Source organism: Stenotrophomonas maltophilia complex sp. Om-AH-Sm3 (assembly GCF_059337855.1).
Genome location: NZ_JBYBLQ010000001.1, coordinates 167674 through 282178 on the forward strand (window position 1 = coordinate 167674; position 114505 = coordinate 282178).

The 114505-nt window shown below is 67.3% G+C and carries 98 protein-coding genes, 3 tRNA genes and 1 pseudogene (2 of these 102 running past the window's edge); 66 read left to right on the forward strand and 36 right to left on the reverse strand.

Annotated features, from left to right (window positions below):
- Nucleotides 1-229: the final stretch of a bacteriohemerythrin gene (locus AC10QF_RS00855; protein ID WP_005415916.1), read on the forward strand. Its footprint begins 233 nt before the window's first position; only the last 229 of its 462 coding nucleotides appear in the window; the start codon falls outside the window, past its left edge; the stop codon is at nucleotides 227-229.
- On the opposite strand, the gene AC10QF_RS00860 is transcribed toward AC10QF_RS00855, so the two are convergent.
- Nucleotides 210-1511, reverse strand: a complete 1302-nt coding sequence (locus AC10QF_RS00860; protein ID WP_494541572.1) for an MFS transporter — start codon at nucleotides 1509-1511, stop codon at nucleotides 210-212. The genes AC10QF_RS00855 and AC10QF_RS00860 overlap by 20 nt on opposite strands.
- A gap of 200 nt (nucleotides 1512-1711) precedes the next feature.
- On the reverse strand, nucleotides 1712-3208 hold the full coding sequence (locus AC10QF_RS00865; RefSeq protein ID WP_494541573.1) for an aldehyde dehydrogenase: 1497 nt from the start codon (nucleotides 3206-3208) through the stop codon (nucleotides 1712-1714).
- A 104-nt stretch (nucleotides 3209-3312) separates the two neighbouring features.
- On the opposite strand from AC10QF_RS00865, the gene aptA reads away from it, so the two are divergent.
- From aptA to AC10QF_RS00895, 6 genes are all read left to right on the forward strand, one after another.
- Nucleotides 3313-4665 (forward strand): omega-aminotransferase AptA, encoded by a 1353-nt coding sequence (gene aptA, locus AC10QF_RS00870; RefSeq protein ID WP_494541574.1) that lies wholly within the window; start codon nucleotides 3313-3315, stop codon nucleotides 4663-4665.
- 63 nt (nucleotides 4666-4728) lie between these two features.
- Entirely contained in the window at nucleotides 4729-5637 is a 909-nt protein-coding gene (locus AC10QF_RS00875) for a ParB N-terminal domain-containing protein (protein WP_494541575.1), read from the forward strand.
- Between the two features lie 65 nt (nucleotides 5638-5702).
- Entirely contained in the window at nucleotides 5703-6989 is a 1287-nt protein-coding gene (locus AC10QF_RS00880) for a DUF445 domain-containing protein (RefSeq protein WP_069137962.1), read from the forward strand.
- Nucleotides 6990-7234: 245 nt separating this feature from the next.
- Nucleotides 7235-7549 (forward strand): DUF3649 domain-containing protein, encoded by a 315-nt coding sequence (locus AC10QF_RS00885; protein WP_069137963.1) that lies wholly within the window; start codon nucleotides 7235-7237, stop codon nucleotides 7547-7549.
- Nucleotides 7546-9183, forward strand: coding sequence for a PepSY-associated TM helix domain-containing protein (locus AC10QF_RS00890; protein WP_069137964.1), 1638 nt, complete (start codon nucleotides 7546-7548; stop codon nucleotides 9181-9183). Before AC10QF_RS00885 ends, AC10QF_RS00890 begins: the two co-directional genes overlap by 4 nt.
- Nucleotides 9180-9509 (forward strand): DUF3325 domain-containing protein, encoded by a 330-nt coding sequence (locus AC10QF_RS00895; protein ID WP_069137965.1) that lies wholly within the window; start codon nucleotides 9180-9182, stop codon nucleotides 9507-9509. Before AC10QF_RS00890 ends, AC10QF_RS00895 begins: the two co-directional genes overlap by 4 nt.
- A gap of 155 nt (nucleotides 9510-9664) precedes the next feature.
- Here the strand turns inward: AC10QF_RS00895 and rlmKL are convergent, their stop codons facing one another.
- Complete coding sequence (gene rlmKL / locus AC10QF_RS00900; RefSeq protein ID WP_494541576.1) at nucleotides 9665-11803, reverse strand: bifunctional 23S rRNA (guanine(2069)-N(7))-methyltransferase RlmK/23S rRNA (guanine(2445)-N(2))-methyltransferase RlmL; 2139 nt, start codon at nucleotides 11801-11803, stop codon at nucleotides 9665-9667.
- A gap of 145 nt (nucleotides 11804-11948) precedes the next feature.
- Nucleotides 11949-12476 carry an alpha/beta hydrolase gene (locus tag AC10QF_RS00905; RefSeq protein ID WP_005415905.1) on the reverse strand — a complete coding sequence of 176 codons (528 nt, stop codon included), beginning with the start codon at nucleotides 12474-12476 and terminating at the stop codon, nucleotides 11949-11951.
- A gap of 72 nt (nucleotides 12477-12548) precedes the next feature.
- Here AC10QF_RS00905 and AC10QF_RS00910 point away from each other — a divergent pair, with 72 nt between their 5' ends.
- Nucleotides 12549-13115, forward strand: coding sequence for an N-acetylmuramoyl-L-alanine amidase (locus AC10QF_RS00910; protein WP_053498686.1), 567 nt, complete (start codon nucleotides 12549-12551; stop codon nucleotides 13113-13115).
- A 377-nt stretch (nucleotides 13116-13492) separates the two neighbouring features.
- On the opposite strand, the gene AC10QF_RS00915 is transcribed toward AC10QF_RS00910, so the two are convergent.
- From AC10QF_RS00915 to AC10QF_RS00925, 3 genes are all read right to left on the reverse strand, one after another.
- Nucleotides 13493-14395 (reverse strand): sulfurtransferase, encoded by a 903-nt coding sequence (locus tag AC10QF_RS00915; protein ID WP_069137967.1) that lies wholly within the window; start codon nucleotides 14393-14395, stop codon nucleotides 13493-13495.
- Nucleotides 14392-15195: a CoA pyrophosphatase gene (locus AC10QF_RS00920; RefSeq protein WP_032954058.1), complete on the reverse strand. Its 804-nt coding sequence runs from the start codon at nucleotides 15193-15195 to the stop codon at nucleotides 14392-14394. The genes AC10QF_RS00915 and AC10QF_RS00920 overlap by 4 nt, the downstream gene beginning before the upstream one ends.
- 217 nt (nucleotides 15196-15412) lie before the next feature.
- A complete protein-coding gene (locus tag AC10QF_RS00925; RefSeq protein ID WP_005408797.1) occupies nucleotides 15413-16114 on the reverse strand; it encodes an FKBP-type peptidyl-prolyl cis-trans isomerase in 702 nt (233 codons plus the stop codon).
- Between the two features lie 167 nt (nucleotides 16115-16281).
- Between AC10QF_RS00925 and AC10QF_RS00930 the strand changes: the two genes are divergently transcribed.
- From AC10QF_RS00930 to rnt, 15 genes are all read left to right on the forward strand, one after another.
- Nucleotides 16282-17064 (forward strand): enoyl-CoA hydratase-related protein, encoded by a 783-nt coding sequence (locus AC10QF_RS00930; RefSeq protein WP_494541577.1) that lies wholly within the window; start codon nucleotides 16282-16284, stop codon nucleotides 17062-17064.
- 4 nt (nucleotides 17065-17068) lie between these two features.
- Complete coding sequence (locus AC10QF_RS00935; protein WP_005415900.1) at nucleotides 17069-17422, forward strand: hypothetical protein; 354 nt, start codon at nucleotides 17069-17071, stop codon at nucleotides 17420-17422.
- Complete coding sequence (gene nth / locus AC10QF_RS00940; protein ID WP_334271802.1) at nucleotides 17422-18111, forward strand: endonuclease III; 690 nt, start codon at nucleotides 17422-17424, stop codon at nucleotides 18109-18111. The genes AC10QF_RS00935 and nth overlap by 1 nt, the downstream gene beginning before the upstream one ends.
- 196 nt (nucleotides 18112-18307) lie before the next feature.
- On the forward strand, nucleotides 18308-19519 hold the full coding sequence (locus tag AC10QF_RS00945; protein WP_049411264.1) for an OprO/OprP family phosphate-selective porin: 1212 nt from the start codon (nucleotides 18308-18310) through the stop codon (nucleotides 19517-19519).
- A gap of 222 nt (nucleotides 19520-19741) precedes the next feature.
- Nucleotides 19742-20758 (forward strand): phosphate ABC transporter substrate-binding protein PstS, encoded by a 1017-nt coding sequence (gene pstS / locus AC10QF_RS00950; protein WP_005415897.1) that lies wholly within the window; start codon nucleotides 19742-19744, stop codon nucleotides 20756-20758.
- A gap of 408 nt (nucleotides 20759-21166) precedes the next feature.
- Nucleotides 21167-22255 carry a phosphate ABC transporter substrate-binding protein PstS gene (gene pstS / locus AC10QF_RS00955; RefSeq protein WP_494541578.1) on the forward strand — a complete coding sequence of 363 codons (1089 nt, stop codon included), beginning with the start codon at nucleotides 21167-21169 and terminating at the stop codon, nucleotides 22253-22255.
- A gap of 82 nt (nucleotides 22256-22337) precedes the next feature.
- A complete protein-coding gene (gene pstC, locus AC10QF_RS00960) occupies nucleotides 22338-23306 on the forward strand; it encodes a phosphate ABC transporter permease subunit PstC (protein WP_012479635.1) in 969 nt (322 codons plus the stop codon).
- Nucleotides 23306-24169, forward strand: coding sequence for a phosphate ABC transporter permease PstA (pstA, locus tag AC10QF_RS00965; RefSeq protein WP_069137969.1), 864 nt, complete (start codon nucleotides 23306-23308; stop codon nucleotides 24167-24169). Before pstC ends, pstA begins: the two co-directional genes overlap by 1 nt.
- A gap of 19 nt (nucleotides 24170-24188) precedes the next feature.
- On the forward strand, nucleotides 24189-25019 hold the full coding sequence (gene pstB / locus AC10QF_RS00970; RefSeq protein WP_005408788.1) for a phosphate ABC transporter ATP-binding protein PstB: 831 nt from the start codon (nucleotides 24189-24191) through the stop codon (nucleotides 25017-25019).
- 76 nt (nucleotides 25020-25095) lie between these two features.
- On the forward strand, nucleotides 25096-25803 hold the full coding sequence (phoU, locus tag AC10QF_RS00975; protein ID WP_005415893.1) for a phosphate signaling complex protein PhoU: 708 nt from the start codon (nucleotides 25096-25098) through the stop codon (nucleotides 25801-25803).
- A gap of 238 nt (nucleotides 25804-26041) precedes the next feature.
- Entirely contained in the window at nucleotides 26042-26395 is a 354-nt protein-coding gene (locus AC10QF_RS00980; protein ID WP_069137970.1) for a hypothetical protein, read from the forward strand.
- Entirely contained in the window at nucleotides 26382-27257 is an 876-nt protein-coding gene (locus AC10QF_RS00985; protein ID WP_069137971.1) for an HvfB family MNIO-type RiPP peptide maturase, read from the forward strand. The genes AC10QF_RS00980 and AC10QF_RS00985 overlap by 14 nt, the downstream gene beginning before the upstream one ends.
- Entirely contained in the window at nucleotides 27250-28005 is a 756-nt protein-coding gene (locus AC10QF_RS00990; protein WP_069137972.1) for an HvfC family RiPP maturation protein, read from the forward strand. Before AC10QF_RS00985 ends, AC10QF_RS00990 begins: the two co-directional genes overlap by 8 nt.
- 25 nt (nucleotides 28006-28030) lie before the next feature.
- Nucleotides 28031-28552: an HvfX family Cu-binding RiPP maturation protein gene (locus AC10QF_RS00995; protein ID WP_065177416.1), complete on the forward strand. Its 522-nt coding sequence runs from the start codon at nucleotides 28031-28033 to the stop codon at nucleotides 28550-28552.
- A gap of 234 nt (nucleotides 28553-28786) precedes the next feature.
- Complete coding sequence (rnt, locus tag AC10QF_RS01000) at nucleotides 28787-29371, forward strand: ribonuclease T (protein ID WP_005408782.1); 585 nt, start codon at nucleotides 28787-28789, stop codon at nucleotides 29369-29371.
- A gap of 333 nt (nucleotides 29372-29704) precedes the next feature.
- On the opposite strand, the gene AC10QF_RS01005 is transcribed toward rnt, so the two are convergent.
- The 3 genes from AC10QF_RS01005 to AC10QF_RS01015 form a co-directional block, all read right to left on the reverse strand.
- On the reverse strand, nucleotides 29705-32731 hold the full coding sequence (locus AC10QF_RS01005; RefSeq protein WP_069137973.1) for a ligand-binding sensor domain-containing diguanylate cyclase: 3027 nt from the start codon (nucleotides 32729-32731) through the stop codon (nucleotides 29705-29707).
- A gap of 176 nt (nucleotides 32732-32907) precedes the next feature.
- The gene (locus AC10QF_RS01010) at nucleotides 32908-34317 is read right to left on the reverse strand and encodes an ATP-binding protein (RefSeq protein ID WP_494541579.1); all 1410 of its coding nucleotides are present in this window, start codon (nucleotides 34315-34317) and stop codon (nucleotides 32908-32910) included.
- Between the two features lie 6 nt (nucleotides 34318-34323).
- A complete protein-coding gene (locus AC10QF_RS01015; protein ID WP_005415886.1) occupies nucleotides 34324-35052 on the reverse strand; it encodes a response regulator in 729 nt (242 codons plus the stop codon).
- Nucleotides 35053-35256: 204 nt separating this feature from the next.
- Between AC10QF_RS01015 and AC10QF_RS01020 the strand changes: the two genes are divergently transcribed.
- The 3 genes from AC10QF_RS01020 to AC10QF_RS01030 are packed head-to-tail and all read left to right on the forward strand — an operon-like array spanning nucleotide 35257 to nucleotide 39889.
- On the forward strand, nucleotides 35257-36498 hold the full coding sequence (locus tag AC10QF_RS01020; protein ID WP_032954055.1) for an efflux RND transporter periplasmic adaptor subunit: 1242 nt from the start codon (nucleotides 35257-35259) through the stop codon (nucleotides 36496-36498).
- Nucleotides 36495-38453, forward strand: coding sequence for a MacB family efflux pump subunit (locus AC10QF_RS01025; RefSeq protein WP_053499927.1), 1959 nt, complete (start codon nucleotides 36495-36497; stop codon nucleotides 38451-38453). The genes AC10QF_RS01020 and AC10QF_RS01025 overlap by 4 nt, the downstream gene beginning before the upstream one ends.
- Nucleotides 38450-39889 (forward strand): efflux transporter outer membrane subunit, encoded by a 1440-nt coding sequence (locus AC10QF_RS01030; protein WP_494541580.1) that lies wholly within the window; start codon nucleotides 38450-38452, stop codon nucleotides 39887-39889. The genes AC10QF_RS01025 and AC10QF_RS01030 overlap by 4 nt, the downstream gene beginning before the upstream one ends.
- Nucleotides 39890-40021: 132 nt before the next feature.
- On the opposite strand, the gene rlmB is transcribed toward AC10QF_RS01030, so the two are convergent.
- From rlmB to rnr, 3 genes are all read right to left on the reverse strand, one after another.
- Entirely contained in the window at nucleotides 40022-40765 is a 744-nt protein-coding gene (gene rlmB, locus AC10QF_RS01035; protein ID WP_005408775.1) for a 23S rRNA (guanosine(2251)-2'-O)-methyltransferase RlmB, read from the reverse strand.
- Nucleotides 40766-40913: 148 nt separating this feature from the next.
- Nucleotides 40914-41396 carry a GFA family protein gene (locus tag AC10QF_RS01040; RefSeq protein ID WP_494541581.1) on the reverse strand — a complete coding sequence of 161 codons (483 nt, stop codon included), beginning with the start codon at nucleotides 41394-41396 and terminating at the stop codon, nucleotides 40914-40916.
- Nucleotides 41397-41490: 94 nt separating this feature from the next.
- On the reverse strand, nucleotides 41491-43968 hold the full coding sequence (gene rnr / locus AC10QF_RS01045) for a ribonuclease R (protein WP_494541582.1): 2478 nt from the start codon (nucleotides 43966-43968) through the stop codon (nucleotides 41491-41493).
- Between the two features lie 128 nt (nucleotides 43969-44096).
- On the opposite strand from rnr, the gene AC10QF_RS01050 reads away from it, so the two are divergent.
- Together AC10QF_RS01050 and AC10QF_RS01055 are read left to right on the forward strand one after the other, a co-directional pair.
- Nucleotides 44097-44181, forward strand: a tRNA-Leu gene (locus AC10QF_RS01050).
- Nucleotides 44182-44343: 162 nt separating this feature from the next.
- Nucleotides 44344-44428: transfer RNA gene (locus tag AC10QF_RS01055), tRNA-Leu, on the forward strand.
- A gap of 56 nt (nucleotides 44429-44484) precedes the next feature.
- Here AC10QF_RS01055 and AC10QF_RS01060 read toward each other — a convergent pair.
- Nucleotides 44485-45231 (reverse strand): sulfite exporter TauE/SafE family protein, encoded by a 747-nt coding sequence (locus AC10QF_RS01060; protein ID WP_494541583.1) that lies wholly within the window; start codon nucleotides 45229-45231, stop codon nucleotides 44485-44487.
- Between the two features lie 100 nt (nucleotides 45232-45331).
- Here AC10QF_RS01060 and AC10QF_RS01065 point away from each other — a divergent pair, with 100 nt between their 5' ends.
- Nucleotides 45332-46231: a LysR family transcriptional regulator gene (locus tag AC10QF_RS01065; RefSeq protein ID WP_494541584.1), complete on the forward strand. Its 900-nt coding sequence runs from the start codon at nucleotides 45332-45334 to the stop codon at nucleotides 46229-46231.
- A gap of 50 nt (nucleotides 46232-46281) precedes the next feature.
- Nucleotides 46282-46366 (forward strand) — tRNA-Leu (locus AC10QF_RS01070).
- A 135-nt stretch (nucleotides 46367-46501) separates the two neighbouring features.
- On the opposite strand, the gene emrB is transcribed toward AC10QF_RS01070, so the two are convergent.
- The 4 genes from emrB to emrR are packed head-to-tail and all read right to left on the reverse strand — an operon-like array spanning nucleotide 46502 to nucleotide 51225.
- Nucleotides 46502-48091, reverse strand: coding sequence for a multidrug efflux MFS transporter permease subunit EmrB (gene emrB, locus AC10QF_RS01075; RefSeq protein WP_065186080.1), 1590 nt, complete (start codon nucleotides 48089-48091; stop codon nucleotides 46502-46504).
- 7 nt (nucleotides 48092-48098) lie between these two features.
- Complete coding sequence (emrA, locus tag AC10QF_RS01080) at nucleotides 48099-49280, reverse strand: multidrug efflux MFS transporter periplasmic adaptor subunit EmrA (protein WP_494541585.1); 1182 nt, start codon at nucleotides 49278-49280, stop codon at nucleotides 48099-48101.
- Between the two features lie 11 nt (nucleotides 49281-49291).
- A complete protein-coding gene (emrC, locus tag AC10QF_RS01085; protein WP_494541586.1) occupies nucleotides 49292-50785 on the reverse strand; it encodes a multidrug efflux transporter outer membrane subunit EmrC in 1494 nt (497 codons plus the stop codon).
- Nucleotides 50782-51225, reverse strand: a complete 444-nt coding sequence (gene emrR, locus AC10QF_RS01090) for a multidrug efflux system transcriptional regulator EmrR (RefSeq protein WP_005415875.1) — start codon at nucleotides 51223-51225, stop codon at nucleotides 50782-50784. Before emrR ends, emrC begins: the two co-directional genes overlap by 4 nt.
- A gap of 172 nt (nucleotides 51226-51397) precedes the next feature.
- Here emrR and AC10QF_RS01095 point away from each other — a divergent pair, with 172 nt between their 5' ends.
- From AC10QF_RS01095 to AC10QF_RS01105, 3 genes are all read left to right on the forward strand, one after another.
- A complete protein-coding gene (locus AC10QF_RS01095) occupies nucleotides 51398-52279 on the forward strand; it encodes a helix-turn-helix domain-containing protein (protein WP_181299207.1) in 882 nt (293 codons plus the stop codon).
- Nucleotides 52280-52338: 59 nt separating this feature from the next.
- Nucleotides 52339-54582, forward strand: coding sequence for a DNA topoisomerase IV subunit A (gene parC / locus AC10QF_RS01100; protein ID WP_069137979.1), 2244 nt, complete (start codon nucleotides 52339-52341; stop codon nucleotides 54580-54582).
- Nucleotides 54583-54783: 201 nt separating this feature from the next.
- A complete protein-coding gene (locus AC10QF_RS01105) occupies nucleotides 54784-55206 on the forward strand; it encodes a hypothetical protein (protein ID WP_494541587.1) in 423 nt (140 codons plus the stop codon).
- 400 nt (nucleotides 55207-55606) lie between these two features.
- Here the strand turns inward: AC10QF_RS01105 and bfr are convergent, their stop codons facing one another.
- Nucleotides 55607-56095: a bacterioferritin gene (gene bfr, locus AC10QF_RS01110; RefSeq protein ID WP_005408763.1), complete on the reverse strand. Its 489-nt coding sequence runs from the start codon at nucleotides 56093-56095 to the stop codon at nucleotides 55607-55609.
- A 124-nt stretch (nucleotides 56096-56219) separates the two neighbouring features.
- Between bfr and AC10QF_RS01115 the strand changes: the two are divergent.
- Nucleotides 56220-58541: pseudogene (locus tag AC10QF_RS01115) on the forward strand (penicillin acylase family protein); the annotation flags it as partial.
- Between the two features lie 14 nt (nucleotides 58542-58555).
- Here AC10QF_RS01115 and AC10QF_RS01120 read toward each other — a convergent pair.
- The 8 genes from AC10QF_RS01120 to map all read right to left on the reverse strand — a co-directional run bounded on the left by AC10QF_RS01120 (nucleotide 58556) and on the right by map (nucleotide 69016).
- Nucleotides 58556-59956, reverse strand: a complete 1401-nt coding sequence (locus AC10QF_RS01120; protein ID WP_494541588.1) for a cation:proton antiporter domain-containing protein — start codon at nucleotides 59954-59956, stop codon at nucleotides 58556-58558.
- A gap of 100 nt (nucleotides 59957-60056) precedes the next feature.
- Nucleotides 60057-61748 (reverse strand): asparagine synthase B, encoded by a 1692-nt coding sequence (gene asnB / locus AC10QF_RS01125; RefSeq protein WP_111096472.1) that lies wholly within the window; start codon nucleotides 61746-61748, stop codon nucleotides 60057-60059.
- A gap of 377 nt (nucleotides 61749-62125) precedes the next feature.
- The gene (dapE, locus tag AC10QF_RS01130) at nucleotides 62126-63253 is read right to left on the reverse strand and encodes a succinyl-diaminopimelate desuccinylase (RefSeq protein ID WP_005415868.1); all 1128 of its coding nucleotides are present in this window, start codon (nucleotides 63251-63253) and stop codon (nucleotides 62126-62128) included.
- Nucleotides 63250-63615 carry an arsenate reductase gene (locus tag AC10QF_RS01135; RefSeq protein ID WP_494541589.1) on the reverse strand — a complete coding sequence of 122 codons (366 nt, stop codon included), beginning with the start codon at nucleotides 63613-63615 and terminating at the stop codon, nucleotides 63250-63252. Before AC10QF_RS01135 ends, dapE begins: the two co-directional genes overlap by 4 nt.
- Nucleotides 63616-63652: 37 nt before the next feature.
- A complete protein-coding gene (locus AC10QF_RS01140) occupies nucleotides 63653-64519 on the reverse strand; it encodes a hypothetical protein (RefSeq protein ID WP_494541590.1) in 867 nt (288 codons plus the stop codon).
- Between the two features lie 2 nt (nucleotides 64520-64521).
- Nucleotides 64522-65463, reverse strand: a complete 942-nt coding sequence (gene dapD / locus AC10QF_RS01145) for a 2,3,4,5-tetrahydropyridine-2,6-dicarboxylate N-succinyltransferase (RefSeq protein ID WP_375366190.1) — start codon at nucleotides 65461-65463, stop codon at nucleotides 64522-64524.
- Between the two features lie 137 nt (nucleotides 65464-65600).
- On the reverse strand, nucleotides 65601-68210 hold the full coding sequence (locus AC10QF_RS01150; RefSeq protein WP_494541701.1) for a [protein-PII] uridylyltransferase: 2610 nt from the start codon (nucleotides 68208-68210) through the stop codon (nucleotides 65601-65603).
- A 20-nt stretch (nucleotides 68211-68230) separates the two neighbouring features.
- Nucleotides 68231-69016, reverse strand: a complete 786-nt coding sequence (gene map / locus AC10QF_RS01155) for a type I methionyl aminopeptidase (protein WP_494541702.1) — start codon at nucleotides 69014-69016, stop codon at nucleotides 68231-68233.
- Between the two features lie 230 nt (nucleotides 69017-69246).
- On the opposite strand from map, the gene AC10QF_RS01160 reads away from it, so the two are divergent.
- The 24 genes from AC10QF_RS01160 (at nucleotide 69247) to AC10QF_RS01275 (ending at nucleotide 97350) form a co-directional block, all read left to right on the forward strand.
- Entirely contained in the window at nucleotides 69247-69777 is a 531-nt protein-coding gene (locus AC10QF_RS01160) for a Csu type fimbrial protein (RefSeq protein ID WP_242890218.1), read from the forward strand.
- Nucleotides 69777-70526, forward strand: coding sequence for a fimbrial biogenesis chaperone (locus AC10QF_RS01165; RefSeq protein WP_053497108.1), 750 nt, complete (start codon nucleotides 69777-69779; stop codon nucleotides 70524-70526). The genes AC10QF_RS01160 and AC10QF_RS01165 overlap by 1 nt, the downstream gene beginning before the upstream one ends.
- A 7-nt stretch (nucleotides 70527-70533) precedes the next feature.
- Entirely contained in the window at nucleotides 70534-72879 is a 2346-nt protein-coding gene (locus AC10QF_RS01170; RefSeq protein WP_494541591.1) for a fimbria/pilus outer membrane usher protein, read from the forward strand.
- Nucleotides 72876-73913 (forward strand): Csu type fimbrial protein, encoded by a 1038-nt coding sequence (locus tag AC10QF_RS01175; RefSeq protein WP_069137990.1) that lies wholly within the window; start codon nucleotides 72876-72878, stop codon nucleotides 73911-73913. The genes AC10QF_RS01170 and AC10QF_RS01175 overlap by 4 nt, the downstream gene beginning before the upstream one ends.
- 152 nt (nucleotides 73914-74065) lie before the next feature.
- Complete coding sequence (locus tag AC10QF_RS01180) at nucleotides 74066-74284, forward strand: hypothetical protein (protein WP_061480195.1); 219 nt, start codon at nucleotides 74066-74068, stop codon at nucleotides 74282-74284.
- Nucleotides 74284-74982, forward strand: a complete 699-nt coding sequence (locus AC10QF_RS01185) for a fimbrial biogenesis chaperone (protein WP_154350458.1) — start codon at nucleotides 74284-74286, stop codon at nucleotides 74980-74982. Before AC10QF_RS01180 ends, AC10QF_RS01185 begins: the two co-directional genes overlap by 1 nt.
- A 219-nt stretch (nucleotides 74983-75201) precedes the next feature.
- Nucleotides 75202-76008, forward strand: a complete 807-nt coding sequence (rpsB, locus tag AC10QF_RS01190) for a 30S ribosomal protein S2 (RefSeq protein ID WP_494541592.1) — start codon at nucleotides 75202-75204, stop codon at nucleotides 76006-76008.
- Nucleotides 76009-76134: 126 nt separating this feature from the next.
- Entirely contained in the window at nucleotides 76135-77010 is an 876-nt protein-coding gene (gene tsf / locus AC10QF_RS01195) for a translation elongation factor Ts (protein WP_005415856.1), read from the forward strand.
- Nucleotides 77011-77269: 259 nt separating this feature from the next.
- Nucleotides 77270-78805, forward strand: coding sequence for a GGDEF domain-containing protein (locus tag AC10QF_RS01200; protein WP_065177433.1), 1536 nt, complete (start codon nucleotides 77270-77272; stop codon nucleotides 78803-78805).
- 120 nt (nucleotides 78806-78925) lie between these two features.
- Entirely contained in the window at nucleotides 78926-79654 is a 729-nt protein-coding gene (pyrH, locus tag AC10QF_RS01205) for a UMP kinase (RefSeq protein WP_005415854.1), read from the forward strand.
- A 96-nt stretch (nucleotides 79655-79750) separates the two neighbouring features.
- On the forward strand, nucleotides 79751-80305 hold the full coding sequence (gene frr, locus AC10QF_RS01210) for a ribosome recycling factor (protein WP_005415853.1): 555 nt from the start codon (nucleotides 79751-79753) through the stop codon (nucleotides 80303-80305).
- Nucleotides 80306-80310: 5 nt separating this feature from the next.
- Nucleotides 80311-81078 carry a polyprenyl diphosphate synthase gene (gene uppS, locus AC10QF_RS01215; protein ID WP_032954050.1) on the forward strand — a complete coding sequence of 256 codons (768 nt, stop codon included), beginning with the start codon at nucleotides 80311-80313 and terminating at the stop codon, nucleotides 81076-81078.
- Nucleotides 81075-81911 carry a phosphatidate cytidylyltransferase gene (locus AC10QF_RS01220; protein WP_061480179.1) on the forward strand — a complete coding sequence of 279 codons (837 nt, stop codon included), beginning with the start codon at nucleotides 81075-81077 and terminating at the stop codon, nucleotides 81909-81911. Before uppS ends, AC10QF_RS01220 begins: the two co-directional genes overlap by 4 nt.
- Before the next feature lie 2 nt (nucleotides 81912-81913).
- Nucleotides 81914-83104, forward strand: a complete 1191-nt coding sequence (locus tag AC10QF_RS01225) for a 1-deoxy-D-xylulose-5-phosphate reductoisomerase (protein WP_065177434.1) — start codon at nucleotides 81914-81916, stop codon at nucleotides 83102-83104.
- A gap of 55 nt (nucleotides 83105-83159) precedes the next feature.
- Nucleotides 83160-84518, forward strand: a complete 1359-nt coding sequence (rseP, locus tag AC10QF_RS01230) for an RIP metalloprotease RseP (protein ID WP_061480177.1) — start codon at nucleotides 83160-83162, stop codon at nucleotides 84516-84518.
- 74 nt (nucleotides 84519-84592) lie between these two features.
- On the forward strand, nucleotides 84593-86956 hold the full coding sequence (bamA, locus tag AC10QF_RS01235) for an outer membrane protein assembly factor BamA (RefSeq protein WP_005415847.1): 2364 nt from the start codon (nucleotides 84593-84595) through the stop codon (nucleotides 86954-86956).
- 421 nt (nucleotides 86957-87377) lie between these two features.
- Nucleotides 87378-88400 carry a UDP-3-O-(3-hydroxymyristoyl)glucosamine N-acyltransferase gene (gene lpxD, locus AC10QF_RS01240; RefSeq protein WP_111176255.1) on the forward strand — a complete coding sequence of 341 codons (1023 nt, stop codon included), beginning with the start codon at nucleotides 87378-87380 and terminating at the stop codon, nucleotides 88398-88400.
- On the forward strand, nucleotides 88397-88855 hold the full coding sequence (gene fabZ / locus AC10QF_RS01245) for a 3-hydroxyacyl-ACP dehydratase FabZ (RefSeq protein ID WP_494541593.1): 459 nt from the start codon (nucleotides 88397-88399) through the stop codon (nucleotides 88853-88855). The genes lpxD and fabZ overlap by 4 nt, the downstream gene beginning before the upstream one ends.
- A gap of 16 nt (nucleotides 88856-88871) precedes the next feature.
- Nucleotides 88872-89663, forward strand: a complete 792-nt coding sequence (lpxA, locus tag AC10QF_RS01250; protein ID WP_005415844.1) for an acyl-ACP--UDP-N-acetylglucosamine O-acyltransferase — start codon at nucleotides 88872-88874, stop codon at nucleotides 89661-89663.
- Nucleotides 89664-89716: 53 nt separating this feature from the next.
- Nucleotides 89717-90919 carry a lipid-A-disaccharide synthase gene (gene lpxB, locus AC10QF_RS01255; protein WP_258391606.1) on the forward strand — a complete coding sequence of 401 codons (1203 nt, stop codon included), beginning with the start codon at nucleotides 89717-89719 and terminating at the stop codon, nucleotides 90917-90919.
- Nucleotides 90916-91575, forward strand: coding sequence for a ribonuclease HII (rnhB, locus tag AC10QF_RS01260; protein ID WP_005415842.1), 660 nt, complete (start codon nucleotides 90916-90918; stop codon nucleotides 91573-91575). Before lpxB ends, rnhB begins: the two co-directional genes overlap by 4 nt.
- Nucleotides 91576-91758: 183 nt before the next feature.
- Complete coding sequence (dnaE, locus tag AC10QF_RS01265) at nucleotides 91759-95352, forward strand: DNA polymerase III subunit alpha (protein ID WP_065177437.1); 3594 nt, start codon at nucleotides 91759-91761, stop codon at nucleotides 95350-95352.
- A gap of 55 nt (nucleotides 95353-95407) precedes the next feature.
- On the forward strand, nucleotides 95408-96277 hold the full coding sequence (locus AC10QF_RS01270; RefSeq protein WP_069137997.1) for a YajG family lipoprotein: 870 nt from the start codon (nucleotides 95408-95410) through the stop codon (nucleotides 96275-96277).
- A gap of 113 nt (nucleotides 96278-96390) precedes the next feature.
- The gene (locus AC10QF_RS01275; RefSeq protein ID WP_019659134.1) at nucleotides 96391-97350 is read left to right on the forward strand and encodes an acetyl-CoA carboxylase carboxyltransferase subunit alpha; all 960 of its coding nucleotides are present in this window, start codon (nucleotides 96391-96393) and stop codon (nucleotides 97348-97350) included.
- Between the two features lie 275 nt (nucleotides 97351-97625).
- On the opposite strand, the gene AC10QF_RS01280 is transcribed toward AC10QF_RS01275, so the two are convergent.
- Nucleotides 97626-98081, reverse strand: a complete 456-nt coding sequence (locus tag AC10QF_RS01280) for a CopD family protein (RefSeq protein WP_053497082.1) — start codon at nucleotides 98079-98081, stop codon at nucleotides 97626-97628.
- 187 nt (nucleotides 98082-98268) lie between these two features.
- Between AC10QF_RS01280 and AC10QF_RS01285 the strand changes: the two genes are divergently transcribed.
- Both AC10QF_RS01285 and AC10QF_RS01290 read left to right on the forward strand, forming a co-directional pair.
- Nucleotides 98269-98859 carry a class I SAM-dependent DNA methyltransferase gene (locus tag AC10QF_RS01285; protein ID WP_005415837.1) on the forward strand — a complete coding sequence of 197 codons (591 nt, stop codon included), beginning with the start codon at nucleotides 98269-98271 and terminating at the stop codon, nucleotides 98857-98859.
- 93 nt (nucleotides 98860-98952) lie between these two features.
- A complete protein-coding gene (locus AC10QF_RS01290) occupies nucleotides 98953-100260 on the forward strand; it encodes a polyhydroxyalkanoate depolymerase (protein ID WP_053497077.1) in 1308 nt (435 codons plus the stop codon).
- Between the two features lie 109 nt (nucleotides 100261-100369).
- Here the strand turns inward: AC10QF_RS01290 and AC10QF_RS01295 are convergent, their stop codons facing one another.
- Nucleotides 100370-101359 carry a sensor domain-containing protein gene (locus AC10QF_RS01295; RefSeq protein ID WP_069137999.1) on the reverse strand — a complete coding sequence of 330 codons (990 nt, stop codon included), beginning with the start codon at nucleotides 101357-101359 and terminating at the stop codon, nucleotides 100370-100372.
- Nucleotides 101356-101721: a PadR family transcriptional regulator gene (locus AC10QF_RS01300; protein WP_004150914.1), complete on the reverse strand. Its 366-nt coding sequence runs from the start codon at nucleotides 101719-101721 to the stop codon at nucleotides 101356-101358. Before AC10QF_RS01300 ends, AC10QF_RS01295 begins: the two co-directional genes overlap by 4 nt.
- Before the next feature lie 136 nt (nucleotides 101722-101857).
- Here AC10QF_RS01300 and AC10QF_RS01305 point away from each other — a divergent pair, with 136 nt between their 5' ends.
- Nucleotides 101858-102760 carry a peptidylprolyl isomerase gene (locus tag AC10QF_RS01305; RefSeq protein ID WP_494541594.1) on the forward strand — a complete coding sequence of 301 codons (903 nt, stop codon included), beginning with the start codon at nucleotides 101858-101860 and terminating at the stop codon, nucleotides 102758-102760.
- 284 nt (nucleotides 102761-103044) lie between these two features.
- Complete coding sequence (locus AC10QF_RS01310; protein WP_329846435.1) at nucleotides 103045-103176, forward strand: hypothetical protein; 132 nt, start codon at nucleotides 103045-103047, stop codon at nucleotides 103174-103176.
- 152 nt (nucleotides 103177-103328) lie between these two features.
- Here AC10QF_RS01310 and AC10QF_RS01315 read toward each other — a convergent pair whose 3' ends face one another.
- Nucleotides 103329-104201: a DMT family transporter gene (locus AC10QF_RS01315; RefSeq protein ID WP_494541595.1), complete on the reverse strand. Its 873-nt coding sequence runs from the start codon at nucleotides 104199-104201 to the stop codon at nucleotides 103329-103331.
- 115 nt (nucleotides 104202-104316) lie between these two features.
- Here AC10QF_RS01315 and AC10QF_RS01320 point away from each other — a divergent pair, with 115 nt between their 5' ends.
- Nucleotides 104317-105261, forward strand: coding sequence for a LysR substrate-binding domain-containing protein (locus AC10QF_RS01320; protein ID WP_494541596.1), 945 nt, complete (start codon nucleotides 104317-104319; stop codon nucleotides 105259-105261).
- A 68-nt stretch (nucleotides 105262-105329) separates the two neighbouring features.
- Nucleotides 105330-105623, forward strand: coding sequence for a hypothetical protein (locus AC10QF_RS01325; protein WP_005415831.1), 294 nt, complete (start codon nucleotides 105330-105332; stop codon nucleotides 105621-105623).
- A gap of 31 nt (nucleotides 105624-105654) precedes the next feature.
- Here AC10QF_RS01325 and AC10QF_RS01330 read toward each other — a convergent pair whose 3' ends face one another.
- Both AC10QF_RS01330 and AC10QF_RS01335 read right to left on the reverse strand, forming a co-directional pair.
- Nucleotides 105655-106470, reverse strand: a complete 816-nt coding sequence (locus tag AC10QF_RS01330; RefSeq protein WP_005415830.1) for a DUF4349 domain-containing protein — start codon at nucleotides 106468-106470, stop codon at nucleotides 105655-105657.
- Nucleotides 106467-106823, reverse strand: coding sequence for a GFA family protein (locus tag AC10QF_RS01335; protein ID WP_072166825.1), 357 nt, complete (start codon nucleotides 106821-106823; stop codon nucleotides 106467-106469). The genes AC10QF_RS01330 and AC10QF_RS01335 overlap by 4 nt, the downstream gene beginning before the upstream one ends.
- Before the next feature lie 112 nt (nucleotides 106824-106935).
- Here AC10QF_RS01335 and AC10QF_RS01340 point away from each other — a divergent pair, with 112 nt between their 5' ends.
- Both AC10QF_RS01340 and AC10QF_RS01345 read left to right on the forward strand, forming a co-directional pair.
- Nucleotides 106936-108744 carry a DUF885 domain-containing protein gene (locus AC10QF_RS01340; RefSeq protein WP_053497065.1) on the forward strand — a complete coding sequence of 603 codons (1809 nt, stop codon included), beginning with the start codon at nucleotides 106936-106938 and terminating at the stop codon, nucleotides 108742-108744.
- A 144-nt stretch (nucleotides 108745-108888) separates the two neighbouring features.
- Nucleotides 108889-109890, forward strand: coding sequence for a polysaccharide lyase (locus AC10QF_RS01345; protein WP_494541597.1), 1002 nt, complete (start codon nucleotides 108889-108891; stop codon nucleotides 109888-109890).
- A gap of 6 nt (nucleotides 109891-109896) precedes the next feature.
- Here the strand turns inward: AC10QF_RS01345 and agp are convergent, their stop codons facing one another.
- The 3 genes from agp to AC10QF_RS01360 all read right to left on the reverse strand — a co-directional run.
- A complete protein-coding gene (gene agp / locus AC10QF_RS01350) occupies nucleotides 109897-111120 on the reverse strand; it encodes a bifunctional glucose-1-phosphatase/inositol phosphatase (RefSeq protein ID WP_494541598.1) in 1224 nt (407 codons plus the stop codon).
- 68 nt (nucleotides 111121-111188) lie between these two features.
- Nucleotides 111189-113021 (reverse strand): multidrug efflux ABC transporter SmrA, encoded by a 1833-nt coding sequence (gene smrA / locus AC10QF_RS01355; protein WP_494541599.1) that lies wholly within the window; start codon nucleotides 113019-113021, stop codon nucleotides 111189-111191.
- Nucleotides 113022-113127: 106 nt separating this feature from the next.
- A protein-coding gene (locus AC10QF_RS01360) for a serine hydrolase (RefSeq protein ID WP_329846422.1) crosses the window boundary here: on the reverse strand, nucleotides 113128-114505 show its 3' portion. 185 nt of this gene lie beyond the right edge of the window; 1378 of the gene's 1563 nt are visible here — the last part of the coding sequence; its start codon lies beyond the right edge, outside the window; the stop codon is at nucleotides 113128-113130.

The window sequence follows — 114505 nt, forward strand, 5'->3', positions numbered from 1 at the left end:
CGTGCATGAGATCTTCATCAAGCGTGTGGCCGAGTACCGGCTGCGCTTCCAGGCCGGCGAGGACATCAGCGATGAACTGCGCACGATGCTCTCGCGCTGGTTGTTCAACCACATCCGCGGCGATGATCAGGCCTATGCCGAACAGGTCAAGGCACACCTGAACCAGTTCACCCGCGAGCACCAGGGCGGTGGCTGGCTGGGACGCACGCTCAAGCGCTTCTTTGGCTGAACCGCAGCGCGCGCCGGTGCAGTGCCACCAGCGCGCACAGCGTCGCTGCCGCAGTCAGGCACAGGTAGTAGCCGACCGCGACCAGACCGAAGCGTTCGGCCAGCCAGGTGGCCAGGTACGGCGCCGGTGCCGCACCCAGAATGCCGGCCAGGTTGAATGACAGCGATGCGCCGGTGTAGCGCACCTCCACCGGGTAGATCTCGGCCAGGAAGGTACCGCAGGGACCATAGGTCAGGCCCATCAGGAACAGGCCCAGGCACAGGAAGGCGGTGACCATCCACGGGCTGTGCGGCTGGAACAGCGGCGCGAACAGAACGCCGAAACCGATGATCAGCACGCTGGCCACGATCATCGTGCGGCGCGTCCCCCAGCGGTCGCCATAGCGCGCCGACAGCGGGATGCCCAGCGCGAAGAACAGCATGCCGGCCATCTGCATCAGCAGGAACTGCTCGCGGCTGTAACCCAGCACCGCCGTGCCATGGCCGAGGCTGAACACGGTCATCAGGTAGAACAGCACGAAGGTGGCGAACGCGCCCAGGGTACCCAGCAGCATCGGCACCGGGTGGTCACGCAGCACCGTCCACATCGGCAGCCGCACCGGCGCCTTGCGCTCCAGCGCCTGCTTGAAGTCGGGGGTCTCGTGGATGTTCAGCCGCACCCACAGGCCGAGGCCGACCAGCAGCGCGCTGGCCACGAACGGAATGCGCCAGCCCCACTGCAGGAAGTCGGCCTGGCTCAGGCAGCGGCCCAGCACCAGGAAGGTACCGGCCGACAGCAGGAAGCCGAGCGGTGCACCCAGCTGCGGGAACATGCCGTACCAGGCACGCTTGCCCGGCGGTGCGTTCTCGGTGGCCAGCAGCACTGCCCCGCCCCACTCGCCGCCCAGACCCAGGCCTTGGCCGAAACGGCACAGCGCCAGAAGCGCCGGCGCCCACAGACCGATCTGTGCGTGCGTCGGCAGCAGGCCGATCAGCACCGTGGACAGCCCCATGGTCAGCAGCGCAGCCACCAGGGTGGCCTTGCGGCCGATGCGATCGCCGAAATGGCCGAACACTGCCGAGCCAACCGGGCGTGCGATGAAGGCCACCGCGAAGGTTGCCAGCGACTGCAGCAGGGCTGCCTGTTCGCTGCTGTCCGGGAAGAACAGGTGCGGGAACACCAGCACCGCGGCCGTGGCGTAGATGTAGAAGTCGAAGAACTCGATCGTGGTACCGATCAGGCTGGCCAGCAGAACACGACGGGGGGAATTCACGGGCGGCGCGGCAGCGGTGATCGAGGACATCGGCAACACGGGAAATGGCAGATCGACCGATTCTGCCACGGGCCGGTGGCCGCACGGGACGATGGTTTCAGCCGACACCGATGCCAACGAGGGGGGCAGGCGCCATTGTTCTGCAGGTTCTCGCCCCTGCTCGACCACATTCCACGAAATGCAGAAGAGCATCGGCTCGGCTCTACAGGTGGGCGCAAGGCCCGGCGCCGTTACAGCTGTATCCAGGTGGCCTTGATCTCGCTGTACTTGTCGAACGCATGCAGCGATTTGTCGCGCCCGTTGCCGGACTGCTTGTAGCCCCCGAACGGAGCGGTCATGTCGCCGCCATCCCAGCCGTTCACCCAGATGCTGCCGGCACGCAGCTGGCGCGCGACGCGGTGGGCTCGCCCCAGGTCCCGTGTCCACAGGCCCGCGGCCAGGCCGTAGCGGCTGTCATTGGCCACGCGCACCGCTTCGGCCTCGTCTTCGAAACCAAGCACAGCCAGCACCGGCCCGAACACTTCCTCGCGCGCCAGTGCCTGCTCCGGGCGCACCTGGTCGAACACGGTGGGCTGGACGTAGCTGCCGCCGGCTTCCACTTCGGCGCGCCGCCCACCCAGCAGCAACCGGGCACCCTCGCCTTCGGCGCGCGCGATATCGTCCATCACCTTGTCCAGGTGCGCGGCATCCACCAGCGCGCCCATCGGCGCATCGGGGTCCAATGGATGGCGGGGGTGCATGTGCTGGCCATAGGCAACCACCTGATGCACGAAATCCTCGCGGATCGAACGCTGTACCAGGAGCCGCGAACCTGCGGTACAGACCTCGCCCTGGTTGAAGAAGATACCCTGTGCCAGCGCCTTCGCGGCGGCGTCCAGATCAGGGGCGTCGGCGAACACCACATGCGGGCTCTTGCCGCCACACTCCAGCCAGACCCGCTTGAGGTTGGATCGCCCTGAACACTGCAGCAGCTTCGCGCCCGTGGCCGTGGAGCCAGTGAAGGCGAGCACGTCCACATCCATGTGCAGGGCCAACGGCTCACCGACGCGCGCACCGTGCCCCGGCAGCACGTTCAGCACGCCCTCTGGCAGGCCCGCTTCGGCGGCCAGCGCCGCCAGCCGCAACGCACTCAAGGGCGAGCGCTCGGACGGCTTGAGCACCACCGAGTTGCCCATGGCCAATGCAGGCGCGATCTTCCAGCAGGCCATCAGCAGCGGAAAGTTCCACGGAACGATCGCGGCCACGACCCCTGCGGCCTCGCGCGTGACCAGTCCCAGTTCGTGCGGGCCGGTCGGCGCGATCTCGCCGTACAGCTTGTCCACGGCCTCGGCGGTCCAGCTCAGGCAGCGCACCGCGCCTGGCAGGTCGATGCGGCGCGCATCACGCACCGGCTTGCCCATGTCCAGGGTTTCCAGCAGGGCCAGCTCGTCGGCATGCGTTTCGACCAATGCCGCCAGCGCCAACAGCACGCGCTTTCGCTGGGCCGGGCTGGCCTGCGACCAGTGGCCGGCCTCGAAGCTGCGCCGCGCGGCCAGTACCGCGCGCTCCACGTCCTGTGCGTCGCAGTCGGCGACCGCCCCCAGTACGCGACCGTCGATCGGGCTGACGCAGTCGAAACGGGCGCCGCTGGCTGCATCGACATAGCGGCCATCGATGAAGGCCTGGCCTGGCATCGACAGCTGGAGGGCCAGTGCCTGCCAATGGCTGCGGTCGGGAAAATCGGCCATGGGAAGCTCCAGCATTCTACGAGCCTTGGTTATACCTGGGTCACCGCGACTCCGCCGTGACGTGGCTGCGCTACATTCGTCGCATCGGACCCGACGGAGCTGGCATGAAGCGTCCCGGAAGCGACCTGCACGACCTGACCACACAGCGCCCCGAGTCACTGGACGCTTACTGGATGCCATTCACCGCCAACCGCCAGTACAAGGCGGCACCACGCATGCTGGTCCGCGCCGAAGGCATGCACTACGAAGACATCGATGGCCGACAGATCCTTGACGGCACCGCCGGCCTGTGGTGCTGCAACGCCGGCCACGCGCGACCGCGCATCGTCGAGGCCATCGCCGGGCAGGCACGCACGCTCGACTACTCGCCCGCTTTCCAGATGGGCTCGCCGCCGGCCTTCGCGCTGGCACAGCGGCTGGCCGCACTGGCTCCGGCCCCGCTCAACCATGTGTTCTTCACCAGCTCCGGCTCGGAGGCGGTGGATACCGCGATGAAGATCGTGCTGGCTTACCACCGCCAGCGAGGCGAGGGCCAGCGCACGCGCTTCATCAGCCGCGAGAAGGCCTATCACGGCGTCGGTTTCGGTGGCATGGCGCTGGGCGGTCTGCCCAACAACCGCAGGGCGTTCGGCCTGCAACTGGGGGGCGTGGACTATCTGCGCCACACCCTGGACCTGCAGCGCAACGCGTTCAGCAGGGGCCTGCCGCGCCAGGGCGCGGAGCTGGCCGACGACCTGGAACGGCTGATCGCGCTGCATGACGCCTCGACGATTGCCGCCGTCTTCGTCGAGCCCATCGCCGGCTCCGCCGGGGTGATCCTGCCCGCGCCCGGATACCTGCAGCGCCTGCGCGAATTGTGCGACCACCACGGCATCCTGCTGGTGTTCGATGAGGTCATCACCGGTTTCGGCCGGGTCGGCATGCCCTTCGCCGCGCAGCGCTTCGGGGTCACACCGGACCTGCTGACCTTCGCCAAGGCGGTCAGCAACGGCGCGGTGCCGCTGGGCGGCGTGCTGGCCAGCGACGCCGTGCATGCCACGCTGATGCAGGCCCCGCCGCAGGCCATCGAGCTATTCCACGGCTATACCTACTCGGGTCACCCGCTGGCCTGCGCCGCAGCGCTGGCAACACTGGACGTCTACGCCGAGGAGCGCCTGTTCGAGCGCGCCATCGAACTGGGCGAGTACTGGCAGGAACGGCTGCACGCGCTGCAGGGCCTGCCCAACGTGATCGACATCCGCAACTTCGGGCTGGTCGGCGCGGTCGAGCTGGCACCGCGCCGCGATGCCCCTGGCAGCCGCGGCTACGAGGTGTTCCGGCGCTGCTTCCACGATGGCCGGCTGCTGGTGCGCTGCACCGGTGACATCATCGCGCTGTCGCCGCCGCTGATCGTGGACAAGGCGCAGATCGACCAGATCACCGGCACCCTGGGCGAGATGATCCGGGTCACCGCCTGAGCCCGGGCCGGCGGTGGCGAGCGGGTACAATGGGCGGTTCCGCTCCTGCTCGTTGCCGTGCCCATGGATATCGTCGTCAAAGAAGAACTCAAGGCCTACATCGACCCGCTGACCGCGGACGAACATGACGCGCTGGAGCGCAGCATCCTGGCCGAAGGCTGCCGCGATGCGCTGGTGCTGTGGGGTAATGTGCTGGTCGATGGTCACAACCGTTTCGGCATCTGCCAGAAGCATGGCCTGCCCTTCAACACCGTGCAGAACACGCGCTTCCAGAGCATGGAAGACGTTCACCTGTGGATGATCGAGCAGCATCTGGGCCGTCGCAGCGTGTCCGATTTCCAGCGCGGCGTGCTGGCGCTGCGCAAGCGCGACATCCTGGCCGCCCGCAAGCAGGTCGAGCAGGCGCAGCTGCAGCGCGAGAGCGACGGTACCGCCGAGATTGCCGATGAGGCGGGCGAGGACAGCCCGCCGTGGGAGCCGGCACCGAAGCTCAGCCGCGCCGAACTGGCCCGCGAAGCCAAGCTGAGTACCAGCCAGGTCGGCATGATCGAGCGCATCCATGCCCAGGCTGCACCCGAAGTGGTGGAGGCAGTGAAGGCCGGCGTGATCTCGATCAGCGCCGCCGCAGCCGTGGCCGATCTGCCCGAAGAGGAGCAACGCGCCGCCGCCGCCGGCGGCAAGGATGAGCTGAAGCAGGCGGCCAAGCGCGTGCGCGAATCCAAGCGCAGGCCGCGCGCGCCGAAGCCGGACGCGGCCGAGATGGACTTCGAGGAGCCCAGCGAGGACGAGATCGCCAGCCGCGACGCCGAGGTACTGTTGGCACTGGAACAGCTGGGCGAGGATGCCCCGGCCCTGCGCCGCCGCGTGGTCGCGTTGACCCGCGAGAACGACACCCTGCGCGCGCAGCTGGCCGCGCTGCGCAAGCAGGTAGTGCCGGCCGCTGGCCGGCAACCCCATGAAGGTATCGGGTGAACTGAAGATGCCGGCCAGCGGCCGGCACTACCAGATGCTCATGCCGTGCCGGTTAGACTTCCGGCATGACGCCTGCCCACGATCCGCGCCGCGCCCAGCTGCGGCGCCTGAAAGCCCTCGCACTGGGCCTGCTGCTGTTGATGCTGGCCGGATTCGCGGTCAGCCATTGGCACGGCGAACGCGGCATCTGGGCCTGGGTTTCGGCCTTCTGCGAGGCTGCTGCGGTCGGCGCGCTGGCCGACTGGTTCGCAGTCGTTGCGCTGTTCCGGCGGCCAATGGGCCTGCCGATTCCGCACACCGCGATCATCCCGCGCAGCAAGCAACGCATCGGCGACAGCCTGGCGCTGTTCGTGCGCGACCAGTTCCTGGAACCGGGTGTGCTGCTGGCCAAGCTGCAGGTGTTCGATCCGGCCAGTCGTCTCGGTAGCTGGCTGGCCGACCCGGCACGCTCGCGGATGCTGGCCGACATGGCCCGCGGCTGGGCGCTGCAGGCACTGGATTTCTTCGACGAAACCGCGGTGCGGCGGCAGCTGCATGCCTTCGTGGTGCAGCAGCTGCGGCAGTGGAACGCTGCTGCCACCGCCGGTGAACTGCTGGCCCTGCTGACCGCCGATGGCCGCCACCAGCGCGTGCTGGACGAGGGCCTGCAGCGCCTGGGACGCTGGCTGGAGCAGCCGGAGGTGAAGGAGCGCGCCTCGCAGCTGATCGTGCGCTACATCCAGCGCGAATGGCCGACGCTGTCGAGCACGGTGAACTGGGTCAAGCCAATCGACGAGATCGGCGACAGCCTGGCCGAACGCCTGGCGCGGGCGGTACTGGAAGAACTGCAACAGGTGCTGGCCGAGCCGCAGCATCCGCTGCGCCAGGACTACGAGACCTGGCTGCAGAACTACGTGCAGCGCCTGCGCGAAGACCCGGCGCTGGCTGAGCGCATCGAACAGCTCAAGCAGGACATGATCGACCACCCCGCCCTGCAGGACTACGTGCAGGGGCTGTGGGCGCGTATCCATGCCAGCCTGCGCGCCGACCTGCAACGCGAAGACTCTGCGCTGGTCGGACACCTGCGGCGCAGCCTGGCGTCGCTGGGCAGCAGCCTGCAGGCCGACCCGGCCCTGCGCGAGGCCCTCAACCAGCACCTGCTGGAAGGTGCGCAGCGCCTGACCGGCCGCCTGCGCGAGGGCGTGACCACGCATATCGCGCAGACCGTGAAGGGCTGGGACGAGCGGCACCTGGTCGAGCAACTGGAACTGAGCGTGGGTCGCGACCTGCAGTTCATCCGCTTCAACGGCACCCTGGTGGGCGGGTTGATCGGCCTGCTGCTGCATGCGGCAACCGTGGTGTTCAGGTTCTAGCCCCAGCCAACGCCCACGATCAGCGCGCTTGATTCATGAAATGCGAATACATATCATTTACTGATCGGTTGTACGCTTAGCCAAACGGGCACTAAAAACGTGCCCATCGCCCGTGTACTGCCCCGACTTCTGGGCTGCCCGTCTGCGCGGGCAGTGCTTCGTCGATGGGACACGCTGGGCGACATGCGCAGGGCGCAAGGGGGCCGCGGACGCGTTCCATCCCTTCTCCTACCTTCAGGAACGCCGTGGACCGCTCGCCCACACCCGCCAGCCCCCGCACCTTGTTCTCCAACCCGCGCTGGGGCGTGCTGTCACGCGCTTTGGCCGCGATTTTCGGCGGCTATGCGCTGGCCTCGATGACCAGCGTGTTCTGCGCGGTGGCGTTGCCCGGCGCGCGCGGCCAGACCGTGCTGACCGGCATGCTGCTGGCCATTGTGGTGGCTGCCTGCGCGGCGCTGTGGGCCTTTGCCACCCGCAGCGCACTGCGGGCCTGGGTCGGCATCCTCGCCCCCGCCCTGCTGATGGCGGCGCTCGCACGCCTGTTGGGCGCCTGGGCATGAAGAACGGATTCCGCCAGTCGATGGCCTGGCTGCACACCTGGACGGGCCTGCTGGTCGGCTGGTTGCTGCTGCTGATCTTCATGGCCGGCACGGCCAGCTACTATCGCGAGGAAATCAGTCGCTGGATGCGCCCGGAGCTGCCGTCCAGCAACGTCAGCATCGACGTGGCCGCGCAGCGCGCGGTGGCCTACCTGCAGGCCAATGCGAGTCACGCCGAGAACTGGTTGGTCACCCTGCCGCAGCCGCGCAACCCGGCCATGCAGCTGTTCTGGCGGCTGCCACCGGAACTGGCCGACCCCAGTCGTGGCCGTCGTGGTGGCTTCGGCGACGCCACGCTCGACCCGAACACCGGCCAGGCACTGAAGGCGCGCGAGACCCGTGGCGGCGACTTCTTCTACCGCCTGCACTTCGACCTGCACTACATCCCGGTGTACTGGGCGCGCTACCTGGTCGGGTTCTGCGCGATGTTCATGCTGGTGGCGATCATCACCGGCGTCATCACCCACAAGAAAATCTTCAAGGACTTCTTCACCTTCCGCAAGGACAAGGGCCTGCGGTCCTGGCTGGATTTCCATAACGTCAGCGCGGTGATGGCCCTGCCGTACCACGCGATGATCACCTACACCGGCATCGTCACTCTGATGATCATGTACCTGCCGTGGGGGGTGAAAGTCGCCTACCCGCAGGACGAGGACACGTTCTTCAGCGAAGCCTTCGGCGGCATGCCAGAGGTGACCGCGCCGGCGCAGGGCCGCGCCACGCCGCTGCCGATCGCACAGTTGCTGGACAGCGCGCGTGCGCACTGGCGCGGCGTGGAAGTGGCCGGCTTCACCGTGTCCAACCCGGGCGCTGCCAATGCGGTGATCGACATCCGCCAACGTGACGGCAGGCGTTTGTCCACCGACACCCCGGCGCTGCGCTACGACATGGTCAGCGGTGCGCTGCTGGAAGAGACGCCACCGTCCGGCGGTGCCACCGCCACCCGTGGCGTGCTGTATGGCCTGCACCTGGCGCGCTTCGCCGACTGGGGCCTGCGCGCACTGTTCTTCCTGTCCGGCCTGGTCGGCTGCCTGATGGTCGCCAGCGGCGTGGTGCTGTGGGCGGTGAAGGAGCGTCCCAAGCATGCCAAGAACGGGCGTACCGGATTCGGCCTGCGCCTGGTCGATGCGCTGAACATCGGCACCGTGGCCGGCCTGCCGATCGCCTTCGCGGCGTACTTCTGGGGCAACCGCCTGCTGCCGCTGCAGATCGCCGAGCGCTCCAGTGCCGAGGCCAACGTGTTCTTCTGCGCCTGGGGCGCCGCGCTGCTGGCCGCCTTCATCTGGCCGAAGCGGATGATGTGGGCGTGGCAGCTGTACCTGGGTGCGGCCGCGTTCGCGCTGGTGCCGGTGGTCAATGCAGTGACCACCCATGCCCACCTCGGGGTCACACTGCGCAGCGGCGACTGGGTACTGGCCGGCGTCGATCTTTCGATGATCGCATTCGGCGCAATGCTGGCGCTGTGCGGCTGGCGCATGCAGCGCTGGACGCCACCGCTGAGTGCGGCCGAGAAGAAGAAGCGTGCGGCCGCTGCGGCTGCGCCGAAGGCATCGGTGAACACTGCAGAAGCGGCCGAAGCGGAGGCCAGCGCATGATGCTGCTGGCACTGGCGCTGTCGTTCTCTGCGTTCACCACGCTGTCGCTGTCGATGGAAAAGCACCAGCACGACCTGCATGGCAAGGCCGCGGCCGCACCCGCACGGCGGATGCAGTGGCGGGTGCTGGGCTGGGCGCTGCTGGCGGCGGCGTTCGCACTGTGCGTGGCCGACCAAGGCTGGGCGATGGGCCCGGTGCTGTGGCTGGGGGCAATGACCTTGGCCGGCGTGACGCTGTCGTTCGGGTTGTATCCGTATCGTCCAACATGGATTGCGCCGCTGGCGATCGCGCTGCCGGTGCTGGGGTTGGTGCTGGAATTGCTGTAGCCGCCATCCACGCATGGCGTGGATCTACTGAACAACCATCCAGGCGTGGCGTGGATCTACCGGCCAGATATGGGTAGTGCCGGCCGCTGGCCGGCATCCCATGAACCCTCTGCGGATCTGACACCGTTGCCGGCCAGCGGCCGGCACTACCGGGCTTACCCCAACCGCTTCAGTTCCCACGCGCGGTGGATGCGCGCGTTGCGCTCGAAATCCGGACCAATCGTGCGTGCGGTGATCTCGCGGCACTGGGCGAATTCGGCGATGGCGTTCTCTTCCAGCTTGAAGCGGCGGAAGTTGTTGGAGAAGTACAGCACGCCACCCGGTGCAAGCCGCGCCACCGCCGCACGCAGCAGCTTCAGTTGTTCGCGCTGCACGTCGAAGTCATCGGCGCGTGCGGAGTTGGAGAAAGTCGGTGGGTCACAGAAGATCACGTCGTACTGGCCACGGTCGCCTTCCAGCCAGGCCATTGCATCGGCCTGGACCAGCAGATGCTGGTTGCCCCCCTGCCCGTTCAGCGCCAGGTTGTCGTAGCACCACTGCAGATAGGTGGCCGACAGGTCGACGCTGGTGGTGCTGGCGGCACCGGCCACGGCGGCCTGCACGCTGGCCACGCCGGTGTAGCAGAACAGGTTGAGGAAACGCTTGCCACGCACCTGCTCGGCCATCATCCGGCGCAGCGGGCGATGGTCGAGGAACAGGCCGGTATCCAGGTAATCGAACAGGTTCACCTGCAGCAGCGCGTTGTTCTCTCGCACCACGATGAACTCGTCGCGCTGCTCGAAGCGGCCGTACTTGCTGCCGCCCTTGCCGCGCTCGCGCGATTTCATCGACACCTGTTCCGGTGGCACGCCGAACACTTCGCGCGCGGCGGCCAGCAGCTCATTGCGGCGGCGGCGCACGTCGTTCTCGGGAATCGCCGTCGGTGCCGCATATTCCTGCACATGCAGGAAGGTACGCCGCCTGCCCCCCTCTTCCTCGTAGACGTCGATGGCCGCCGCGTACTCCGGCAGGTCGGCGTCGTAGGCGCGGAAGCAGGTGATGTCCTCGCGGGCACGCCAGCTCTTGAACTTCTTCAGGTTCTTGCGCAGGCGGTTGGCCACCATCTGCGCGCCTTCGCTCAGCTCGCGGGGCTGTGCCGGATCACGGCCCGGCACAGCGATCGGATCGCAGACGATCAGCGCGCATTCCAGCGCACCGTTGAACATCTGGTACTTCTTGCTGGCACGCAGGCCGGTGGCAAAGGCCAGTTCGTCATTGCCACACAGCAGGCTGGCGCGCCACTGCGGCACCGCCTTCTGCAAGGCATTGCCCAGTGCACGGTACAACGCCGGATCGGCGGCCAGGCGCTCGTCGTACGGCGGGTTGCAGACCACCGCACCGATCTCCTGTTCCGGCGCGGCCAGGTCGGCGACATCGGCGCGGGTGAAACGGATCGCGTGGGCGACGCCGGCGACCTCGGCATTCTCGCGGGCCGCCTGGATCGCAGCCGGGTCGATGTCGCTGCCGTGGATGACCGGCTTCAGCGCGGCCAGACCGGCCGCTTCGCGCTCACGTGCTTCGCTCTGGATGGACTTCCAGGCCGCCTTGTCGAAGCCCAGCCAACGGCTCGGCGGCAGGCTGCCATGCCGCATCAGGCCTGGGGCAACGTCGGCGGCCATCAGCGCGCCTTCGATCAGCAGCGTGCCGCTGCCACACATCGGGTCCAGCAGGCCACCGCCGGCGGCATGCAGGCGCGGCCATTGCGCGCGCAACAGCAGCGCGGCGGCCAGGTTTTCCTTCAGCGGCGCCTCGTGGGCGGCACCGCGCCAGCCACGGCGATGCAGCGGGCCACCGCCGAGGTCGATCGACAGCGAGGCGCGGCCCTTGCGCAGCGAGAGGTTGACGCGCACGTCGGGCAGATCGGTATTGACCGAAGGCCGCTCCAGGCCTTCGTCGCGCATGCGGTCGACGATCGCATCCTTGATCCGCTGCGCGGCAAAGCGTGCATGGGTGATCTTGTCGCCGGACACGTGCGCATCCACCGCCAGGGTCATCTCCGGCGAGATGTGCTCGTGCCACGGCAGTGCACGCACGCCGTCATACAGGGCCTGCTCGTCCGGGCAGTCGAAGTCGTCGATCGGCCACAGCACCCGGCTGGCCAGGCGCGACCACATCACGATCCGCAGCGCCTGCGCTAGTTCGCCGTCGGCGTTGACGCCGGCAATGGTGGCGGTGGCCTTGCCAAGGCCCAGGGCCGACAGTTCATCGGCAAGCAGGTATTCCAGGCCCTTGGCGCAGGAGACGAAGAATTTCACGGGATCGGTTCGCAGGTGGTCGGGCGCGGCACAGGGGCCGGGCCGGTCGGAAAGGAGGGCCGTAGGCACGGCCGGCAGGCCCGCGCCGGGGGCGGCGGGGCTGCCATTGTAGTCAATGCGGGCGGGCGCGCCGTGCGCCCTGGCTTCACAGTTGCCGCAGCAGGCGCTCGAAGGCCTGCGCGGAGGCCTCCACGTGGCGCTCCAGGCGGTGGCCATCGTCAACCAGCAGCAACTGCGCCGAACGCGCCTGCGCCCAGGCAATCACGCCGGCAGCCGGTACCACATCGTCATGCCAGGCCTGCACCACCGTGGTCGGCACCGCAGCGGCGTCCAGCGCCGGCATCGGGCCCATGGCGGTCGGCGGCACCATCAGGAACAGGCCGGCTACCGGCACCTGCAGCGAGGCGATGGCGGAGATGTAGGCGCCCAGGCTGGAGCCGGCCAGCACCACCGGCCCCTGGCGGGCAGCGATGGCGGCGCGTTCAACCAGACGGCGCAGGCGGGTCGGCACGTCGCCCACCCGGCTGACCTCGCTCATCGCGTCCAGGTCGGTGTAGTCGGGGCGCTCGTGGGTCCAGCCCAGGCGTTGCGCCACCTCGGCCAGCGCGGTGACCTTGGTCGCCTCCGGGCCGCTCTCGAAGCCATGGGAGAGGATGCAGTGGCCGCGGCTCATGCGCGTGCTCCGTGGGCGCGGGCCGGCGAGGAAAGGGAAGGCAGGTTCATGCCGCAATGCTAGCATCGCCGGATGCCCAACCCGCTCCTGCCCGGCCTGCAGCTGCAGCCCCTGCCCTATCACGACCGATTGCCGCTGCGGGATCCCGCCTCGCTGGAAATGGTGGTGATCCACTGCACCGAGCTGCCCGATCTGGCGATGGCCCGCGAGTACGGCGAGCGCGTGCTGTACGACAGCGGCGCCGGCAACAGCGGGCACTTCTACATCGACCGCGATGGCAGCGTGGTGCAGTACGTGGCGCCGGAACGCGTGGCCCATCACGTGCGCGGCATGAACGCGCATACGCTGGGCATCGAGCTGGTCAACCGCGGGCGCTATCCGGACTGGTTCGACAGCCGCCATCAGGCGATGGACGAGCCCTACACCGAGGCACAGCTGCAGGCGCTGGAAGGCCTGCTGCAAGCGCTGGTGGCGCACTATCCGTCGCTGCGGCGGATTGCCGGGCATGACCAGCTGGACCTGGAGCAGGTGCCGGCCAGCGACGATGCGGCGCTGACGGTGGCGCGCAAGCGCGATCCGGGGCCGCTGTTCCCGTGGGCGCGGATCCTGGCCAAGGTGCCACTGCAGCCGGTTGGGTAAGCGGCAGGGCTGCGCCCTGCACCTGCAGAGGCAACGTCAACGTCAAGAGCTGGCATTCCGGGGGATGGCGGGGTGGATCCGATTGCGGGGGACGCCGTAAAGCCCCAGGCCGGCCCAGCCGCTGGCGGCTGTGCGTTCGGGCGCTTGCGAAGCAGTGCTTCGCAAGCAAAGCGCCCTCACCCATGGCGGCTTGGCCGCGGCATCCATGCCGCGGACACCCCCGCAACCGGACCCACCCCGCCTTCGACAGTTCTCCGCGATCCTTCGAATCGACACGGGGTCGGCTCCCGTTGCCACGCAACGGGCTCTGACCCCGATTTTCGGTTGATGGGGTCAGAGCCGTTCTCCGTTGGAAAACGGATCCGACCGCGCGCTTCTCAGGCGCCGGTCGCCACCGGGCGGCTGCTGTCGCTCACCCAACCACTCCAGGAATCGGCATAGATGCGTGCGCCGCTCAGGCCGGCCGTTTCCATCGCCAGCAGCAGGTGGCAGGCGGTCACGCCGGAACCGCACATCAGCACCACCTGCTGCGGATCGCGGTTGCCGATCACGCCCTGCAGTTCGGCGCGCAGCTCCTGTGCGTCGCGCAGGCGGCCGTCGAGTACGTTCAATGCGAACGGGCGGTTGACCGCGCCCGGCACATGCCCGGCCACCGGGTCCAGCGGCTCCACTTCACCACGGAAACGCTCACCCGCCCGCGCGTCGACCAGCCAGCCCGGCGCATGCTTCAGCCGCGCGGTGATTTCATCGGCGTTGGCGATCTGGGTGGTGTCGAAGCGGCCCGGGTAGGCAGGCAGCGCTGTCACTTCAGCCTGGCCGCTTTCCAACGTGTGACCGGCGGCCTGCCAGGCGGCGATGCCGCCGTCGAGTACGGCCACCCTGCTGTGACCGATCAGGCGCAGCAGCCACCACAGGCGCGAGGCGGCCATGCTGCCGTCGCTGCCATCGTAGACCACCACCTGGGTGTCGGGGCCGATGCCCCACTGCCCCAGCTTCGCAGCAAAGGCATCGCTGTCCGGCAGTGGATGGCGACCATGGCCGACGCGCGACAGATCAGACAGGTCACGATTCAGATCGGCATACACCGCACCCGGGATATGACCTGCCAGATACTGGCTGCTTCCCGCCTGCGGGTCGGCCAGCGAGGAGCGCGCATCGACCACCCGCACCGCAGTGCTGGCAGTGGCGCGTGCGTCGACCACGCGGATGCCTTCGCCCAACGCGGCAGCCAGGGTGGCGACATCGACCAGGGTGGTCCACGGCAGATCGATCAGCTTCATTGCACTTGCTCCAGGCGGCGACGCAGGTTGTAGAGAATGGCGGCGGTCGCCCCCCAGATGCGCTGGCCCGGCCAGCCATACTCAAGCACGTGGCGTACCCGGCCGCGATGGTTGATTTCGACCTGGCGCAGGCTGTCAGGCGCCATCAGGTAATCCAGTGGCACCTCGAATACCTCGGCCACTTCACTGGGCTGCGGCACAGGCACGAACTCCGGATCGACCACCGCCACCACCGGCGTGACGCGGTAGCCGGTGATGGTGACGAAGGGATCGAGATACCCCAGCGCCTGCACCTGGCCGGGCGCCAATGCGATTTCTTCCTGGCTCTCGCGCAGCGCGGCCGCCAGCGCGTCGCGGTCATCGGGTTCGGTGCGGCCACCGGGGAATCCGACCTGGCCACCATGGGTGCGCAGTGTTTCGGTGCGACGGGTGAGGATCACCTGTGCGCCGTTGGCGCGCGGCACGATGCCGGCCAGCACCGCAGCCTCCACTGGAGGCCCGGGCGGCAGCAGGTCGACCAGCTCACTGCGGTTCCAGCCGTCACCCGCAGGTGGTTGGGCCAAGGGGTGCAGCGCGCGCATCAGTCGTTCGTGGTCGGCCAGCGAACCGCGCAGGGACTGCTGCAGTTGTTGCCGCAGGGGCTGCACGCGATGCAGGATGCGGCTGCGTTCCTCGTTGCTCATCGACGACCACCGCGCGATCTCATCGATATGCCGCCCGCAGCCGGCGCATTGCCGGTGCGGATCCAGCGTGCACACTCCGATGCAGGGACTTGCGACAACACGCGCCGTTTCTTCCATTGTTTGCACCCGCCAACAGTAGCGCGATCGGGCTGAATTTGCGCGGGTGGCCCAGCCGGACGGTAGAGTCGACTGTCAGTCGACTCGCGCGCGCAGCGCGGGCGTTTCCCCGATGTGACCCAAAAACAGTCGACTGACAGTCGACTCTACCGTCAGGGACTGCGCAAACAAAAACGCGCCGGTGGAATCACCGGCGCGTTTCGTTTGCTGCTTCGATTTACTTGACGCTGACCAGCTTGATCTCGAACTGCACAGCCACGTTCGGCGGGAACGGGGTGCGCGGATCGGCACCGTAGGCCTGGTCCGGCGGCAGGGTGACTTCCCACTTCGAGCCTGCCGGCATCTGCAGCAGGGTCTCGCGCATGGCCTTCATTTCGACTTCGCTGACCTTGATCGACGGGATCTGCTGGGCCGGGCGGGCTTCGGTCGGGCGCTGACCGTACGGGAACGGACCGGCCACTTCCAGCTGCACAGTGCTGGCCTGGGTCGGCTTGGCACCCTTGCCGGCCTCGATCACGCGGTACTGGACGCCGCTCGGCAGGGACTGCACACCGGCCTTGGCCTTGTTCGCCGCGATGAACTGGTCGCTCTTGGTCTTGTTTTCGGCAGCCGCCTTTTCGTACTCGGCCTTGGCGGCCTGGGCACGGCCCTGCTCGCGCTTCTGGAACGCTTCAACGGCCGGCTTCAGCTGCTCGGCGGTGATCGCCGGCTGCTTCTTGGCGTAGGCATCCTGCAGGCCCTTCACCACCGAGTTGATGTCCAGCTGCTCACCACGACCGGTCAGCTCCGCCAGGTTGTTGCCGTAGTCGTAACCGAAGTAGTAGCTCAGCTTGCCCTTTTCGGACGAGACGTCCTGGGCGAAGGCATTGCCCGTCAGGGCCAGGGCCGCGACGGCGACCGCGATAGAACGCAACTTCATCAAACAGTTCTCCAGGGGTGGTAACTCAGGGACGTTCTGCGCCGCCCTGAGGCGACGGGTTAGGATAACGGGCGCAACGTGTAACCGCTACTCACGATGCAGGCTATGACCCGTCTGCGTTTCCAGAGTTCAATATCACTTTTTTTTAACGTTCCAGGAGTTTCCCCGTGGCCGATGCCCTGATCGCTGTCGCTGACGACGGCGCCATCCGCACCGTGACCGTCCAGCGCCCGGACAAGCTCAATGCCCTCAACGCCGCGACCCTGCAAGCCCTGGCCGATGCCTTCAGCGACGCCGCCGCCGATCCGGAGGTGCGCGTCGTGATATTGACCGGGGCGGGCCCCAAGGCGTTCGTGGCCGGTGCCGACATCGCGGAAATGAACACTCTCAGCGCCGTTCAGGGACGTGATTTCTCGCTGCTGGGCCAGGCGCTGATGCGCCAGATCGAACGCATGCCCAAACCGGTCATCGCACGCGTGAATGGTTTCGCACTGGGCGGTGGCCTGGAACTGGCGATGGCCTGCCACCTGCGCATCGCCGCAGATACCGCCAAGGTCGGCCAACCGGAAATCAACCTCGGCCTGATCCCCGGCTTCGGCGGCAGCCAGCGCCTGCTGCGCCTGTGCGGCCGCGCCGCCACCCTGGAGCTGTGCCTGCTGGGGGCGCCGATCAACGCCGCGCGTGCGCTGGAACTTGGCATCGTCAACGAAGTCGTGCCGGCCGACGCGCTGGACAACCGGGTGCAGGACGTCGCCCGCCAGCTGGCACGCTCGGCCCCGCTGGCCCTGCGTGGCCTGCTCGACGCGGTGCACGTGGGCGGCGAGTGCAGCCTGGAGGCCGGGCTGGAATACGAAAGTGCGCAGTTCGGCCTGTTGTTCGCCACCGAGGACATGCGCGAAGGCACCAGCGCCTTCCTGCAACGCCGCGCGCCGGCCTTCCATAACCGCTGACGCCATGGCATCCCGACCCAACCCCGCGCAGTTGTTCGCCCGGGTCCAGGCAGACGATCTCGATGGTGCCCTGCAGGCCGGGCTGATGGACTACATCGTCCGTGCCGGCGACGACCGGTTGCTGCCTGACCACCCCGACCTTCCGCAACGCCTGTGCCAGGCCCAGCAGCAACTGCGCGCGGCCTGGGCTGCACGCGAACGCTACCGTGCCCGTGCGGTGCGCCTGGCCCGCCGCGAGGCCGAGCGCGATGCACGTCGCACTCCGGCACCAGCCCCGGACGTGAAGCCCGCCCTGCCCGCTGCGGCAGCCGCGATTCTGGCCCGGGCCAAGGCCCGCGCCAGTGGCAAGGAACAGTAATGGCCACCACGAAAAAGACCGCACGCGCCCCGGCGCGGCGTGGCGGCACGATGCCACGCGCCGACGTGGTGGAGATGTTCACCCGCCTGCGCGAACTCAACCCGCACCCGAAGACCGAACTGGAGTACAGCTCGCCGTTCGAGCTGCTGGTAGCGGTGGCGTTGTCGGCGCAGGCCACCGACGTCGGCGTCAACAAGGCCACGCGTCGACTGTTCCCGGTCGCCAACACGCCGGCGAAGATCCTTGCGCTCGGCGAGGATGGCCTGAAGCCGTACATCGCCACCATCGGGCTGTTCAATGCCAAGGCAAAGAACGTGATCGCCACCTGCGCGATCCTGCTGGAGAAGCATGGCGGTGAAGTGCCGCGCGATCGCGAAGCGCTGGAAGCGCTGCCGGGTGTCGGGCGCAAGACCGCCAACGTGGTGCTCAACACCGCGTTCGGCGAACCGGTGATGGCGGTGGACACGCATATCTTCCGCGTCGCCAACCGCACAGGACTGGCGCCGGGCAGGAACGTGCGCGAAGTGGAAGACAAGCTGGTGAAGGTGATCCCGGCCGAGTTCCTGCTCGACGCGCATCACTGGCTGATCCTGCACGGACGTTATGTGTGCAAGGCGCGCAAGCCGGATTGCCCGGGCTGCGTGATCGCCGACCTGTGCCGGTTCAAGGAAAAGACCACGGCCGAGTGACGGCAGCATCCACGCAGGGCGTGGCTCTACTGCAACCGGGTCGCAATCCGGGCGTCATACGCAAGCGGTTTCAATGGCAGGCCCTGCCGTGACGGGGCCTGCGGCGGATGTCTGCCGCGCGTGAACTGTCACATTTACGCAATCTTTACCTTCTAGCCTGCGCGCATCTTCCCACCTGCCTGCAAGGCTCCTCTCCATGAAACTGCATCACCAACTCCTGACGGTGGCCGTGGCTGCTGCGCTGTATGTGCCGGCTGCACACGCCGAAGTCGCCATCGACGTGATCGGCGGTTCGGAAATCACCTTCGAAGGCCTGGTCCAGGCCGACGGCAACTGGTTCCACAACGATGTGGTCGACCTCAACGGTGGCGACGCCGGCAACGGCAAGAACAGCGAATTCGAACTGCGTCGCGCCGAGCTGGTGCTGAAGGGCAAGGGCCCGGGCAACGTGGAGTGGGTGGTCGGCTATGACGCCAAGGCCGACAAGTTCCTCGACACCAACGTGAAGTACAAGCTGCTGGGCAACGCCAACCACTTCCTGCAGCTGGGCCAGTTCAAGCAGCCCAACAGCCTGGAAGAGCTGTCCAGCACCAAGAACAACGATTTCATTTCCAAGGCAGCGGTCACCAATACCTATGCCATCGCCCGCCGCCTGGGCGGCGCGTACAGCTACGGCCAGGACAACTGGTCGGTGACCGCCAGCGCCTTCGGCCGCGAGCTGACCCGCAACCTGGCCCACGGCAGCGGCTACGGCGCGCGTGGCACCTGGGCCCCGATCAATGAAAAGGGCCAGGTCCTGCACTTCGGTCTGAGCTACGTCAACTACGACGCCGACGCCGACACCCTGCGCGTGCGTGCGCGTCCGAATGCCGACCTCGCCACTGCCCGCCTGGTTGACAGCGGCAACCTGACCGACACCGACCGCGTCAGCACCATCGGTGCCGAAGCGATGTACTTCCAGGGCCCGTTCAAGGCCCAGGCCGAGTACTACACCAGCAAGGCCAAGCGCTACGACCACGACAACTACACCAGCGACGGCTACTACATCAGCGGCGTGTGGAACGTCACCGGCGAGACCTGGAGCTACAAGGGCGGCACTCCGGGCACCGGCCTGCCGAACAACCCGGCCGGCGGCCAGTGGCAGCTGGGCGTGCGCTACGACCACATGGACCTCAATGACGGCAACCTCGCCGCCAATCCGGTCGCCGGTCGCCCGCCGATCGTCGATGGCGTGCTGGGCGGCAAGATGGACATCTGGACCGTGGGCGCCAACTGGTACCTGCGTTCCAACTTCAAGCTGATGCTCAACTACGTGATGGTCGACAGCAAGAAGTACAGCTCCACGGCGCGCGGTTTCGTCAACGACGATCCCAACATCCTGGAAGCCCGCGCGCAGTTCTTCTGGTAAGCCCAGCCACCTGCGTTGAACCGCGAAGGCACGGCTCCGGCCGTGCCTTCGTCGTTGCAGCGGTACCCGTGCCGCGCTGCCGGCACAGCGGACGCGACATCCCTCATGACGCGTGTCACGCCCGCGTCATATGACAGACGCGGACGTGTCACGCAACCGTTATGGAATGTGCACCGAAACGTCGGGCAACCGCCCTTCGACCACCACCCCAGGAGTCTCCCCGTGATCCACGCCTTCAAATCGCGCGCCGCTGTCGCCATCCTGGCTGCATCGTCCGTGTTCGCCGCCAACGCCGCCGACATCACCGGCGCGGGCGCATCGTTCATCTACCCGGTCATGTCCAAGTGGTCGGCCGACTACAGCGCCGCAACCGGCAACAAGGTCAACTACCAGTCCATCGGTTCCGGCGGCGGCATTGCCCAGATCAAGGCCAAGACCGTTGATTTCGGCTCTTCCGATGCGCCGCTGAAGCCGGAAGACCTGGCTGCTGCAGGCCTGGCGCAGTTCCCGTCGGTGATCGGTGGCGTGGTGCCGGTGGTCAACGTGGCCGGCATCGCCCCGGGCGCCCTGAAGCTGGACGGCGCCGTGCTGGCCAACATCTTCCTGGGCAAGATCAAGACCTGGAACGACCCGGCCATCGCCGCACTGAACCCGGGCGTGACCCTGCCGAACGCCAAGGTCACCGTCGTGCATCGTTCGGACGGCTCGGGTACCACCTTCAACTTCGTCAACTACCTGTCCAAGGTCAGCCCGGAGTGGAAGAGCTCGGTCGGTGAAGGCACCTCGGTGCAGTGGCCGGCCGGCATCGGCGGCAAGGGCAACGAAGGTGTTGCCGCCTACGTGAAGCAGATCAAGGGCGGCATCGGCTATGTCGAACTGTCCTACGCGCTGCAGAACAAGCTCTCCTACACCGCGATGAAGAATGCCGCCGGCAAGTTCGTGCAGCCGAGCGACACCTCGTTCGCTGCCGCCGCTGCCAGCGCCGACTGGGCCAACGCCCGCGACTTCTACCTGGTGATGACCAATGCGCCGGGCGCCGAGTCCTGGCCGATCACCGCTACCAACTTCATCCTGGTGCAGAAGACGCCGAAGAATGCTGCCAATGGCAAGGCGACCCAGGAGTTCTTCCGCTGGGTCTACAAGAACGGCGACGCCCAGGCCCGCCAGCTGGACTACGTGCCGCTGCCGGACAGCCTGGTCCGCCAGATCGAGACCTACTGGTCGCAGAACCTGAAGTAAGCGCGTTCCCCCGCAGGAACGGGAGCGGCGGGTCCTCTCTCCCCCGCCGCTCCCACCCGGGCGCGAGATCCTCGAGATCTCGCGCTCTTCTTGTTTTCGGGGATGCACCTGCCCCTGTAGAGCCGAGCCGACGCTCGGCTGCGCTCTGGAGCGTGCGGACCAACGGTCCGCACCTACCGTGGGCGAGGAGCTGTCGCGCATTGACGCTGCAAGGACCAAGCCGCCGTCATATCGGTGCGCAGATCCGGGGTTTCCGGGCCCCGGCCGGATCGGCGCCAGCCCTGTGAAAGCCTTGTCAGAACGTGATCCTCGACACCTCTGTCATGGTCGTAATACGGCTGTAACAAAAACATCATTTCATAGCCGCATCCGCCGACCACGTCGGCTCTTCCCCGCTATGGAGTGACCATGAAACTGCACTCGGCCGGCCTTGCCGCCCTTTCCCTGGCCATCGCCCTGGGCCTGTCGGCCTGCGGTGGCGACAAGCAGGCCGCGCAGCAGCCGGCTGCCGACGGTACCGCCGCTCCGGCCGCCGCCGGTGCCAAGGTGACCGCCGAAGTATCCGGCGCGGGCGCCTCCTTCATCTTCCCGCTGGTCTCCAAGTGGTCGGCTGACTACAACGCCAGCACCGGCGCCAAGATCAACTACCAGTCGATCGGTTCCGGCGGCGGCATCGCCCAGATCAAGGCCGGCACCGTCGACTTCGGTTCCTCCGACAAGCCGCTGAGCAGCGAAGAGCTGGCCCAGGCCGGCCTGGCGCAGTTCCCGTCCGCCATCGGCGGCGTGGTGCCGGTGGTCAACATCGAAGGCCTGGAAGCCGGCAAGCTCCGCCTGAGCGGCGCCCTGCTGGCCGATATCTTCCTGGGCAAGGTCAAGACCTGGAACGACCCGGCCATCGTCGCCGCCAACCCGGGCGTGAAGCTGCCGGACGGCAAGATCACCCTGGTCCACCGCTCGGACGGTTCGGGCACCACCTTCAACTTCTCCAACTACCTGTCCAGGGTCAGCCCGGAGTGGAAGAGCAAGGTCGGCGAAGGCACCTCGGTGCAGTGGCCGGACGGCGTCGGCGGCAAGGGCAATGAAGGCGTCGCGTCCTACGTGAAGCAGATCAAGGGCTCGATCGGCTACGTCGAACTCGCCTACGCGCTGCAGAACGGCATGCCGTACACCGCCATGCAGAACGCCGCCGGCAACTGGGTCGAGCCGAGCGCGGAGACCTTCGCCGCGGCGGCCGCCAGCGCCGACTGGGCCAGCGCCAAGGACTTCAACCTGGTCATCACCAACGCCCCGGGCGAGCAGGCGTGGCCGATCACCGCAACCAACTTCATGCTGATGCAGAAGCAGCCGAAGGACGCCAAGCGCAACCAGGACACCCTGGCCTTCTTCAAGTGGGCCTTCGAGAACGGCCAGGCCCAGGCCAACGAGCTGCACTACGTGCCGCTGCCGGCCGAGCTGGTCAAGCAGATCGAGGCCTACTGGGCGACCGACCTGAAGTGACGGACACGACGGTGCCCGCCCCGCGCGGGCACCGCCTCTTCCACGCCGTGCCGCCCCGCCCCTTCCTGGCCCAGCCGTCCCCATGAATGCCATCGCCCAGCCTGTAGCCGCCCCGTCCACGCGTGATGCGCGTGATGCCCGCAACGACAAACTGTTCCGATGGGTGCTGGTCGGCACCGTCATCTTCGTACTGATCGCCCTGGCCTGCGCCGCGCTGTCGATGCTGTGGGGCGGTCGCCATGCCCTGCAGATGCAGGGGCTGAGCTTCTTCTTCTCCGCCGACTGGAATCCGGTCGAAAACAAGTTCGGCGCCCTGGCTCCGATCTACGGCACCCTGGTCACCGCTGTCATCGCGATGGTCATCGCCGTGCCGGTCAGCTTCGGCATCGCCTTCTTCCTCACCGAGGTCGCGCCGCGCTGGCTGCGTGGCCCGGTCGGTACCGCCATCGAACTGCTGGCCGGCATTCCCTCGATCATCTACGGCATGTGGGGCCTGTTCGTGCTGGTGCCGGTGATGACCGAGTACGTGACCCCGTTCCTCAACGAGACCCTGGGCGAATGGCCGGTCATCGGCCCGATGTTCCAGGGCCCGCCGCTGGGCATCGGCATGCTCACCGCCGGTTTCGTGCTGGCCATCATGGTCATTCCGTTCATTTCCTCGGTGATGCGCGAGGTGTTCCTGACCGTGCCCACCCGCCTGAAGGAATCGGCCTACGCGTTGGGCTCCACCAAGTGGGAAGTGAGCTGGGACATCGTCCTGCCCTACACCCGTTCGGCGGTCATCGGCGGCATCTTCCTCGGCCTGGGCCGCGCGCTGGGCGAAACGATGGCGGTGGCCTTCGTGATCGGCAACAGCGTGCGCCTGTCGCCGTCGCTGCTGGAACCGGGCACCACCATCGCCGCGCTGATCGCCAATGATTTCGGCGAAGCCACTGAAACCTACCGTTCGGCCCTGCTGCTGCTCGGCTTCGTCCTCTTCATCGTCACCTTCGTGGTGCTGGCCATCGCCCGCCTGATGCTGATGCGCCTGTCCCGCAAGGAGGGCAACTGATGTCCACCACCGCTGATTCGCTGTACCTGCGCCGCCGCATCGGCAACGTCGTTGCGATCACTGCGTCCTGCGCCACCGCCCTGTTCGGCCTGTTCTTCCTGGGCTGGATCCTGTTCACCCTGGCTGCCAAGGGCCTGGCCGGCATCAACTGGGATCTGTTCACCAAGATGACCCCGCCGCCGATGCAGGACGGCGGCCTCGCCAACGCCTTCTTCGGCAGTGCCGTGATGTGTGCACTGGCCATCGGCATCGGCACCCCGCTGGGCGTGCTGGCCGGTACCTGGCTGGCCGAGTATGGCAACGCCCGCAAGGTCGGCACCGTGGTCCGCTTCGTCAACGACATCCTGCTGTCGGCGCCGTCCATCGTGCTGGGCCTGTTCGTGTACACGCTGTACGTGATGCAGACCGGCGGCAACTTCTCGGCGTTCGCCGGTGCGCTGTCGCTGGCCTTCATCGTGCTGCCGGTGGTGGTGCGCACCACCGACGAGATGCTGCGCCTGGTGCCCTCGCAGATGCGCGAAGCGGCCCTGTCGCTGGGCATCCCGCAGTGGAAGGTGATCGTGCAGGTGCTGTACCGCAGTGCGTCGGCCGGCATCATCACCGGCATCCTGCTGGCCCTGGCCCGCATCTCCGGCGAGACCGCACCGCTGCTGTTCACTGCCTTCGGCAACCAGTACTGGAACAACAACATCTTCCAGCCGATGGCTTCGGTGCCGGTGGTGATGAACCAGTTCGCCGGCAGCCCGTATGAATCCTGGCAGGTACTGGCCTGGGCCGGTGCCCTGGTGCTGACTGTCTTCGTGCTGCTGGTCAGCCTTGCCGCCCGCGGCATCCTGCTGCGCAACCGTATCTCCCATGACTGACCTTTCCGTGGATAACGCCATGAACGACCTTTCCAACGCCGTGCCGATGCAGCGCATCGCCGTGCCGTCCTCGCACGAGAGCCTGCACACGCCGTCGCCGGTGAAGCTGGCTGCGCGTGGACTGGACTTCTACTACGACAAGTTCCACGCCCTGAAGGGCATCAACCTGGAAATCCCGGAAAAGCGCGTGACCGCGTTGATCGGTCCTTCCGGTTGCGGCAAGTCCACGCTGCTGCGCATCTTCAACCGCATCTATGCGCTGTACCCGAAGCTGGAGGCGCGCGGTGAAGTGCTGCTGGACGGCGAGAACATCCTGTCGCCGAAGTACCCGATGAACCGCCTGCGCAGCAAGGTCGGCATGGTGTTCCAGAAGCCGGTGCCGTTCCCGATGACCATCTTCGAGAACGTGGCCTACGGCATCCGCCACCACGAGAAGCTGAGCAAGGCCGATATGGCCGACCGCGTCGAGCAGGCGCTGCGCCAGGGCGCGCTGTGGGACGAAGTGAAGGACAAGCTGGGGCAGAGCGCACTGGGTCTGTCCGGTGGCCAGCAGCAGCGCCTGTGCATCGCCCGTGCCGTCGCCCTGCGCCCGTCGGTGCTGCTGCTGGACGAGCCGACCTCGGCGCTGGACCCGATCTCGACCAGCCGCATCGAGCAGCTGGTGGAAGAACTCAAGCACGAGTACACGATCGTGATCGTCACCCACAACATGCAGCAGGCTGCGCGCGTGTCCGACTACACCGCCTTCATGTACCTGGGCGACCTGATCGAGCACGACCGCACCGAAGTGATCTTCTCGCAGCCGTCGCAGCGGCAGACCGAGGACTACATCACCGGTCGCTTCGGCTGAAACGTCAGTCGAGCGTGGCTCGACTCTCCAGACAACGTCAGTCGAGCATGGCTCGACTCAACAGAGCGGAACAACCATGAACCTTCCCAACGACCACATCGTCAAGAGCTACGACGAGGAGCAGCAGCGCCTGGTGGCCGAAATCGTGCGCATGGGCGAGATGGCCGTCGCCCAGCTCGAAGCGGCGATGGACGTGATCGAGAAGCGCGACGAGAACGCCGCCCATCGCATCATCGCCAACGACGAAGCGATCGACGCGCTTGAGCAGCAGATCAGCCACGACGTGATGCGCCTGGCGCTGCGTGGGCCGATGGCGCGCGACCTGCGCGAGATCCTGGCTGGCCTGCGCATCCCGGCCGACATCGAGCGCATCGGCGACTATGCAGCGAACGTGGCCAAGCGCTCGATCGCGCTGGGCAAGGTGCCGCCGCTGCCGCAGATCCAGGGCCTGCGCGCGCTGGGCCGCCTGGCCGCGCAGCAGGTGCGCCGTGCCATCGCCGCCTACCGCGACAACGATGCCGAGGCCGCGCTGGCACTGCGCGAGGACGACGCCCGCCTGGACGCCCAGTACACCGCGCTGTTCCGCGAGCTGCTCACCTACATGATGGAAGACCCGCGCAACATCACCCCGTGCACCCACCTGCTGTTCATGGCCAAGAACCTGGAGCGCGTGGGCGATCACGCCACCAACATCGCCGAGAACGTGTGGTTCCTGGTGCACGGCGAGCAGCCGCTGCCACCGCGTGAAAAGCGCGACGAGACCTCCAGCACCGGCCAGCCCTGACGCTGCACTGCAACACCGGAGTCGACTCCAAGGTGGCCGCTGTCCTGTGACAGCGGCCTTTCTTTTTTTGCGGTGTTCCACCCGCGTTGTGGGCGCCGTGCTTGCCCGGCGCAGACCTTCCGGATGCTTCTGTAACAAATCTCACGAAAATTTGAGTTCTTGGCGAGGATTCGTTGAGTAGGATCGCTGCACCATCGATTCACCCCGGGCACCTGCCCACCACCCAGGAGTAAGACCGATGAGCAGTTCCAACAAGACCCTGTCCCTGCTGACCGCTACCGCCCTGGCCGCCGGCCTGGGCATGACCGCCAGCGCCTCGGCCCTGAGCATGAGCGACCTCGCCCAGGGCTACCTTGTGGCCGGCCAGGCAGCCAAGGCCAGCACCGATGCCAAGGCCGCCGACACCAAGATGGCCGCTGACGCGACCAAGCACGCCGAAGGCAAGTGTGGTGCCGATGGCAAGAGCGGCGAAGGCAAGTGCGGTGCCGACAAGGGCAAGGCTGCCGGCGCAGCGGGCGCCAAGGCCAAGGCCGGCGACACGAAGTCGGCTGAAGGCAAGTGCGGCGAAGGCAAGTGCGGTGGCAAGCACTGACGCCCGCGCCAGCCTCGTCCACCCGCGGTCGCCGCTTCGTGCGGCGGCCGCCGGGTTGGGCCTGCGCCGGGCGCTGCTGCAGGACCTGCGTGACGCCCCGGAAGGCGACTTCGACTTCCTCGAATGCGCACCGGAGAACTGGATCCATGTCGGCGGCCCGGCCGGTGATGCCCTTGCCGAACTGGCGCAGCGCCATCCGCTGAGCTGCCACGGCCTGTCGCTGTCGCTGGGCGGCAGTGCACCGCTGGATACCCAGCTGCTGGAACAGGTCGGCCGGTTCCTCGAAAAGCACCGCGTGCCGCTGTACAGCGAGCACCTCAGCTACTGCAGCGACGACGGCCACCTGTACGACCTGCTGCCGATTCCCTTTACCGACGAAGCCGTGCGCCATACCGCGCAGCGCATCAGCCGCGTGCAGGACCTGCTGGGCCGTCGCATCGCAGTGGAGAACGTGTCCTACTACCTGGCACCCGCGCCGGCGATGGACGAACTGGCCTTCACCAATGCCGTGCTTGCCGAAGCCGACTGCGACCTGCTGCTGGACGTCAACAATGTCTACGTCAACGCCTGCAACCACGGCTACGATGCCGATGCCTTCATCGCCGGCCTGCCTGCACGGCGCATCGTCTGCCTGCATGTGGCCGGGCACCTGGACGAGGCACCCGACCTGAAGATCGATACCCACGGCAGCGCGGTGATCGATCCGGTCTGGGCGCTGCTGGCGCGTACCTATGCACGCATCGGCCCGCGTCCCACCCTGCTCGAACGCGATTTCAATTTCCCGCCGTATGCAGAACTGCAGGGCGAACTGCAGACCATCCGCCGCCTGCAGGCCACACATGCCAGGGCGGCACATGGCTGATTCCGCCGACACCCTGCGCGCGCAGCAGCACGCCTTCACCGCGCACCTGCGCAACCCGCAGGCGGTACCCGCACCGGCCGGACTGGAGCCACGCCGGGTCGCGGTATATCGGCACCTGCTGTTCAACAACCTGCTCGGCCTGTTGAGCAACGGTTTCCCGGTCTGCGTGCGCCTGCTTGGCGAACCGGCCTGGAGCGCCCTGGTGCGCCACTACTTCGCCACCCATCGCTGCCAGACACCGCTGTTCACCGAACTGGCCGCCGAGTTCGTGCAGTGGCTGCAGGCGCAGCCGCAGCTGCCGCACCCGGCGCTGGCCGAACTGGCCCACTACGAGTGGGTGGAAACCGCGCTGTACCAGCTGCAGGCCGAACCGCTCCCTGCGCCTGGCGATACTGATCCACTTCGGGTGCCGCTGCGGCGTTCGCCGCTGGCATGGCCGCTGCTGTACCAATGGCCGGTGCACCGTCTCGGTGCAGAGGATGCACCGACCCAGCCCCTTCCAGAACCCACCGGCCTGCTGGTCCGCCGCGAAGCCGACGGTGAAGTGCGATTCGCCGCGCTCAGCCCGCTGGCGGTACACCTGCTGGCCAGCATCGGCGAACGGCCCGGCCTGGAAGGACAGACGTACCTGCAGCAGCTGGCCACCTCGCACGGCCTGGCCGAAGACGCACTGGCCGAGCCCGGTGCTGCACTGCTGCTGCAGTTCCTGCAGGCCGGCGTGATCGGCCCGCTCGCACCCCCGCCCTGACGCCTTTTCCACTGGAGATCCAACGATGAACCTGCCGCTCCTGGCCGCCGCGCGCGGCCGGCTGGACCGTCTCGCCCCCTGGTTGGCGCCGCTGGGCCTGCGCGTGCTGCTGGCCTGGGAATACTTCGAATCCGGCCGTGAGAAGCTGCACGGCCAGAACTGGTTCGCCGACCTGCAGGGCGCCTTCCCGTTTCCGTTCAACCAACTGCCTGCTGCCCTGAACTGGCAGCTGGCCATCTGGTTCGAACTGGTCGGCGCGGCCTGCCTGCTGTTTGGTTTCGGCACCCGTTTCGCCGCCGCCAGCCTGCTGGTGCTGACCGTGGTGGCGACCTATGCGGTGCATTGGCCGATGCAATGGAATTCGCTGGGTGACCTCGCGATGGGGTATGCCATCAGCGACCAGGGCTACGGCAACTTCAAGCTGCCGGTGCTGTTCATGGCCATGCTGCTGCCGCTGATCTTCACTGGCGCCGGCAAGCTGAGCGTGGACGCCTGGTTGGCCCGGTGGCAGCCATCGGTCACGACGGCACGGCCTGCGGTGCGCTAGATGCCGACCGTGGTTGGCGCGCCGTGTGCCAACCAAGGTTGGCACCTACCGGAATCCAGAGCGTGCGGTGCCCGGCAGGTGTCGACCTTGGTCGACACACGCCCACGCAGGGAGCCCATGCACAGAAAGCTGGCCGGGCGCTCAGGGTCGCTCTGCTAGAATTCACGCATGACTGACTCCCCCTCCGCACCTGCCGCCGCTCCCGATTCCGCAGTACCCCAGGCGCAGCGCGCGATGTCACAACGCTTCCGCGGCTTCCTGCCGGTGGTGGTGGATGTGGAAACCGGCGGCTTCGACAGCCAGCGCAATGCGCTGCTGGAAATCGCTGCGGTGCCGATCGAGATGGACGAGAACGGCCTGCTCTACCCCGGCCAGACCGCCAGTGCCCACGTGGTCCCGGCCGAGGGCCTGGAGATCGACCCGAAGTCGCTGGAAGTGACCGGGATCATCCTCGACCACCCGTTCCGGCTGGCCAAGGAAGAAAAAGCGGCGTTGGACCACATCTTCACTCCGGTGCGTGCGGCGATGAAGAAGTACGGCTGCCAGCGCGCGATCCTGGTGGGCCACAACGCCCATTTCGACCTCGGCTTCGTCAACGCGGCCGTGGCCCGCACCGGCCACAAGCGCAACCCATTCCACCCGTTCAGCGTGTTCGACACGGTCACCCTGGCCGGTATCGCCTACGGTCAGACCGTGCTGGCGCGTGCGGCCACCGCCGCCGGGCTGGGTTGGGATGCCAACGAGGCACACAGCGCGGTGTATGACACCGAGCAGACCGCGCGGCTGTTCTGCACCATCGCCAACGCCTGGCCGCGCTAACGCAGCCAACGGCGGAGCCCCTCGTGGCGGGCTGACAGCGATTCCTGGTAGGGCCGGGCGGGTGGACTGCGCAGGGGACGCTGCAAGTACGTCCCTGTAAGCTCGGTCGCCGCATCCATGCGGCTCACGCCCCTGCGCAGCCCACCCGCCCGGCCACGGACAGTTTCCAGCGAGCGCCACGGAAAGATCAGAAAAAGCGGGAGCAACAGCGGGTCGCTGCGCTCGTTGGGGGCTGCCGCTCACTGGGTCACTTCTCTGGTGGGTGCCGACCGTTGGTCGGCACCCCCGGGTGGTACGACAACACCAGTAGATCCACGCCATGCGTGGATGCGATCAACCAATACTCGTGCGATCGCGGCCGTCGCTCTTGGCGCGGTACAGCGCGCGGTCGGCGCGCTGGTACAGCAGCGCCGGGGTGCGGTCGTCGGCATCCAGCTCTACCAGGCCCGCGCTGAAGGTGACACGCAGGCCCGCCACGCCGCCCCAATCGGGATGATCATGGAACAGGCCACGCAGGCGCGCGCACAGCTGTGCGGCTTCCTCCAGGCGGGTGTCGTTGAGCAGCAGCGCGAACTCTTCGCCGCCGGTGCGCGCCGGCAGGTCGGAGTCGCGGCAGGCCGCTGCGATCAATGACGCCACCTGCACCAGCACGGCATCGCCGATGCTGTGGCTGTGGCGGTCGTTGACCTCCTTGAAGTGATCGATGTCGAGCACCACCAGGCACAACGGATGACCACTGCGCTGTGACCGGGCGAAGTCACGCGCCAGCGTTTCGTCGAAGGCGCGGCGATTGGCCAGGCCGGTCAGGGCATCCTCGCGGGCCTGCCGCTCGAAGGCTTCGGCCTGGCGCGCCAGGCGCTCGGCCAGTTCGGTCTTTTCCTGGTTCAGCGCCTGCAGGTGCACCGTCTTGGCCTGCAGGTCGAAGGTCGCTTCGTCCACCCGCCGTGCCAGGCGCAGGTTGCTGGCCTTCAGCTGCTGCAGCAGCAGCCGGTACAGCGCCACCAGTCCAGCCAGCAGCAGCATTCCCGCCAGCACCTGCACGCTGCGGCGCTGCCACCAGAACGGTTCCACGGTGAAGCTCCACACCGCCTCCTGTTGGCCCCAGCTGCCGCCGGGATGGGCGGCCGCCACATGCAGGGTGTAGTCGCCCGGCGGCAGGCCGACGAACTCGACGCTGCGCTGCGGGCCGCGCTCGACCCAGCCGGCATCCAGCCCGTCCAGCCGCGTGCGGTAGCGGATCCGGTCGGACATCAGATAGCTCAGGCCGACATAGCTCACCGCCAACCGGCGCCCCCCGGGAATATGGTTGCGATCTCGCCCTTCCCAATGCACCGGCGCGCCATCCACCTGCACGCTCTCGATCGCGGCCGGCGGCGATGGCCGCTCGCGGAAACGCTGCAGGCGCTGCGGGTCGACCGTGCTCAGGCCGCCTGCGGTGACCACCCAGAACGTGCCGTCCTGGCGCAGGATCGCCGATGGGCTGGAGCTGCCGTTGGCCTGTGCATTGGCCATGCCGTCGATCTCGTTGTAACGCTCCACCCCCACCCGCGGCGTGCGGCCATCGGCCACGGCGTTGAGGGTGGCCATATCGGTGCGCAACACGCCGCGATTGCTGCTGATCCACACATTGCCAAGGCGATCCGGCACCAGCTGGAACACCGCATCCACCGGCATGCCCTGCTCCAGGCCGACCCGCGCCAGCGCACCGTTGCGCCAACGGTACAGGCCACGATCACTGCTGATCCACATCGCGTCGCCCAGCTGGTGGAAGCCGAACACGCTGCGGCCACCGCCCAGCGGCGCCAGGTCGATCGACTGCACGTGGTCGCCGCGCAGCACGCGGATGCCTTCGATGGTGCCGATCCACAGGTTGCCCTGATGGTCATGCTCAAGCGCGGTGATCAGACCGCCGGGCATGCCCGGCACGTTCGAGACCTGCACATGGTCGCCGTCGATGCGCACCACGCCCTTCTGCGTGCCGGCCCAGACCACGCCCTGGGAATCAACGCTGATCGCACGGATGTTGCCACCCGGCATGCCGTCGGCTGCCGCGTAGTTGTGGCGCAGGTGGCCGTCACGGCCGAGCCGGTAGACCCCATCGCCGAAGGTTCCGACCCACAGGTCACCGTCCGGCCCCTGTGCCAGGCTCAGCACCGAAGGTGCCTTGCCGCCGCGGTTGTGCAGCGGCATCGCCCGGAAACGGCCGTCCGCGGTCCGCATGTCAAGCCCGCTGGCGCTCCCGACCCACAGCTGGCGATCGCGATCCTCGAATACCGTGCGCACGTAATCGCCACTGAGCCCATCGCGCTCGGTGTAGCTGCTGAACAGTGTTTCGCGCAGGCGATAGAGCCCGCCGTTGGCGCCCACCCAGATGCTGCCTTCGGCATCCTCGCGCAGGCTGACCACGCGTCCGCCCGGCAGGTTCAGACCGGCCGGCAGTCGCTCCAGGCCATGTGCGGAGATGCGCAGCAGGCCCTGGTTCTCGGTGCCCAGCCACAGGTCACCGTGCCGGTCCTGCAGCATCGAGGTCATGTGCAGCTGGCCCGGCAGGCGGTGCACCAGCACCAGCTGGTCGTCCTCCACCCGGTACAGGCGCTCACCGGCGACGATCCACAACGCGCCATCCGGCGCACGGTAGGGCCACGACAGGCCACTGCCGGCACCCAGCCCCCATGCGGCGGGGGCGCGCTTGAGCACGCCATCGTTGTCGCGCAGCACCAGCCCGTCCAGCGTACCGACCCAGACCCGGTCCTGCGCATCGACCACCAGCCTGGTGAAGCTCATCGCCATCGGCAGGTCCGCCGCCGGCGCCTGGTAGACAATGCCGCTGTCCGGCGTCAGGTAGCCGATGCCCTTGCCTTCGTACAGCAGCCACAGCCGCCCCTGGCTGTCCATCTGCATGGACTGGATCAGCACCTGCGGCGTATCGGCCTGGTGCTCCCACACCCGCCATTGGCCATCACTGCCACGGTGGCTGACGTTGCCGCGCGAATCACTGATCCACAGTCCGCCCTGGCGGTCGACGAACAGGGCGCCGATGCCGTTGTCGCGCAGGCCCGGGCGCGTGCTGCGGTCGAACACGGTGAAATCCAGGCCGTTGTAGCGCACCAGCCCTTCCCAGGTGGCGAACCAGAGATGGCCTTCCGGCGTCTGCGCGATGTCGCGCAGCGAGTTGTGCGGCAGGCCGTTGCGCGAGGTCCATACATCGATGGCGTAGTCGCGCAGCGGGGGCGCGCCTTCCTGCGCAGCCAACGGCAGAGCAAGGGCCAGCAGCAGCCACAACAGGCCCTGCCGCAGTGCCCGCCTGAATCCTGATGCGCGGCGCTCCACCCAGCGCCTCTTGTCCCCCTGCCCGCCCATCACCGCAGCGGCGGCGGCCAGGTGCGGCTGCAGGACGCGGCAGCGTGCGGGAACAGCCGGGCAGCGTGCAATGGCATGCCGGCAGGAACGGGCTGGCTCATCGGGGGGAGACTGGGGAGATGCGCAGATGATAGGCCAAACCCCGGCCCCGGCGTCACCGTCCGCAGCGCGCCGACTCAGCCGGCGCGGCCGGGCGCCACCACCTGGGCACTGGCCGGCCACTGCACCACCGCCTCCAGGCCACCTTCGGCCCGGTTGCGCAGCCACAGCCGGGCACCGTCCTTCTCGGCCAGGGCGCGCGCGATGGTCAGGCCCAGGCCGGCCCCGCCGGTTTCGCGCGAACGCGAGGTCTCCACCCGCACGAACGGATCGAACACCGCCTCCAGCTGCTCTTCGGCCAGGCCCGGGCCGTCATCGGCCACCACCACGGTAATCGCACCGCCGCTGCGCTCAACCCGCACCCGTGCCCGCTGCGCGTACATCACCGCGTTGTCCACCAGGTTGGAGAACAGCCGGTGCATGGCTAACGGACGCAACATCAGCACCGAACCACTGCCCCCTTCGAAGACCACATCACCGCCGCCTTCGGCGGCGTCCTCGACAATGCTCTCCAGCAGCGAATCCAGGTCAAGTGCGGCGCGCTGCTCGGCACTCTCGGCGCTGCGCGCCAGTTCCAGGCCCTCGCGCACCAGCGCCTGCATCGCCGCCAGGTCGCCGATCAGGCGCTCACGCAGGGTCTCGTCGCTGACATTCTCCAGGCGCAGGCGCAGCCGTGTCAGCGGCGTCTGCAGGTCGTGGGTGATCGCCGCCAGCATCTGCGTGCGTTCGGCCAGGTGCCGCTGCAGGCGGTGCTGCATGGCGTTGAAGGCTTCGGCGGCACGCTGCACTTCGCGCGGCCCGCGCAGTGGCAACGGGTCGCGCTGCAGGTCATCGCCAAGGTCTTCTGCGGCTGCGGCCAGTTCCTGCAGCGGCGCGCTGGCCATGCGCGCGACGATATAGGCCAGCACGGCAATCGCCAGCACCAGCAGGGTCAGGAACCATGGGTCCACGGCGAGGATGCCGTTGTGCGCCACCGCCGGCGAGTCCAGCGCCAGCTTCAGCAGCGTGCCGTCGTTGAGGGTCACGTCCACCGCGCGGCATTTGGGCGGGATGAACGCGGGGTCGCGTTCGCGCGGCGGCCGCCGGTGGCCCGGCGGCGGCGGCGGCAGCAGCTCCTGCAGTTTGGGAATGCAGGAGCGGAACGAAGCGAAGTGCACGTGCGCGCGCGACACCGGCCCGGGGCGGTCTTCCAGCACTTCCATCAGCGCCGTGTCGGCACGCCCCAGGCGTGCGCCCGGCTGCAGCGCGCGCACGCTCGGCCCGCCGATCGCCAGCAGGCGCTCGCGCAGCTCCGGATTGCCGTCCAGCAGGTTGACGTAGCCCTGCAGGCGGTCGGCGATGCGGTTCAGGTTCTGCCGCTCGAACTCCTGCTGGCGCTTGGAGGTGGCCAGCATGGTCGCGCCGATCGCAGCCACCGCCATGCCCAGCAGCAGGATCACGAACAACCGCCCGACCATCGAGGACAGGAAATGGCGCAGGCGCGTCATCGCGGTTTATTCCAGGTTGACCGACGAGGCAAGCACGTAGCCTTCGTTGCGCACGGTCTTGATCAGTCCATCCGGGCCACCATCGTCGCCCAGCTTGTTGCGCAGGCGGCTGACCTGCAGGTCGATCGCGCGGTCCTGAGCCTCGTAGTTGCGGCCACTGCTGAGCGCGACCAGCTGCTCGCGCGACAGCACCTTGTTGGCGTGGGCGATGAACACCCGCAGCAGGCGGAACTCGGCGCCGGACAGCACCACCACGCGGCCATCCGGATCGACCAGGTGGCGATGCTCGAGGTCGAATACCCAGCGCGAGAAACGCGCGCGGCGTACCGCCAGTGGTTCCAGGTTGGCCGGCAGCGCCTCGGTCCGGCGCAGCACGTTGCGGATGCGCGCCAGCAGCTCGCGCGGCTCGAACGGCTTGGCCAGGTAGTCGTCGGCGCCCATTTCCAGGCCCAGCACGCGGTCGATCGGCTCGGCGCGCGCGGTCAGCATGATCACCGGCGTGTTCGAACGTGCACGCAGGTCACGGCACAGGGTCAGACCATCCTCGCGCGGCAGGTTGAGGTCCAGCACGATCAGGTCCACGTGCTCGCGGTCCAGCAGTTGGCGCATGGCGGTGCCATCGGCCGCAGTGCTCACCTGGTAGCCGGCGCGGCCGAGCTGCTCGGCCAGCAGCGTGCGGATGTCGTTGTCGTCGTCGACGATCAGCAGTCGATGCATCGGGTTTTCAGTCTCCATGTCGCGATCATCCCGTGTCGGCAGCTGAACCGCATCCGGGGCAATGCGTACCAGTGTATCCACCCGCGGGCGGGATACCTGTGGTTACGCCTGTTCACCGACAGTGTTACATACAGACATACCCCGAGGATTGAGCCGTCCATCGCCCGGTCTTCACAATGCCCACCAACGCCGCCCTCGCGGCCTCGAGAGTGAAGCCACGACGTGACGTTCCGCCTGCTGCCAGCGACCCGCCGGAGTCGCCTGATGCTGATCGCCCTGCTCGCCCTGATCGTCGCCGCGACCGCCTGGTGGCTGCTGCGCAAGCCCGCCGCCCCGGCGGTGGCAACGTCGCCGGTCAGCCGCGGTGACATCGAACAAACGGTGGATGCCACCGGCGTGATCGACGCCTACAAGCTGGTCAGCGTCGGTGCGCAGGCCTCGGGCCAGATCAAATCGCTGAAGGTACAGCTGGGCGACACCGTGAAGGAAGGCGACCTGATCGCCGAGATCGATGCCACCACCCAGCAGAACCAGGTGCTCAACGCGCAGGCCTCGCTGGACCAGGTCACCGCCCAGCGCGCGGTGCAGCAAGCCACCCTGCGCCAGGCCGAACTGGAGTTCGCGCGCCAGCAGCAGATGCTGGCCGCCGAAGCCACCTCGCGCCAGGAATACGATGCCGCAGAAGCACAGCTGAAGACCGCCCGCGCCCAGCTGCAGTCCTACGAGGCGCAGATCAAGGGCCGCGAAACCGAGCTGGGCACCGCCCGCGCCAACCTGGCCTACACCCGCATCACCGCGCCGATGGACGGCACCGTGGTCGCGGTGGTGGCCGAGGAAGGCCGTACCGTGAACGCCAACCAGACCGCACCGACCATCGTCATGCTGGCGCGGCTGGACGTGGTCACCGTCAATGCCGAGATCTCCGAGGCCGACGTGGTCAAGATCAAGCCCGGCATGCCGGTGTACTTCACCACCCTGGGCGACCCGGACCGCAAGTATCACGCCACGCTGCGCCAGATCAATCCGGCGCCGGCCTCGATCGCCAACGAGAATTCGTCCAGCTCCAGCAGCTCCTCCAGCTCCAGCTCCAGCAGCGCGGTCTACTACAACGCGCTGTTTGATGTGGAAAACCCGGACGGCACGCTGCGCATCGACATGACCGCGCAGGTCTCGGTACTGCTCAAGCAGGCCAAGGGCGTGCTGATGGTGCCGGCGGTGGCACTGGGACCGAAGCGCCGTGGCGATGAGCGGATGGTGCGGGTGCTGGACGAGAAGGGCCAGCCGCAGCCGCGCAAGGTCACCGTCGGCATCAACAACGGCGCCTCGGCCGAGATCCTGTCCGGCTTGAAGGAAGGCGAGCGCGTGGTGGTCGGCGAAGCCGGTGCGGCCGGTGCCAGCGCCGGCGGCGGCAACCGCGGCGGCATGCAGATGCGGGTCGGCGGCCCGGGCATGGGGCGCCGATGAGCACGACGGCGCCGCTGCTGCGGCTGCGCGACCTGCGACGTGAATTCCCGGCCGGCGACGATGTGATCGCCGTACTGCGCGACGTCCATCTCGACATCCACGCCGGCGAGATGGTCGCCATCGTCGGCCAGTCCGGCTCCGGCAAGTCGACGCTGATGAACATCCTCGGCTGCCTCGACCGTCCCACCCGCGGCAGCTACCAGGTGGCCGGCCGCGAAACCGGAAAGATGGAGCCGGACGAACTGGCCGAACTGCGCCGCGAGCATTTTGGTTTCATCTTCCAGCGCTACCACCTGCTCGGCGACCTCGACGCGCGCGGCAACGTGGAAGTGCCGGCGGTGTATGCCGGCAGTCCCGGCCCGGTGCGCAACGCGCGTGCCGAGCAACTGCTGCAGCGGCTGGGCCTGGGCGACCGCATGCATCACAAGCCAGGCCAGCTTTCCGGTGGCCAGCAGCAGCGCGTGTCGATCGCACGCGCCCTGATGAACGGCGGCGAGGTGATCCTGGCCGACGAACCCACCGGCGCGCTCGATACGAAATCCGGTGAGGAAGTGATGGCGATCCTCGGCGAACTGCATGCCGAAGGCCACACCATCATCATCGTCACCCACGACATGAGCGTGGCCCAGCACGCACAGCGCATCATCGAGATCCGCGATGGCGAGATCATTGCCGACCGCGCCAATCCGGATGCGCCGAGTTACCGCGCCCAGCGCGAAGCCAGTACCGGCGTCGCCCACGGCAACAGCTGGCGGGCGGCCCGCGACCGCTTCACCGAAGCGTTCCGCATGGCGCTGCTGGCGATGAACGCCCATCGCCTGCGCACCTTCCTGACCATGCTCGGCATCATCATCGGCATCGCCTCGGTGGTCTCGGTGGTGGCGCTGGGCAATGGCTCGCAGCAGCAGATCCTGCAGAACATCAGCGCGCTCGGCACCAACACCATCGACGTTTATCCCGGCCGTGGTTTCGGCGACATGCGCTCGGCCCGGGTGCAGACGCTCAAGGCCAGCGATGCCGATGCACTGGCAAAGCAGAGCTATGTGGACAGCGCCACCCCCAGCGTATCGACCTCGGTCACCGCGCGTTATCGCAACCAGTCGTCGACCGCCCAGGTCAGCGGCGTCGGCGAGCAGTTCTTCCGGGTCAAGGGGGTAACCCTGCTCAGCGGCAGCTTCTTTGATGCCGATGCCGTGAGGGGCCTCGGCCAGGTAGCGGTGATCGACGAAAACACCCAGACCCAGTTCTTCCCCGATGTCGACCCGGTCGGCCAGGTGATCCTGCTCGGCAACGTGCCGGCACGCGTGGTCGGCGTGGCCAAGCGCCAGAGTTTCGGTTTCGGTGGCAGCACCAGCCTCAGCGTCTGGGTGCCCTACACCACGGTGATGTCGCGCATGCTCGGCCAGAGCCATGTCTCCAGCATCACCGTGCGCGTGGACGACAACACACCGATGGATGCCGCTCAGGAAGCGATCACCCGCCTGCTGACGATGCGCCACGGCACCGAGGATTTCTTCCTCAGCAACAGCGCGGAGATCCGCGACACCATCGAGCAGACCACGCGCACGATGACCCTGCTGATCGGTGCCATCGCCGCCATCGCGCTGCTGGTCGGCGGCATCGGCGTGATGAACATCATGCTGGTGTCGGTGACCGAGCGCACCCGAGAGATCGGGGTGCGCATGGCCGTCGGTGCACGACAAAGTGATATCCGCCAGCAGTTCCTGATCGAAGCGGTGCTGGTTTGCCTGCTCGGTGGCGTGCTCGGCATCGGCCTGGCCCTGCTGCTGGGCTCGATGATCGGCCGCTTCGCCAGCGACTTCCAGGTGCTGTTCTCCACCGCCTCGATCATTGCCGCCTTCGCCTGCTCGACCCTGATCGGCGTGGCGTTCGGCTTCCTGCCCGCGCGCAATGCCGCGCAGCTTGACCCGGTGGAGGCCCTGGCACGCGAATGAAGATGATGACCCGACTGCCCTTCCCTGCCCCTTCGCGCCGGCTGCTGGCGGGTGCCGTTCTGCTCGCCCTGTCTGGCTGCGCCTCTGTCGGCCGCTATCCGGTGGCCGATCCCGATGTGGCGGCCCAGTATGGGCGTGGCGATGCCACCCTCAACGCACCGGCCGACGACCCGCGCAGCAGCCTGGACACACCGGGCCACGACATCCGCCAGGACACCTGGTGGACCGGCTTCGGCGATGACCGCCTGGACCGCCTGGTGGCGCAGGCGCTGGCCGCCAACAGCGACCTGGCCGCCGCCGGCCTGGCCGTGCAGCGTTCGCGCCTGCAGGCCGGCCTGGCCAGCAACGCGCTGTGGCCGCAGCCTTCGTCATCGGGCGTCAGCGGCAATGCCAGCCGCGCCACCGACCAGGCCGACGACTGGCGCCGCAGCTACTCCACCGGCGTTTCGCTGGGCTGGGAGGTCGATCTGTGGGGACGCCTGCGCACCCAGCGCGACATCGCCCGCTGGGAAGCCGAAGCCAGCGAGGAAGACCGGCAGAATACCGCCCTGCTGGTGATCAGCGACACCATCACCCAGTACTGGAACCTGGCCTACCTGAACCAGTCGCTCGCCACCGGCCAGGCCAACCTGGAGCGGCTGGAGCGCACCCGCGAACTGGTGCAGGCCCGCTTCGACGCCGGTGCGGTATCGCGTCTGGAAGTGCGCCAGGCGCTGCAGAACCTGCAATCGCAGCGCGCCTCGCAGAGCGCGCTGGAACAGCAGCGGGTGGAGGTGCGCAACGCACTGACCGTGCTGCTGGACGGCACGCCCTGGCCCCAGCAGGACGAACCGCAGGACCTGCTGGGCGCACGCAGCCCGCGCATTGTCGAGGGGCTGCCGGCCGACCTGCTCGGCCGCCGCCCCGACCTGCGCGCGGCAGAACTCCGCCTGCGCAACAGCCTGAAGACCATCAAGGTCACCGCCACCCAGTACTACCCGGCGCTGAGCCTGACCGGCAGCCTCGGTTCCAGTGCGACCTCGCTGGGCGATGTACTGCGCAATCCGGTGGCCACGCTGGGTGCCGGCCTTTCGCTGCCATTCCTCAACCTGCAGCGCGCGCAGCTGGATACCGATATCGCCGGCACCAGCTATCAGATCGCCGCGACCAATTTCCGCAAGACGCTGTACACCGCGCTCTCGGAAGTGGACAACGCACTGTCCGCGCGCGAGCAGCTGGCGCGCCAGGTCGCTGCCTCGCAGGCTTCGTACGAGGAAGCGGTGGAAGTGGAGCGCGCGCAGGAAGTGCGTTATCGCGTGGGTGCTACCGATCTGCGCACCTGGCTGGAAGCGCAGCAGACCCGGCGCGATGCAGAGTTGTCGCTGGCGCGCGTGCGCCAGGGCCAGCTGAACAACGACGTGACCCTGTTCAAGGCACTGGGTGGCAGCGCGGGCTGAGGCGGCAAGAGCGCCAACCAAGGTTGGCGACTACCGGTAGGTGTCGACCTTGGTCGACACGGCACATGGAAAAGGGGTCGGATCCCTCGCCTGCGAAGAGGGATCTGACCCCGATCACGTCGCGCCGGCGGATCAACCGCGCTGGCGCACGGCCTCGAACAGGCTGACGCCGGCGGCGACGGAGACATTCAGGCTCTCGATCTCGCCCGGCATCGGGATCTTGACCAGGCCATCGCAGTTCTCGCGGGTCAGGCGGCGCAGGCCGTCGGCTTCGCCGCCCAGCACCAGCGCGATGTTGCCCTTCAGGTCCAGCTGGTACAGCGACGCGGTGGCTTCGCCGGCCAGGCCGTAGATCCACACGCCCTGCTTCTGCAGGTCCTTCAGGCAGCGCGACAGGTTGGTTACCGCCACCACCGGGATGAGGTCGGCGGCGCCGGCCGAGGTCTTGCGCACGGTCGCGTTGACCGTGGCCGACTTGTCCTTGGGGATGATCACTGCAGTCGCACCGGCCGCAGCCGCCGAGCGCAGGCAGGCACCCAGGTTGTGCGGGTCCTGCACCTCATCCAGCACCAGCAGCAGCGCCTTGCCCTCGGCCGCAGTGACCAGGCCTTCCAGCTCGTTCTCGCTGTAGGTGCGGGCGGCGGCATAGCGCGCGGCCACGCCCTGGTGGCGCACCGAGCCCCCCACACCGTCCAGCGCCTGGCTGTTCACCTTGCGCACGTCGATGCCCTTGCGGCGGGCGTTTTCCTCGATCTCAGTCAGGCGCGGGTTCTTCGCACCGGCCTCGACCAGCACTTCGCGGACGTTCTCGGCGTCGTTCTCGATGGAGGAGGCGACGGCGTTGACGCCGACGATCCACTGGCTGTTCTTGCTCATGCGGGCGGGGACCGGAAAGGGGGTGGCTATGGTAGAGCATCGGCGGTCCGGGCGCTGCCGCGCCCCGCCTCCCTGTACAGCCGAGCCTGCGCTCGGCTGTCCTGGGTTCAGCCTGCGGCGACAGCGTGGAGACGGCGCTACAGGTGCGTCACCGGCTGCGCGGTGGCCAGTGCGGCGTGTCGTGGTCGGGGTGCTGGTGGGACACGATCGTGGCCAGGAAGTCCAGGGCCGCGATGTCCTCCTCGGTACGCCGTACGGGCAGGCTGGCCAGGCCGTCGACGAAGGGCAGCTTGCGCTCGACCCCGTACTGGATCGTCGGAGGCAGGCGTTCGGGTTCGTCGAACGCGCCGGCAGCCACCGCCACGCCATCGGGCGCTTCGTAGGTCAATGGCGTGCCGCAGTCGGCGCAGAAGCCACGCCGCACCACGTTGGACGACTGGAAATAGCGCGGCTGGCCGCGGGTCCAGCTGAACTGCACACCGCGTACCGACACCAGCGGCGCGTAGTAGGCGCCGAAGGCCTTCTGGCACATGCGGCAGTGGCAGATCGAGCTGTCGGTCAGCGCGCCACGCACGTGGAAGCGGATCGCGCCGCACTGGCAGCCGCCGCTGTATTCGGGTTGGCCTTGCATGCGATGTCTCCTGGTGGTGCCGGCCGCTGGCCGGCAACCCGTCGGTGCCGAGGGTGCCATGGATGCCGGCCAGCGGCCGGCACTACCACGGTCATCAATAGTTCTCTTTCTTCCGCTTGGCCGGCTTGCCCCGCTCAGGCAGCGGCGGCAGGCCATCGCCCTCGTCCTCACCCTTGTGTTCCACCAGGCGGAAGTCGATCTTGCGTTCTTCCATGCTGGCCTTCAGCACCAGGATGCGCACGCGGTCACCCAGCCGGTAGCTGCCGCCGCGGCGCTCGCCGGTCAACGTCTTGCGGGTCGCGTCGAACTTGTAATAGTCCTGCGGCAGCTGGGTCACGTGGACCAAGCCCTGCACCTTCGACTCGTCCAGTTCCACGAACAGGCCGAAGCTGGTCACGCCGCTGATCACGCCGTCGAACTGGCCGCCCACGTGCTTTTCCATCCACGCCGCGCGGTAACGCTCGTCGACCTCGCGCTCGGCCTCGTCGGCACGGCGCTCACGCTCGGAACACTGCAGCGCCAGCGCGGCCATCTCGCGGGCGTTGTAGGTGAACTTGTCCAGCGGCTTGCCGGACAGCGCATGCTTGATCGCGCGGTGCACCAGCAGGTCGGGATAGCGACGGATCGGCGAGGTGAAGTGCGCGTAGGCCTCCAGCGCCAGGCCGAAGTGGCCGTGGTTCTCCGGGCTGTAGATCGCCAGACTCTGGCTGCGCAGCAACACCGACTCCAGCAGCGTCGCATCGGGGCGGTCGCGGATCTTCTTCAGCAGCTTGGTGTAGTCACCCGGGCGCACCTTCGACCACGGTGGCAGGCTCAGCTTGAACTCCTTGAGGAATTCCAGCAGGTCGGCGTACTTGGTTTCCGGCGGCTTCTCGTGGATGCGGTACGGCGCCGGCACGTGGCGCGACAGCAGGTACTTCGCCGCCTCCACATTGGCCGCGATCATGCATTCCTCGATCAGCTTGTGCGCGTCGTTGCGCACCAGCATGCCGGCCTGGGTGACTTCACCACGGTTGTCCAGCACGAAGCGTACCTCGCTGCTTTCGAACTCGATGGCACCGCGCTTGGCACGTGCCTTGGACAGCACCTTGTACAGCTGGTGCAGGCGCTGCACCTGCGGCAACAGCTCACCCATCCACGCTTTGGTATCGGCATCATCCTCGCCCACCGCCTTCCACACCTGGGTGTAGGTCAGGCGCGCGTGCGAATTCATCACGGCCTCGTAGAAGCGCGAATGCGTGACCAGGCCGTCACGATCGATCTGCATGTCGCAGACGAAGCACATGCGGTCGACCTTGGGCATCAGTGAGCAGATGCCGTTGGACAGGGTCTCCGGCAGCATCGGCACCACGAAGCCGGGGAAGTAGACCGAAGTCGCACGCTTCTGCGCTTCCTCGTCCAGCGGCGTGCCGGGGCGCACGTAGTTCGAAACATCGGCAATGGCCACCACCAGGCGGAAGCCATCGGCATTCGGCTCGCAGTACACCGCGTCGTCGAAGTCCTTGGCATCCTCGCCGTCAATGGTAACCAGCGGCGTGCTGCGCAGGTCGACACGGTCGCCGATCATTGCCGGCTCGACCACCATCGGCACCGAGGCGGCTTCGTCCAGCACCTCCTGCGGGAACTCGAACGGCAGCTCGTGGCCGTGGATGGCGGTCTCCACCACCAGCGATGCGGTCAGCTTGTCGCCCAGCACGGCGATGATGCGGCCGATCGGCGGACGGCGGCTGTCCGGTGCCTGGGTCAGTTCGCAGACCACCAGCTGGCCATCACGCGCGCCCCCGGTCTGGTCCGGCGGCACCTGCACGTTGCGCTGCACGCGCTTGTCGTCAGGTACCACGTAATTGATCCCCATCTCGACGCTGAAGCGGCCGATCAGGCGGGTCATGCCGCGTTCGAGCACGCGCGCAATGCTGCCTTCGCGACGGCCACGGTGGTCGATGCCGGTCACGCGGGCCAGCACCTTGTCGCCGTGCATCACCTTGCGCATTTCATACGGCGGCAGGAACAGGTCGTCGCCACCCTCGACCGGACGCAGGAAACCGAACCCTTCCGGGTTGGCGATCACCACGCCGGTAACCAGGTTCAGGGTCTGGATCGGGGCGAAACCGCCGCGGCGGTTCTGCACCAGTTGGCCATCGCGGACCATGGCACCAAGCCGGCGCGACAGCGCCTCGGCCCGATCCGGTGCGGTCAGGCCCAGGCGTGCACCCAGTTCCTCGGCGGTCTGCGGCCCTTCGCAACGCTCCAGCAGGGCCAGGATGGCCTCGCGGCTGGCGATGGGCTGTTCGTATTTCTCGGCTTCGCGGGCGGCATAGGGATCGTCGATCACCTTGCCGGCCGGCGGCAGCTTGCGGCCCGGGGCCGGGCCGGGCGCTGCCGCATCAGCGGTGCGGACCTTGCGGCCGCGTGGCGGCGCACCGCCTTCATTCAATTCGGGGAACCAGCCCGGCAACGGCTTGCCCGGCTTGGTGGTGCGGGCTGCGCCCGCCTTCGGGCCCTTCTTCGGGCCTTGGCTGCGGGATTGGCTGCGGGACTTGCTCCCGCCCTTGCTTGGTTTTTTGGTAGTCATCGCCCTACATGGTAGCCGTTGACGGCGTGCAGAACGGGTCAGCGCCCGCCTTGGAGGCGTTGGATGAAATAATTTCAGGAAGTCGTTGACAGCTCCCGGATTCATCTTCACAATTGCGCCTCTGGAACGCCCAGGTGGCGGAATTGGTAGACGCACTAGTTTCAGGTACTAGCGGGTAAAACCGTGGAGGTTCGAGTCCTCTCCTGGGCACCAACGAAAAAACTCCTCGCTTCGGCGGGGATTTTTTTTGCCTGCGATCCGGCGCTCTGGCCATGGGGTCAGAGCCCCTTTCGCAAGCGAAACGGGATCCGACCCCGGCGCTGCAAAAGGTGTTGACACCCCCCATAACGACACCCCATAATCTCGCTCCTCGACGCCCAGGTGGCGGAATTGGTAGACGCACTAGTTTCAGGTACTAGCGGGTAAAACCGTGGAGGTTCGAGTCCTCTCCTGGGCACCACGTCGAGAATGAGAAAGACCCGCGAAAGCGGGTTTTTTCATGCCCGGGATTTGGCATCAGAACAATGGCCGCAGCACCAGCTCCAGGCCGAGCAGCAGCAGGAAGCCAAGGAAGCACGCCCGAAACACCCGTGCGCTGATGCGCTGCCGGATCGCCTGCCCCAGCCACATGCCCAGCAGTGCCGGCACCACCGCCAGTGCACTCAAGCCCAGCTGCTGGATGCCGAACGCACCGTGCAGCACCAGGCCCGTGGTCAGTGCAATCGTCGATACGGTGAACGCCAGCCCGAGCGCCTGCACCAGTTCTTCGCGCTGCAACCCCAGTGATTGCAGGTACGGCACCGCCGGCATCACGAACACGCCGGTGGCGCCGGTCACTACGCCGGACAGCGCGCCCACCAGCGGCCCCAGCCAGCGCTCGCGCCGCTGCGGCACGCGGAACACCGGCGCAAGCAACGCATAGGCGGCATAGACCATCAGGGCCACGCCCAGTGCAACGCGCGACCCGCTGCGATCGACCCGTACCAGCAGCGCTGCCGAACCCAGCGTCACCACCACCACGGCCAGCATCATCGGCCACAGGCGCCGCACGATGGGGCCCAGCGCTGGCCCGGACAGCAGCTGCCACGCATTGGTGACGAAGGTCGGGATGAACAGCATCGACGCCGCCGCCACCGGCGACAGCGCGCCACCGAGCAGGCCCATCGCCACCGTCGGCAGCCCCATGCCCGTCACGCCCTTGACCACGCCGGCCAGCACGAACACCACCACCAGCAACCCATAGAAGTACATCGATTCATTCATGCCTTCATTGGATCGGGCCGTCGCCCGGCGCACAATGCGGTCTTCCCGGCCCACCCTTCGGCTGATCCGAAGGCGGTGGCCCTGCGATGAGGGAACCCACATGCGGATGGACATCGCCGACCTGCGCCTGTTCCTGGCAATCGCCGAGGCCGGGAGCATCACGGCCGGCGCAACGCAGGCGAACCTGGCCCTGGGTTCGGCCAGCGAGCGCCTGCGCACGATCGAAGCCGATGCCGGCACCCTGCTGTTGAACCGGCATCCACGTGGCGTCAGCCTGACTGAAGCCGGCGCCGCCCTCGCCCACCATGCACGCCTGATCCTGCAACAGCAGGCGCAGCTGCGCGGCGAACTGCAGGCATTCGCGCAGGGGGCGCGCGGCACCCTGCATCTGTATGCCAACACCGCAGCACTGACCAACTACCTGCCCTCGCGGCTCGCACCGTGGTTGGCCGAACGACCCCGCCTGCACGTCGAACTGCTGGAACGCACCAGCCCCGAAGTCGTGCGTGCAATCAGCGCTGGCCAGGCCGAGGCCGGCATCATCAGTGATGCGGTCGACGCCACCGGCCTGCAGCAGCATGTGGTGGCCGAAGATCCGCTGGTGATGCTGCTGCCTGCCGATCACCGGTTTGCATCACTGCGCAGCGTGACCTTCGCCGATGCCGCCGGCGAGACCTTCGTTGCCCTCGCCGATGGCAATGCGCTTCAGATCTACATCGAAGACCAGGCCCGCGACATCGGGCGCCGCCTGGATGTGCGCATCCGCATGAAGACCTTCGAGGGTGTCTGCATCATGGTCGGCCACGGCATCGGTGTCGGCATCGTGCCGCGGAGCATCGCGCGCCAGCATCGACGCAGTACGCATACCGTTGCGGTGCCGCTTGCCGATGCGTGGGCACAACGCCGCCTGTGCGCCTGTTTCGCCGGGTGGGCGCAGCTGTCACCGGCGATGCGCAGCCTGCTGCACCACCTGGGCGTGCAACCGCAGAAAAAAGTGTGAAATGTTGTTGACACACTCTCTGCCGTGCCGCACAATTCCTCTCCTGAGTCGCCCAGGTGGCGGAATTGGTAGACGCACTAGTTTCAGGTACTAGCGGGTAAAACCGTGGAGGTTCGAGTCCTCTCCTGGGCACCACGACTCAAGATGATCAAACCCGCGAAAGCGGGTTTTTTCGTTTCCGGAGGCTGGGTGGCACGCGATGACGTGGATCCACCAGACAGAAACCCCGCCTTGCGGCGGGGTTTTGTGCGTTTCAACGCCAATGGTCGATCAATGCCCACCGCCCGCGGACGCCGCACCTGCGCCTGCGCCGAACGGCGGCTTGGCCAGCCACAGGAAGGTGATGATCGCCAGGAAGATCCAGCCCAGCAGGAAGAAGATGTCGTTGAAACCCATCTGCGATGCCTGGTGGTTGATCATGTTGTTCAGTACCGCCGCGCCATGTTGCAGGTCGCCCTGCCCCATTGCCGTGACCTGCTCCTGCATGCCCGGCTGATAGGCCGAGATGTGCTCGGTCAGATCGGCATGGTGCACCTGGGTACGCCGCGCCCACAGCCACGTCGTCAGCGAGGCCGCGAAGCTGCCGCCCAGCGTGCGCAGGAACGTCGCCAGGCCGGAGCCCGCCGCGATCTCGCGCCCATCCAGGTCCGACAGCAGGATCTGCAGCACCGGCATGAAGAACAGCGCCACGCCAATGCCCATGATCAGCTGCACGCCGGCCACGTGCATGTAGTCCACCTGCAGGTTGAAGTTCGAGCGCAGGAAGCTGGTCATCGACAGCACGATGAACGCCACGGTGGCCAGCATGCGCATATCGAAGCGCGACGCATACTTGCCCACGAACGGCGTCATGATCACCGGCAGGATGCCGATCGGTGCGGTCGCCAGGCCTGCCCAGATCGCGGTATAGCCCATGTCACGCTGCAGCCACTGCGGAATCAGCAACGCCACGCTGAAGAACGCCGCATAGGCCACCACCATCGCCAGCGTGCCGGCACGGAAGTTGCGGTGCCGGAACAGCTTCAGGTCGACGATCGGATCCTTGTCGGTCAGTTCCCAGATCAGGAACACCGTCAGCGTCACCACCGCCACGCAGGCCAGCACCACGATCTTCATCGACGAGAACCAGTCCTCGTCGTTGCCCAGATCGAGCACCAGCTGCAGCGCGCCGACACCGATCACCAGCGTGATCAGGCCGACGTAGTCCATCTTCGGCTTCTCGATCTGCTCCGGGCGTCCCTTCAGCTGGTTGCCCACCACCAGCGCGGCGAAGATGCCCAGTGGCACGTTGATCAGGAAGATCCATTCCCAGCTGTAGTTGTCGGTGATCCAGCCACCGAGGATCGGGCCGCAGATCGGCGCCACCACCGTGATCATCGCCAGCAGCGCCAATGCCTGTCCGCGTTTCTCGCGCGGGTAGATCGAGACCAGCAGCGACTGTGTGATCGGGTACATCGGACCGGCCACGAAACCCTGCAGCGCACGCGACACCACCAGCATGCCCATGCTCTGCGCAAGGCCGCACAACAGCGAGGTGATGACGAAGGCCAGCGTGGCCCAGACGAACAGTTTGCGTTCGCCGAAACGGCGGCTGAGCCAGCCGGTCAGCGGCAGCGCGATGGCCGTGCTGACCGCGAACGAGGTGATGACCCAGGTCGCCTGCTGCGAACTGGCACCGAGGTTGCCGGCGATGGTCGGCAGCGAGACGTTGGCGATGGTGGTGTCGAGCACCTGCATGAACGACGCCATCGCCAGGCCGACGGTGCACAGGGCGACGCTGGGCGGCAGGAACCCGGAGGCTGCAGCCGGCGCCGCCGGTGCGCCCGGAGCGCCGGGCGCGGCTGGAGCTTGTGCGGACATGGCGACCTCAGCCCACCTTCGCCTGCTGCTGCGGCAGGTTGCCCTGGATGATCGTGTGGATCACCTCGTCGGCATCATGCAGCTGCTTGGCATACACGTCGGTGTCGAACACCGTGCCCTTGGCCGGGATGCTCGGCAGCACTTCGCCCTTCTGGTCGCGCAGGCTCACTTCGGCCTTCATCGACAGGCCGATGCGCAGCGGGTGCTCGGCCAGCTGCTTGGCATCGATGGCGATGCGCACCGGTACGCGCTGCACGATCTTGATCCAGTTGCCGCTGGCGTTCTGCGCCGGCAGCAGCGAGAACGCCGAGCCGGTGCCCAGGCCCAGGCTCTGGATGCGCCCCTTGTACTTCACGTCGCCGGCGTACAGGTCCGACTTCAGCTCCACTTCCTGGCCCAGGCGCATGTGGCGCAGCTGGGTTTCCTTGAAGTTGGCCTCGACCCACATCTGCTCGGTCGGCACCACGGCCATCAGCGCATTGCCCGGCTGCACGCGCTGGCCGACCTGCACCGAACGACGGGCGACGTAGCCGGAGACCGGCGCAACGATGCCGGCGCGGGCATTGTTGAGGAAGGCCTGGCGCAGCTGCGCAGCGGCGGCCTGCACATCCGGCTGGGTGGCGATCACGGTGTCGTCGACCAGCGCGCGGTTGCGCTCGACGGTCTCGCGTGAACCGACCACGGCGGCTTCGGCCGCGGCCAGCTCGTCGCGGGCATGGGCCAGTTCTTCGTTGGAGATGGCGCCGGTGGCGGCCAGGTCCTTGCGGCGGGCGTAGTCTTCGCGCACGCGCTTCAGGGTCACCTGGCGGGCGTTCAGGTCCGCCTGCGCGCCTTCCACGCTGCGGTACAGGCCGCGGGTCTGGCGCACGGTCTTGGCCAGGTTGGCTTCGGCCTGCTGCAGCGCCACTGCGGTGTCGGACGGGTCCAGCTGCACCAGCAGCTGGCCGCGCTCCACGCGCATGCCGTCATCGGCATTGATGGCGACCACGGTGCCGGCCACCAGCGGGGTGATCTGCACCTGGTTGCCCTGCACGTAGGCATCGTCGGTCTCTTCGAACCAACGGCCGAACATGAAGTACCACAGCGCCAAAGCGGCAAGCAGCAGCACGACGATCACGAACAGGCCGCGCAGCAGGTTGCCGCGGCGGTTGGGGGCGGCCGGGGCCGCAGTGTCTTGGGTCTGGCTCATGTCGGAGATCTTCAGGAATGCGAGGAATCGGAATGGGAGGCGATCGATGCGCGGTCGGCGTCAGTGGGCTGGAAACCACCGCCCAGCGCCTTGCTCAGGCGCACCGAGGACTGCACCTGCTGCGACTGCAGGCCGGCCAGCTGCTGCTGCGACTGCAGCAGGGTGGACTGCGCGGTCAGCACGTCCAGGTAGCTGCCGATGCCGGCACGGTAGCGCTGCTGGGCCAGGTCGAAGGCAGCGCGTGCGGTGTCCACCGCCTGCTGCTGCGACTGCGCCTGCTGTGCCAGCGAGCGCACCGCGTTGACCTGGTCGGCCACATCACGCAGCGCATCGAGCACGGTCTGGTTGTAGTTGGCCACCGCCAGGTCGTACTGCGCATCGGTATTGGCCAGGTTGGCGCGCAGCTTGCCGCCCTCGAAGATCGGCAGGCTCAGCGCAGGGCCGATATAGGCGAAGGTGGAACTGCTCTTCAGCAGGTCGCCCACATTCGGGGCGACCACGCCGGCCAGCGCGGTCAGGTTGAAGCTCGGGTAGAACTTGGTCTTGGCAACCTTGATCTGCTTGTCGGCCGCTTCAACGCGCCAGCGTGCGGCGACGATGTCGGGGCGGCGGCCAAGCAGCTCGCTGGGCAGCACGCCCGGCAGCTGCAGTGCCACCGGATTCAGCGGCCGCGGGCGCTGGATCGACAGGCCACGGTCCGGGCCCTTGCCGACCAGCGCGGCCAGCGCGGTGCGGGCGGCGTCGATACGCTGCTGGGCCGCCTGCACCTGCTGCTGCGCGGCCGGCACACGGGCCTCGGCCTGGCGCACCTGCAGATCACTGTCGATGCCGGCGCTGCGGCGCTGGCGGGTCAGTTCAAGTGACTTCTGCGAACGGGTCAGCTCTTCCTCGGCCACGTCGTTGAGCTGCCACGCGTAGGCCAGGTCGGCATAGGCCTGGGTGATGCCAGTGGACAGGTTCAGGCGTGCAGCCTGCGCTTCAACGGTGGCGGCGTGCGCACCGTCCACGGCGGCTTCCCAGGCGGCGCGCTTGCCGCCCCACAGGTCCACGCCATAACTGAAGTCGAAGGCGACCTGGCTGCTGCCGCCGTAACGGCCACCCATCTCGCTGCCGACCATCGATTCGGGCAGGCGCAGGCCGGTGTAGCCACCGGACACCGACAGGCTCGGCAGTTCGTCGGCACGTGCGGTGCCGACCTGGGCCTGGGCCTGGCGCAGGCGGGCATCGGCGGCGTCAAGGCTCGGGTGGCCGGCCAGGCCCTCGGCGACCAGCGCGTCCAGCTGCGCATCACCCAGTGCCTTCCACCAGTCCTGCGCCGGGAAGCCGGTGGCGCTCAGGTCGGTGTCGGCCAAGGTGCGTTCGCTGTGCAGGCTGTCCACGTCAAGCACGTGGCCCTGCGGGTTGAGGCCACGACTGCTGGCGCAGGCGGCCAGGGCCAGGGCCAGCGCTGACACCAGCAGCGCGCGCCCGGACCGGCGGAGAGTGGAATGCGGGATCGGGTTCATGGGGTCGTCAGTGAATCGCGGATTCGGGTAAGGAGGGACAGCAGCAGCGTGCGCTCGTCGGCGGAAAGATCACGCAGGGCGTAATCCATCACCGCGTCGCCACGCAGCTTCAAGCGTGCCCACAGCGCGCGGCCTTCGTCGGTCAGCACGATCTGCAATGCCCGCCGGTCCTGCGCATGCGGTTCGCGGCGGACACAGCCCAGCGCTTCGAGCTTGTCCAGCAGCCGGGTCACCGCGCTGGGCACCTGATCGATGGCCTGGGCCAGTTCGTTGGCGGTGCACGGCGCCATGTTCGAAAGCACCTTCAACCCGATGTAGTGGGTGAAGCCGATGCCCAGATCTTCTTCAGCCATGGACGCGTCGAGTTGGCGGACCAGGCCGTCGCGCACCTGGCGCAGCAGCAGGCCGAAGCTGGGGGGAGTGGTTGCAGGACAGATCATGGGGGAGCATTCTCTTCCAAAAAAAATATTTCTCAATGGAAATATTCGATCTGGCATCGAATGCTGTGTTGCAGCAGTGGGCTGGATCAGTGAAGGCGCCTACCTTAATGACCTGGTCAGGTGGCCCGGTAGTACAATCCAGCCAATGGATGACACATTTCAGCCAGCAGACATGATGAACAAGGCAGAAATCCCTACTCCCAAACGCCTGCTCAGGGACGAAGCACTGGACTGGTTCGAGCGCAACGACGGTCCCCCGGTGGTTGGTTTCCGCTTCGACAGCCCGCAGGGGTTGGTCCGTGAAGTGGATTGGCATCATCACCAGCGCGCGCAGCTGATCTGCGTCGAGCGCGGCCTGCTGACCACCCGTACCTCGCACGGCACCTGGTCGCTGGCGCCGGGCTCGGCCGGCTGGATGCCACCGCTGGAGCCGCACACGGTCACCCTCGACGGACCCCTGCGTGGCTGGGGCATGGCGCTGGCGGCTCCGGTCTGTGCCACCCTGCCCTCCGATCCCTGCGTGCTGGGCCTGTCCAAGCTGGCGCAGGCGCTCGCCGAGCGCATCTGTGACTGGCTACCGGGCTACGACACCACCTCCGAACGCCAGCACATCATCGAGGTGCTGGTGGACGAGATCCGCACAGCGCCACGCCAGCGCATGCACTTGCCGATGCCGCATGACCGGCGCCTGCTGAAGATCGCCTCGCAGCTGCTGGCCGACCCGTCCGACGAACGCAGCCTGGCCGAATGGGCGCACTGGGCCGGCCTGTCACCGCGCAGCCTGACCCGCCACTTCCGCGACGAGACCACGCTCAGCTTCGCCCAGTGGCGGCAGCAGGCCCGGCTCTCCGAAGCCCTGCGCCAGTTGACCGATGGCCGCAGCGTCGCCGACATCGCCCACGCACTGGGCTTCAGCAGCGCCAGCGCCTTCGTCACCGTGTTCCGCCGCCACTTCGGGCTGCCACCGGGGCGCTACCTGGCGCGGGCCGGCCACGGCCTGGAAACCGGGCTGGACCCTGCGCGCGGCTTGGCATCCCCCGCCGCATCCGGATAATCACAGGATTGCGAGCGGCGACCGCCGTCGCCGCCTCCCGACATAGGTAACAACGCCGCATGACCGAACTTGCCCGCCCCGTGTTCCACGGATTCGAACAACTGCCGCTGCGCGAGTACGCCGAACGCGCCTACCTCGACTACTCGATGTACGTGGTCCTGGACCGTGCCCTGCCGTTCATCGGCGACGGCCTGAAGCCGGTGCAGCGCCGCATCATCTATTCGATGAGCGAGCTGGGCCTGAATGCCGCGTCCAAGCCGAAGAAGTCCGCACGCACCGTCGGTGACGTCATCGGTAAGTACCACCCGCACGGCGACAGCGCATGCTACGAAGCACTCGTGCTGATGGCGCAGCCGTTCTCGTACCGCTACCCGCTGATCGAGGGCCAGGGCAACTTCGGCTCCAGCGACGACCCGAAGTCGTTCGCGGCGATGCGTTACACCGAATCCAAGCTGACCCCGATCGCCGAAGTGCTGCTGGGCGAACTGGGCCAGGGCACCACCGACTGGGCACCGAACTTCGACGGCACCCTGCAGGAGCCGACCTGGATGCCGGCGCGGCTGCCGCACCTGCTGCTCAACGGCACCACCGGCATCGCCGTGGGCATGGCCACCGACGTGCCGCCGCACAATCTCAACGAGATCGTCAGCGCGCTGCTGCACCTGCTGGACAACCCCGACGCCAGCGTGCGCGATCTGTGCGAACACGTGCAGGGCCCGGACTATCCGTCCAGCGCGGAGATCATCACCGCGGCCAATGACCTGCGCAACATCTACGAGACCGGCAACGGCAGCGTGCGTGCACGCGCGACCTTCACCAAGGAAGCCAGCAACATCGTGATCACGGCGCTGCCGTTCCAGGTGTCGCCGTCGAAGGTGATCGAGCAGATCGCCGCACAGATGCGCGCCAAGAAGCTGCCGTGGCTGGAAGACATCCGCGATGAATCCGACCACGCCAACCCGGTGCGCGTGGTGCTGGTGCCGCGTTCGAACAGGGTCGACGCCGACCAGCTGATGGGCCACCTGTTCGCCACTACGGACCTGGAGCGCAGCTACCGCGTCAACCTCAACGTGATCGGGCTGGACGGCCGTCCGCAGGTGAAGAACCTGAAGACGCTGCTCAGCGAATGGCTGACCTTCCGCAGCAACACCGTCACCCGCCGCCTGCAGCACCGCCTGCAGAAGGTCGAGCGCCGCCTGCACCTGCTGGAAGGCCTGCTGGTCGCCTTCCTCAACCTGGACGAGGTGATCCACATCATCCGTACCGAGGACGAACCGAAGGCGGCGCTGATCGCGCGCTTCGGACTGTCCGAGGAACAGGCCGAGTACATCCTGGAAACCAAGCTGAAGCAGCTGGCCCGCCTGGAAGAGATGAAGATCCGCGGCGAGCAGGAAGAGCTGGCCAAGGAGCGCGAGAAGATCCTCGGCATCCTCGACAGCAAAGCCAAGCTGAAGAAGCTGATCCGCGATGAACTGACCGCCGACGCCAGGAAGTTCGGCGACGCACGCCGTTCGCCGCTGGTGCAGCGCCAGGCGGCGCAGGCCATCGACGAGACCGAGCTGGTGCCGAGCGAACCGATGACCGTGGTGCTGTCGGAGAAGGGCTGGATCCGTGCCGCCAAGGGCCACGACGTCGATGCATCTGCCCTGTCCTACCGTGAAGGCGACGGACTGCAGGGCGCGGTGCGCGCACGCAGCACCCAGCAGGTCGCGTTCCTCGACAGCGAGGGCCGCGCCTACTCGACGCCGGTGCACACCCTGCCCTCCGCGCGCGGCAATGGTGAACCGCTGACCGGCCGCTTCTCGCCGGCACCGGGCACCAGCTTCGTGACCCTGGCCAGCGCCGAGCCGGACACCCGCTTCGTGCTCGCCTCCAGCCACGGTTATGGCTTCGTCACCCGCTTCGAGAACCTGATCGGCCGCAACAAGGCCGGCAAGGCGATGCTGAACCTGTCTGCAGGTTCGTCGGTGCTGACCCCGTCGGCAGTGGCCAACGTCGCCACCGACCGCATCGTGGCAGTGACCAGCTCCGGCAACCTGCTGGCGATCGCCGCCAACGACCTGCCGGAACTGGACAAGGGCAAGGGCAACAAGATCATCGAGATCCCGAAGGCCAAGCTCGCCACCGAACGTGTGGTCGCCATCGTGGCGATCAGCCCGGGGCAGACCCTGCAGGTCCGCGCCGGCCAGCGCACGATGGGGCTGAAGTTCAACGAGCTCGACGCCTACCTCGGCGCCCGCGCCACACGCGGCCACCTGCTGCCGCGCGGCTGGCAGAAGGTGGAAGGGCTGTCGGTGGAATAAGGGCTTGGGCCCTGCCCCTGGCGGGTGTCAACCTTTGTTGACACGCCTTGCCCCGGTAGACGCCAACCTCGGTTGGCGCCGATCGACGAACAGGGCATAAGCGACAATTGTTGACCAGCTGAACGCAAATAGCCGGGGAAGTCCCGGCTATTTGCGTTTCTGCATCACAATCAAATAATTGACGCCACGACCAACTGCCGAATGATGCCTTCAACAATTCAGGTTCAAGACCTTGGCGAACTGCACATCGTTGGCGATCGCGATACAGGCTGGTTCGCCCAAGGACGCCTGCCTGCCGGGGACGGCACCTTCTTCTCGATCCAGATGTCGGAAGGTGGTCAGCTGATGGCTGGAGTCGGCTTCGTGATGGAACAGCTCTCGAGACTCCCAGTGCTGCAACAGTACGCATTGGATCATCTCGCCGCACACTTCCCAGTCGAAGCTTCGTCGGGGGAAGGCCCTCTCGCCTCTGAGCCAGAGATTACGTTCTGGGAGCTTGAAAGGTGGTCGATGCTCTTTGCAGAGGGACGACTACCCTTCTGCTACCCCTACGGAGTTCCGGTCGACTTCATTGGACTGACTCCCGTGGGATACCAAGATCTCTCCGATGCTGAGGAGATATGAAGCCCCGTCTCCGACTTGAATCTCCGTCGTCGTGCCATGCATTCCGAGCCTGGGATCTGAGCCGTTTTCGTCGAAAACGGATCTGACCCCGGACACGAAAAAGCCGGGGCAGTCCCCGGCTTTTTCGTTGTCGGCTGGCGGGCGGTGGAGCGGCTGGCGGGCGAAGGCTGGCTGGCGGTGCTCCGGTGCTGGCGGGCGACAGAACGCTGTGCTTCCGGTAGAGCCGACCGCGGGTCGGCTGCCTTTGGCTCCCGGTAGAGCCGACCGCTGGTCGGCTGCTTCCCGCTTCTGGTAGAGCCGACTGTTAGTCGGCTGCTCCAACGAAAACCAGCCGACCAGCGGTCGGCTCTACCGGAAGGCAGCCGAGCATTGGCTCGGCTCTACAAAAAGCGGTGTCGGCTCAGTGCGCCGGGGCGCCGTTGCCGTCGATCTTGCTCAGCTGGTACAGCTCCAGGCCGATGCGCTTGATCAGGCCCAGCTGCTGTTCCAGCCACCAGGCGTGGTCTTCCTCGGTGTCCTTCAGCTGGGCCAGCAGGATGTCGCGGCTCACGTAGTCACCCTTCTCCTCGCACAGCTTCATGCCGGCGGCGAGATTGTTCCGAACCGCGTATTCAGTGTCGAGATCCTTCTGCAGCATTTCTTCGACGGTTTTGCCCGGCTCGGTGGCATGCGGGCGCATGTCCGGGTCGCCGCCCAGGAACAGGATCCGGCGCAGCAGCGCATCGGCGTGCTGGGTTTCCTCTTCCATCTCGTGGTTCAGGCGTTCGTAAAGTGCGAACAGGCCCTGATCCTCGTAGCGGCGGGAATGGATGAAGTACTGGTCGCGGGCAGCGAGCTCGCCACGCAGCAGTTCCTTCAGGCAGGCGATGACGTCCGGGTTGCCTTTCATGGGGGGGCTCCTGTGAATCGATATGGCATAGGGTGCCGCATTTCAGAATACGGTGATCTAATCGGAATCAGTCGCAGTTGCGCCTGCGGCTACAATCGGCCCACGAGTTCGGAAAGGACGTGCGATGCGACGTACATGGCGTTGGGTGCTGGGCGTATTGATCGCCATCGTCCTGGTCACCGCCCTGGTGCTGTGGCTGCTGCTGCGCGGCAGCCTGGCCGATCTGGACGGCGAGCATGCGTTGCCGGGACTGGCGAAGCCGGTCACCCTCGAACGCGATGCGCTGGGCGTGGTCACCATCACGGCCGGCAGCCAGGCCGACGCGATGCGCGCACTCGGCCGCGTACACGCGCAGGAACGCTACTTCGAGATGGACCTGATGCGCCGCAGCGCCGCCGGCGAACTGTCCGCACTGTTCGGACCGAAGGCCATCGACGCCGACAAGCGCATGCGCGTGCACCGTTTGCGCGCACGCACCAAGGCACACATGGACGCTGCATTGGGCGACAACGGCGATGCCGTGCGCGCCTACGTGGACGGCGTCAACGAAGGCCTTGCCGACCTCTCCGTGCGGCCGTGGGCGTACCTGCTGCTGCGGCAGTCACCGCAGCCTTGGCAGGCCAGCGACAGCGTGCTGGCCGGGCTGGCCATGTACGCCGACCTGCAGGATCCCGGCAACCAGACCGAGCTTGCGCTCAGCCGCATCCGCGCGGTGGTGCCGTCGGCGCTGTACGCACTGATCGCCCACGACGGCACTGAATGGGATGCACCGCTGTTCGGCGAACCGACCGGCAACGCCACGCTGCCCGATGCCAGCCAGCTGGACCTGCGCACGCTGAAGGGAAAACCGGGCACCGGGCAGGAAGAAGCCGACGCCGTCGGCAGCAACAACTTCGCGGTGGCCGGTGCGCTCACCGCCGACGGCCGCGCCATTGTTGCCGACGACATGCACCTGGGCCTGCGCGCACCCGGCCTGTGGTTCCGCGTGCGCCTGCGCTACCCCGACCCGCAGGCCGCTGGCGGCCAGGTCGACGTCACCGGCTTCTCGCTGCCCGGCCTTCCGGCCGTGATCGTCGGCAGCAACGGGCACGTCGCCTGGGGTTTCACCAACAGCTACATCGACACCGCGGACTACCGCACCGAACCGGCCAATGCCGCAGTGACGGTGCATGAAGAACGGATTGCGGTGGCCGGCCGGGCGGATGTGCTGTTCCCGGTACGCGAAACCGCCTGGGGACCGATCCTGCACACGCATGCCGATGGCAGCGGCGACGCGCTGCGCTGGGTCGCCCAGCTGCCCGGTGCGGTGCGCCTGGACTTCGGTGACCTGGCCCGCGCCGGTGATCTGGACGCAGCCCTGCAGTTCGCCGACCACGCCGGCATTCCCGCACAGAACCTGGTGATCGGCGACCGCACCGGACGCATCGCCTGGCGCCTGATCGGCGCCCGCCCGGATCGCGGTCCGGGCTGCGCGCCGGCCGGCTTCAACGCCGCCCACAACCAGGACTGCGCCCCCTGGCCGATCCGCAGCGATGCCTCGCCGGCATTGATCGATCCACCCAACCATCGCCTGTGGACCGCCAACGGCCGCGTCCTCGACGGCGAGGCGCTGGCTACCGTCGGCAATGGCGGTTATGACCTGGGTGCCCGTGCGCGGCAGATCCGCGACCTGCTGGCGATCCAGGAGCGCTTCGATGAACACGACCTGCTGGCGATCCAGCTCGACGATCGCGCGGTGTTCCTGCAGCGCTGGTGGGCGCTGCTGCACGACGTCATCGAACGCAGTGACGACCCTGCACTGAAGCGCTTGAAGGAGGCCAGCCATCAATGGGGCGGCCGTGCCTCGGCCAGCTCAGTCAGCTTCCGGGTGGTGCGTGAGTTCCGTACGCAGGTGATGAAGACACTGTCCGATGCACTGCTGGCACCGGCCAATGCGCAGCTGGGCGATGACTATCTGGAGCCGCGCCTGGCGCAGCTGGAAGGCGTGGCCTGGCCGATGCTGCAGCAGCGGCCGGCCAATCTGCTGCCACCGGCCTTCGACAGCTGGGATGCACTGCTGATCGACGCCGCACGCCGTACCGAAAGTGAGCTGACCAGGCAGGGACCGCTGGCCATACGCAGCTGGGGCGAACGCAACACCGCGGCGATCTGCCATCCCATCGCACGGGCGCTGCCGGACATCGCCAAACGCTGGCTGTGCATGCCGGCCGACCGCCTGCCCGGCGACCGCGACATGCCGCGCGTGCAGACGCCGAACTTCGGCGCTTCCGAGCGCATGGTGGTTTCACCGGGCCACGAGGCCGACGGCATCGTGCACATGCCCGGCGGCCAGAGTGGGCATCCACTGTCGCCCTATTGGGGTGCCGGCCACGAAGACTGGGTGCATGGCCGGCCGACGCCGTTCCTGCCCGGCAAGGCGCAGCACACCATGACGCTGGTGCCGGCACTACCGTTCAACGCTCAGCCCCTGCGCCGCTCGATCAGGTTCAACAGTGGCCCGGTCATCGCCGTTGTCACCAGCGCCATGATCACCAGCACCGCGAACAGCCGGTCACCGAGCAGGCCAAGTTCGTAACCCAGGTTGAGCACGATCAGCTCCATCAGGCCACGGGTGTTCATCAGTGCACCCAGCCGCCACGCCTCACGGGCGGGCATGCCGGCACTGCGTGCGGCACTGAAGGTGCCCAGCAGCTTGCCCGTCGTGGCTACCGCGATCACCACCACGCACAACAGGCCATCGCTGGCCTGCAGTGTATCGGCGCGCATGCGCAGGCCGGTCATGGCGAAGAACAGCGGCAGCAGCAGCGTCACCGCGAACGGTTCGACGCGCGCCATCAGCAGCTCGCGCAACTGCACATTGGACGACACCGCCACGCCCGCTGCGAACGCACCGAACAGCGCATGGATGCCGAGCATCTCGGTGACCAGCGCACTGGCCAGCGACAGCAGCAGGATGCCCAACAGCCACCGCCCCTCACGGCCCGGCGCGATCTGCTGGCGGGCGAACCACGGCCTCACCAGCCCCAGCATCAGCGCCACGAACGCGACCACGCACAGCAGGTTGAGGCTGGCCGGCAGCCATCCGCTGGCCTGGGCGGCGGCCACGATCAGCGCCAGCAGGCACCACGCGGTGGCATCACCCAATGCAGCGCAGGCGATGGCGGTCTGACCCAGCGGGGTCTGCGTGATGCCGCGATCGGCAAGGATGCGCAGCAACACGGGGAAGGCGGTGATGCTCATCGAAATGCCGACGAACAGTGCGAATGCCGTGAAGCCCACCCCCTGTGGGCCGTGCTGCGGGTACAGCCAGATCGCCAGGGCGACGCCAAGCACGAACGGCACCGCGATGCCGGCATGGCTGACCGTAAAGGCAAAACGCCGGCGTCCACGCAGCGCCGCCAGGTCCAGCTCGGCACCGGCCACCAGCAGGAACATCAGCACGCCCAGCTGGCTGAGCATGCCAAGCGGCCCCAACGAGCTGGCCGGGAACAACGCACCGTGCAACTGCGGCAGCAAGCTGCCGAGCACCAGCGGGCCCATCATCAGGCCGGCCGCCATCTCGCCGATCACCGCCGGCTGGCCCAGCCGCTTCAGCAGCGCACCGGCGCCCTTGGCTACCAGTAACAGCACCAGCAGCTGCAACAGGAACAGGCCCAGCGGCGACGCCAGATGCTGCGCCCAGGTGGCTTCGGCCATGGTCGTGGCCGTGGCCGTGGCACGGGCACCAGCCTCGGGCGCCGCCGGACCGGCATAACGGGCCAGCAGCACGCCGGCCAGCAACGGCACCCCAGCCCAGGCCAGGTAGCGCCATCCCCACTTCGTCGGTGGCACCTGGCCCCCGCTGTGTACGTCCATGAACATTCCCCAATGTGCAGGGGGGCGATCATACAAAAAGGGGACGGAGGGGATTAAGTCGTTAGTGGCACAGGCGCCCCGCCCCCCCTCCGTCCCCTTTCGGCGCTTACGCCAGTGCCTGCTCGTGCACGCCAGCGACCGCGCGCCCCGACGGATCTGCAGCTGCGGCGAAGCTCGCATCCCACGCGATCGCCGCCGGCGACGAGCAGGCGATGGACTTGCCACCCGGCACGGTCTCGGCGGCCGCACGGCTCGGGAAGAACTGCTCGAACAGATGACGGTAGTAGTAGGCCTCCTTGGTCTGCGGCGGGTTGTGCGGGAAGCGCTTGTCGGCCGCTGCCAGCACACGGTCGCTCACCTGGGCTTCGGCATGCGCCTTCAGCCCGTCGATCCAGCCATAGCCAACGCCATCGCTGAACTGCTCCTTCTGCCGCCACAGGATGCTGTCCGGCAGGTAGCCTTCGAACGCCTCGCGCAGCACCGCCTTCTCGATGCGGCGGCCACCAACGCCCGCACCGACCATCTTGTGCGCGGCGTCGAAGCGCATCGCCACATCGAGGAATTCGCGATCCAGGAACGGCACCCGCGGCTCCACGCCCCAGGCCATCATCGACTTGTTGGCGCGCAGGCAGTCGTAGTTGTGCAGCGCGTCGAGCTTGCGTACCAGCTCGTCGTGGAATTCACGCGCATCCGGCGCCTTGTGGAAATACAGGTAGCCACCAAAGATCTCGTCGCTGCCCTCGCCGGAGAGCACCATTTTCACGCCCATCGCCTTGATCCGCCGCGCCAGCAGGAACATCGGCGTCGATGCGCGGATGGTGGTGACGTCGTAGGTCTCGATGTGGCGGATCACTTCCGGCAGCGCATCAAGGCCCTCCTCGAACGTGTACTCGAAGCCGTGATGCACGGTGCCCAGCGCTTCGGCGGCGATTGCAGCGGCGGCCAGATCGGGCGAGCCCTTCAAGCCGATCGCGAACGAGTGCAGGCGCGGCCACCAGGCTTCGGTCTGCCCCCCATCCTCGATGCGACGACGTGCATAGCGCGCGGCCACTGCCGCCACCAGCGACGAGTCCAGGCCACCGGACAGCAGCACGCCGTACGGCACATCGCTCATCAGCTGGCGTTCCACCGCGTGCTCGAATGCCTGGCGCAGCTCGGCCAGGTCGGCCTGGCGGCCGTGCACGTCAGCGTAGTCGCGCCACGGCTGCTGGTAGTAGCGCACCAGCTCACCACTGGCACTGTCGAAATAGTGGCCCGGCGGGAACTGCGCAACGTCGGCACAGGTATCGACCAGCGCCTTCATTTCCGAGGCCACTCGCAGGCGCCCCTGGGCATCGTGGCCCCAGTACAGCGGCACCACGCCCACCGGGTCGCGCGCCACCAAGACACGACCGGCACCACGGTCCCACAGCGCGAACGCGAAGATGCCATTGAGCTGCTCCAGCCACTGCGCCGGCGAAGCGCCCTGGCGGTACAGCGCGTTGATCACTTCACAGTCCGAACCGGTCTGGAAGTCATAGGCGGTGGTCAGTGCGGCCTTCAGTTGCTGGTGGTTGTAGATCTCGCCGTTGACCGCCAGCGCCAGCTGGCCGTCGGCCGACAGCAGCGGTTGCGAGCCGCCGGCCGGGTCGACGATGGCCAGCCGCTCGTGGACCAGCAGCGCACCTTCGTCAAGATACACGCCGCTCCAGTCCGGGCCGCGGTGGCGCTGGCGCTGCGACAGTTCCAGCGCATGGCGGCGCAGGGCCGGGAGATCGTCACCGGCCTGCAGGCCGAAGATTCCGAAGATCGAACACATGGGGGAGCTCCTGTTGGGGGAATTTCACGGGTGGGAGGGTGTTCGACCGGCCATCCAGGCCCGGGCAGGCTGCGCCCGGGCACAAAAAAACCCGCATCGACCGATGCGGGTTTTCTGGTGTCCGGGCGTGTGGTGCTGTCTATCTACCCAGGGCGCAGTCCCGCATCGGCCGCGCACGATTATTCGCGCGCAGATTATTGCGGTTGTTGTTATTGACGGCGGTGGCCAGGCGGATCGACATGGCATCGACCCTACCCCGGTTTCCGGCACGGCGCAACCGTTGCGTTGGCAACCAGGTGAAGGTGTGCCGACCAACGGTCTGCACCCAGCAGTCGGCACCCACAGGGGTAGCGCCGGGCCGTGCCCGGTGCCATGCCTCACACCAGCAGCCGCTCCACCAGCCGCTGGTACAGCCCGGGCAGTGCTTCCAGTTCGTCCACGCGCACGTTCTCGTCCACCTGGTGGATGCTGGCGTTGACCGGCCCCACTTCGATGCACTGCGCGCCCAATGGCGCGATGAAGCGGGCATCGGAGGTGCCGCCGCCAGTGCTTTCCTCCGGTGCACGGCCGATGTGCTCGGCCAGCACCGCACGCGCAGTGGCGCGCAGCGTGCCTTCCGGGGTGTAGAACGGTTCGCCGCTGCGATGCCACTTCAGCGTGTACTGCAGGGCATGCCGATCCAGCAGCGCGGTGATCTCCGCTTCCAGTTTCGGCGCATCCCAGTGCGGGTTGTAGCGGATGTTGAAATCCACCTCGAGCTCGCCGGGAATCACATTGTTGGCGCCCGTACCGGCATGGATGTTGGAGACCTGCAGGCTGGTCGGCGGGAAACTCTCGTAGCCGTCATCCCAGCGCCGTGCGCTCAGCTCGGCCAGGGCGGGCGCCGCCTGGTGGATCGGGTTGCGTGCCTTCTCCGGGTACGCCACATGGCCCTGTACGCCCTGCACCCGCAGCTTGGCCGACAGGCTGCCACGACGGCCCACGCGCAGCAGGTCACCGAGCGTCGCGGTCGACGACGGCTCGCCGGTGATGCACCAGTCGATGCGTTGGCCGCGCTCGGCGAACAGCCGTGCGACGTGGCGCACGCCATCGATGGCATCGCCCTCCTCGTCGCTGGTCAGCAGCACCGCCAGCGTGCCGGGATGATCGGGATGCGCGGCCACGAACTGCTCGGCCGCCACCACGAACGCCGCCACGCTGCCCTTCATGTCGGCGGTGCCACGGCCGTACAGCACGCCGTCACGGATCTGCGGCGTGAACGGGTCGCTGGCCCAGGCCTCGCGCGGGCCCGCCGGCACCACGTCGGTGTGGCCCAGCAGCACCAGCACCGGCGCGCCCTGGCCGTGGGTCGCCCACAGGTTGTCGACCTCGCCCAGCCGCAGGTGATCGCACTGGAACCCGGCCTGCTTCAAGCGTGCCGCCAGCAGTGCCTGGCAGCCGGCATCATCGGGCGTCACCGAGGGCCGTGCGATCAGCTCGCAGGTCAGGTCGAGGACCGCGCTCACGCGTCACCCACGCCGAAGCGGGCCTTGAAGCCATTGTCACTGAAACCCTGGCTGACCGTGCCGTCGGCGGTGACCACCAGCGGGCGCTTGATCAGCTGCGGGTACTCGCGCAGCAGCAGCTTCCATTCGGCCTCGGAATCGGCGGCCTTGCGGTTGTCCGGCAGCTGCCGCCAGGTGGTGGAGGACCTGTTGACCATCGCGGCCAGGCCACCCAGCTGCTCAGCCCACGCCAGCAGTGTTTCCGGGCTCGGCTTGTTGTCGCGGTAGTCGACGAAGGTGTACTGCACGCCGAAGCGGTCCAGCCACTTGGTCGCCTTCTTGCAGGTATCGCAGTTCTTCAAACCGTAGACAGTGGTGCTCATGGCTATCTGTGATGCTGGAAAACAGAGGCCCAGAATCTCACAACAGGCGCTCGGACACGACCCGGAACGGTACCCTTGGCAGCCGGAAGGCCAGCCCCTCGTGCAGCGCCACGTCCATCGCCTGCAGGCGCGGGCACTGCAGTTCGCCTTCCAGCTGCAGCGGCTGCAGGCTGTCGACATCCACCGGCAGCGCGATGCGGGTGCTGGCCCAGCGCCGGTCACAGGTGCGCGCAACGGCCTCATCCTGGCAGGTCAGGAAGCGCAGCAGGGCCTGATGGCCACCGAAGGCCCCCCGCCACGCCCCGTCCTCCCAGCCCGCAGCGGCCCGCCACTGGAGGTGCAGGGCAGGCGCACTGCCCTGCCCGCCTTCGATCAGGGTGTGCCCATCGCCATCGGCGCGCACCACATGCTCGAAGCGCGTGGACAGGTGGGGCTGCATGGCATCGCTGAAAGCGCGCGCGCCGGCGACGAAGGCCAGCTGGTCCATCACGTTGCGATCGAAAAGCACGACCGGGGTCCCGCCCGGATCATCGTCACGGCGCAGGTACCAGCGCCAGTTGCTCTGCCCTGGCGACGGCATCAGGCAGCGCAGCGGTCCCGCCAGCGCCGGCCCGAAGTGGCCATGGCGATAGCTGAGAACGGTATAAGGCGTGCGTCCTGCATGGACCATGTAGTGATGGCCAGGTGGCGCTGGCGGGGCATGGCGCACATCGACCCACCAGCTCGCGTAGACCACGTCGCGCACGTCGCTGACCAGCACCGGCATCGGCCAGCGCCTCGACAGTGCCCGGCGCAACCGGGTCCAGCGCGGAGCGTGCAGCAGGCGCGGCAGCATCCGTCCGAACGCGTTGTCGGACGGATGCCGGTAGATCGCGGACTGCGCCAGGTCCTCCGGCGCACTCACCTTCAGTCGGCCAGGCCGCGCAGCAGGTCGTTGACGCTGGTCTTGCTGCGGGTCTTGGCATCAACCTGCTTGACGATCACCGCGCAGTACAGCGAGTGGGTGCCGTCCTTGCTCGGCAGCGAGCCGGACACCACCACGCTGTACGGCGGGATGTAGCCGTAGCTGATCTCGCCGGTGGCGCGGTTGTAGATGCGGGTGCTCTGGCTGAGGAACACGCCCATGCCGATCACACTGTGGTGGCCCACCACCACGCCCTCCACCACTTCCGAACGCGCACCGATGAAGCAGTGGTCCTCGATGATGGTCGGGCTGGCCTGCAGCGGCTCCAGTACGCCGCCGATGCCGGCGCCGCCGGACAGGTGGCAGTGCTGGCCGATCTGCGCGCAGGAACCGACGGTGGCCCAGGTATCGACCATGGTGCCTTCGCCGACGTAGGCGCCGATGTTGGTGAAGCTCGGCATCAGCACTACGTCCTTGCCGAAGTACGTGCCGCGGCGGGCGATCGCACCGGGCACAACGCGCACGCCGCCACGGCGGAACTTCGCTTCGTCATAGCCGGCGAAGCGCGATTCGACCTTGTCCCAGAACGGTGCCGGTCGTGCATCGACCACCGCCATGTCGTTGACGCGGAAATACAGCAGCACGGCCTTCTTCAGCCACTCGTTGACCTTCCAGCCGCCCTGGCCGTCCGGCTCGGCGACGCGGAATTCACCGCTCTCGAGACCGTCGATCACGCGGTTGACCAGCGGCCTGGTCGAGCCTTCCAGCTCATGCAGGGTCAACGTGGCGCGGCGCTCGAAGGCGCTTTCGATGCCGAACTTGAGTTCTTCCACGCCGGGTGCCGACGGCTTGCGCAGCGACTTGCGGGCGATGGTTTCGGCGCGGACGGCTTCGGCGCTCTTGGCCGGGGCCGGCTTCTTCACAGCACGCTTGACCGCAGCCATTTTCTTCGCCGGGGCCTTCACCGCAGCGGCCTTCTTCGGCGCAGTGGCCTTCTTTGCGGCCGGTGCGGCTGCAGCAGGTTTCCGGGCCGCTGCGCTCTTGGGGGTCGCGGCGGTCTTCTTGGCGGGCTTGGTGGCCATCAGGCGGGGTCTCCGGCGTTTCGATCAGGGTCCAGGCAGGCCAGCATTGCGTCATGCAGCTGCTGCCGGGCAGGTTCAGTCAGGGGGAGGTCGTGTTCGTCACTGATCACGAAGGTGTCTTCGGCGCGCTCGCCGAACGTGGCAATGCGCGCATCATGCACGCGCAGGCCCTGGTTGCGCAGCACGAACGCCACATCGGCCAGCAGGCCGGGACGGTCGGGAGCGACCAGGGCAAAACGGGTTGCGCCCGGTTCATCGCGGAACTCGATGCGCGGGGCGAAGCGGAAGTGCCGCAGTTGCCGCGGTACCACACGGCGCGACGGCCGCAGGCGCGACAGGTCACCACTGAGTGCCTCGCGCAGCGCCGCCTCCAGGTTGGCACTGCTGCCATCGGCAAACGTGTCGGCCGGGTTCACTTCGAAGGTATCGAAGATGGTATCGGCCGGACCGTCCAGCACGCGTGCGCGGTGAATGCCATAGCCCTTGCGGTCCAGGGTCATCACGATCGCGGCGAACAGGCCGTCGCGGTCGGGCGAGTGCACGAACACTTCCAGCGCCGGGTCATCCACACTGATCCGGCGCACCTTCACCAGCGCCTGGCCCTGCTTCACCGGTACCAGCGCGGCTGCCTGCCAGGCCAGCTGCTCGGGGCGCAGACGAATGAAGCCCTCATCCGGCATCACCGCGAACTGGCGATCGATGGTGGCGTCGTCGTAACCCTGCTCGCGCACCAGTGCGCGCACGCTGTCACGTGCCTCGGCCACGCGTTCGGCGGCCGGTACCGGATGCTCCAGCCCCTCGCGCAGCGCGCGCCGGGTGGCGAAGTACAGGTCGGCCAGCAGGCGGTCCTTCCAGGCATTCCACAGCTTCGGGCTGGTGCCGGCGATGTCGGCACAGGTCAGCAGGTACAGGTAGTCCAGGCGGTCGCGGCTGCCGACCAGGGTGGCGAAGCGATGGATCACCACCGGATCGGCGATGTCCTGCTTCTGCGCGGTCACCGACATGCGCAGATGCTGTTCGACCAGCCATGCCACCAGCTCGGTATCAGTGCCACTGAGCGCATGCGCCTGGCAGAACGCACGCGCGTCCACCGCACCCAGCTCCGAGTGGTCGCCGCCGCGGCCCTTGGCGATGTCATGGAACAGGCCGGCCAGCAGCAGCAGTTCCGGCTTGCGCAGGCGGGGCCACACTTCGTGCGCGATCGAGAAGCGTTCGTCGGCACGGCTGCTGGCGAACTGGCCGATGTTGCGCAGGACCATCAGCGTGTGCTGGTCGACCGTATAGACATGGAACAGGTCGAACTGCATGCGCCCGCTGACCTGGGCAAACGCGGGGATCCACTGGCCAAGCACACCCAGCCGCGCCATGCGCGAAAGCGTATCGACCGGGCGCTGGCCACGCAGCAGGGACAGGAACTGCTCGCGTGCATCGGCATCGGCCTGGTCGTAGGCCGGCAACAACGGCAGCGCTTCGGCCAGCGCGCGCGCGGTCAGCGAATGCAGGCCTCGCACCTGTGGATTGTTGGCCCAGCTGGAAAACAGGGCGAACACCTGGCCGATGTCACCGCGCGGCCAGTCGGCCTCGTTGGCGGCCAGGTAGCCGCGGCGCAGGGAGAAGCCCACGGTCAGCGGTTCCGGCTGGGCCTCGCCATCGAACTGCTCCTCGAAGCGCTGCAGCAGGCGGTCGCTGATCCGGCGCACCACCAGCGCGGCGCGGTAGAAGCCCTGCATCATTTTCTCGACACCGAGATTCTCGGCATCGTCTTCGAAACCCAGGCGCGCGGCCAGGGTCTTCTGGTAATCGAAACGCAGGCGCTCTTCCGGGCGGCGCGCGACCAGGTGCAGGCCGAAGCGCAGCCGCGCCAGCACCGCACGCTCGCGCTTCAGCGCGGCCGCCTCGTCGGCACCCAGATGGCCCAGCCCGACCAGCGCCTCCAGATCGCGTACGCCGAACGCGCGCAGCGCCATCCAGCCCAGCGTGTTGAGGTCGCGCAGGCCACCCGGGCCATCCTTCAGGTCCGGCTCCAGGTTGTCGGCGGTATCACCGAAACGCTGGTGGCGGTTGCGCAGTTCTTCCAGCTTGGCCAGGAAGAAGGTCCGCGCCGGCCACAGCTCGCGGTCGTCGATGGCCTCGCGCAGCGCACGGCGCGCTGCATCATCAGCCAGGATCGGACGCGCCTCGATCAGCGCGGTCAGCACGGTCTGGTCAGCCGCCGCCTCGCGGCACTGCAATGCAGAACGCACCGCATGACTGACCGCCAATCCGCAGTCCCACAGCAGCGCGAACAGGCGTGCCAATGCCGCTTCATGCGCCAGTTGTGCGGGCGGGTCGCCGAACACCAGCAGGTCGATGTCCGAACGCGGAAACAGTTCACCCCGGCCATAGCCACCGACCGCGAACAGCGACAGGCCGCTGTCGGCCGGCAGGCAACGCTGCCAGGCCAGGCGGATCAGATGGTCGGCCGCGCGCGCCCGCAGCGCCAGCAGGCGCTCGATGTTGTCGCCCTGGTCGAAGCGGCGATACAGGCGCGCGTCGGCCTGCTGCAGCGCCTGGCGCGCGGCAGCAGCCCAGTCCGGGTCGTTGAGCGACGCGGCCGGCGTGTCCAGCAGCGAACTCGCCGGCAGCATCGTCAGGAGACCTGCGACTCGCCCGGCGACAGCGTCAGCACGTCGACGCCGGTCTCAGTGACCGCGACCATGTGCTCCCACTGCGCCGACAGCTTGCGGTCCTTGGTCACCACGGTCCAGCCATCCGGCAGCACCTTGTTGTAGCGGGTGCCCTCGTTGATCATCGGTTCGATGGTGAAGGTCATGCCCGGCTGCAGCACCAGGCCCTGGCCCGGGCGGCCGTAATGCACCACCTGCGGCTCGTCGTGGTAGATCTTGCCGATGCCGTGGCCGCAGTACTCGCGCACCACGCTGAAACGCTCGCCTTCGGCATAGCTCTGGATGGCATGGCCGATGTCGCCCAGGGTGGCGCCCGGGCGCACCGCGCGGATGCCGCGCCACATGGCTTCGTATGTGGTTTCCACCAGGCGGCGCGCCATCACCGACGGGGTGCCGACGAAGTACATGCGGCTGGTGTCGCCGTGCCAGCCGTCCTTGATGACGGTGACGTCGATATTGATGATGTCGCCATCCTTGAGCACCTTCCCTTCGCTGGGGATGCCGTGGCAGATGACATTGTTGACCGAGGTGCACACGGTCTTCGGGAAGCCGCGGTAGCCGACGTTGGCCGGAATCGCGCCCTGCACGTTCACGATGTGGTCGTGGCAGATGCGGTCCAGTTCCTCGGTGGTGACACCGGGCTTGACGTGGGGGGTGACGATGTCGAGCACTTCGCTGGCCAGGCGGCCGGCGATGCGCATCATCTCGATTTCCTGCGGGGTTTTCAGATTCACGCTCATGGCACCCATTATCGCCGATCCGGCCGCAATCTGAACGAACGCCACCCAACTGCCGATCCGGGTCATGCACGGTTCCGGCAAGGAAAGTGAAAGCGTGATGGCCTCCGCTCTTTCGTCTGCCTAATTATCACGGATTACAGACACTTACGCCTCCTAAGCTGGACCCACCGTCGTCAAAGCGGCACCGAACGTGCCGTCTTCGCCTTGTTCAACGGACCTTCGGGTCAGGGAGGTTGTTCATGCGATCCCCAGTTCGATCCCCGCTGGCATGGGCCGTGGCCGGATTCCTGCTGTCCAGCCCGGCACTGGCCGCCGATACCACCACCTTCAATGTCACCCTGGTGGTCACCAAGGCCTGCACCATCACGGCGGCGGCGGCCACCAATGTGGACTTCGGCACCGCGGCCTCGACCACCGCCACGCCCACCCTGGGCCAGGGCACGGTGACCGCCCAGTGCTCGGCACTGACCCCGTACACGATCTCGCTGAATGCGGGCGCCAATGCCAGCACCGCCAACGACGTCACCACCCGGCGGATGAAGAACACCAATGCGGCGGTGACCGCCAACAACTATGTCGGCTACCAGCTCTACCAGGATGCCGCACATACCCTGGTCTGGGGCGCCACAACCGGCACCAACACCCAGGCCGGCATCGGCACCGGCCTGGCCGTGCCCTACATCGTCTACGGCCAGATCCTGAACCTGAGCACCAACAACCCGGCCGCCGGTAGCTACCTGGATACGGTTACCGCCACGATCACCTATTGATGGAGCACGCCCGCATGGCCGGATCCCGCCCGTGGCGCGCCACCGGCGTGGCGCTGCTCGCCCTGTACCTGCTTGCCATCGCGGCCGCCGGCGCCACCAGCCTGCAGGTGGCCCCGACCAGCCTGCAGCTGGAAGCCCGCCAGCGTGCCGGCGAATTGTGGCTGACCAACAGCGGCACCTCGCCGGTGAAGCTGCAGGTACGCGTGTTCCGCTGGGTGCAGCAGGACGGCCAGGAACAGCTGCTGCCCACCGATGCGTTGATGGCCACTCCACCGATGCAGGAACTGGCCGCCGGACAGCAGCAGCTGGTGCGGGTCATGCGTGCGGACAAGGAACCGCCAGCGGCACAGCAACATTACCGCCTGATCGTTGACGAGGTGCCCGACCTGGCCACCCGCGCGGGTGGCATGCAGTTCGTCCTGCGCTATTCGATCCCGGTGTTCGTGCAGCCCTCGGCCGGCACGCTGGCGCCGCAGCTGCAGGCCCGGCTGGTAAAGCTGGCGGACGGCCGCAACGGCGTCGAAGTAGCCAATTCGGGCAACAGTTACGCTCAGATCGCCGATCTCGCGCTGGGCAGCGCCACGCGCCCGCGCATCGTCCATCCCGGGCTGCTGGGCTACGTACTGCCCGGCCAGGTGATGCGCTGGCCGATCGAACGCACGGCGATCGACCGCGACAACGACCAGATCACGGCCAAGCTCAATGGCGAGTCGGAACAGACGCCGCTGTCGCCCCCACCGGCTCGCTGAGGCGTTGATGGGCGCGCTGTTGGCTGCCCTGGCTCCCGCGGCGACCGAGGCCGCCGATGTGTCCGGCGTGTCGGCCGATGCGATCCTGCCCGCCCCCACCCCACTGACCGCCAGCCAGACGCTGTACCTGGATGTGTCGCTCAACAGCACGCCGCGCGGCCTGCTGCCGTTCACCGAGAACCGTGGCCGGCTGCAGGCCAGCCCCGAAGTGCTGCGCCAGCTCGGCTTCAACGCCAGCGGCGATGCACCGGTCTACCTGGACCAGATCAGCGGTGCGGTGGTGCGCTACGACGCCCACATGCAGACCCTGGCGCTGGACGTGCCGCTGGACCAGCTGACACTGCCCACCACCGTGCTCAGCCGCCCGCAGACGCGCGCCCCCACCGGCAGCGCCTCGCCCGGCGTGCTGCTCAACTACGACGTCTACGGCAGCCGGGTGGACACGCTCGGCACCCTCAGCCTGAGCTCGGAGCTGCGCGTGTTCGGTATCGGCAATGGCACTTTCGAGAACACCGCCATCAGCCGCCGCTACCAGCAACCCGGCGATCGCCATTGGCGCGGCTCCAGCGTGCGCCTGGACACACGCTGGAGCCTGGATTTCCCCGATAGCGCAACGACCCTGGAGGTCGGCGATTTCTACAGTGGGTTCGTCGACTGGACCCGCCCCGTGCGCCTGGGTGGCCTGCAGATCGGCCGCAACTATGGCCTGCAGCCCTACCGCGTGCTGACGCCCACGCCGAGCTTCCTCGGCCAGGCCGTGGTGCCCTCCACGGTCGAGCTGTATGTCGATGGCCTGCGCCAGTACAGCGGGCAGGTGCCGGTCGGTCCCTTCCAGCTCGCAGCACAGCCCGGCATCAGCGGCACCGGCAACGCGCAGGTGGTGGTGACCGACGCATTCGGACGCATGCAGACGCTGGACTTCAGCTTCTACGGTACCCAGCAGCTGCTGGCCAAGGGCCTGTCGGACTGGTCGGTCGGCGTCGGCCACCTGCGCCGGGATTTCGGCGAGCGCTCCTTCGCCTATGACGATCGCACGGTGGCCAGCGCCAGCTGGCGCGGCGGTGTCACCGACGCGTTCACCGGCGAGGCGCATGCCGAAGGCGGCGGCGGCCTGGCCCAGGGCGGCATTGGCGGCTGGTGGCTGCTCGGCGCCGCCGGCGTGTTCAATGCCGCCTATGCGCACAGTAACTACCACGGCCTGCAGGGTGGGCAATGGGCGCTGGGCTACAGCTGGAACAACCGTCGCTTCAACGTCAATCTGCGCAGCGTGCGCAGCCACGGCGACTACCGCGACCTGGGCGCGCTGCAGGGCAACCTGCCACCAAGCATCAGCGAGCAGGCCACGGTCGGCCTGGACCTGCTGCGGCTGGGCACGCTCAGCGCCAGCTATCTGCGCCTGCGCTACCCCGACGGCGACGACAACCGCTATGCCAGCCTGTTCTGGTCGCGCACCTGGAGCCAACGCTGGTCGGCCTACCTGTCGGTGAACCAGAACTTGGACCGCAGCGATGACCGCAGCATCTACCTGTCGATGACTGCCAGCCTGGGCAACAATCGCCAGGCCAGCCTCTCCAGCCAGCGCAACGGCGACAGCCAGAGCTGGGTGGCGGACGTGACCCAGCCGGTGCCCGGCGATGGCAGTGCCGGCGGCGTCGGCTGGCGCGCACAGCTGCGCCACGGCGAGGACGGTAACGGCGGCTTGGCCGAAGTTGGCATCCTCAACGATGTCGGCCGCTATTCATTCGGCGCCTCGCGCCAGGGCGGGCTCAACTATGCCTACGCCAGTGCCAGCGGCAGCCTGGTATGGATGGGCGGGCACGCCTTCGCCACGCGCGAGGTATCCGATGCGTTCGCGGTGATCAGCACCAATGGCATCGGCGGCGTCCCGGTGCGGCTGGAGAACCGCCTGATCGGTGTCACCGACGATCGCGGCCTGCTGCTGGTCAGTCCGTTGCTGTCCTGGCAGCGCAACCGGGTCTCGATCGACACGCTGGATCTGCCCGAAGACATGCGTGCCGACCGCATCGAGGACTGGGTCACGCCGCGCCAGCGCGCCGGCACCCGCGTGACCTTCCAGCTGCGTTCGCGGTCGTCACTGAGCCTGACCCTGCTGGCGATGGACGGGCAGCCATTGGAGGTGGGCAGCGAGGTACAGCTGCCAGATGGCCGCCAGGCTACGGTCGGCTACGACGGCCTGCTCTACCTGGAAGATGTCGCCGCCGGCAGCGTGCTGTACGTCACCACCAGCCATGGCCCGTGCCGGGTGAAGGTACCGGACCTGCCCAAGGTGGTGGCGTCCGGTGCCCGCCCGAAGCCGGCACCGCAGCAGTGCATTCCGGAGGTGGCGCCATGAGGGTGCTGCTGCTCTTCCTGCTGCTGTGGGCCGGCCTGCTGGCAGCGGCGCCGGCCGGCGCCACCGCGGTCTGCACGGCGGTCGCCGATCCGACCCTGCCCTTCGGCAACATCAACAGCAATGCACCCGGCCCGAGCACGGCCAACCTCAACATCACGGTGACCTGCACCACCGCCGCGCTGAGCCTGCTGGCCACCACCGGCGTGCGCGTCTGCGTGGGCATCGGCGCAGGCAGTGGCGGCGGCAGCAGTTCCACGTTCCGCACGATGGCCACCTCTACCAGCGACACGATGAATTTCCAGCTGTACAACAACGCCAGCTTCGGCCAGGTCACTGGCCTGGTCCCGCGCGGCACGCCGCCAGCGCAGGAGCTGACCATGAGCTACAACGTACCGCTGCTGACCGGCGGTAGCGGTGCGCAGACTGTGCAGCTGTTCGGTCAGATTCCGGCCAACCAGGTCCTGGCCTCCGGCGCGTACAGCAGCACTTTCAGCGGCGCCAGCGTGGTGCTGACCTGGGCCTGGAACGAAGTCCTGCTCGGCACCGCCACCGTTCCCGCCACCTGCAACGGCGGCGCCACCGGTACCAACAGCGCGAGCGCGGCCTTCAGTTTCACCGCCACCGCCAACGTGCTGCCGCAATGCGGCAGCTACGTCACCACCAACATGAATTTCGGCAACGTCACCGGCGGCATCCCGGCCAACATCGACCAGACCGCCACCCTCACCCTGACCTGCCTGAAGAACACCGCCTTCCAGGTCGGCCTGAACAACGGCCGGAACAATCCCGCCGCCACCACCACCCGGCGCATGGCCACCACCATCGGCAACAGCACCTACTACCTGCCCTACGAGCTGTACCGGGATCCGGCACGAAGCCAGCGCTGGGGCAACACCCTGACGGTCGACACGGCCAGCAGCACCGGCACCGGAAGCGCACAGCAGCTGACCATATACGGCCGGGTACCGCCGGTCACCGGCCAGCCCCCGGCCGGCACCTACAACGACCTGGTGACGGTGACGATCACCTACTGACCTGCGTGCCGACCAACGGTCGGCACCCACCGGACGAAGGCCGTGCCGAGCGCGGGCTCGGCGCTACAGTTGCGGCGCATCCGGCCGATACCGCGCAGCGAGTCTTTCAGCACGGTGGGTGGCAGGTGGTTCGCGCATTTCTGATCGGGGCGATGCTGGTCGCCAGCACGCCGGCCCGCGCCGAACCGCGCAGCAGCACGCTGCAGATCCGGCTGACCGTGGTCGAATCCTGCAGCGACGATGCCGGCGCTCCCCGTTGCGCGGCGCCACACCAGCGCAGTGACGCCCCCAAGGTGCCGCCCCAGGTCCGCGACCTCGCACCACCGGCGACAGACGACAGCGCAATGCCTTCCGTGACCCTCATCTACTGATGCGCGCGCTGCTGATCCTGCTTGGACTGCTGCTGGCGCAGCCCTCGGCGGCGCTGGAGCTGTTGCCGACCACCCTGCAGCTACCCGCCGAAGGCGGCCGCGCCGAACTGTGGCTGCGTAATCCGGGGCCCGGCCGCTGGCAGGGGCAGGTGCAGGTGCTGGCTTGGGAGCAGCAACTGGACGCCGAACGACTGCAGCCCAGCGACCGGATCCGGGTCAGCCCTGCGCGGCTGGACCTGGCCCCTGGCAGCACCCAGCGCGTCTGGCTGCTGCCAGGCGGTCCGCCAGCATCGGTGGGTGAACAGGCCTATCGGATCGTACTGGCGCCGGCCTTGCCGGGATTGCCCCGCTACTCGCTGCCGTTGTTCCGCGGCCCAGCGGCGCCAGCGCTGCATGCCCGGCTGCAGGCCCGCGTCGAGGCACATGGGCCTCAGGCCATGCTGCGACTCAGCAATTCCAGTACGCTGCATGGCCGCCTGCACGATCTGCGATTCACAGCGGCCGACGGCCAATCGTCGCTGCTGGTGGCCGGGCTGGCCGGCTATATCCTCGCAGGCCATGAACGCCGCTGGCCCCTGCCCGCCCGCCCCGATGGCTATGTGGGCGGCCACTTCCGGGCCCGCCTGCAGGACGGCCGCGAGGTCGATCTGGCCGCATCTGACCCTGCAATTGCAGCGGACGCCCCCAGCGGGCTATAATCGACCGGATTCCTGCCGCCTGCGTGCGCGGGAGCCCGTCCACACCGGACGTCACCGGTGAATCCACACCTGCTGCCCCCATCCGTGCCGGGGTGCTCCGCGAGGAGTTCGGCCACGGAAGCAGCAGGGAAGCCCAACCCCGGAACCGATCGCGCTTCCACGCGTCCCGCATACCTATCCCGCGGGCGGAATCGCTGGTTCCATATCAGGAGTATTGCAATGCCCCAGGTCACCATGCGTCAGATGCTGGAAGCCGGCGTCCACTTCGGCCACCAGACCCGCTACTGGAACCCGAAGATGGCTCCGTACATCTTCGGCGCCCGCGGCAAGATCCACATCATCAACCTGGAAAAGACCGTCCCGCTGTTCAACGATGCGATGAACTTCATCTCGTCGGTTGCCCAGAAGCGCGGCATCGTCCTGTTCCTGGGCACCAAGCGCAGCGCCCGCGAAACCATCAAGGAAGAAGCCGAGCGTTGCGGCATGCCGTTCATGAACCAGCGTTGGCTGGGCGGCACCCTGACCAACTTCCGTACCGTCAAGCAGTCGGTTGCCCGCCTGAAGGAACTGGAAGCCGGTGAAACCGACGGCACCTTCGAGAAGCTGGTCAAGCACGAAGTGCTGGGCCTGCGTCGCGAGCGCGACAAGCTGGAAGCCTCGCTGGGCGGCATCAAGGACATGAACCGTCTGCCGGACGCCATCTTCGTGATCGACATCGGCCACGAAGACATCGCGATCAAGGAAGCCAAGAAGCTGGGCATTCCGGTCATCGCCGTGGTCGACACCAACTACAACCCGGAACTGGTGGACTACGCCATCCCGGGCAACGACGACGCCATCCGCGCTGTGCAGCTGTACGCCCGCGCCGCTGCCGACGCCGTGCTGGAAGGCAAGGCCGCTGCCCCGCACGCCGCTTCGGTGCGCGAGGAAGAGTTCGCTGAAGCCGCTGCTGAAGGCGAAGAGAAGCCGGCCCGCCGCGCTCCGGCCAAGAAGGCTGCCAAGAAGGGCGACGACGCCCAGGCCTGATCCAGGCCCCGGGTGGACGCCCGGCGTCCACCCTCCCTGCACGCAGCCCCCCGGCGCGTGACAGGACCGTGTCACACGGGCCGGCCACCATGCCGGCCCAACCCCTTTCTTTCGTGAGGTAATCCCGTGGAAATCACTGCTTCCCTGGTCAAGGAACTGCGCGAGCGCACCGGCGCCGGCATGATGGAATGCAAGAAGGCGCTTACCGAAGCCAACGGCGACATCAACGCCGCTGCTGAAGCCATGCGCAAGTCCGGCGCTGCCAAGGCCGACAAGAAGGCTGACCGCGTGGCCGCCGAAGGCCGTCTGGGCCTGGCCCAGGACGGCGGCAAGGCCGTGCTGGTCGAAGTCAACTCGGAAACCGACTTCGTCGCCAACGATGACAACTTCAAGTCCTTCGTCAACGCCGTCGCTGCCGCTGCCCTGGCATCGGGCGCCACCGACGTCGAAGCCGTGAAGGCCGCCACGCTGGCCGACGGCCGCACCGTTGAAGAAGCCCGCGCCACCGCCGTGCAGACCCTGGGTGAGAACATCCAGATCCGCCGCATGGTCAAGGTCGACACCACCGGCAACATCGGTGCCTACGTCCACACCAACGGCAAGGTTGGCGTGCTGGTCGACCTGATCGGCGGCGACGTCGAGCTGGCCCGTGGCCTGGCGATGCACGTGGCCGCGCTGAAGCCGCCGCACAACAAGGCTGCGGACGTTCCGGCCGAGTTCGTCGAAAAGGAAAAGGAAATCGAGCTGGCCAAGATGACCGAGAAGGACAAGGCCAAGCCGGCCGACATCCTGGAAAAGATCATCAGCGGCAAGATCAACAAGATCGTCAGCGACGTGACCCTGTACGGCCAGACCTACGTGCTGGGCGACACCACCGTCGAGCAGGTGGTCAAGGCCGCTGGCGCGGACGTGGCAGGCTTCAAGCTGCTGATCGTCGGCGAAGGCATCGAAAAGGTGGTGGAAGACTACGCCGCCGAAGTTGCCAAGGCGATGCAGGTCTGATTCCAGCCCTTCGGCTGTGAAACGACCAGAAGGAGCCGCGGGAAACCGCGGCTCTTTTTTTATGCATGGGCCTAGGGATTAACCCATGGCCCATCGGTGGGTGCGCACCGTTGGTGCGCACAACCGGCACCTTTGCGTTGCACTCGAATCAAGCCGATACTCAGCCGCAGGGAATCCTCAGTCACTTAGCAGGAACGAAAATCGCGGACTGTGATGCATTCCTAGGTATTCTTGCCCCAATGGAATTGAACGACCCGACATGCCTCCCGAGCTGACAGCTGCCCTGGCGCTCTGCCGCAACCTGCCTTCGCCACCCGGTATTGCCCTGCGCATCATCGAACTGGCTCAGGACCCGGAAGCGGACATCGCCACCGCCGCCGACATCATCGCCATCGACATGGCGCTGAGCGCTCGCATGCTGCGCATCGCCAATTCGCCGCTGTATGCCAGCCGCCGCCGCATCGAGAACCTCGGCCAGGCGCTGACCATGCTGGGCCTGAACGCCACGATCAGCCTCGCCCTCGGCTTCACCGTCACCCAGGGCCTGACCGGCGGTGGCGCCGATCATGACCTGCGCCAGCGCGCGTGGAAGCGCAGCATCCTCAGTGCCCTGGCGGCCAGCCAGCTGGGCCAGGCGCGCGGCCTGCGCCGGCTGGAGGAGCTGATGCTGGCCGGACTGCTGCAGGACCTGGGCGTGCTGTGCCTGGCCCAGGCCGAGTCGGAGCGCTACCTGCCGCTGCTGCGCGAAGCACGCGACAACATCGACCTGGTTTCCCTCGAGCGCGAGGCGCTGGGCTGCAGCCACGCCGACGTCGGCGCCTGGGTGGCCGAGCAATGGGGCCTGCCCCGCTACCTGGTGGAGAGCATCAGCCACAGCGAGGACGAGGACGCCGCCGAATCGCCATTCCAGGCCTGCGTGCAACTGTCCGGCGCAGTGGCCGACATCTGGCTGGATAGCGACGCCGATGCCGCGCGCGAGCGCGCCCTGCAGCAGGTGCACGACCGCCTGGAGCTGGACAGCGCGCGCTTCGACCAGGTGCTGGCCCGCATCAGCGAGGCCCTGCCCGACATCGCCAGCCTGTTCGATGCCGGCCTCAATTCTCCGGCGCGGGTGCGCGAGCTGATCGATCATGCGCAGGAACTGGCCACGCTGCGCAACCTGCGCGAACTGCAGGATGCCGACCAGGCACGCCGCCGTGCCGACGAATTCGAGGCGCGCGCCAAGCGCCTGGCCGACCAGGCCCATCGTGATGCATTGACAGGCGTGCTCAACCGCCGCCAGCTGGAAGCGGTGCTGGAGCAGGAATTCCTGCGTGCCGGCCGCCAGGGCTGGCCACTGTCGGTGGCCTTCATCGACCTGGACGACTTCAAGAAGATCAACGACGCCCACGGCCACCTGACCGGCGACGAGGTGCTGCGCGCCTTCGCCGGCAAGCTGCAGGGCCAGTTGCGCAACAGCGACACCGTGGCCCGCTTCGGCGGCGAGGAGTTCGTCGCGCTGCTGCCCAACACCAGCGAAAGCGTGGCCCTGGACGTGATCCGCCGGGTGCTGGCCAACATCGTCGCCACGCCGATGGCCGAGCTGGAGGGCGGGCCGCTGTTCGTCACCTTCTCCGCCGGCGTGGCCACCCAGGGCGGCTACGAGCGCTTCGCCGACGTCCAGGACCTGCTGCGCGCGGCCGACGACGTGCTGTACCGCTCCAAGAACCTGGGCCGCAACCGGGTGATCGCCCGCTCGCCGGGGGCGCTGGGCCATGACGAGCTGTCGGCCACGGCCAGCGCCGAACTGGGCTGAACGGGACGCCCCGGCCGACCGGGCGAACCACCGGATTCTGCGCCGCAGTGCACAAAACACTTTGGCACAACGCCGCATGCGCGTAGAATCGCCCGCGATTTCCACGCACCCGAGGTCCCCATGTCCAAGCTCGCCTATCGCCGCATCCTTCTGAAACTGTCCGGGGAGGCGCTGATGGGAGACGAGGACTACGGCATCGACCCGAAGATCATCAATCGCCTCGCCCGTGAGGTCATCGAAGCCCAGCAGGCCGGTGCCGAGGTCGCGCTGGTGATCGGAGGTGGCAACATCTTCCGCGGCGCCGGTCTGGCCGCCGGCGGCATGGACCGCGTAACCGGCGACCAGATGGGCATGCTGGCCACCGTCATCAACGCCCTGGCCATGCAGGACGCCCTCGAGAAGCTGGGTGCCAAGGCCCGGGTGATGAGCGCGATCAAGATCAACGACGTGTGCGAGGACTACATCCGCCGCCGCGCCATCCGCCACCTGGAAAAGGGCCGCCTGGTGATCTTCGCTGCCGGCGTCGGCAGCCCGTTCTTCACCACCGACTCCGGCGCCGCACTGCGCGCGATCGAGATCGGCGCCGACCTGCTGCTGAAGGCCACCAAGGTCGATGGCGTGTACGACAAGGACCCGAACAAGCACAGCGATGCGGTCCGCTTCGACAGCCTGAGCTACGACGAAGTGATCCGCCGCGGCCTGGAAGTGATGGACACAGCGGCCTTCGCTCTGGCCCGCGACAGCGACCTGCCGATGCGCGTGTTCGACATGGGCCAGCCGGGCGAACTGCTGAAGATCCTCAACGGCGCGAACATCGGCACCCTGGTCCAGGGCCGCGACCCCGCCTGAGCCTGAGCGCAAAGCGACGACCGGGCCGATTCAGGCCCGGCAGCGTCCCGTATTCGCCTATAATCGCCCGATTCCAGATACATCCAGGACCGGGCGATGCTCAACGACATCAAGAACAACGCGCAGACGCGCATGGCCAAGAGCATTGACGCTCTGAAGCACACCCTCACCTCCATCCGGACCGGCCGTGCCACCCCGGCCCTGCTGGACCGCGTGACGGTCAGCGCCTATGGCAACGCCAGCACCCCGCTGAACCAGGTCGCGTCGATCTCCAACGCCGACGCCCACTCGCTGCTGGTCACCCCGTTCGACAAAGGCATGATCAAGGAGATCGAAAAGGGTCTCTACAACGCCGAGTTCACTCCGAACACGCTGGGCACCGCGATCCGCATCAACATGCCGCCGCCGACCGAAGAGCGCCGCAAGGAGCTGGTCAAGCAGGTGCAGAAGGAAGGGGAAGGCGCCAAGATCGCGATCCGCAACATCCGTCAGGACGCGAACAAGGAAATCGCCAAGCTGGTCAAGGACAAGGCGATCAGCGAAGACGAGAAGAAGCGCGGCGAAGACGACATCCAGAAGCTGACCGACGCCAACATCAAGGACGTCGACAAGGTCGTTGCCGACAAGGAAAAAGAACTGCTGTCGGTCTGAAGTCGATGCCTTCAGTCCCGCCTCCGTTGCCTGCCTCCCTGCCCCGCCACATTGCCATCATCATGGATGGCAACGGGCGTTGGGCACAGCAGCGCCGTCGCCCCCGCGTGATCGGCCACCGTGCCGGCGCGCGCGCGGTCAACCGCACCATCGAGCGCTGCCTTGAACTGGGCATTCCGGCGCTGACCCTGTTCGCCTTCTCCAGCGAGAACTGGGGCCGGCCGCAGGAGGAAGTAGACGCGCTGATGAAGCTGTTCCTCGGTGCACTCGACCGCGAAGTGGACGAGCTGCACCGGCGTGGCGTGCGCGTGCGCTTCATCGGCGAACGCGAGCGCTTCGGCGCCGGGCTGGTCAGCCGCATGCAGCTGGCCGAGCAGCGCACCGCCGACAACACCACCCTGACCCTGTCGATCGCTGCCAGCTACGGTGGCCGCCAGGACATCGCCCGCGCCGCGCGCGCCCTGGCCGTCGAAGTGGCGGCCGGTCGCCTGTTGCCCGAGCAGATCGACGAAGCGCTGCTGGGCAGCCAGGTGGCCCTGGCCGACCTGCCGCCGCCGGACCTGTTCATCCGCACCGGCGGCGACACCCGCATCAGCAACTTCCTGCTGTGGCAGCTCGCCTATACCGAACTGTGGTTCACCGAGGCCCTGTGGCCGGACTTCGACGCCGGGCAGCTGCAGCAGGCGCTCGACGCCTATGCCGGTCGCGAGCGTCGTTTCGGCCTGACCAGCGCCCAGATTGCCGCACTGGCCACCGAGACTTCCAGCCCATGACCAAGACCCGAGTCCTTGCCGCGCTGATCATGGCGCCGCTAGCCATTGCGGCGATCCTGCTGCTGCCCACGCAATGGCTGGCCGCCGCCGCCGCCGCCGTGCTGCTGATCGGCCTGTGGGAATGGCTGAAGCTGGCCGGTATCGAAGACACCCTGGCGCGCACCGTGCTGCTGGTGTTGAACCTGCTGCTGATGGTGCTGCTGGTCTGGGCCGATGGCAGCACCCTGGTCCTGTTCCAGATAACCACGCTGGCCGGCGTCGCCTGGTGGCTGGCCGCGCTGGTCTGGTTGCGCTTCTTCAACTTCGGTGCACAGCCGTCGGCACCCTCGCGGATCCTGAAGATGCTGGCCGGTACCCTGGCTATCGTCCCGGCCTGGGCCGCGCTGGTGCTGATCCATGCCGGCGGCGATCCGCCGGGCCAGCAGGGCCACCTGTGGCTGCTGGCTGCGCTGGCGCTGGTGTGGGCGGCCGACTCGGGCGCCTATTTCGCTGGCCGCCATTTCGGCAAGCACAAGCTGGCGCCGCGGATCAGCCCCAACAAGACCTGGGAAGGCCTGTTCGGCGGCCTGCTGGCCGGTGTCGCCGTGGCCCTCGGCCTGGGCTGGCTGGCTGGCATCGATGCCGCACACCTGCCCGGCCTGTTGATCACCGCAGTGGTGGCGGTGTTCGCCTCGGTCCTGGGCGACCTGTTCGAGAGCCTGATCAAGCGCCATGCCGGCGCCAAGGACTCGGGCCACCTGATCCCGGGCCACGGTGGCGTGCTCGACCGGGTCGACGGCGTCCTCGCCGCCGTGCCGGTGTTCGCGCTGGGCAAGGAAATCTTCGGGTTCTGACCATGAATGCTGCTGCAGACCTGCGCCGGGTCGCCGTGTTCGGCGCTACCGGCTCGATCGGCGCCTCCACGCTGGACGTGATCGCCCGCCACCCGCACCGCTACCAGGCCACGGTGCTCGCTGCCGGCCGCCAGGTGCAGGCGCTGCTGGCGCTGTGCCGCCAGCACAGACCCGCGCACGCGGTGATCGCCGATGCATCGCTGTTCGCCGAACTGCGTGACGGCCTGCGCGAGGCCGGCCTTGCCACCGAGGCCCATGCCGGCCAGGCCGCGCTGGACCAGCTGGCCGCCAGCGATGCCTGCGATACCGTGGTCGCGGCCATCGTCGGCGCGGCCGGCCTGTCCTCGACCCTGGCTGCCGCGGCCGCCGGCAAGCGCATCCTGCTGGCCAACAAGGAATCGCTGGTGCTGGCCGGCGAACTGCTGACCCGGACGGCCGAACGTGCCGGTGCCGAAATCATCCCGATCGACAGCGAGCACAGCGCGATCTTCCAGTGCCTGCGCTCGCGCGATGCCAGTGTCGACGGCGCCGGCGTGCGCCGGATCCTGCTGACCGCCTCCGGCGGCCCGTTCCGTGGCCGCAGCCGCGCCGAACTGGCCCAGGTCACCCCGGCCCAGGCCGTTGCCCACCCCAAGTGGTCGATGGGGCCGAAGATCTCGGTCGATTCGGCGACATTGATGAACAAGGGCCTGGAAGTCATCGAGGCCCACCACCTGTTCGGCGTGCCCGGCGAGCGCATCGAGGTGCTGGTGCACCCGCAGAGCCTGGTCCATTCGCTGGTCGAGTTCGTCGATGGCTCGACCCTGGCCCAGATGGGCCTGCCGGACATGCGCACCACTCTCGCCGTCGGCCTGGGCTGGCCGCAGCGCATCGAATCGGGCGTGGCCGGGCTGGACCTGCTGGCCCAGGGCCGCCTGGATTTCGAGGCCCCGGATACTGACGCCTTCCCCTGCCTGGCGCTGGCCTGGCAGGCGATGCAGGCCGGCGGCACCGCACCGGCGGTGCTGAACGCCGCCAATGAAGAGGCGGTTTCAGCGTTTCTTCAGGGCCGTATCGGTTTCCTGACGATCCCGGCGCTGGTTGCTAACGCTCTTTCAACACTGCCGACCCAGCCAGCCGATACACTGGAGATCCTGTTGTCCGCCGACCAGCGGGCACGCCAGCTCACCCTGAACGCCATCGACGCCGCCTGAACGACCGCCTCGCCCAGCATGACGCCGCCGCCCCTGCCCACCACTGTGAGCCTGCATGACTGACTTCATCGGATCGGTCTGGTGGATGATCGTCAGCCTCGGGCTGCTGGTCACCTTCCACGAGTTCGGGCATTACTGGGTCGGGCGCCTGTGCGGGGTCAAGATCCTGCGTTTCTCGGTCGGCTTCGGCCGGCCGCTGTGGTCGCGCCGCGACAGGCACGGCACCGAGTTCGCCATCGCCGCCATCCCGCTGGGCGGTTACGTGAAGTTCCTCGACGAACGCGAGGTCGAAGTCCACCCGCACGAGCGCGGCCAGGCCTTCAACCACAAGACCGTCTGGCAGCGCATCGCGATCGTTGCCGCCGGCCCGATCGCCAATCTGCTGCTGTGCATCCTGCTGCTGTGGGCGATGTTCGTGATTGGCAAGCAGGATTACTCGCCTACCATCGGCCGTGTCAGCGGCATCGCCGCCAGTGCCGGCCTGGCCAGCGGCGACCGCGTACTGCGCGTGGACGACCGCCAGGTGGTCACCCTCGGCGAGGCCAGCATGGCGCTGACCGCAGCCGCGATGGACCGCCGCGACGTGAAGCTGGAAGTGCTGGATACGGCCGACCAGGTACGCACGCGCACCCTGCCGCTGTCGCAGCTGCCGGCGGGTTTCGATGAGCGGCGGGTGCCGATCCTGGCTGGCCTGCACTGGCAGTCGTGGCTGCAGCCGGCCCAAGTGGAGTCGCTGACTGCGGACTCCGTGGTGGCAGGGCAACTGCAGCCAGGCGACCTGATCGTGGCCATCGATGGCCAGCGCATCGACAGCGTCGACCAGGTGATCGGCGAGATCCAGGCCCTGGGCCGTGCCGGCGGGCCGGGAATGATCGAGGTCCTGCGTGGCGGCGAGCGCCTGGCGCTGGAAGTCACCCCGCGCCAGGGCAAGGACGGCAAGGGCAATCCGGTCTGGCAGATCGGCGTCGGCTTCCCCACCAGCTACAGCCCCGCCTATGACACCCTGCTGCGCTATGGCCCGCTGGATGCGGTGACCGTGGCGGTGCGCGAGACCGGCCGCCTGGCCGCCGACTCGCTGGGCATGATGGGTCGCATCGTGACCGGCAAGGCCTCGCTGCAGAACGTTTCCGGGCCGGTCACGATCGCCCGCGTGGCCAATGTCTCGGCCAAGCGCGGCCTCGACTGGTTCCTGCAGTTCCTTGCCCTGCTGTCGCTCAGCCTGTGCATCATCAACCTGCTGCCGATCCCGATCTTGGACGGCGGCCACCTGCTGTATTACCTTATCGAGTTGGTCAAGGGCAGCCCGCTGAGCGAGCGTGCCATCGCCGCCGGCCAATACATCGGCCTGGCGTTGCTGGCCGGGCTGATGGGGTTGGCGTTCTACAACGACATCCTCGGCCTGGTCCCGCGATGAACTTTTCCACGTTGTTGCCGTCTACAGCGTCGGCATCCCGCACCAATGAAATCGACCTTCCTACCGGACGTGACATGACGCGACTCCCCAATCGCCGCCTGCTGGCCCTCGCCCTCGCCGCCGTCACCGGCGCTCCCGCCCTGGCCCAGGCAGCCGAGCCCTTCACTGTCAGCGACATCCGCGTCGATGGCCTGCAGCGCATCAGCTCGGGCACGGTGTTCACCTACCTGCCGGTGGAACGCGGCGAGACGATCACCGACAACAAGGTCGGCGAGACGATCCGCGCCCTGTACAAGACCGGCTTCTTCGAAGACGTGCAGCTGGACCGCCAGGGCACGATCCTGGTGGTGACCGTCAAGGAACGCCCGGCGATCAACAAGCTGACCGTGACCGGCAACAAGGACATCAAGTCCGACCAGCTGCTCAAGGGCCTGTCCGACATCGGCCTGACCGAGGGCGGCACCTTCGATCGCCTGAGCCTGGACCGCGTGACCCAGGAACTGCGCCGCCAGTACAACGACCGTGGCAAGTACAACGTCGACATCACCCCGACGGTGAGCCCGCTGGACCGCAACCGCGTGGACATCGCCATCGCCATCAAGGAAGGCAAGGCCGCCAAGATCCGCCACGTCAACCTGGTGGGCACCGAAAAGTTCGAGAGCAAGGACATCCTGGAGACCTGGGAGTCCAAGGAGCACAACTGGGCGTCGTGGTACCGCCGTGACGACCAGTACTCCAAGGAAAAGCTGTCCGGCGACCTGGAAAAGCTCAACTCCTGGTACCTGGATCGCGGCTACGTCGATTTCAGCATCGATTCCACCCAGGTCTCGATCAGCCCCGACAAGCGCGACATGTTCCTGACCGCGGGCGTGACCGAGGGCGCGCAGTACAAGATCTCCGAGATCAAGGTCAGCGGCGACACCATCCTCCCGCAGGAGGACGTCGAGCGCATGGTGATCCAGAAGTCCGGCGACACGTTCTCGCGTGCCCTGCTGGAGTTCAGCTCGGACACCATCACCAATTCGCTGTCCAACATCGGCTACGCGTTCGCCAAGGTGAACCCGATCCCGACCACCAACCGCGCCGAGCAGACCGTGGCCATCAACATGCAGGTCGTGCCCGGCCCGCGCGTGTCGGTGCGCCGCATCCTGTTCCGCGGCAACACCCGCACCTCCGATGAAGTGATGCGTCGCGAAATGCGCCAGTTCGAGAACAGCTGGTACTCGCAGGCCGCGATCGACCGCTCCAAGATCCGCCTGCAGCGCCTGGGCTACTTCGAATCGGTGGAAGTCGAGACCCCGGCCGTCAGCGGCAGCAACGACCAGGTCGACGTCGTCTACAACGTCAAGGAAACCACCTCGGGCAGCTTCGTGTTCGGCCTGGGCTACTCGCAGTCCTACGGCATGACCACCTCGGTGCAGCTGTCGCAGAACAACTTCCTCGGCGGCGGCAACCGCGTGTCGGTCGAAGCCTCGCGCAGCAGCTACCTGCAGCGCTACGGTTTCAGCTACACCAACCCGTACTTCACCGATGACGGCGTGTCGCTGGGCTACAACCTGTCCTGGCGCGAACTGGATTACTCCGACTTCAACACCGCGCAGTACAACAGCACCAACGGTGCCGCGCAGGTGGTGTTCGGCGTGCCACTGACCGAGACCGACACCGTCTCGCTGATGTTCGGCATTGACAGCAACCAGATCACCACCTACCAGGGCTCCACCCCGCAGTCGATCATCGACTACATCAACGCCGTCGGTAAGCGCACCTTCCATGCCTGGCGCACCGAGCTGGGCTGGGCGCGCGACTCGCGCAACGACTACTTCATGCCGACCCGCGGCACCTACCAGCGCGTGGGCCTGGAAACCACGCTGCCGGGTTCGACCATCGAGTACTACAAGCTGAACTACCAGATCAGCAAGTACTGGCCGATCATGCCATCGCTGGTGATCAACACCCGCGCCGAAATCGGCTACGGCGATGCCTACGGCAAGGACTACACCCGTACGCTGTCCAATCCGGATGGCACCACCCGCACCGTCACCGCAAGCGGCCTGCCGTTCTTCGAGAACTTCTACGCCGGTGGTACCAACTCGGTACGCGGCTTCGAGGACAACACCCTCGGCCCGCGCGAAGTCACGACTGGTTATCCGGAAGGCCAGCCGCTGGGTGGCTCGCTGAAGACCGTCGGCTCGGTGGAGGCCTACTTCCCGCGCCTGTTCGACAGCCCGTCGGCGCGCGTGTCAGCCTTCGTCGACTTCGGCAACGTGTATACCGGCGTGGACAACTTCAAGGCCAACGAGCTGCGCGTATCCACCGGTGTGGCCCTGCTGTGGCGCGCCCCGGTCGGCCCGATCTCGATCAGCTACGCCTTCCCGCTGAAGAAGGAAGACGATGACAAGATCGAACGCCTGCAATTCACGTTCGGTGGGCAGTTCTGACGAACCGCGAGGCGGTTCGCCAGAACTGCCCCCGCATTCCACCTATCCCCCGCGCCGCTGGCGCGCCCCCCTTAACAAAGGGGGGCTCTCCACCAGACGGGGTGCGAAGCGCCGGGCTCTGCCCGGCGTTTTCGTTTGGCCTAGATGCCGGAAGCGCCCGCTCTGCTTTTGATCTTTTCTGTTTTTCCGTGGCTGGCACTCGCGCCAGGCCGTCGGAGGTCGGACGGGGTGGGGCTGCGGGGGTGTGAGCCGCATGGATGCGGCGACCAAGGCTACATGGACGTACTTGCGCCGCCCCCCGCAGCCCCGCCCCGTCCGACCCAGCCCATGACACTGGCTCTGCCGGCCGTGAGGGGCCCTGCCGTTGGCTGCATATGCCCCACCGCATGACCGAAATGGCGCCACACGTTAAACTCCCGCCGTGAATACTCCCACCTACACCGCCCAGCAACTCGCCGAGCAGTTCGGCCTGCAGGTCCATGGCGATCCCGCTACCGCCATCCATGGCGTGGCCACCCTCGCCCATGCCGGTCCTGGCCAGCTGACCTTCCTTGCCAACCCCCGCTACCGCGCCCAGCTGGCCGACAGCCGGGCTTCGCTGGTGGTCCTGCGTGCCGACGACGCCGAGTCCGCTCCCGGCGCCGCGCTCGTCGCCAAGGACCCGTACACCACCTTCGCCAAGATCGCCGCGCTGTTCGACATCGCGCCGACCCGCCCGCCGGGCATTCACCCCAGCGCGGTGATCGACCCCAGCGCCAAGGTTGCGGCCAGCGCGCACATCGGTCCGTTCGTCTCTGTCGGTGCGCGCAGCGTCATCGGCGAGAACTGCATCATCGGCGCCGGCAGCGTGATCGGCGAGGACTGCAGCCTGGATACCGGCTGTGAACTGATCGCACGGGTCACCCTGGTCACCCGGGTCAGGCTGGGCAAGCGCGTGCGCGTGCATCCCGGTGCCGTACTCGGCGCCGATGGCTTCGGCCTGGCGATGGACGCCGGCAAGTGGATCAAGGTGCCGCAGCTCGGCGGCGTCCGCATCGGCGATGACTGCGAGATCGGCGCCAACACCTGCGTCGACCGTGGTGCGCTGGAAGACACCGTGCTGGACGAAGACGTGCGCCTGGACAACCTGGTGCAGATCGCGCACAACGTGCAGATCGGCGCGCACTCGGCCATTGCCGGCTGCACCGGCATCGCCGGCAGCGCCAAGATCGGCCGCTACTGCCTGCTCGGCGGCCACGTTGGCGTGGTAGGCCACCTCGAGATCTGCGACAAGGTCGTGATCACCGGCAAGTCGGTGGTCCGCAACTCCATCCATGAGCCGGGCGAGTACTCGTCCGGCACCCCATTGACCGACAACCGCACGTGGCGCAAGAACGCCGCGCGCTTCAAGCAGCTGGACGCATTGGCTCGCCGCGTTCTGGCTGCTGGCAAGGAGAAAGAATGAACGATTCGCTGCAGCTTCCGATCGACGTCTGCCAGATCCAGGAACTGCTTCCACATCGCTACCCGTTCCTGCTGGTGGACCGGGTGCTTGAACTCGACGTCGAGGACAAGCGGATCCTGGCGCAGAAGAACGTCAGCATCAACGAGCCGTTCTTCCAGGGCCACTTCCCGGGCCGCCCGATCATGCCCGGCGTGCTGATCATCGAAGCGCTGGCGCAGGCTGGCGGTGTCATGACCCAGCTCACGCTCGGCCGCGATGCGCAGTCCAAGCTGTTCTACATGGTCAAGGTGGAAAACGCCCGCTTCAACAAGCAGGTCGTGCCCGGTGACGTGCTGATGCTGGACGTGCAGATGAAGCGCCTGATCCGCAACATGGGCTGGTACTACGGCGAAGCCAAGGTCAACGGCGAAGTCGTCGCGTCGGCCGAGGTCATGTGTGCCGGCGCCAAGGGCTGATCCACTGGAGGCAGCAATGACTGACAACGCACCGCGGATCCACCCCACCGCCGTCATCGACCCGGCCGCACGCCTGGCTGACGATGTCCAGGTGGGCGCCTTCACCCTGATCGGCCCCGACGTTGAAATCGGTGCCGGCACGGTGGTGGGCCCCCATTGCAGCATCCACGGCCCGACCCGGATCGGCCGCGACAACCGCTTCGTCGGCCATGCCGCGATCGGTGGCGAGCCGCAGGACAAGAAGTTCGGCGGCGAGCGCACCGAACTGGTGATCGGCGATCGCAACGTGTTCCGCGAGTTCGTCACGCTCAACCGTGGCACCGGCGGCGGCGGCGGCATCACCACCATCGGCAACGACAACTGGATGCTGGCCTACACGCACGTGGCACACGACTGCCATGTCGGCAACTTCTGCGTGTTCTCCAACAACACCACTCTGGCTGGCCACGTGACCGTGGGCGACTACGTGATCATCAGCGGCTTCGCCGGTGCCCACCAGTTCTGCCGCATCGGCGCGCATGCCTTCCTCGGCATGGGCGCGCTGACCAATGGTGATGTACCGCCGTTCACCATGGTCGGTACCGATTCGCTGGGACGCCCGCGTGGCATCAACAGCGAAGGCCTGAAGCGGCGCGGCTTCGACGCTGACCGCATTTCGGCCATCAAGCGTGCGTACCGCACGCTGTACGTTGCGGGCCTGCCGCTGGCAGAGGCCAAGGTGCAGCTGACCGAACAGGCGCGTGACAGCGACGACGTGAAGGCGATGCTGGACTTCATCGAGCACGCCGAGAGGCCCCTGCTGCGATGAGCAGCTCGACCGGCCAGGCGCCGGCCGGCGCCGCGGTGATCCCGCTGGCCTCGATGGCCGGCAGCGTTCCCGCGCAGCGGGTGCTCAGCGAGCGCCCGTTGCGGATCGCGCTGGTTGCCGGCGAAGCCTCCGGCGACCTGCTCGGTGCGGGCCTTGTGCGTGAACTGAAGGCACGCTTCCCGAATGCCGAGTTCGCCGGTATCGGCGGCGATGTCATGCGCAGCGCCGGCTGCCAGACCTGGCACGATGCCAGCGAGCTGGCGGTGATGGGCCTGACCGAAGTGCTGCGCCACCTGCCGCGCCTGCTCAAGCTGCGCTCGGCGTTCCGCCAGCGTGCGCTGGACTGGCAGCCGGACGTGTTCATCGGCATCGACGCCCCCGACTTCAACCTGGGCATCGAGCGCTGGCTGAAGCAGCGTGGCGTGCGCACCGTGCATTACGTCAGCCCGTCGGTCTGGGCCTGGCGCGAAAAGCGCGCCGAGAAAATCGGCAGCAGCGCCGACCTGGTGCTGTGCCTGTTCCCGATGGAGCCGCCGATCTATGCCCGGCACGGCATCGACGCGCGCTTCGTCGGCCACCCGATGGCCGATGACATTCCGCTGCAAGGCAACCGCGAGGAAGCACGCGCCGCGCTCGGCCTGCCGGCCTCGGCCAAGGTGCTGGCGGTGTTGCCGGGCAGCCGCCTCGGCGAGATCTCGCGCCTGGGCGAACCGTTCTTCGAAGCCGCCTGGCAGGTCTCCGAACGCATTCCGGGCCTGCATGTGGTGGTGCCTGCCGCCAACCCGGCCTGCAGGCAGCTGATCGAAGAACAGCTGTCGCGCTCGGCGCTGCCGGTGGCCTACTCGCACGTGCTTGACGGCCAGGCGCGCAACGCGATGATCGCCGCCGACGTGGTGGTGCTGGCCTCCGGCACCGCGACCCTGGAAGCCATGCTGGTGAAGCGGCCGATGGTGGTCGGTTACCGCGTCAACGAACTGACCTATCGACTGGTCAAGGCGCTTGGCCTGATCAAGGTCGACCGCTTCGCCCTGCCCAACATCCTGGCCGGCCAGGACCTGGCACCGGAGCTGATGCAGCACGACTGCACGCCGGACAGGCTGGCCGCGGCCATCCAGCAGTGGTTCGACCACCCGCAGCGGGTGATCGACCTGCAGGACACTTATGTGCGCCTGCACGAGCGCCTGCGACGCAACGCCTCGGCGCGTGCCGCCGATGCCGTCGGCGAGCTGCTGATGCGCGACCAGGCGCAGGCATGAGCCGCCGCCACGCCGCAGCAGCAAGCCTGGCCCTGTTCGACGGTACGGCAGTGGTCGAGCCGGAGCGCCTGGTCGCCGGTGTCGACGAGGCCGGGCGTGGCCCGCTGGCCGGGCCGGTGGCGGTGGCGGCGGTGGTATTCGATCCGTCACGGCCACGGATCAACGGCCTGGATGATTCCAAGCAGTTGACCGCTGCCCGCCGCGAGCAGCTGCATGACCGCATCGTCGAGCGCGCCCTGGCCTGGCATGTGGTGCTGGTGGACGTGGACACCATCGACCGCCTGAACATCTACCAGGCTACCCTGCAGGGCATGCGTGACGTCGTTGCAGCGGTCGCCCACGTGGCCGGCTTCGCCCGCATCGACGGCAACGTGGTGCCCAAGGGCCTGGTACTGCCGGCGCAGGCGCTGGTCGGCGGCGATGGCATCGACCGCGCGATCATGGCCGCCTCGATCCTGGCCAAGGTCTCGCGCGATCGCTACATGCAGGACGTGCACGCCCGCCACCCCCAGTATGGGTTCGAGCAGCACAAGGGCTATGGCACTCCGGCCCACCTGGCCGCCCTGCGCGAGCACGGCCCCTGCGTGGAGCACCGGCGCAGCTTCGCCCCGGTGCGCGAGTGCCTGGAAGCGCCGGCTGTCGCGGCCATCGCCTGAGCCTGCTCGGCGCTACAGGAGGCGGCCTCCCGCACGCCTGAATCCGGCGCCACGCCGTGCCCCTGTCAAGCCTTGTGGCAACCCCCTGCCCTCGCTACCCTGACCGGGCATTCCAGCGCTTCCCGACCCCGGCGACGAACCTCCGTCAGCACCCGGGGCCCGCGCGCTCCAACCTGGTCCGGCATGTCCAACTCCCGCTTCGTACATCTCCACGTCCACACCGAGTTCTCGCTGGCGGACTCGACCATCCGCGTGCCGGCCAAGCCGGACCAGGCGGACCCGAAGAAGGCCAAGCAGGCCAACCTGCTGTCGCGCTCGGTGGAGCTCGGCCTGCCCGCGCTGGCGGTGACCGATCTCAACAACCTGTTCGCCCTGGTCAAGTTCTACAAGGCGGCCGAAGGCGTGGGCATCAAGCCGATCGCCGGTGCCGACGTGCTGATCGCCGAGGAAGGCCAGGACCCGTGGCGGATGACCCTGCTGTGCCGCGACCGCGAGGGCTACCTGAGCCTGTCGCGGCTGCTGACCCGCGCCTGGATGGAAGGCCATCGCCCGGAAGGCGGTGTGGCCATCCACCCGGACTGGCTGAAGGCCGGCAACGCCAACCTGTTCGCGCTGGCCGGCCGGCAGAGCCTGGCCGGGCGCCTGGCACTGGACGGCAAGCATGAACTGGCCGAGCAGCAGCTGGCCGACTGGCAGCGCGTATTCGGCGATGGCCTGCACCTGGAGCTGACCCGTACCGGCCGCGAGGGCGAGGAAACCTTCAACCAGTTCGCGCTGATGGCCGCTGGCCAGCGCGGCCTGCCGGTGGTGGCCAGCAACGACGTGCGCTTCCTGTCGCCGTCGGATTTCAGCGCGCACGAAGCGCGCGTGTGCATTTCCACCGGCCGCGTGCTGGACGATCCCAAGCGTCCGCGCGAGTACAGCGACCAGCAGTACCTGAAGTCGGCCGAGGAGATGTGCGCGCTGTTCGCCGACATCCCCGATGCGATCGACAACACGCTGGCGCTGGCCGAGCGCTGCAACATCGAGATGCGGCTGGGCACCTACTTCCTGCCCAACTACCCGGTGCCCGACGACGAGACCCTGGACACCTGGATCCAGAAGATGTCGCGCGATGGCCTGGAAGAGCGCCTGGAGAAGAATCCGCTGGCGCCGGGCAAGACCCGTGAGGAGTACTTCGAGCGCCTGGAGTTCGAGCTCAACACCATCATCAAGATGGGCTTCCCCGGCTACTTCCTGATCGTGGCCGACTTCATCCAGTGGGGCAAGAACCAGGGCATTCCGATCGGTCCCGGCCGTGGTTCGGGTGCCGGTTCGCTGGTGGCGTGGGCGCTGAAGATCACCGACCTGGACCCGCTGCCGTACAACCTGCTGTTCGAGCGATTCCTCAATCCCGAACGCGTGTCGATGCCCGACTTCGACATCGACTTCTGCATGGACCGCCGCGACGAGGTGATCGACTACGTCGCCCGCAAGTACGGGCGCGAGCGCGTCAGCCAGATCATCACCTACGGCACCATGGCCGCCAAGGCGGTGGTGCGCGACTCCGGCCGCGTGCTCGGGTTCCCGTACGGCCTGGTGGATGGCGTTTCCAAGCTGATCCCCAACATCCTGGGCATCCACCTGAAGGATGCGCTGGGCAAGGGCAAGGAAGGCCCGAGCTCGGAAATGGCCTCGCCGGAACTGATCCAGCGCTACGAGACCGAGGACGATGTCCGCGACCTGATCGACCTGGCGCTGCAACTGGAAGACCTGACCCGCAACGCCGGCAAGCACGCCGGTGGCGTGGTGATCGGGCCCGAGCCGTTGAGCGAGTTCTGCCCGCTGTACGCAGAACACGACGAAAATGGGCTCGGCAAGAACCCGGTCACCCAGTTCGACAAGAACGACGTGGAAGAAGTGGGCCTGGTGAAGTTCGACTTCCTCGGCCTGCGCACGCTGACCATCATCGACTGGGCAGTGAAGGCGATCAACAAGCGCCACGAACGCGCGGGCATTCCGCCGGTCGACATTGCCGCGATCCCGCTCGACGATGCGCCCACCTACAAGGACATCTTCGCCAATGGCAACACCGGCGCGGTGTTCCAGTTCGAATCCTCGGGCATGCGCCGCCTGCTGAAGGACGCGCGCCCCGACCGCTTCGAAGACCTGATCGCGCTGGTGTCGCTGTATCGCCCCGGCCCGATGGACCTGATTCCCTCCTTCAACGCGCGCAAGCACGGCCAGGAAGAGATCATCTATCCCGATCCGCGCACCGAAGCGATCCTGAAGGACACCTACGGCATCATGGTGTACCAGGAGCAGGTGATGCAGATGGCGCAGATCGTCGGCGGCTACTCGCTGGGCGGCGCTGACCTGCTGCGCCGCGCGATGGGCAAGAAGGTGCCGGCGGAAATGGCCAAGCACCGCGAGATCTTCCGCGAAGGCGCAGCCAAGGGCGGCGTCGACGGCCCCAAGGCCGACGAAATCTTCGACCTGATGGAGAAGTTCGCCGGCTATGGCTTCAACAAGTCGCACGCCGCTGCATACGCACTGGTCAGCTACCAGACCGCCTGGCTGAAGCGCCATTACCCGGCCGAGTTCATGGCGGCCACGCTGTCTTCGGACCTGGACAACACCGACAAGGTGGTCGGCTTCCTCGACGAGGTGCGCAACCTCGGCCTGACCGTGCTGCCGCCGAAGGTGAACCAGTCGGCCTTCATGTTCGAAGCGGTCACACCGGACACGATCCAGTACGGCCTGGGCGCGATCAAGGGCGTCGGCCAGGGCGCCTGCGAAGCGGTGGTCGAGGAACGACTGAAGGGCGGACCGTTCAAGGATCTGCTGGACTTCTGCACCCGCGTCGGCTCGGCCAAGCTCAACCGGCGCACGCTGGAAGCGATGATCAACTGTGGCGCGCTCGATGAGCTCGGCCGCAACCGTGCCTCGCTGATGCTGCAGCTGCCGGAAGTGATCAAGGCCACCGACCAGATGGCACGCGAGCGTGCGTCCGGGCAGAATTCGCTGTTTGGCGGGCCCGATCCGAGCACCGTGTCGATCCAGCTGGACCTGCCCGAAGCCGAAGAATGGCCGCTGCTGCAGCGCCTCAACGGCGAGCGCGACACGCTGGGCTTCTACCTCAGCGGCCACCCGTTCGATCCCTGGCGCGACGATGTGCGCGACCTGGTCGGCAACGACCTGGGTTCGGTGGAGAAGATCTGGAGCGCCAACAGCGGCGGCGGCGGCGGTGGCGGCGAGAAGCGCTGGCGCCCGGAAGTGCAGACCGTGCTGGCCGGCCAGGTGGTCGGCGTGCGCCGCAAGGGTGAGAGCCAGATCTTCATCCAGCTGGAGGACGGTCGCGGCCGCGTGGAGTGCAGCGCGTTCTCCGATGCGATGGCCGAGTTCGGCCACCTGATGACCAAGGACCGCATCCTGGTGGTCAAGGGCGGCCTGCGCGAGGACGAATTCAACGGCGGCTACGCACTGCGCATCCGCCAGTGCTGGGACTTCGACGAAGTCTGCGCCAACTACGCCACGCGGCTGTCGTTGCGCCTGGACCTGCGCCAGCAGCGCCCGGTCTGGGAGCGCATCAATGCCCTGCTCGACCGCCATCGCCCGGGGCGCACGCCGCTGCGCCTGGACCTGCTGCTGAAGGGCCCGCACGGCGGTGTCGCCGGCATGCTGGATGTCTCCGGGCAGAGCGCAGTGCGCATCGATTCCAAGCTGATGGAGGCGCTGCGCGCCGACCCCGCCGTACGTACGCTGAAGGTGCGCTACAGCCCGCCGTGGGCCAGCTGAGGCTGGCTGCTTCGTGTTCCAGTTTTTCCGTTCCAGACATCAAGGACGATCGCCAATGAAGACCCTGCTGTTCCCGTTCGTTGCCGCACTGGCGCTGGCCGCCTGCTCGCCGTCGAAGATCGAGTTCCAGATCGACAACCCGACCGACACGCCGCTGGCGCTGAGCATCGACGGCCAGGACCTGCCGGTGGCCGCGCACGGCTCGCGCCCGGTCTCGCTGGCCGTTGGCGAGCATCGCCTGCATACCGACACGCTCGGCGACGTGCGCTTCATCGTCTACGTCGACGGTCGTGGCGGCCTGATCAACCCGACCCTGAGCGAATACGTGATCGCACGCGAGATCTACGTCACCGACGAGAGCAAGCTGAAGAACTTCGGCACCGGCAAGGCTGGCATCGAGCTGGGCGGCGTCGACTTCGAGGGCCCCTTCGAGAAGCACCACGAACTGTTCATCGACAAGACCTGGACCTACGGCGTGCGCGAACCGTTCCCGAAGGAAAAGGTGGTCGCCCACGTCGATTCCAGTGGTGGCCAGATCGTCGCCAAGGTGTTCACGGCACCGGATTTCATCGCCTACGTCGAGGAAGGCATGGGCGAGCCGGGCGCGTTCAAGCGCGAACAGCCGGCCGGCTACGTGGCCCCGGCATACAGCCTTGAACCGGCACCGGCCAGCCTGCCGGCGCTGGCACCGGCCTTCGAGGCGCATGCCGCGCCGCTTCGCGAGGTCTACGCGCGATGGCTGAAGGCCACCACCGCCGATGAACAGAAGGCCCTGCGCAAGCAGGACTTCGCTGCGCAGATGGCCTTCACCTCGGCCACTGCCACCCTGGGCAGCGGCCTGGGCCGGGAGGCCAACGAGGCCTACAACGACTTCGTTTCCCAGCGCAGCCAGTTGATGGGCCGCAGCGCCCTGGTGGTGCCCTGAGCTGACTGGCGCCGCCTGCCCGGCTGCGCTACCGTCGCCTTCCAGACGAAGGCGTACGGGTGGTTTGCACGCATTCGGCTAGAATTGCCCCCTTCTTTACACGACGGCTTCCGATGAATCCGAACTACCTCGACTTCGAGCAACCCATCGCCGACCTGGAAGCCAAGATCCAGGAACTGCGCAACGCCAGTGCCGGGCCGGCGGTCAATGTCGAGGCGGAAGTGCACGCGCTGCAGGACAAGCTGCGCATGCGCACCGCGCAGATCTTCCGCAACCTGACCTCGTGGCAGGTGCTGCAGCTGGCCCGCCACCCGTCGCGTCCGTACACCGCCGACTACATCCGCGTCATGTTCGATGAGTTCCAGGAGCTGGCCGGTGACCGGGCCTTCGCCGACGACAAGGCGATCATGGGCGGCCTGGCCCGCATCAATGGCCGCGCGGTAATGGTGATCGGCCACCAGAAGGGTCGCGACACCAAGGAAAAGATCAAGCGCAACTTCGGCATGCCCAAGCCGGAGGGCTACCGCAAGGCGCTGCGCCTGATGAAGATGGCCGAGCGCTTCGGCCTGCCGGTGCTGACCCTGATCGACACCGCCGGTGCCTGGCCGGGTATCGACGCCGAATCGCGCGGCCAGTCCGAAGCGATCGCGCGCAACCTGATCGAGATGGCCGAGCTGAAGGTGCCGATCATCTGCACCGTGATCGGTGAAGGCGGCTCCGGCGGCGCGCTGGCGCTGGGCGTGGGCGACCGCACCGTGATGCTGGAATACGCGGTGTACTCGACCATCACCCCGGAAGGCTGCGCCTCGATCCTGTGGAAGGACGCCGGCAAGGCCAAGGAAGCCGCCGAGCAGCTGGGCCTGACCGCGCCGCGCCTGAAGAGCCTGGGCCTGGTCGACAAGGTCGTGCGCGAGCCCACCGGCGGCGCCCACCGCAATCCGACCCAGATGGCCAAGCGCCTGAAGGCCGTGCTGCTGAACGAACTGGACGCGCTGGACAAGCTGTCCACCGAACAGCTGCTGGAGCAGCGCTACACCCGCCTGCGCAGCTACGGCACGTACGAAGCGGCCTGATTCATCGGCTTGTTACTTTCTTGCTCGTGCAAGAAAGTAACCAAAGAACACGCCGCCGAACGCGAGCCGGTGCTATGCACCGGTTCCCTGCGCTTCTCGGTGAATCAGGGGACGGCGCCGAACTCGCTGCGCTCAGACATCGGCGCCTCTTCGCCCCTGTTTCACCTGCGATGCTCGGCTCGCTCATGGCGGACCTGAACATCAAAAGCCACAGCTGCACCCAGTAGATCCACGCCATGCGTGGATGCATCTGTGCGATGCGCTGCGCGCCCCGTTCAGAAAGGCTTGGCCAGCACCAGCCACACGATCGGAATGAACGCCAGCAGCGGGATCTCGTTGATCCAGCGCAGCGCGCGCGACGACGGCAGCGCCCTGCCCTTGGCCACGCCCTTCAACAGACGGCCGATCCAGCTGAAATACACCAGCAGCACCACCACCAGGCCCAGCTTGGCGTGCAGCCAGCCAGCGCCACCCGGCGCGACCATGGTCGGGAAATCCGGGATGACCTTGTAGCCCAGCCACAGCACCAGGCCCAGCACAAAGGCCAGGCCGAACATCGAGTGGCCGAAACGGTACAGGCGCAGGCCCATCAGCTGCAGGCGCTCGGTCACCGCCGGCTGGCCTGCGGTCTCGGCCAGGTTGACCAGGATGCGCGGCAGGTAGAACACCGTGGCCATCCACGCCACCACGAACACGATGTGGAAGGTCTTGACCCAGTAGTAGCTCTGCATGCGCTCGCTCCGGCGGCTGGCGTAGATGGGCGCCTATTGTCGCAGTAGAGCCACCTCATGGGTGGCTGCCGCGTCCAATCGCCGCATCAGGACAGCCATGCATGGCGTGGCTCTACTGCGGGTCCGCCACACCCGGGGGCGCAACGCCGTACGATAGGCGCCGTTTCCCCCGACCGCGCACCGCCCCATGGACAAGACCTACGACGCCGCCTACTTCCAACGCTGGTACCGCCGCGCCGACATCGGCGGCAGCGCCCGCCTGGCGCGCAAGGTCGCGTTGGCCGTGGCCAGTGCCGAGTACTACCTGGAACGACCGATCCGCAGTGTGCTGGACATCGGCTGCGGCGAAGGCGCCTGGCGCGCACCGCTGCTGAAGCTGCGTCCGAAGGTCGAATACCTGGGCTTCGACAGCAGCGAGTACGCTGTGCGCCGCTACGGCCGCACCCGCAACCTGCACCTGGCCAGCTTCGGCGACTTCGCCTGGCTACGGCCCTGCGCCCCGGTCGACCTGCTGGTGTGTTCGGACGTGATGCACTACGTGCCCGACCGCGAGCTGCGCGCCGGCCTGGCCGGCGTGGCCGAGCTGACCGGCGGTGTGGCCTTCCTGGAGACCTTCGCCGCCGAGGACGCGTTCGAAGGCGACCACGACGGCTTCCAGGCCCGCCCAGCACGCTGGTATCGGCGGACGCTGGCCCGGCACGGCCTGCAGCCGGTAGGGTCGCACTGCTGGCTGGGCCCCGCCCTGGCAGGCGATGCCGCCGCGCTGGAACGGATGTGAATCCGGATTCATTATTTTCAGCCAACTTAACCTGCGGGACACCCGGATGGGATATGCTGCGCGGCAACATATGACCATACATATTCGGTCGTCATGCTCTATCAACTGCACGAACTGACCCGCAACCTGCTCGCCCCCTGGGTGCACCAGGCCCAGGCCAACGCCAAATTCTTCGCCAACCCGGGCCACTGGTGGTCGCAGATGCCCGGCGCTGATCGCCTGGCGGCGGTCAATGAGCTGTTCCACCGCATCGGCAAGGATTACGAGAAGCCCGAGTGGGGCATCAACGAAATCGAGGTCGACGGCGAGCGCGTGCCGATCGTCGTGCACGAGGAAGTGAGCAAGCCGTTCTGCAAGCTGCTGCGCTTCAAGCGCCACAGCAATGAAGCCGACCAGCTGCACACCATGCTCAACCAGCCGTTCGTGCTGGTGGTGGCACCGCTGTCCGGGCACCACGCCACGCTGCTGCGCGATACGGTGCGCACGCTGCTGCGCGACCACCGTGTGTACGTCACCGACTGGGTGGACGCGCGCATGGTGCCGGCCAACGAAGGCGAGTTCGGCCTGGACGACTACATCGCCTACATCCAGGAGTTCATCCGCCATCTGGGCGTCGAACGCCTGCACGTGGTCAGCGTGTGCCAGCCGACGGTACCGGTGCTGGCCGCGGTTTCACTGATGGCCAGCCGTGGCGAGCCGACTCCGCGCACCCTGGTGATGATGGGCGGCCCGATCGATGCGCGCTGCAGCCCGACCGCGGTGAACAACCTGGCCACGCAGAACCCGCTGTCGTGGTTCGAGAACAACGTCATCCACACCGTGCCGGCCAGCTATCCCGGCGCCGGCCGCCGCGTGTATCCGGGCTTCCTGCAGCACGCCGGCTTCCTGTCGATGAACCCCAGCCGCCACTTCAGTTCGCACTGGGATTTCTACACCGACCTGGTCAAGGGCGACCTGGAAGACGCCGACGCGCACCGTCGCTTCTACGACGAGTACAACGCGGTGCTGGACATGCCGGCCAAGTACTACCTGGATACCATCCGCGTGGTGTTCCAGGACTTCCTGCTGCCGCGTGGCGAGTGGGTGGTCAACGGCGAGAAGGTCGACCCGTCGGCGATCCGCGATACCGCGCTGCTGAGCATCGAGGGCGAACTGGACGATATCGCCGGCCTTGGCCAGACCGAAGCAGCGCAGGCGCTGTGCACCGGCATTGCTACTGACCGCCGCGAGCATTTCATCGTCGAAGGCGCCGGCCACTACGGCATCTTCAGCGGCCGTCGCTGGCGCGAGGTGGTGTATCCGAAGGTGCGCGACTTCTTCGCCGCGCATGCCGAAGCACCTGCGGCGAAGGCCACGAAGAAGAAGAGCAACGTCACTCCGTTGCGGCGAAAGGCGGGGTAACTCCCCGCCGTGGGGTCGGATCCCTTTCCAACGGAAAGGGCTCTGACCCAGCATGATGGGATCCGGGGTCAGAGCCCTGTTCTCCGAACAGGGATCCGACCCCTGACCATTACAACCGCACCAGCAGGTTCTTGGCGATCAGCCCGTGCAGCTTGCCGATGCCGCGTGCCAGGTGCATCGTCAGCAGCAGCAGCAGCGCGCCCGCCGCGGCAACCGCGATCGCCACCAGCGGCGAGGCCGCCATCGGCAGTACATTCACGTCGTTGATGTACACACCCGGGATGTCGCCACTGAAGATCGCCGCAACCGGCGCCCAGATCAGGCTCAGCGACAGCGACAGCAGCGTCACCGCGATGGTGAAGTAGATCACGCCCAGCGGCAGCATCAGCACGAAGTACAGCAGGGTCAGCCAGGTACGGCCATCGGTGAACATGTCGCCGATGCGCTGCAGCCACGTGCGGCTGCGGTCGGTGTAGCGCGGACGGCGCGGCATGCGCTCGCCCAGCAATGCTTCCACCAGCCGCCCTTCCAGCAGCGCCAGCCCGCGCACCGAGCCGAAGAACAGCACGGTCAGCGGAATGCCGACGATCAGGATCAACAGGCCGAGCGAGAGCGACAGGCCGGTCACCACCCAGGTGAAGAAGAAAATGCCGGTGGCCAGCGACAGCAGCATGTAGAACAGCGCGCCATAGGTATGCGGATCGGCCACCACGCCGAAGAAGCGCGCCAGCAGCGAGCGTTGCACCGGCGCCGGCGGCGGTGAGGCCGGCTCGACGCCACTGGCTTCCGCCGCCGCACGCAGCACCGGCGCGGTATCCGCACGCGGCGTGCGCAGCGCGCGGTTCACTGTCACTTCGGTCTCGCGGTAGATGTCGGCCACTTCGTCCGGCGCGCCATAGCTGCCGGCAACGTCGGCGATCACCTCGGCCTCGCTGCGGCCGGGCTGCGCGGCCAGCTCCGAGCGCAGGTATTCCTCGGCGTCGTACAACGCGTCCTGCACCATCGCCGGATCGGCACCTTCCAGCGCAGCGCGCAGCTGCGCCAGGTACTGCGGAATGGTGGTCGGCAGGGCGCGGCCTGCCAGGCTCGGGTCGTTCATTGCGGTACCCCCTCCAACACGGAATCGACGGAATCACGGGTGGCCTGCCACGCCTGGCGCCACTGCGCCAGCACCTCGCGGCCACGTTCATTGATGCGGTAGTAGCGCCGGGGCGGACCACTGCTGGATGGCTCCACATGGCTTTCCAGCAGCCCGGCGCCCTCCAGGTTGCGCAGCACCGGGTACAGCGCGCTCTGCTTGCCGCTCAGCACGCCCTCGCCCACCCGCTCCAGCTCCTTGGCAATGAGATAGCCGTACAGCGGCTCCCCGGCGCGGGCCAGCACCGCCAGCAGGGCCAGCGACACGGTTCCGGCGCTGAGCTCCTTCTGGAACTTCTTCAGGTGGACATCGTCCTCGGACATGGCCGGTCCTCCACTACGTTGAAGTCCACAGTAGTGCGAAGTTCGGTATAGCGAATGTGTCGTTAGTCACTCTGCCGGTTGGCGTGACCGAATTGCTCGCGCAGAATCGAAGCCTCGTTCATGTTCCGGGGTTCCCATGCCGCACCGCCGTCGCCTTGCCTTGACCAGCCTCGCCCTCGCCTGCCTGCTGCCCGCCATGGCCAGCGCGGCCACGCCCTACCGCAGCCCTCAGCAGATCCTCGACGCCTCGGCGGCCAGCGACTGGCGCACCCCGGACCCGGCCAACCTGCTGTACATGGACCTGCCGGCCGGTCGGGTCATCATCGAGCTGGCACCGCAGTTCGCCCCGCGCCATGTGGCCAACATCCAGACCTTCGCCCACGAGCACTTCTGGGACGGCACCAGCATCTACCGCTCGCAGGACAACTTCGTGGTGCAGTTCGGCGATGCCGACGCCGATGACGCAGCCAAGGCCAGGCCGTTCGGCAGCGCCGCGCGCAAGCTGCCGGCCGAGTTCGAGCGCGCCAGCGCCGGCCTGAAGGTCAACGTGCTGCCGGATCGCGATGGCTGGGCCGCGCAGACCGGTTTCGTCGACGGCTTCCCGGTCGGCCAGGACCCGCAGGCCGGCAAGGCCTGGCTGGCGCACTGCTACGGCATGCTGGGCGCGGGCCGCAGCAACGAAGAGGACAGCAGCATCGGCGCCGAACTGTACGTGGTGACCGGGCAGTCGCCGCGCCAGCTGGACCGCAACATCACCCTGGTCGGTCGCGTGCTGAAGGGCATGGAGCTGCTCAGCGCGACGCCGCGCGGACCGGCGCCGATGGGCTTCTACACCGACCCGAAGCTGCGCACGCCGATCGTGTCGATCCGCCGTGCCAGCGACGTGCCGGCGGCCGAGCGCACGCCGATCCAGGTACTGCGCACCGATTCGAAGACCTTCGCCGATACGGTGGAGGCGCGGCGCAACCGCGTGGATGATTTCTACAAGCGCCCGGCGGGGCATATCGATCTCTGCAATATTCCGGTGCCGGTGCGGTAGGAGCCTGGCTTCCTGCGCGTTGCGCGTTGCGCGTGCTGAAGGTACTTCGCTGTCCATGGGCGTTACTTTTCTTTGTGCGCAAAGAAAAGTAACCAAAAGAAACGCTCCGCCGGTCGCGAGCCGGTGCTGCGCACCGGTACCCTCCGCTCCTCGGCCCGTCGAGGGACGGCGCGGGAACTCGCTGCGCTCAGACACCCGCGCCTCTTCGCCCTCGCCGGACCTGCGGTGCTCGGCTCGCTCAAGGCGGACTGGAAGGTCAAGATCAACAGCAAGAGCATCCACGCATGGCGTGGATCTACTGGGTGCAGCCGTGGCCTTTGAACTGGGTCCGCCTTGAGCGAGCCGAGCATCGCAGGGGAATCTGGGGCGAAGAGGTGCCGATGTCTGAGCGCAGCGAGTTCGGCACCGCCCCCTGATTCACCGAGAAGCGCAGGGGACCGAGGTGCGAAGCACGGCGGCTCGCAACCTGGCGGCGCGTTTCTTTTGGTTACTTTTCTTTTCGCGCGAAAAGAAAAGTGACGCCCATGAACAGTGAAGCGCCTTCAGCACGTGCCACGCGCCAAACGCCTCAGCCCTTCTGACTCACCGCCACGCTACCCAGAATCAACGCACCGGCAATCAGCATCTGCAGCGTCACCGGCTCATCCAGGAACAACCACGCAAACGCCGCACCGAACAACGGAATCAGGTAGGTCACCGTCGACGCCCGCGACGGGCCGATACGACCGATCAGGCGATAGAACATCAGGAACGCCAGCCCGGTACAGGCCACGCCCAATGCGATCGCCGCGCCCCAGGCCTTCAACGGAATCGCCGCCTGCGGCCAGTGGCTGACCGCCATCGGCAGCATCCACAGCGAGGCGCACGACAGCGTTGCCGCCGCGGCGGCGGCCGACGGCAACCCGGTCATGTGCCGCTTCACCAGGTTCACGCCCAGGCCGTACAGCAGCGATGCCGCCGCACCGGCCAGCACTGCGGTGCCGATGCTCAGGCCGGAGACCTTGGCCGTGGCCAGCACCACCACGCCGGCGAAGCCGACCAGCAGCGCCCCGGCACGACGCATGCCGATCTTCTCGCCGAAGAACACGAACGCGATCAGCGCAGCGAACAGCACCGTCATCGCATTGCAGATCGCACCGATCGCGGCCGGCGCCTGCTCGGCGGCATAGGCAAACAGCACGAACGGCAGCGCTGAGTTGATCAGGCCGATCGGTGCCAACCACAGCCAGCGCCGCGGCGGGAACTGCGCGCGGGCGCGCCACAGGAACGGCAGCAGCACCAGCGCGCCCAGCACCAGCCGTACCTCGACCAGCGCGAATGGGCCGAACGACGGCACCGCCACCCGCATGAACAGGAACGAGCAGCCCCAGATGGCGCCCAGCAGGGTCAATTCCAGCGGCGTGCGCCAGTCGCGCTCGGCCGCCTGTGGGATCGCATTCATGTCCTGCCTCCGTCCATCGTCTGTTCCTCGCCAAGGCAGATAGGATCAGGCGCAGACGCCCGCCGCACAAGCGCGTAGTATCGCTGTCAGCCACAAATATGGTTTGAGGCTCGACATGCTGCTCCGTCCTTCCCTGCTCCCCGCACTGGCCGTGTTCGCGGTCGCCGCACGCCACCAGAATTTCGCCCAGGCCGCGCAGGAGCTGCACCTGACCGCCAGCGCGGTCAGTCACCACGTGCGCCGCCTGGAAGAAGTACTTGAAGTTCGCCTGTTCCTGCGCCACGCCCGCGGCGTGCGCCTGACCGCCGAGGGTCGGCAGCTGGCCGACGCCGCCAGCGCCGCCTTCACCGATGTCGCGGCGGTGGCCCATCACCTGCAACCGGATGCCGACAGCGTGCCGCTGCGGATCACCACGCTGCGCTCGCTCTCGTACTGCTGGCTGCTGCCGCGACTGCCACGCTTCACCCAGGCCTATCCACACATCCGCATCGAGCTGCACACCGGCAGCGGGCTGGATCGCTACGACGACAACGGACCGGAAGTCGGCATCCGCTACGGGCTGGGCCAATGGCTGGGCCTGCGTGCGCAGCACCTGATGGATGACTACCTGTTCCCGGTGGCCTCACCGGCACTGGCCGGGGTCGAAACGCTGGTCGATCCGGCGCGCATCGCCGAGCTGCCGCTGCTGACCGACCTGTCGCCGCAGGGCTGGCGCGACTGGTTCCGCCACGCCGGCGCGCGTCCGCCGTCGCCGATGCCGCCGATGCACACCTTCGCCGACAGCACCGACGCGATGCGTGCAGCGGTGTATGGCATGGGCGCGGTGCTGGCGCGCACCCACATCGCCCAGCCCTACCTGCAGCGCTACGAGGTGGTACGCCTGCCCGGCCCGGCATTGAAGGCGCGCTATGCCTATCACGTGGTGCACGCAGAAGGGCAACCGCCGAGCCCGGCCGCGCGCCTGTTCATCGACTGGTTGCTGGAACAGGCGCAGGACGAGCGCACGCCGATTCCGGCATTGCCGGACAGCCTGCTCGGGCGGCCGGCAACGCACGCCTGACTGCGCCCTCACCCGTTCTTTGCCTCACGCTGGCTAGGCTGCTGGCGAACCCACAACGTACCTATGCCATGGCCATGCTGCGACTGCGCATCACCGGAACCGAAGACGACGCCCGCGCCATCAGCGACCTGCTGCTCGGCCTGGACGGCATCGAACATGTCGAAGAAACCGACGACCTGATGCCGCACATGGACGACGACGATTCCAGTTCGGCCGGGCTGTCCGATGACATCGGCCCGGGCATCCACGAGCTGGAAGTGGAAGTCGGCAATGAAAGCACCGCGCAGAAGGTGCGCGATGCGGTGCAGGAACTGGCGCTGGAACTCGATGTGTTCGTCGAGTACGAGACCGACGAGGGCTGATGCCGGCTGACGGCCGGCATCGGCCTTCATCTCAGGGGTTGGGCGGTAGCTTGCGACGGCGGCGACGCCACCATGCCCGCACACCCCAGGCCGCGATCAAGGCCAGCACCGCCACCGGCAGCAGCGCGGCAGCAGCGCGGATCAGGAACGCAATGCTGGTGCTGAGGATGCTGCCCGACTCGCTCAGCGCCTCGCCGATCTCACTGCGGCTGCGCTGGCCAGAGGTGGTGTCGAAGTGGATCGCCACCAGCTGGGTATCGATGCGCCGACGCTGCTGCGCGGCGTCCTTGTTGGCCTGCTCGACACCCGCCTCGATCTCCGACAGGCGCGTGGTGATCGCCATCAGGTCTTCGACCTTCAGGTCCTTGCGGTCCTGGTAGGACAGCAGGCGGGCGTGCTCCTTTTCAAGCCGCGCCTTGGTCAATGCCGTGTCGGCCACCGCCTGCGCGAGATCCTCGGCGCGCGTATTGCGGGACTGCAGCTTGCCGCCTTCACCAGCCATCGCGATCAGCGGCTCGGTGCCCTTCGGGGCGATGCGCACCTTCACTTCACCGCTGGGCTGCTCGCCGCCGTGCTGCTCGACCTGCAACACTGCACAGTCACCGAACTTCGCGCTCTGGCAGGCCTGAGCGATCTGCTGGATGCGCGGTGCGATCTGCGCCGCTTCCAGCTGCACCTGCACGTCGTGTTCGTAGGCCAGGAAGGCGCCTTCCGGCGAAGCGATGGCCGCCTCCGCGGCCGTGGCGCCCGCATCCCCCACCATGTCGCCCTGCTTGGCGCAGGCGCCCAGCGCCAGCAGCAGTACCGGCAGCGCCGCCCTGCGCGTCCACGCTCGCACCGGCCTCACAGTGCCGCTCCGTCGTAGGAGGTCACCGAAAGGCCCGCCAGATCGACCTGCGGCACGCAGCGCACGTTCACCGCCACCATCGGTGTGCCGGTACGCGGATCGACCGCTTCGCTGTAGGGAGCGATACCGCATTCGCGGCAGTGGTGGTGGTCGATGTGGGCCTTGTTGAAGTGGTAGGTGGCCACGTCAGCCGGATCGGTGGCCAGCTGGAACGCCGCACGCGGAGCGAACCACAGCAGGCTGCCGCGACGCCGGCACATCGAACAGTTGCAGTCGATGACGTCGCTGATCGGCGCCTCGGCCTGTACGGTGAATGCGATCCTGCCGCAATGACAGCTTCCTTGGTATTCCATGTCCTGCGCTCCTTTGGAGGGTCCTTGAATCCGCCCATGGTAATCCTATGGCACGGGGACAAAGCAGCGACGGGGCCCTATGCTCAGGGTTTGACCCCGTACAGGAATGCCGATGCGCCCGCATCTTCTTGCCCTCGCCCTGGTCGCCGCGCTGGCCGGTTGCCAGCCGGCCGACGCCCCGACCAATGCTTCCACCCCGGCCGCCAGCCAGCAGGCCGGTGACGCGGCGGTCGACGCCGCCTTCGCCGATCTGTCCAAGCGCGCGCTGGACACCTGGATGCAGCTGTCGCCAGTCAGCGCCACCCAGATCGGTGACCACCGCTACGACAGCGAGCTGGACGACCTGAGTGCCGCCGGCCAGCAGAAGACCGTGGCCGCCTACAAGGCGCTGCTGGGCGAGCTGGACAAGATCGAGGTGGCCAAGCTGGGCCGTGAGAACCAGGTGGACGCAGCGATCCTGCGCAACCAGCTGCAGTCGGAAATCTGGAACGCCGAAGTGCTGCAGTCCGGCAAGTGGGACCCGCAACTGTACAACGGCATCGCCGGCAGCGCGATCTACGGCCTGATGGCGCGCGAGTTCGCACCGCTGCCGGAGCGCCTGAAGGCGGCCACCGCGCGCATGGAGAAGCTGCCGGCGATCTTCGCCCAGGCCCGCGAGAACCTGGACCCGGCCCGCGTGCCGAAGATCCACGCCGAGACCGTTGCCAAGCAGAACAAGGGCATCCTCAGCATCGTCGATACCTTCATCACCCCGCACATCGGCGAACTGCCGCAGGCCGACCAGCAGCGTCTGCAAGCGGCCATCGACGGCCTGAAGAAGGCCGTGGACGAGCAGCAGACCTGGCTGGACAAGACCCTGGTACCGAACGCCAAGGGCGACTTCCGCATCGGTGCGGAGAAATACGACCAGAAGCTGAAATTCGCGCTGAGCTCCTCGCTGTCGCGCCAGGAGATCGGTGAGCGTGCGCGCGCCGAACTCAAGCGCGTGCGCGAGGACATGTACGGCATCGCGCAGACCGTGCTGAAGGACAAGCCGGGTGCACCTGAGATGCCGGCCCAGCCGACCGACGAGCAGCAGCAGAAGGCGATCGAGGCCGCGCTGGAACTGGCCTACGCCGACAAGCCGGCACGCGACAAGGTGGTCGACGATGCCAAGGCCGCGCTGGAGCAGTCCACCGCGTTCGTACGCGAGCACGATCTGATGACGCTGCCCGATGCGCCGGTGGACATCATCCTGATGCCGGAATTCCAGCGTGGCGTGGCCGTGGCCTACTGCGATTCGCCGGGCCCGCTGGACAAGAACCTGAAGACCTTCTACGCCGTGTCGCCGATTCCGGACGACTGGAACGAGAAACAGGTCGACTCGTTCCTGCGTGAGTACAACTCGCGCATGATCCACCTGCTCAGCATCCATGAAGGTACTCCGGGCCATTACCTGGAAGGCTGGCACTCGGCCAAGTTCCCCTCGACCCTGCGTGCGGTGTTGCGTTCAGGCCTGTTCGCCGAAGGCTGGGCGGTCTACACCGAGCGCATGATGCAGGAGCAGGGTTACCTCAACAACGATCCGCTGTTCCACCTGGTGCAGCTGAAGTTCTACCTGCGCACCATCTCCAACGCGATCCTCGACCAGGGCGTGCACGTGGACAACTGGGATCGCGAAAAGGCGATGCACCTGATGACCCACGACGCGTTCCAGCAGGAAAGCGAAGCGGCCGGCAAGTGGGTGCGCGCGCAGCTGACGTCGGCACAGCTGCCGACCTACTTCGTCGGTGCGCAGGAACACTTCGACACCCGCAAGGCAGTGCAGGAGAAGCTGGGCGACAAGTTCAACCTGAAGGCGTACCACGACCAGGTGCTGTCCTACGGCGCACCGCCGGTGCGTTTCGCCCGCCAGCTGATGCTGGACCAGCCGATCGAGTGATCGCGCAGGTGTGAGTTGAACGAGAGCGGCCCGGGCAAACCCGGGCCGTTCCGTTTGCACAGGATCGCCACGCCATCGCCGCATCACATGCCGGCAACGGAGCCAGGCGCATCGTTCGCCGGGTTCCCCCTTCCACCGGCATCCATGTCTCTCCCTCTGCTCCGCCTTGCACTGCTGCCCGCACTGCTGGCCAGCGCCTGTGCCTTTGCTGCGTGCCCTGCGCCACCCGCTGGCCAGCCCGACATCCGTGCCCTGGGCTACTACACCGACAAGGCCGGCTCGGTGATCGACCCGGCACTGCACCAGCAGAACAAGGATGCCACCGCGCCGCTGGACCGCTATGCCGCCGACGTGGCGCACATGAGCGACGACTATCTGCGCAGCGGTGACCCGGCAGCGGCGCAGTGCACGTTGAACTGGCTGGGTGCGTGGGCCGACGAGGGCGCCATGCTCGGGCAGATGATCCGGGTCAACAACGATCAGTCGTTCTACATGCGGCAGTGGATGCTCGATGCGGTGGCCATGGCCTACCTGAAAGTGCATGACCAGGCCGACCCGCAGCAGCGCGCGCGCATCGATCCGTGGCTGCAGCAGCTGGCAAGGGCCAACCTGGCCTACTGGGACAACCCGAAACGGCGCCGTAACAATCACTACTACTGGGGCGGCCTGGGCGTGCTGGCCACCGGCCTGGTCACCGATGACCAGACCCTTTGGCAGGCTGGTCATGCAGCCTTCCAGAAGGGCATCGATGACATCCAGGACGATGGCAGCCTGCCGCTGGAAATGGCGCGCGGGCAACGTGCCCTGCACTACCACGACTACGCGCTGACGCCGCTGGTGATGATGGCGGAGCTGGCGCGGCTGCGCGGTCAGGACTGGTACGCCAGACGCGATCACGCCATCGACCGCCTGGCGCGTCGCGTCATCGAAGGCAGCAAGGACCCAGCGTGGTTCAACCAGCAGACCGGTGTTGCACAACTGCCCCTGCAGGCCAGCGGATGGGGCGAGTTCTACCGGTTGCGCTCACCCGATGGCGGCCTGTTCGATGCCGCGCATGCACGCGGACCGTTCCATTCGCCGCGGTTGGGCGGTGACCTTACCCTGATGGCCACGCACGGCATCGTGCGCACGCCCCTGCGCTGGTGACGCGCCTCAGCGGGCTGCCGGTTGCAGCAGACGCTGGAATTCCGCGATGGTGCAGCCCTGCGCCGCGCAGCCCGGCACCCGCAACGCGACATGGCCCGGCGGCTGCGCCTCGGTCAGCGGCTGTGCGCCACGCAACTGTGCGGTGGTCGGGTAGACGTAGGCCAGGCGAAACCGCTCGCCACCCGTCTGGCGGTCACGCCAGCGCTCGAACTGCAGCAGGCCACCGATCGGCGTCTTCTCGTACTGGCCCGGCAACGTGTAGTCGGTGATGCCCAGCGCCGCCAGCACGGAACCGATGTTGGAGTCATGGCCGACCAGCAGGGTCACCTTCGGTGACGCCGGATCAGCGAACAACGCATTGACGTGGGTCAGTAGCGGTCCGGCGACATCCTGCGCCACCTCGGCGGTGCCGAACAGGATGTCCTGGTAGAGGTTGCGGATCTGCGCCAGCGCCTGCCATTGGGCCCGGGTGTTCAATCTCCCCCAACCGTCGCGGCGCATGCCACTGCCCTGGTAATGCTCCATCAACAGGGCATCAACCAGCCCGCTGGCCAGTGCCAGTGAACCGGCGGCGCGAGGCTCCTTGCCCGGCTCCGCACTGAAGGAGGTATCGGCCGGCACCAGATGACAGTCGCTGCGCCCCGCACAGGCCGCCGACTGCGGGTAACGGGTGATTTCCTCCACCACGGAAAGTGCCGGGGCCAGATCCGCTGCCGCCAGCGCGTTCTGCATTGCCGCCAGCGCGCGGGCGCGGAAGGCAGGGTCATCGTTATGGATCACCGGATCAAACAGTGGATCCATCGTCCCCAGCGGCGTGCGCTGTTCGACCGCAGCAGGGCAGCCCGGGAAGGCGCCAGCAACGAAGAACTGCGCGGTGGCCTGGGTGCGCTGCAGGCTGTTGGCATGGGCGTGGAAGTCAACCGGCTGCGGGCAACCCGACGCCGGCAACAATTGCGCCTGGCGCAGCCACTGGCCGATGTAGCGCCCCATGTAGACCTCCAGTACGCCGCCCTTGGTGGTCAGCTCGCCCGGTGCCACGTCCCAGCGTTGCCAGGTTTCAGGGGTCGCTTTGGCGAGTGCGCCGGACGCCACCACCGGTGCGCGCAGGTTGTGGCGGCTGAGCAGGATGACCTGCTGCAGTTGCTCGTCGGCAACGGGTGCGGCCATCGCGGTCGCAGTGCTCACGGCCAGCGCGATCAGCAGAAACAGCAAGCATAGGGCGCGGATCATGCAGGTCTCCAGAAGCACGCCGGGGTCGGAGCCTTTTCCGAAGGAAAGGGCTCCGACCCCGGAAGTACTCATTGATCGGCCGCCACGAAACCACCGGTCTGCCGCGCCCACAGGCGCGCGTACAGGCCACCGGCCGCAATCAGTTCGGCATGGCTGCCGGTCTCGACGATGCGGCCCTGGTCCATCACCACCAGCCGGTCCATGCGCGCGATGGTCGAGAGCCGGTGCGCGATCGCGATCACCGTCTTGCCGCCCATCAGCTCATCCAGGCTGTCCTGGATCGCCGCTTCCACTTCCGAGTCCAGCGCCGAGGTCGCTTCGTCCAGCACCAGGATCGGCGCGTCCTTCAGCAGCACGCGGGCAATGGCGATGCGCTGGCGCTGGCCACCGGACAGCTTCACGCCGCGCTCGCCGACGTGCGCGTCGTAGCCACGACGCCCCTGCCCGTCCACCAGCGTATCGATGAAGGCTTCGGCACGCGCCTTGGCTACGGCAGCACGCAGCTGCTCCTCGGTCGCATCGGGGCGGCCATACAGCAGGTTGTCGCGGATCGAGCGATGCAGCAGCGAGGTGTCCTGGGTGACCACGCCGATCTGCTGGCGCAGGCTTTCCTGGGTGACGTAGGCGATGTCCTGGCCGTCGATCAGGATGCGGCCGCTCTCCAGGTCGTACAGGCGCAGCAGCACGTTCACCAGGGTCGACTTGCCGGCACCGGAAGGACCGACCAGGCCGATCTTCTCGCCCGGCCTCACCACCAGGTCGAGGCCGGCGATCACGCCGCCCTTCTTGCCGTAATGGAAGTGGATGTCCTGGAAGTGCACGCCACCGCAGGTCACCTGCAGCGGCACCGCGTCCCCGCGGTCCTGCACGGTCAGCGGCTGGGCGATGGTGGTGATGCCATCCTGCACCGTGCCGATGTCCTCGAAGATGCCGTTGATGGTCCACATGATCCAGCCGGACATGTTGTGGATGCGGATCACCAGGCCGGTCGCCAGCGTGATCGCGCCCACGGTGATATGGCCGCCATTCCACAGCCACAGCGCGAGCCCACAGGTGCCGGCAATCAGGAAACCGTTGACGATGGCGATGGTCAGGTCCATGCCGGTGGTTACCCGGGTCTGCGCGCGGTGCTTGACCGCCAGTTCCTGGATCGACTCGGCCACGTAGGCCTGTTCGCGCCCGCCATGGGCGAACAGTTTCAGCGTGGGAATGTTGGTGTAGCCATCGACGATGCGGCCCATCGCCTTGGAGCGCGCTTCGGACGCAATCCAGGCCCGTTCCTTCGCGCGCGGCACGAAGTAGACCATGATCACCGCGTAGGCCAGCAGCCACAGGACCAGCGGCACCATCAACCGCCAGTCCGCCTGCGCGAACAGGTACAGCGCCGTGCCGGTATAGACCACGATGTACCAGAGCGAATCGACCATCTGTACCGCCGACTCGCGCAGCGAGGTACCGGTCTGCATCACCCTGTTGGCGACGCTGCCGGCGAAGTCGTTCTGGAAGAAGCTCAGGCTCTGCCGTACCACGTAGTTGTGCATCAGCCAGCGCGAGCGGTTGCTCAGGCCGGGCACGATCGCCTGGTTGACCAGCAGGTTGTGCAGGCCCACCAGGATCGGCCGCGCGATGACCGTGATGAATAGCATCCAGCCCAGTTCATTGGCATGGCGCTTGAAGAAATCGGCACCGGGCTGCTCGGCGACCATGTCGACGATACGGCCCAGGTAGTCGAACATGGCCACTTCCACCAGCGCCAGCAGCAGGCCGGCAATCAGGGTCGCCAGCAGCACCGGCCAGACCGGGCGCAGGTAGTGCAGGTAGAACGGCAGCACCTTGCGCGGTGGCATGCGCCCATCCACGGGCGGGAAAACCGGGATCAGGGATTCAAACCAACGGAACATCGCATTCCCTCGCCATCAATAGCCGGCGGAGTATCCCACGCCGGATGTGTACGCCGGCCGACGATGCCGCGGCGCCGGTAGTGCCGGCCGCTGGCCGGCACGACCCTCATTCTTTGACCGGGGTGAACAGCAGGTCCTGGAAATCGAAACTGAAATCGGTCAGGTCGGAAATCGGCTGCATGCGCACCTCGCGCACCTTGCCATCCGGGTCCAGGCTGAAGTTCACGAACGCATCGGCGTTGAGCGAACGGTCGTCCCAACGCACGATGAAGGTGTCGTGCTGCCAGTGCTCCAGCCGCCCGCTCAGCTGCGCGGTCTTCGCAAAGCGCAGGCGCAGGCCCTTGCCTTCGGCGCTGATCTGCATGTCGCCATACCAGCGGTCATGGAAGCTGCCGGTGTAGCCGGCCAGCGCCAGCGATGGCCTGCTGCCCTTGTCGCGTGCGCTCTGGTGCTTGGCCCAGGCCTCGTCGGCCTTGTCCTGGCCCTTGGCCACGGCCTTGGCATAGGCGTCCACCCAATCGTGCTTTTCTCCGCCCAGGTAAGCGTCAAGCACGCTCAGGGTGATCGCATTGAACGCCGCGCCCACTTCCTGGTTGGTCAGCACCACCACGCCCAGCTTCTCGCCGGGCACCAGGGTCAACCGCGAGACCATGCCCGGCCAGCCACCGGTGTGCCAGACCAGCTTCTGCCCGCGGTAGTCGCTCAGGCTCCAGCCTTCGCCATAGCCGGCGAAGTTGGCCCGCGCCGGTGCCAGCTCCGGCACGCTCGGCGCCGGGATCGACTGCGGGGTGATCATCCGCCACATCTGCTGCTGGCTCTTCTCACTGAACAGCACCGTGCCATCGGCGAGCTTGCCTCCGGCCAGCTGCACCTGCATCCAGCGCGCCATGTCGTGCGCGCTGGAATAGATGCCACCGGCGCCGGCATTGTTCGACCAGGTCAGCGGTGCAACGGTGCGCAGGTCCTTGAAATCGTACTTGGCGTGGCCGACCGCCGCCTTGTCACCTGGCTTCAGGTGGTCGGCGTTGTAGCGCGTGCCGGCCATCCCCACCTTGTCGAAGATGCGCGTCTGCAGGAACTGCTGGTAGCTCATGCCGGACACGCGCTCGATCACCTGTTGGGCGACCGCGTACAGGATATTGTCGTAGGCATAGCTTTCGCGGAAGCCGCCCTTCAGCGGCACCCTGCCCAGTCGCTCCACCACTTCGGCGTTGCTGTAGGAGGTAGCCGGCCAGAACAGCAGGTCACCGGCGCCCAGGCTCAGCCCGCTGCGATGCGACAGCAGGTCGCGGATCGTCATCTGCCCGGTCACGAACGGATCGGACATGCGGAACGACGGCAGGTGATCGATCACCTTGTCATCCATCTTCAGCTTGCCGTCCTCGGCCAGCAGGTTCAGCGAGGTGGCGGTGAACGCCTTGGTATTGGAAGCGATGGCAAACAGGGTGTCGGCCTGCACCGGTTCCGGCTTGCCCTGCTCGCGC

Excerpts from the sequence above, each read along its gene's own strand:
- pstB (WP_005408788.1), top strand. The coding sequence starts at position 24,189 with ATGAACGACCTTTCCAACGCCGTGCCGATGCAGCGCATCGCCGTGCCG.
- pstC (WP_012479635.1), top strand. The coding sequence starts at position 22,338 with ATGAATGCCATCGCCCAGCCTGTAGCCGCCCCGTCCACGCGTGATGCG.
- AC10QF_RS01005 (WP_069137973.1), bottom strand. The coding sequence starts at position 32,731 with ATGGGCGGGCAGGGGGACAAGAGGCGCTGGGTGGAGCGCCGCGCATCA.
- frr (WP_005415853.1), top strand. The coding sequence starts at position 79,751 with ATGCTCAACGACATCAAGAACAACGCGCAGACGCGCATGGCCAAGAGC.
- AC10QF_RS01310 (WP_329846435.1), top strand. The coding sequence starts at position 103,045 with ATGGCGTGGATCTACTGGGTGCAGCCGTGGCCTTTGAACTGGGTCCGC.
- AC10QF_RS01340 (WP_053497065.1), top strand. The coding sequence starts at position 106,936 with ATGCGCCCGCATCTTCTTGCCCTCGCCCTGGTCGCCGCGCTGGCCGGT.
- AC10QF_RS00990 (WP_069137972.1), top strand. The coding sequence starts at position 27,250 with ATGGCTGATTCCGCCGACACCCTGCGCGCGCAGCAGCACGCCTTCACC.
- AC10QF_RS00980 (WP_069137970.1), top strand. The coding sequence starts at position 26,042 with ATGAGCAGTTCCAACAAGACCCTGTCCCTGCTGACCGCTACCGCCCTG.
- emrA (WP_494541585.1), bottom strand. The coding sequence starts at position 49,280 with ATGAGCCAGACCCAAGACACTGCGGCCCCGGCCGCCCCCAACCGCCGC.
- AC10QF_RS01060 (WP_494541583.1), bottom strand. The coding sequence starts at position 45,231 with ATGAATGAATCGATGTACTTCTATGGGTTGCTGGTGGTGGTGTTCGTG.
- pstS (WP_494541578.1), top strand. The coding sequence starts at position 21,167 with ATGAAACTGCACTCGGCCGGCCTTGCCGCCCTTTCCCTGGCCATCGCC.
- AC10QF_RS00915 (WP_069137967.1), bottom strand. The coding sequence starts at position 14,395 with ATGAAGCTGATCGATCTGCCGTGGACCACCCTGGTCGATGTCGCCACC.
- rpsB (WP_494541592.1), top strand. The coding sequence starts at position 75,202 with ATGCCCCAGGTCACCATGCGTCAGATGCTGGAAGCCGGCGTCCACTTC.
- rseP (WP_061480177.1), top strand. The coding sequence starts at position 83,160 with ATGACTGACTTCATCGGATCGGTCTGGTGGATGATCGTCAGCCTCGGG.
- AC10QF_RS00925 (WP_005408797.1), bottom strand. The coding sequence starts at position 16,114 with ATGAAGTTGCGTTCTATCGCGGTCGCCGTCGCGGCCCTGGCCCTGACG.
- AC10QF_RS01030 (WP_494541580.1), top strand. The coding sequence starts at position 38,450 with ATGAAGATGATGACCCGACTGCCCTTCCCTGCCCCTTCGCGCCGGCTG.
- emrB (WP_065186080.1), bottom strand. The coding sequence starts at position 48,091 with ATGTCCGCACAAGCTCCAGCCGCGCCCGGCGCTCCGGGCGCACCGGCG.
- AC10QF_RS01295 (WP_069137999.1), bottom strand. The coding sequence starts at position 101,359 with ATGAACGACCCGAGCCTGGCAGGCCGCGCCCTGCCGACCACCATTCCG.
- AC10QF_RS01325 (WP_005415831.1), top strand. The coding sequence starts at position 105,330 with ATGGCCATGCTGCGACTGCGCATCACCGGAACCGAAGACGACGCCCGC.
- nth (WP_334271802.1), top strand. The coding sequence starts at position 17,422 with ATGGCCACCACGAAAAAGACCGCACGCGCCCCGGCGCGGCGTGGCGGC.
- AC10QF_RS01270 (WP_069137997.1), top strand. The coding sequence starts at position 95,408 with ATGAAGACCCTGCTGTTCCCGTTCGTTGCCGCACTGGCGCTGGCCGCC.
- emrR (WP_005415875.1), bottom strand. The coding sequence starts at position 51,225 with ATGATCTGTCCTGCAACCACTCCCCCCAGCTTCGGCCTGCTGCTGCGC.
- AC10QF_RS01065 (WP_494541584.1), top strand. The coding sequence starts at position 45,332 with ATGCGGATGGACATCGCCGACCTGCGCCTGTTCCTGGCAATCGCCGAG.
- AC10QF_RS00920 (WP_032954058.1), bottom strand. The coding sequence starts at position 15,195 with ATGGAAGAAACGGCGCGTGTTGTCGCAAGTCCCTGCATCGGAGTGTGC.
- AC10QF_RS00945 (WP_049411264.1), top strand. The coding sequence starts at position 18,308 with ATGAAACTGCATCACCAACTCCTGACGGTGGCCGTGGCTGCTGCGCTG.
- parC (WP_069137979.1), top strand. The coding sequence starts at position 52,339 with ATGACCGAACTTGCCCGCCCCGTGTTCCACGGATTCGAACAACTGCCG.
- AC10QF_RS01305 (WP_494541594.1), top strand. The coding sequence starts at position 101,858 with ATGCCGCACCGCCGTCGCCTTGCCTTGACCAGCCTCGCCCTCGCCTGC.
- AC10QF_RS00910 (WP_053498686.1), top strand. The coding sequence starts at position 12,549 with ATGCCCAACCCGCTCCTGCCCGGCCTGCAGCTGCAGCCCCTGCCCTAT.
- map (WP_494541702.1), bottom strand. The coding sequence starts at position 69,016 with ATGGGTGCCATGAGCGTGAATCTGAAAACCCCGCAGGAAATCGAGATG.
- AC10QF_RS01220 (WP_061480179.1), top strand. The coding sequence starts at position 81,075 with ATGACCAAGACCCGAGTCCTTGCCGCGCTGATCATGGCGCCGCTAGCC.
- rnr (WP_494541582.1), bottom strand. The coding sequence starts at position 43,968 with ATGACTACCAAAAAACCAAGCAAGGGCGGGAGCAAGTCCCGCAGCCAA.
- AC10QF_RS01025 (WP_053499927.1), top strand. The coding sequence starts at position 36,495 with ATGAGCACGACGGCGCCGCTGCTGCGGCTGCGCGACCTGCGACGTGAA.
- AC10QF_RS01010 (WP_494541579.1), bottom strand. The coding sequence starts at position 34,317 with ATGACGCGCCTGCGCCATTTCCTGTCCTCGATGGTCGGGCGGTTGTTC.
- rnhB (WP_005415842.1), top strand. The coding sequence starts at position 90,916 with ATGAGCCGCCGCCACGCCGCAGCAGCAAGCCTGGCCCTGTTCGACGGT.
- AC10QF_RS00860 (WP_494541572.1), bottom strand. The coding sequence starts at position 1,511 with ATGTCCTCGATCACCGCTGCCGCGCCGCCCGTGAATTCCCCCCGTCGT.
- AC10QF_RS01275 (WP_019659134.1), top strand. The coding sequence starts at position 96,391 with ATGAATCCGAACTACCTCGACTTCGAGCAACCCATCGCCGACCTGGAA.
- asnB (WP_111096472.1), bottom strand. The coding sequence starts at position 61,748 with ATGTGTTCGATCTTCGGAATCTTCGGCCTGCAGGCCGGTGACGATCTC.
- dnaE (WP_065177437.1), top strand. The coding sequence starts at position 91,759 with ATGTCCAACTCCCGCTTCGTACATCTCCACGTCCACACCGAGTTCTCG.
- AC10QF_RS01280 (WP_053497082.1), bottom strand. The coding sequence starts at position 98,081 with ATGCAGAGCTACTACTGGGTCAAGACCTTCCACATCGTGTTCGTGGTG.
- AC10QF_RS01345 (WP_494541597.1), top strand. The coding sequence starts at position 108,889 with ATGTCTCTCCCTCTGCTCCGCCTTGCACTGCTGCCCGCACTGCTGGCC.
- AC10QF_RS00895 (WP_069137965.1), top strand. The coding sequence starts at position 9,180 with ATGATGCTGCTGGCACTGGCGCTGTCGTTCTCTGCGTTCACCACGCTG.
- dapD (WP_375366190.1), bottom strand. The coding sequence starts at position 65,463 with ATGGCTGCGGTCAAGCGTGCTGTGAAGAAGCCGGCCCCGGCCAAGAGC.
- AC10QF_RS00890 (WP_069137964.1), top strand. The coding sequence starts at position 7,546 with ATGAAGAACGGATTCCGCCAGTCGATGGCCTGGCTGCACACCTGGACG.
- smrA (WP_494541599.1), bottom strand. The coding sequence starts at position 113,021 with ATGTTCCGTTGGTTTGAATCCCTGATCCCGGTTTTCCCGCCCGTGGAT.
- AC10QF_RS01225 (WP_065177434.1), top strand. The coding sequence starts at position 81,914 with ATGAATGCTGCTGCAGACCTGCGCCGGGTCGCCGTGTTCGGCGCTACC.
- AC10QF_RS01315 (WP_494541595.1), bottom strand. The coding sequence starts at position 104,201 with ATGAATGCGATCCCACAGGCGGCCGAGCGCGACTGGCGCACGCCGCTG.
- agp (WP_494541598.1), bottom strand. The coding sequence starts at position 111,120 with ATGATCCGCGCCCTATGCTTGCTGTTTCTGCTGATCGCGCTGGCCGTG.
- fabZ (WP_494541593.1), top strand. The coding sequence starts at position 88,397 with ATGAACGATTCGCTGCAGCTTCCGATCGACGTCTGCCAGATCCAGGAA.
- AC10QF_RS01015 (WP_005415886.1), bottom strand. The coding sequence starts at position 35,052 with ATGGAGACTGAAAACCCGATGCATCGACTGCTGATCGTCGACGACGAC.
- AC10QF_RS01095 (WP_181299207.1), top strand. The coding sequence starts at position 51,398 with ATGATGAACAAGGCAGAAATCCCTACTCCCAAACGCCTGCTCAGGGAC.
- AC10QF_RS01170 (WP_494541591.1), top strand. The coding sequence starts at position 70,534 with ATGGGCGCGCTGTTGGCTGCCCTGGCTCCCGCGGCGACCGAGGCCGCC.
- lpxA (WP_005415844.1), top strand. The coding sequence starts at position 88,872 with ATGACTGACAACGCACCGCGGATCCACCCCACCGCCGTCATCGACCCG.
- AC10QF_RS01285 (WP_005415837.1), top strand. The coding sequence starts at position 98,269 with ATGGACAAGACCTACGACGCCGCCTACTTCCAACGCTGGTACCGCCGC.
- bamA (WP_005415847.1), top strand. The coding sequence starts at position 84,593 with ATGACGCGACTCCCCAATCGCCGCCTGCTGGCCCTCGCCCTCGCCGCC.
- AC10QF_RS01160 (WP_242890218.1), top strand. The coding sequence starts at position 69,247 with ATGCGATCCCCAGTTCGATCCCCGCTGGCATGGGCCGTGGCCGGATTC.
- lpxB (WP_258391606.1), top strand. The coding sequence starts at position 89,717 with ATGGCCGGCAGCGTTCCCGCGCAGCGGGTGCTCAGCGAGCGCCCGTTG.
- aptA (WP_494541574.1), top strand. The coding sequence starts at position 3,313 with ATGAAGCGTCCCGGAAGCGACCTGCACGACCTGACCACACAGCGCCCC.
- AC10QF_RS01040 (WP_494541581.1), bottom strand. The coding sequence starts at position 41,396 with ATGCAAGGCCAACCCGAATACAGCGGCGGCTGCCAGTGCGGCGCGATC.
- AC10QF_RS00875 (WP_494541575.1), top strand. The coding sequence starts at position 4,729 with ATGGATATCGTCGTCAAAGAAGAACTCAAGGCCTACATCGACCCGCTG.
- AC10QF_RS00935 (WP_005415900.1), top strand. The coding sequence starts at position 17,069 with ATGGCATCCCGACCCAACCCCGCGCAGTTGTTCGCCCGGGTCCAGGCA.
- pyrH (WP_005415854.1), top strand. The coding sequence starts at position 78,926 with ATGTCCAAGCTCGCCTATCGCCGCATCCTTCTGAAACTGTCCGGGGAG.
- phoU (WP_005415893.1), top strand. The coding sequence starts at position 25,096 with ATGAACCTTCCCAACGACCACATCGTCAAGAGCTACGACGAGGAGCAG.
- pstA (WP_069137969.1), top strand. The coding sequence starts at position 23,306 with ATGTCCACCACCGCTGATTCGCTGTACCTGCGCCGCCGCATCGGCAAC.
- AC10QF_RS01335 (WP_072166825.1), bottom strand. The coding sequence starts at position 106,823 with ATGGAATACCAAGGAAGCTGTCATTGCGGCAGGATCGCATTCACCGTA.
- AC10QF_RS00880 (WP_069137962.1), top strand. The coding sequence starts at position 5,703 with ATGACGCCTGCCCACGATCCGCGCCGCGCCCAGCTGCGGCGCCTGAAA.
- AC10QF_RS01165 (WP_053497108.1), top strand. The coding sequence starts at position 69,777 with ATGGAGCACGCCCGCATGGCCGGATCCCGCCCGTGGCGCGCCACCGGC.
- AC10QF_RS01185 (WP_154350458.1), top strand. The coding sequence starts at position 74,284 with ATGCGCGCGCTGCTGATCCTGCTTGGACTGCTGCTGGCGCAGCCCTCG.
- AC10QF_RS01135 (WP_494541589.1), bottom strand. The coding sequence starts at position 63,615 with ATGAGCACCACTGTCTACGGTTTGAAGAACTGCGATACCTGCAAGAAG.
- AC10QF_RS01200 (WP_065177433.1), top strand. The coding sequence starts at position 77,270 with ATGCCTCCCGAGCTGACAGCTGCCCTGGCGCTCTGCCGCAACCTGCCT.
- rnt (WP_005408782.1), top strand. The coding sequence starts at position 28,787 with ATGTCACAACGCTTCCGCGGCTTCCTGCCGGTGGTGGTGGATGTGGAA.
- AC10QF_RS01120 (WP_494541588.1), bottom strand. The coding sequence starts at position 59,956 with ATGTTCATGGACGTACACAGCGGGGGCCAGGTGCCACCGACGAAGTGG.
- rlmB (WP_005408775.1), bottom strand. The coding sequence starts at position 40,765 with ATGAGCAAGAACAGCCAGTGGATCGTCGGCGTCAACGCCGTCGCCTCC.
- AC10QF_RS01175 (WP_069137990.1), top strand. The coding sequence starts at position 72,876 with ATGAGGGTGCTGCTGCTCTTCCTGCTGCTGTGGGCCGGCCTGCTGGCA.
- AC10QF_RS00995 (WP_065177416.1), top strand. The coding sequence starts at position 28,031 with ATGAACCTGCCGCTCCTGGCCGCCGCGCGCGGCCGGCTGGACCGTCTC.
- AC10QF_RS01180 (WP_061480195.1), top strand. The coding sequence starts at position 74,066 with ATGCTGGTCGCCAGCACGCCGGCCCGCGCCGAACCGCGCAGCAGCACG.
- AC10QF_RS01320 (WP_494541596.1), top strand. The coding sequence starts at position 104,317 with ATGCTGCTCCGTCCTTCCCTGCTCCCCGCACTGGCCGTGTTCGCGGTC.
- emrC (WP_494541586.1), bottom strand. The coding sequence starts at position 50,785 with ATGAACCCGATCCCGCATTCCACTCTCCGCCGGTCCGGGCGCGCGCTG.
- uppS (WP_032954050.1), top strand. The coding sequence starts at position 80,311 with ATGCCTTCAGTCCCGCCTCCGTTGCCTGCCTCCCTGCCCCGCCACATT.
- AC10QF_RS01300 (WP_004150914.1), bottom strand. The coding sequence starts at position 101,721 with ATGTCCGAGGACGATGTCCACCTGAAGAAGTTCCAGAAGGAGCTCAGC.
- bfr (WP_005408763.1), bottom strand. The coding sequence starts at position 56,095 with ATGAAAGGCAACCCGGACGTCATCGCCTGCCTGAAGGAACTGCTGCGT.
- AC10QF_RS00905 (WP_005415905.1), bottom strand. The coding sequence starts at position 12,476 with ATGAGCCGCGGCCACTGCATCCTCTCCCATGGCTTCGAGAGCGGCCCG.
- AC10QF_RS00865 (WP_494541573.1), bottom strand. The coding sequence starts at position 3,208 with ATGGCCGATTTTCCCGACCGCAGCCATTGGCAGGCACTGGCCCTCCAG.
- AC10QF_RS01105 (WP_494541587.1), top strand. The coding sequence starts at position 54,784 with ATGATGCCTTCAACAATTCAGGTTCAAGACCTTGGCGAACTGCACATC.
- AC10QF_RS01290 (WP_053497077.1), top strand. The coding sequence starts at position 98,953 with ATGCTCTATCAACTGCACGAACTGACCCGCAACCTGCTCGCCCCCTGG.